The sequence below is a fragment of the Mucilaginibacter terrae genome (assembly GCF_031951985.1).
GTDB lineage: Bacteria > Bacteroidota > Bacteroidia > Sphingobacteriales > Sphingobacteriaceae > Mucilaginibacter > Mucilaginibacter terrae_A.
Window position 1 is genome coordinate 4669144 of record NZ_JAVLVU010000001.1, and the last position, 115343, is coordinate 4784486.

Here is a 115343-nt window from a genome sequence, read left to right on the forward strand (position 1 = left end):
GCCTACGTAAGCAGCCAAACGGTTTTCCAGCTCGATGTGAATATCAAGTGTACCATTTAAGAACCTCGATCCTGCACAGCCGGTACCGTATTTATCTACGGCTTTTTTTGAAGCTTCTTTTATTTTTGGATGGTTTGTTAAGCCCAAATATGAGTTTGAACCAAACATCAGCACCCGTTGCCCATCAATTATTACCTCAGTATCCTGGCCAGATGATATAGGTCTGAAAAAAGGGTAAACACCTTTATCCCTCACATCCTTTACGTCAGTAAACTGAGCTATCTTCTCATGTAGTCTCTTGCGCATTTATTAACCCTGCTTAAATTTTTTGTAAAAATACCAATCAAAAAGCTTAAAACTTATACTTGATATGTAAATTTTTTAAATATCAAAAGTTAACACATTGTTAATAGTGTGCATTAACCCATAATATTCTATCAGGCAAAGTAATCAAAAATTTTGGAAATCTATGTCACAGAATTCAAAAATTGTTTTACAAACTTCACTTTTTAACGGTTTTGTCATTCGATTGCATAATTTGTGTAATATTTTTATTGAGCCAAAAATTGTAATTATTAAATTGTGCAATATTGTTCTACTCTAATTAGTCTCTAATTAAAAAACTTATGCCCGTGTATTGCGTTCTGCAAATGCACGGTGCCGTTACTCTATGAAAAATTATTATCGGGTTTATTTATTACTGTTATTATTATCAGTTCCGTCGGTTATTTTAGCCCAAACTGCAACTGATACTACTATTACCAACTTAACCTTACAGCAATGTATTGATTTTGCCCTGCGCAATCAGCCGGGGGTTAGGCAAGCCAATATTGATGAGGAAATCAACGAAAAGGATATTCGTATAAGCCTTTCGGCCTGGCTGCCCCAGGTTGCCTCAACAGGAGCCTATCAACACTATTTTCAGCGGTTCAATGCCTTTGGTGCACAAACAGGTACCGGCACGGGCACCGGGTCTGGTACCAGCGGAGCCGTACCAGCACAACAACTGGCTATTGCAACCAATGTTTCTAACTTAGGTGTTTCGGCTACCCAGGCTTTGTATAATAACGAGGTAATGCAGGCATCCAAAGCCTCCAGGTACTCGCGCCAATATTATAAACAGAATACGGTGAGCGCTAAAATTGATGTGGTAACCAATGTAAGCAAGGCCTTTTACGATTTACTGCTATCACAGCGCCAGCTGGATATTATTAACCAGGATATTGCCCGCTTGCAGCGTAACCTTAAAGATGCCAACTCGCGTTACCAGGCGGGTGTGGTTGATAAAATTGATGCCAAGCAGGCCACCATAGGTTTAAATAACTCCTTAGCCAGCCGCAAGCAGTTGCAGGAAGCTGTGAACAGCCGCACTGCTTATTTAAAACAGCTGATGGGCTATACGCCGCAAAGACCATTAACCGCACAATACGACTCATTACAACTGGTACGCGAATTGGCAATTGACACCAACCAGGTATTGAATGTAAATAACCGTATTGAATACACTATGCTCGAAACGCAAAAAAATCTCAATAATGTAAACGTGAGCTATTATAAATATGGTTTCCTGCCTTCGGTATCGGCGGTAGGCTCCTATAACCTTCAGTATTTTAATAGCAGCGTTTCAAACTTATATAAAGATGCGTTTCCAACTTCATTGGTAGGCCTAAATATATCCATACCTATTTTTCAGGGTACCAAACGCCTGCAAAACCTAAGCAAGGCCCGTTTGCAGGTTAAACGTACTGATCTTGACCTGGAGAATACCCGAAATGCTATTAATACCGAATACACCCAGGCAATTGCCAACTACAAAAGCAATTTTACCAACTACAAGGCACTGGGTGAAAACGTAGAGCTGGCCAAAGATGTATACAACGTGGTAAGCTTGCAATATCGCGAAGGCATCAAAACTTACCTCGACCTGATTGTAGCACAAACCGACTTGCGCACGGCATCACTTAATTATTATAATGCCTTGTTCCAGTTACTACAAAGCAAGGTTGATCTGCAACGCGCCTTAGGCACATTACCCGTACAGTAAACATTGATTTAAGAAACAGAATTTATGAAAACAATATATACCTTATCAGCCATTCCGTTAGCCTTATTGTTATGGACGGGTTGTAAAAATAAAAACCAGAATACCGCTGCTGCCGCTCCGCCGGCCACCCCGGTAAATGTTACTGAAGCTAAAACCATGAACTCGGTTTATTACGACCAGTACCAGGGCACAGTAACTGCATTAAATAGTGTTGAACTGCGCGCTCAGGTGGCTGGTTTTATTACCGGCATATTTTTTAAAGAAGGTGAGGTGGTGCCTAAAGGAAAACTGCTTTATGAAATTGACCGCCGCAATTACGAAGCCGCTTATCAACAGGCAAAAGCAAATTTATCAAGTGCGCAAGCTAATTTGGTGCGCTCGCAAAAAGATGCCGACCGTTACTCGTTCCTGTTAAAGCAGGATGCGGTAGCGCGTCAAACTTACGACCAATCGGTAGCTACTTTGGCAACAGCACAGGCGCAGGTAGCATCGGCCAAAGCAGGTGTTACTACGGCATTAACTAACTTATCGTACTCACGTATTACCGCGCCGTTTACCGGTCGTATAGGTATATCGCAGGTACGTTTAGGTGCACAGGTAACGCCTGGCACAACTTTGTTAAACACCATATCGAGCGAAAAGCCGATTGGGGTTGACATTGTGATAAATGAACAGGCAGTTGACCGTTTTTACGATCTGCAAAAACATACTACCGATTCTACTTTCAAGCTAAAATTGAGCAATGGCAGCATGTATAATCAAAAAGGCCATATCTACGCTATCGACCGCGGGGTGAACAGTCTTACCGGTTCGGTTAAAGTGCGTGTGCAGTTTCCAAATCCGCAGGATAGCCTGCGCGACGGTATGAGTGCTGTGCTGAACGTGTTGAACGATCAATCGGGGGAGCGTGTACAAATACCATTTAAGGCCGTAACCGAGCAAATGGGCGAGTACTTTGTGTTTTTACAAGCCGATACCGTTGCCAAACAGCAAAAAGTAATCCTCGGTCCACGTATTGGCGACAATACCGTAGTAATGGATGGCCTTAAAGCCGGTGACAAGGTAATTACCGAAGGTTTTCAACGTTTGCGCGATGGTGGCAAAATTACCATTGGTATGCCGGCGGCGCAGGGTGCAGCGGGTGCACAAGGTGGTGGTAAGGCAGAGGAAAAAAAGAAGTAATAAACTTAATATATAAGCTGTCATTTCGAACGATAGAGAGAAATCTTTTCAAGGCCGTTAGCTTGTCAGTGTGAAAAGATCTCTCGTTTCCTCGAGATGACATAGCTGAAATTTAATCAGCCTCAAATATTCGTGCTTTTAAGCAAGGAATTAAAATAAGGAAATAATGATTGCAGATGTATTTATAAAAAGGCCGGTTACCGCTATCGTTATTTCGATAGTGATCGTGGTGGTTGGTATATTATCAATAACCAGCCTGGCTATAGGGCAATACCCTGATATTACGCCGCCCACGGTGCAGGTAACCGGTACCTATACCGGTGCCGATGCGCTTACAGTTGAGCAAACGGTGGCAACCCCCGTTGAGGTGCAGGTAAACGGTACGCCGGGTATGACCTACCTGCAAAGTAACAGTACCAGCAACGGGCAAATGAGCATGACGGTAAACTTTGAGGTAGGTACCGATATTAATATTGCCGCCCTCGACGTGCAAAACCGTGTGAGTATTGCCCAGCCAACTTTACCGCAAGAGGTGCAGCGTTTGGGTTTAACGGTGCGTAAACGTAACCCCAGCATTTTAATGCTGGTGGCCATGTACTCGCCTAAAGGCACACACGATGTAACTTATATTGACAATTATACCAACGTGTTTGTGCGCGATGCATTATTGCGTACCAAAGGCGTGGGCGACGTGTTTACCCGTGCCGATGACTTTAGTATGCGTATTTGGCTCAAGCCCGATAAGCTGGCCTCATACGGTATGACCGCCGCCGAGGTAACCGCTGCCCTGCAAGAGCAAAACGTGCAGGTAGCCGCCGGTACCGTAGGTGCGCCGCCACAGCTTAAAGGACAAACCTTTGAGTATACCGTACTTACCAAAGGCCGCTTGGTTAAGCCCGAGGAGTTTGAGAATATTATTGTACGTACACAACCTAATACCGGAGCGTTGGTGCATTTAAAAGATGTAGCCCGTGTACAGTTAGGTAAATTTAATTACAGCGGTAACTCCTTTGTGGATGGCAAGCGTGCCTCATACCTGCTGGTTTACCAGGCGCCAAACAGCAACTCGCTCGAAACTGCCGAGGGTGTAACTGCAACCATGGAACAACTGAAGAAAACCTTCCCGGCCGATGTGGATTACGTGGTGCCGTTCGAATCGGTTACCGTGGTTAAGGTATCGGTAGAGGAGGTGATCCATACACTGGTTGAGGCTTTGGCTTTGGTTGTATTGGTGGTATTCCTGTTCCTGCAAAGCTGGAGGGCAACCTTAATACCTGTGCTGGCTATCCCGGTATCTATTATAGGTACGTTCATCTTCTTTATCCCATTAGGCTTTACTATTAATACCCTAACCTTATTTGGTTTTGTATTGGCTATAGGTATTGTGGTAGATGATGCCATTGTAGTGGTAGAGGCCGTGCAGCATTATATGGATGAGGAGGGCATGACGCCGCAAGAGGCAACCAAGCACGCCATGAAAGATATATCGGCCCCGGTAATAGCCATTGCGCTTATCCTGGCGGCGGTATTTGTGCCGGTGGGTTTTGTGCCGGGTATTGTGGGCAGGCTGTACCAACAGTTCGCCATCACTATTGCAATATCGGTGTTAATCTCGGCTTTCGTAGCCTTATCATTAACCCCGGCCTTGTGTACAATTATGCTCAGGCCGCACAAGATCGATGAAAACTCTAAAGGCTGGTTAGACAGGTTCTTCCACAAGTTTAACGTATGGTTTGGCCGTGTAACCGAAAAGTATGGCAACGGCGTACACAAGAGCATCAAGGCCTCGCGCTTTGTAGTTATTATACTCATCTGTATCATCGTAGGCACGGTGCTTTTGTTTAAAGGTAAGCCTTCTGGCTTCTTACCAATTGAAGATGAAGGCCGTATTTATGTTACTTATGATTTACCAGAGGGCTCATCAACCGAGCGTACGGTTACAGTGCTTAAAAACATGATGGCCACCATTGATAGCATTCCGGGCATAGGCCATTATGCTGCATTGGGAGGTTTAAACGCGGTAAACTTTGCCAGTAAGTCAAACAGCGCCACCATCTTCGTACAGCTTAAACCCTGGGATGAGCGTAAAGGCGATGGTGAGGATGCTACCGGCATTGTAGCTAACCTGCAAAAACGTTTAGCCAGGTATAAGGAAGCCAACGTGGTTGTAATTCAACCGCCGGCCATTCCGGGCTTGGGTAATACTGCAGGTTTCTCGTTTATATTAGAGGAAAAACAAGCCGGGGGTGATATTAAAAACTTTGAGAAAACTCTGCAAGGCTTTATTGCTGCGCTGGGTCAGCGTAAAGAAATTGCGCGTTCATTCTCGTTCTTTACAGCCCGTACACCGGCCTATCAGTTAACGGTCGACCGTGAGAAGGCCAAACGCCTGGGTGTGCAAATATCTGATATTAACAGTGCCCTGCAAACCTACCTGGGTAGTACTTATATTAACGACTTTACCATTTACGGCCGTAACTTCCGCGTGGTGGCCCAGGCCGATACCTCGTACCGTACCAGCATTCAAAACCTGGGGCAGTTTTTTGTGCGTAACTCAACCGGTACCATGGTGCCGCTGAGCACGGTAACCTCTTACAAGGTGATCGAAAATGCACCGCTCATATCGCACTACAACCTGTTCCGCTCGGCCGAGATAAACGGTAGCCCTGCGCCTGGTTACAGTAGTGGTGATGCCATTAAAGCCCTGCAAGAAACCGCAGCTCAATATCTTCCTGAAGGTTATGGCTACGAGTTTTCGGGTCTGAGCCGTGAGGAGTTGCTTTCGGGATCAAAAACGGTGTACATCTTTGCCTTGTCTATAGGTTTTGTGTTCCTGTTCCTTGCGGCATTGTATGAGAGTTGGTCGGTGCCTTTCTCTGTAATGCTGGCTGTGCCTTTGGGAGCGTTCGGTGCTATTGTGGCCTTAACGTTTTTGCCTAAGCTTACCAATAACGTGTATGCGCAAATTGGTTTGATCACGCTCATCGGTCTGTCGGCCAAAAATGCCATCCTGATCGTGGAGTTTGCCAAGGAGCGGGTAGATGCCGGGCACGGGCTCGAAAAATCGGTACTGGAAGCGGTTAGGCTGCGTTTACGCCCAATCATCATGACCTCGCTGGCCTTTATATTGGGTGTGGTTCCGTTAATGATGGCTGCCGGTGCAGGTGCCGAGGCTCGTAAAACCATTGGCTGGACGGTGTTTGGTGGTATGTTGGCCGCAACTTCACTGGCGGTATTCGTGGTGCCGGTATTGTACTATATCATCACCAAGTTTGCCTATGGCGATAAGAAGCTGGCAGAGCTGGAGCAAAACCGTGCAGATAATGGCGGTGAGCATCATTAATAATTAGATAAAAATTCAAGATAGGGAAGAGGCTTCGGTAACGAAGCCTCTTTTTTTGTTACCGGAAGTTTTTTGGCCCAAGTATGTAGCAGCGGGGAGAGCAGTGGCTACTTGAGCCTTATCCAGAAATTGCTAACATTTATATAATTCCGGAAACCTTCAATTCAGTAATTCTAACTGTCACTAAACATTATCTCTATCATGAAATAGCTTCAGTTTTATAAGTAAACCTATCAACTGTATGCTTAAACTGACAATATACATGATATAAAAACAGGACAGTTAAGTATATGCTGTCAGGGTTTTGGCACCGCCTATGAGTTTGTACTGCTTTTAACATTCAGATGATGATAGATGGAATATGTGAAATTTGGCTAAAAAAATGGCTGAACATCAATTTGATAGCATTTTTACAATGTTAATAACTTTTTGCTTTGGTTCTTGAATTGAGCATGATCTAACCTGAAATGGCATGTTAACATAGTGTTAATGGCAAAGTATTTGATAATCGGTGTGTGTACAATTTTGTACGTGACTTAAAATCACAAGATCTAAGAAAAACGATTATGAAAAAGTTAACTAAAATAGTAGCAGCAGCTTCTTTTGCCGTTGCAACTTTATTTGCATCAAATGTTGTTAAAGCCCAATCACGCACCGCAGCTAACGACTGGCGTTTAGGTATAGGTGTTGAAGCTGGCGTACCAACTGGAAATGCACATGATGGTTCTAATTTTGCGTTAGGTGGTACTGCACGTTTACAATACGGTGCTGCGCAAAATGTAGCGCTTACACTTACCTCAGGTTTTTATAACTTTTTTGGTAAAGAAATAGGCAATACAAACTTTAAAACCGAAAGCTTGGGCGTGATACCTGTTAAAGCTGGTATTAAAGCATACACTACAGGTGGTTTCTATTTTTCTGGTGAAGTTGGTGCCGGATTTGAAACCAAAAGCCGTTACTTAAATGGTGATAAAGACACTAAACTGATTTTATCTCCAGGTGTGGGTTATTCATGGAGCAACGTTGATTTAGGCGTGCGTTATGAGAACTTCTCGGGTCAGAGCAATAACTATGGTATGGTTGCAGCTCGCCTGGCTTATGGATTTAAATTGTAATATTCTTAAAACTTAAAGTTGTAAGGGCCTGTGTTTTAAACACAGGCCCTTATTTGTTATAATTAATTATAAATTAAATAAAATCTCCAAAAACAATATCGAACCCCTTTAACATTTATCCAAGCTTTTTTTGTTAATATTCTAATTTATAGTTACAAACGCGATATTTTTTTTAATAAAAATAAATATTTTATGTAAATGTTAATTAAAAAGAGTATATTCGTCTCAATTAAAAACTATCACATCTACGGCCATGAAAAATACTTTACGTATACTATTATTAATAGCGACCGTTTTTAGCGTAACAACAGTTAAAGCCCAATTACTTGGAAACAACGAGCGTTACAGTCAGTTTGTAAACCACGTAAACGTTGGTATCGACGGTTTGTATAACATAAACCCCGGCAATAAAACTTACAACCCCGGCTTCGGAGCCTCAATTAAATACCAATATGACGTTACCCAAAATTTAGGTGTAACCATTGGTACCGGTTACTATGTTATGACTGCTGATAACAGCCGTGCATTTGGCTCAAATGCTAATTTAACCCCCGATTTAAAATTAATTCCTTTACGTTTAGGTGCTAAAGCATACTTCTTACCTGAGTTTTATTTAGGTGGCGAGGTTGGCGTTGCTTATGCCGATCCATACATCGATAAAGATACCAAATCGCACTTCAGCAAGCTTATTGCTCCATCGGTAGGTTATGAGACTAATAAATTGGATTTCTCTTTCCGTTACGAGAACGTTAACCACCAGAACGATTATGTAAGCTTTATTGCGATCCGCATAGCTTATAACTTCAACTTCTAAGCGTTCTAATTTTAAAATATTTGAAAGCCCTGAGCCGTTTGGTTCGGGGCTTTTTATTTTACACGAATTGAGGTTGAATTATATCGGATTTATCCACCCGTCATGCCGAACTTGTTTCGGCATTCCACAGGGGATAGGTAGACGACGAGTATAGCATGTGGCATGTTCAAATAATTCAGTACGGACAAACAAGATCTGATAAAAATACCAAGCTGTTAGTTTTTAGCCTTTGTATCTTTAAAATCGGTAACAGTTTTACCATCATACCGGTATACTCCGTTTATAGATCCAACCCAGATACTGCCATTGGCTTCTAAAATGCCGCAAAGCATTTTGTTTACCGACAGTATGGTGGTTATAGCAGGTTTTTTATGGTACAATGACTTTTGATCATATCGGGAAAGCTGCCATGCGCCAACTCCATTAGGGCTTACCGGGCCGGTAGTCCATATATTACCTTCTTTATCTTCCATTATGGCCGAAGCAACTTTAGCTATCACCTTGGTAAAACTGCTGCCATCATAGCGCCATAAGCCAGAGGAAACATACAAGGTAGAACCCTTTTTTTCATCAATGATGGAAGCGCCGAACCAAATGTTGCCTCTTCTGTCTTCAATGATAGACCAAACGTTGTTAAAGGTTTTACCGTCATTGTTTTTGAAAACTGTAAATGTTTTACCGTCATAATAGCAAGCTTCGCTATTGGTGCCAAACCATAACCGCCCGGTTTTATCTTCGAGAATAGTATGAATGCGGTTATCCGGAAGCCCTTCTTTAGTTGTGAAATTCAGGAAGGATTTACCATCATAATGGCTTGCTCCGCCGCCGGTACCAAACCAAATATTACCGACCCTGTCTTCATAAATAAATATAACGGCATTATTTGCGAGCCCATCCCTGGTGGTAAAATGTTGAAAGGAGCTGCCATCATATTTATAAACGCCCGAATCGGTAGTAGAAATCCAGATATTACCACGTCGGTCCTCCAATACATCCCAGTATCTGAGCACACCAATTTTATTGGTCAAATTAGTAAAGGATTTTCCATCATATTTAAACACACCTGATAATGATGACGCAATTAAAATGTTGCCATTACTGCCTTGCTTTACATTTCTAACCATCCTGTTAGGATCGTAAGCACTCACGGTGTCTTTAGTTCCTGATGGGATGGTGTTTATAGCTGTATTAGTTTGGCTTTGTGCATAAGAGGTTTGGAAGGTAACCATCAGCAACAAAGTATATATGTGTAAGTACTTCATAATTTATTTTATCAAAATTTGATTCAGCGAATCTACCCTGATAGTCATGTACATGGTGGTTGTGGAATGTAAATTAAAATGTAAACATTGTAAATAAAGCTTTATACGACAGGTGGGGGAACGGTATAAGTATGGTTCAGGAAAAATTCGTGTAATACGAACCAATTCGCCCTAATTAGTGTGATAAAATAGAAAAGCCGGGCTGTAAAACAACCCGGCTTCCATGTATCTGTATTGCAAATGTTATTGCAATTGCTCTAAAGCGCGTTTAATGCGTTTGCAAGCCTCTATCAGCTTATCCTCGGCCGCGGCGTACGATAAACGGATAGATTTAGGATCACCGAATGATAGGCCGCCCACGGTAGCTACGTGTGCTTCTTCTAACAGGTAGATCGATAGCTCGTCGCAATCGTTAATGGTGCGGCCGTTGTATGATTTGCCAAAGAACGCTGTAACATCGGGGAAGAAGTAGAACGCACCCTCTGGCAGGTTTACTTTCAGTCCGTTGATTTCTTTTAACAGTCCGTAAACCAAGTCGCGGCGTTTTTTAAATTCCTCACGCATTTGTAGCACCGACTCCAAGCCACCTTCATAAGCGGCAGTGCCGGCACGTTGAGTGATAGAACAAGTACCCGAAGTAACCTGGCCCTGCATTTTGTCGAACGCGTTAGCCAGTTCTTTGGTTGATGCCGTGTAGCCAATGCGCCAGCCGGTCATGGCGTAACCCTTAGAGAAACCGTTGATGATGATCACGCGGTCTTTAATGGCACCAAACTGGGCAATCGACTCGTGTTTGTCAACATAGTTAATGTGCTCGTATATCTCGTCAGACAGGATGTAAACATGCGGATGTTTCTCAAAAACCTTAGCCAAACCTTCTAGCTCAGCTTTGCTGTACAAGCTGCCGGTTGGGTTTGATGGTGATGAAAACATGAACAATTTAGAATTAGGCGTAATTGCTGCTTCTAATTGCTCAGGCGTAATTTTAAAGTTTTGCTCAACAGTGGTGTCGATGAACACGCTTTTGCCTTCGGCCAGTTTAACCACTTCCGAGTATGATACCCAGTATGGTGTAGGGATGATCACCTCTTCGCCGGGGTTAACCAAACAAAGCACAGCATTGGCTATGGCCTGTTTTGCGCCGGTTGATACCACGATGTCGGTAAATTCGTAATCGAGGTTGTTTTCGTCTTTAAGCTTTTTCACTATGGCTTTTCGCAGTTCAGGATAACCAGCCACCGGGGTGTAGTAGGTAAAGTTATCATCCATAGCCTTCTTTGCAGCCTCCTTAATGTGTTCGGGAGTGTGAAAGTCGGGTTCGCCAAAGCTAAGGCTGATTACATCAACACCTTTTGCAGCCAATTCGCGGCCCATTTTAGCCATTTTAATAGTCTGTGATTCAGACAAATTGTTAATTCTGTCGCTTAGTGCACTCATAGTTGAAATTCAAATTGGGCAAATATAGAAAATTAGTTTACCCGCAATTGAACTCCTTATTATTAAATTTGCCCATATTTTACTGATTTGAAAGAGACGCGGAATATTATCATCGTAGCATTAGTGGTAAGTGTGGTACTAATGCTGGCCAAATTCAGCGCCTATTTTTTAACGGCATCCACATTTGTATTAACAGATGCTGCCGAAAGTATTGTAAATGTGGTGGCCAGTTCGTTCGCGTTTTTCAGTATTTATATAGCCTCGCAACCGCGCGATGAGAACCATCCTTACGGTCATGGCAAAATTGAATTTTTCTCGGTTTTTGTTGAAGGTGCGCTTATATCTGTAGCCGGTGCAGGTATTTTAGTTAAGGCTGGTTATGGGTTGTTTCATCCGCAACCTATTCATGATTTGCTTACCGGTGCCATTATTATTGGTTTAACAGGTGCTGTTAATGGCGCGTTGGGTTATTATATGATTTACAGGGCAAAAGCCTTGCGATCACTTACTTTGGATGCCGACGGAAGGCATTTACTTACCGATATGGTAACCAGTGGTGGTTTGGTGGTGGGCTTATTGCTCATTCATTTTACTGGTCTTAACTGGCTGGATGGGGCACTATCCATAGCAGTAGGCCTGTACATTTGCTACAGCGGTTACAAGTTGGTGCGTAAATCGGTAGCAGGTTTAATGGACGAAACCGACTTTGACGTAGTTGAGCACATCATTAAAGTACTCAACGAAGAACGTAAGCCGGAATGGATTGACGTACACAACCTCAGGGCGCAAAAATACGGGCACGAACTACATTTGGATTGCCACATGACCCTGCCCAATTACTTTGATTTGAACCGTGTACATGCCGAAATATCATTGGTTGATAAATTGATTAATGAAAAGGCAGGCGTAGCAACCGAATTGTTCATCCATGCCGATCCATGTTTGCCCGAGTGTTGCCACTATTGCAGCATGCCCAATTGCCCCATCAGGAGCGAGGCCAAGCGGGTTGACATTGAATGGACAATGGAGAACATCCTCCGAAACAAAAAACACTTTGAGTAATGCAGTTTAACGTACGTGTATATGGCTTGCTCATAAACAATGAGCGCGAGGTTTTACTAACCGACGAACAGGTGGAGGGCTATCGCTTTACCAAATTTCCCGGAGGAGGGGTCGAGTTTGGCGAGGGCATGACCCAGGCACTCAAACGTGAGTTTATAGAGGAATGTAATACCGAGGTAGAAGTGCTCAGCCACTTTTACACGACCGATTTTTATGTAAAATCGGCTTTTAACGATTCGCAGATCATTGCCGTGTATTACCTCGTAAAGCCGGTAAACGAACTGAACTTTACCCTTAAAACCACCGCCTTTGATTTTGATGGCGATGGACCCGCTCTGCAATGCTTCCGCTGGAAAAAGCTGAATGAGCTGAAACCCGAGGACGTGACCTTTCCTATTGACCAGTACGTGGTTAAATTATTGAACGAACAAAAATGACCTTAACAGAACGTGATCTACAAGTTATATGGCACCCTTATACCCAAATGCAAACCGCAGCGCCACCCATTGGCATTGTGAGGGGTGAGGGCGCAGTTTTATATGCTGAAGACGGCCGCGAGTACATCGATGCCGTATCATCATGGTGGGTTAACATACACGGCCACGCACACCCTTATATTGCCGCCAAAGTGGCCGAGCAATTACACAAACTGGAGCACGTAATATTTGCCGGCTTTACCCACGAGCCTGCCGTTGAACTGGCCGAAAGATTGCTGGCTATACTGCCCAACAATCAGCAAAAAGTTTTTTACTCCGATAACGGCTCAACTGCTGTAGAAGTAGCCATAAAAATGTGCCTGCAATACTGGTACAACAAAGGCCAGCAGCGCACCAAAATAATGGCATTCAAAAATGCCTACCACGGTGATACTTTTGGTGCCATGGCCGTAAGCGGCCGCAGCGCGTTTACCAATGCTTTTGAAAAGCTGCTTTTTGACGTAGAGTTTATTGATTTGCCTACGGCAAATAATATCGATGAGCTCCGCACCAAAATCTCCGCTCTCCGCTCCGAACTTGCCTGCTTCGTCTTTGAGCCGCTTGTTCAGGGCTCGGCAGGTATGATGATGTATGAGGCCGAGTATTTAAATGAATTAGTGGCGCATTGCAAGGCCAAAGGGGTGTTTACTATTGATGATGAAGTGTTTACTGGTTTTGGGCGTACAGGCAAGGCTTTTGCGTGTGAGCATATTAGTGAGCAACCCGATATTATGTGCTTTTCTAAAGGGCTTACCGGCGGTACCATGGCCTTAGGCATTACTACCTGTACGCAGCATATTTACGATGCATTCCTCTCTACCGACAGGCTTAAAACGCTTTTTCACGGGCACTCATTTACGGCCAACCCGGTGGCGTGTGCCGCTGCGCTGGCCAGTATGGATTTGTTTGTGGCTCCTGAAACTAAAGAGAACATAGCACGCATTGAAAGCTCGCATGCCGCATTTGCCGAGGAGATTAAACATCATCCAAAGGTTCGCACCATTCGGCAAACCGGTACCATTGTGGCTATGGAGTGGGAAACGGGTAATGATACCTCGTATTTTAGCAGCCTGCGCGATACTTTGTATCAGCATTTCTTGTCAAAAGGTATCATACTGCGCCCGTTAGGGAATGTGCTGTATATTTTACCGCCGTATTGCATAACCGATGCCCAACTCAATTATATTTACACCGCTATAAAACAGGCGCTCGATACAATTTAATCACACCTATGGATCTAAAAAATATATTCACTAAGATAGTTAATAACGATGCCCTGCACGCCCGTTTTTTAAATACGCTATCGTTGATGGAGAACACAGGCGCGCGCAAAATTTCGGCCAGCGAAGACCCGGCTACCGTTACCTATATCATACTAAAACACGCTGCCGAGGAGCATCGCCACGCTTTTTATCTCAAAAAGCAAATTGAAAAGTTAGAAGGGGTAAGCCTGCCAACCTACGCACCAGAATATTTACTGGCTGCTACACACAGCAAGCGTTATTTAAACCAACTGGATATTGATGCCTGCCGCTACCTTAAAGAAAAGCTCGGCTTCAGCGGGAAAGAACTCCGTTTTGCAGCCTACCTGCTGGTAACCTACGCCATTGAGGTACGTGCCGATGAACTTTACCCCGTTTACCAGGACGTGCTTACCGAAGCCGGCAGCAAAGTGAACGTAAAATCTATCATCCTCGAAGAAGAAGGTCACCTCGAAGAAATGATTAACCAACTGCAACAATTTTCGCCCGATTGGCAGGTACATGCCGATAAGGCTGTTGCCATTGAAAGCCGCTTGTTTGATACTTGGGTGAAGGAATTGGGGGAGGAGTTAGGGGTTTAGTTTTAGAAGCAATAGCTAAGAGACAACAACCAAGAATCAAGAGGGGAAATAAAAAAATCGTCAATGCGAGGTACGAAGCAATCTCTGCATATGTAAGGTGTTCAGTAACGTTGGTGAACTTATCGCTCGTCGACCGCTCAATTACCGCGGGGCTGTTACTTTGTCATAGCCACAAAAGTATCCGCCTCAGGCGGACTATCCACAGCAATCCCTTCCCGCGCACGGGCAGCTCCCGGCCGGGTGCGCTGAATGCCTGCGCTTTTTTTAACAGTACAAAACAGCCTAAGTTGCATCGCAACTTAGGCTGTTTTGCTTTTGGACGATTTTTGCAATTCGTCACCTTCCAGCTTCGGGGCGAAAGCGGGGCAGCGCATGATGGACTGTGCGGCTAAATAGGGCCTTTTAGATTTTGCTGAAGTGCAGTCCTCAGCGGGAACGAAGTAGGGTAAAAGCTAAGCAGCCCGTGATGCTGCCCCGCTTTGGAGCAATGAGCATGTGTGATAAACGAAGCATAGTGGAGGTGTCCGCCTCAGGCGGATTGGTTCTTTTTATCAAGAAAAAGAACAAAGAGCCTCCGCGGCCCAGAAGCGGTAGATAAGCGATAAATAAACAATATCCATAAAAAAAGGCCTTTACTCATCGCAAAGGCCTTCTCTTTTGAGAAAAATCAATGTTATTTACCGCCACTCATGGCTTTAAGTTCGGTTAAGGTCATTTTATCATAACCCGCAGGAACGCTGAAAGTACCGGCAGGTACTTTATCTCCCGAGATTGCTTTTAGCGTGTTGGTAATGTTCATACCCATTTGGTTCATGGTAAATTGTACCGGGAAACCACCTGCTTTGGCATAAACCTGGCTGTATGCGCTTGACGGTGCCGAAATGTCTTTGCTTACCCAAACATCGTAAGTTTTACCATCTTTAGCATCTTTAGCGGTTACTTTGGTGCAGTTAAAGCCGTTAATAACTTTGGTTTCGGTGCCCGGAGTAAAGGTAAAATTAGGCATTTGCGCCATAGCTTCTTCCACTTCACCAGGGGTACCTATGGCGGCTTTTTTCATGTTGGCAACCGGTACATCAACCAGTACGGTAAGGGCTTCGTCTTTAAAAGTAATTATTTTAATAGTAGCCGGACCTTGTACACGGGTAGTAGCAGCCGAATCGCCTTTGAAAAGAACTTTGGCCTCAACAGTTTGTCCGTTTACGGTAGCATCATAAGTTGCGGTACCTTCGGTGTAAGCTTTTTGTGCACTTGCTGTTAGTGCGGTTGCGCTCAGGGCCAAACCCATAGCTGCTGAAAATAGTTTATTCATCGTTGTAAATAATGTGCAGTTAATAAATTTAGTTATATATTAATTAATGGTTAGATGCAACAATGTACGATTTGTTACGCCTTAATCCAATTATATTTATGTGCAGGCTGTCGGCCTCGTGCTTGAGCAGCTGCGTACGCTTTGCCGAAACACCGGCATCGACTATAAAATGCTTAAAGTTATAATTATTGCGAATAAAGGTGAGGTTGCTATGTGGATTACGGGTGTAAAATAAGTAATCTACTCCAATTTTGTGTGGTAAGACTGTGTTTTGTATCGAAGGATTAAAGAGTATTACGGTTTTATTTTCGAACTGAATATAGTTGAGGTGTTTACTAAAGAAGGTGTTTTTAAGATTATGCTGCAGCTTGCACAATTGTAAACTTTCTATACCCAGGCTATCTAAACAAGGCTGTACGCTATACTGGTAATTTTTTTCGTTAGGGAGCAGGTCGGTGAGTAACACGGCTTTATCGTTATGTCTAAACAGGATAGCCGTGTTCTTTTTTACATTGAAGAAAATAATGTGACCGGTGGATTGCTTGCGAATGGCTTTCCAACTCAAGCTTGTGCATAAAATAAGTATGCAAGCCAGGGTAGTTATTAACTGTTTGCCTTTTTTGTAAATTACAAAGTAAATAAGGCTGAAGATGATAGCATACAGCAGAAGGTGCTCCCAACTGTTAAACCAAATGCGGCCCAGACTGGCATAAGGCCAGTGTTCAATGTAGCTCAATACTTTATTTAGCCCTATAATGAGCCATTCTAAAATATATGCGGCAACCTTGGTAAATGGAGCAAGCGCTGGTATAAACGTGCTGGTTAAAAAGGTGATGCCTACGATCACAATAGCTTCGGCGGGCAGAATGATGAGCAGATTACTTATCAAAAAATAAACCGGGAACTGGTGGAAGTAATAAACACTTAGCGGAAAAGTGACCAATTGCGCCGCTAACGAAAACGAGCATAGCTGCCATAGCTTGTTTGTCCATTTGTGCTTGGGCTCCCACAGTTCGGCAATGATGGGTTGAACAGCAATCAATCCAAATACGGCCAGGTAGGAGAGTTGAAAGCCTACATCGGTAATGAGGAAAGGGTTGTAGAGTAACATAGCCATTGCCGAGACTGCCATTACATTTAAGGGGTGGACGGGCCGTGTACCGGCATTGCTAATAATAACCATGCTCAGCATAACCGCAGCCCTCACAGCAGCGGGCGATAGTCCGGTAAGAATGGTGTAGCCCCAAAGTATGCAAAGCAACAATAACGCGTTCAGCATTTTGCCATATCGGTGATGCCTGAACGGTTTCAGCAAAAAAGAAATGATCAAAAATATTACCGCCACATGCGCCCCTGAAACCGAGAGGATGTGAATAGTACCTGTTTGGGAATAAGCCTGCAGTACTTCGGGGCTTAAATCGGCCTTGTATCCAAGTAATAGAGTAGAGGCTATAGCGGCCGCTTCGGGGGTGTGAAGATATTGTTTGATAGAATTAACCAGACGCTGCCTCAACTGCAACGAAAAAGCTAAGATTGAGTTACCCGCATCATAATTAACTAACCTGCATTGCTGCCGGTTTAAAAAGCTTTGATAATAAATATTTTGATGGGCGAGGTATTGCTTATAGTTAAACTCGGCCGGGTTAAATGGCGGATCGATGGGTTTGCAGCTGCCCGGTATCACCAGCACGTCGCCATAGTTTACCAGGTGGGCATTGCTGTCGGCTGTAAGCGTAACCAGTATTTTACCGAAAGTTGCCTGATGTTTTTGGTTTGCGATTACTTGTCTAACCTCGGCGGTAAAGCGGGTGTAAATGCCTTTTTGTTTAGGTTCGCTGCTTACCTGTACTACTAAATAGCCGGCTTTGTGCTTGGCAAAGTAGTTATCCTGATTACGGTCGTTATGCCAATAACTCAGCAACCAGCCAGCGCACAGCAAAAAAACATTGAGTATTAAGCCTCCCATCCAGGCATACCGGTGAATATTATAACGATTATAAAGGAGGTTAAGAATAGTGAATCCAGTTACCGAAACAATCCCGGTTGCGGTTATAAAAGTAAGCAGTTGATCTACTCCGTAGTAAATGCCGCAAACAATACCCGCTGTAAAAGGCATCAGCCAGTAAAAGAAAGGGATTTCGCCTTTGTGGGCACGGAGCATGGTTAGTTGACAGGTTTGTTGAAGCTAATATACAACAAAACCGCTGATTGGTTAATGTTGTATGTGAGGACACAGACAACGGCGCGACATTTTCTTCACACGGATTTTTGAGCGAATTTGCTCTTTCTTTCCTTCACCAAATCCCTCATTGGCTTCGCTTACAACTGGTCGCGTACTTCCAATAAAAACTTCTTTAAATTTTCAAGGGAGTTTAAAATGCTTTGCTGGCTCTTGGTTTCGTTGCCGTTGTTTTTGAGGTGGTCTTTAGCGCCTTGCAGGGTATAACCCTTATCACGTATGAGGTGGAAGATGATCTTCAGGTTATCAATATCCTCGCCGGTAAAATAACGGTTGCCCTTTTTGTTCTTTTTGGGTTGCAGTATATCAAATTCCTTTTCGTAATACCTGATGAGCGAGTGGTTAACGTCAAACATGGCCGTTACTTCGCCCATGGTGTAGTACATTTTGTTGATATCACGTTCTTTATACGGCATATGCAAAAGTAGTAAAACCCCCTCTAAATCTCCCCCGAAAGGGGAGACTTTAAAAAATCTTTTAAAAAGCCCTCCCCTTGGGGAGGGTTGGGAGGGGTTTTTATATATTTGACCACCATGAGCAAGAAAAACGTAGCCCTTTTGGCCGGTGGGTATACCGGTGAATATGAGGTATCTATTAATAGCGCCAAAAACATTGCAGCAAATTTGGATGCCGAAAAATATAACGTGTACACCCTGCTGATTAACCGCGACCGATGGTTTTACCAAAACGGCGATGAGTTGGTTGATGTTGATAAAAACGATTTCAGCATAATGGTTAACGGTAGCAAAATAACGTTCGACACGGTGTTTATTACCGTACACGGCACTCCCGGCGAAGATGGTAAGATACAAGGCTACCTGGATATGATGGGCTTGCCGTATAATACCTGCGATGCCACCACATCGGCCATTACCATGAATAAGGCCTACACCAAGGCGTTGGTGCATGATGTTAAGTATTTACACACGGCTAAATCGGTAAAACTATTTAAGGGTGATATGCACGATGTGGGTAATATTGCATCGGCTTTGCGTTTCCCACTGTTTGTTAAGCCCAATAATGGAGGCAGCAGCGTGGGCATGAGCAAGGTACATACCGTTGCCGAGTTGCCAGCCGCGCTCGAAAAAGCATTTCATGAAGACAGCCAGATACTGGTAGAGGAATTTATTAAAGGCCGTGAATTTAGCCAGGGAATAGCCCGCTTAAATGGCAAGCTTACCGTGCTTCCTGCTACCGAAATTAAAAGCTCCAAAGAGTTTTTTGATTACGAAGCCAAATATACCCCGGGTGTAACCGAAGAAATTACCCCGGCCGACATCAGCACCGAAAAGCAGAGAATAATAGCCGCCATACTCACCGAAGTTTACCTGCGCCTCAACTGCCGCGGCATGGTACGCATCGACTTTATTTTGCAGGAAGAAACCAACGAGTTTTACTTCATCGAAGTTAACACCACGCCCGGTCAATCGGCCAATAGTTTAATTCCACAACAGGTGCGTGCAGCGGGTATGAGCGTGATGGATTTTTATGGGATGATCGTTGAGGGTTCGACGAAGGGTTTGTAGTTCGTCTTTCTCCCCCACGCGTCATTGCGAGGTGCGAAGCAATCTCTGCGGAGAACAATCCGTTATGCATAGTTCAGAGATTGCTTCGTACCTCGCAATGACGGTTTAATTTAAAATACAAAAACCCCATGCTCCGCTTCACCAACTTCAAAAAATCATACGGCAATTACCCGGCACTCACCATTGCCGATTTTACTATTGCCGAAGGGATTTACTGGATAAAAGGCGTAAACGGATCGGGTAAGAGCACGCTGCTGAAATCGATAGCCGGGATACTGGCCTTTGAGGGCGATATATTACTCGATGGCATCAGCATCAAAAAACAACCTGTCGACTACCGCAAACTCGTAAACTTTGCCGAAGCCGAACCGTTATTCCCCGAGTTTTTAACCGGGCGCGAACTAATCAACCTGTTTGCCGCCGCTAAAGATGCACCGGCAGGGCAGGAGCAAAGCTACCTGGACAGTATGGGCATGAACGCTTATGTAGATAAGCCCGTGGGAACCTACTCGAGCGGAATGCTTAAAAAGTTGTCGTTACTGTTGGCGTTTTTGGGTAAGCCAAAGTTGATTATGCTGGATGAACCTTTGATCACCATTGATACCGCCGCGCTGGAAGTGTTATACCAATGGATTAGTAACCAACGCCGCGAGCATGGCACAAGTTTCCTGCTGTCATCACACCAAACGCTTGACTTTGATGTTATGCCTGCCAGTATTTTGCACATCCACGAGCAAACCCTCAAAACTTTCGTTGGCGAATGAACTCGCCGCTAACCCATATCCTCAACCGCATTTTTGTGTGCGGGTTTTACCAGGCGCATGCGGGTATGTTCTTGTTCTTTTTCTTAGTAATGATAGGCGCGGTAGATCCGGGGCAATTGCTGAGTTACCATAAAACCCTGATGGTGGCTTTTATTACCAGTCCGCTCATGTTGCTGGTGGTGCTTGCTGTGTGGTTACTATATACGTTAAAATGCTGGCATTATGTGGTTGCACAAATTGGTGCTCCGCCGCAGCATTTTTTGTTTTACAGCAGTACCTCTTATACTAAAAGGCAGCAATTAAAAAGCTGGTTTTTGGTGCAGGCAGCTATACTATTGCCGGTAATTGCTTACGGCTTAACGGCGGTTGGGGTTGGCTTTTATTACGGTTTTTACTGGCAGCCTGCGGTAATTGTGCTGTACCTGTTGCTGTTAACCGGACTTAGCGCATGGTTATACACTTTTGTAGTTAACCGTTTAATTGATGGTAGTAAGCAGTCGTGGTTATTAAACCTGAGCAGTAGCTGGAAGAAACCCTATTACAGCCTCTACTTATACCACATTGCCAACCGGCTTAAAATTCCGTATTTAATAACCAAAGGCTTATCGTGGATAATTATTACTGCCGTGTTTCAGCTTTTTGCCGATGTGCAGCACGATGCCCGCGTAGCCGGAATGGCGGTGCTGGCCATAGCTGTGACCCATGGCGTAATTGTTTTTGAAGGGCAGCGTTTTGAGCATACTTATTTAAGCTTTGCCCGCAATTTTTCATACCCATTATTGCAGCGCTATGGTTACGCTGTGTTAACCTATTGCATCTTGCTCCTGCCCGAAGGGTTTTGGCTGTTTGGGCGGTTTAACCCGCTTCTGGCTGTGCAGTTATTTTTAATGATGCTGAGTATGGTTATACTTCTGCACACGCTAATCTACTACATCGGCCTCAACATGGACCGCTACCTGCAATGGATAATGGGCTTATTTATCGTATTGTTTTGGGTAATGATGTTTAAGCTGATGATAGGATTGGTGTTGTTTAATGTGGTGGTGTCTTATTTGATATTCTACAGGTTTTATTATAGGGATATGCCGGTAGTGGATATGAAGAAATAAACTAACTCCGTTGTCATTTCGACCTAAGGAGAAATCTTTTCGAAGCGGTTTGATTTTATGTTGCTAAGGTATTCCCATAAATAGCTTTCGATATTTGTTTCTGCTTATACTTCATTTAGTGCCCTGTTAGGACAGGTAAAGTATTTGCACCGCAGCCTGTGGATGTACTTTTTCTTTTATACAAAAGTATTAAATGAGCGCTTGCTCCTGTTTCCGTTGATAATAACTTTGGAAAGCATCCCGCAGAAAGGCCGTTCCTTTTATTGATTTCGAGGTCATGGAAAAAGTTTGGCCCTGTCCGCGTCATGGAGTTTCCAATTGAACGTATAGAGTTCGTATAGTAGAGTTTGCTTCAACCGGCAGACAGGCGGGATGCTTTATTAAAAAGTATTCTTATGAACAAAACTGATCAAAAAGCCACAAAAAAGCAAAGTAAAAACCGGGTCGACTTTCAATTGGTCAATCCCAAAGCCGCCGGCATCGACATCGGTGACACAGTTCATGCGGTCGCAGTTCCACAAGACAGGGATGAGATAAGCGTAAGAGAGTTTGGTACATTCACGGTTGACTTATTAGCTATAGCTGGTTGGTTAAAGGCGTGCCGGATAGAAACAGTGGCCATGGAAAGCACGGGTGTCTACTGGAAAAACCTTTGCGGAGTACTTATTGCTGAAGGATTTGAAGTTTACCTGGTCAATGCCCGCCATACTAAGAATATCTCCGGTAAAAAGACCGATGAAAGCGATGCGCAGTGGATACAGAAACTGCATAGTTGTGGTTTGCTCGGAAGTTCGTTCCTTCCTGATGACCAAACAGAATGCCTGCGCACGTTGGTCAGATATCGCAGAAAACTGACACAGGATAGCAGTACCTGTGTATTGAGAATGCAAAAAGCTTTGGAACTAATGAATCTGAAGATCCACACATTGATAAATGACCTGATGGGCAAAACAGGTAAGGCTATAGTAGAAGCGATCATTGACGGAGAGCGGATCGCTGAAAACTTTCTTCCTTTCGTCGACCCTCGCATTAAGGCAGACAGGGCACATATCAGTAAGTCTCTTGAGGGGAACTGGCGCAAGGAGCAATTGTTCCTGCTGGAACAGAACTATCATAACTATCAGTTCCTTCAAACGCAGGTCGGCAAATGTGACCAAGAGATAGAATGGGCATTACGCTCGGTCCATGCAAAGCAAAACGAAGGTATTACAATACCTGAAAAAGAAGTCAAACTCACACCGAAAGGCAAAATATCTAAGCAAAAGAAAGATAAGAACCAACCGTTGTTCGATACCCGGGCGTACCTCAAAGGCATCCATCAGGTCGACGTGATGGAACTCTATGGGCTTCATGAGATCAGCGCGCTGGAAATACTTTCTGAAACCGGTACTGATCTAAGCAAATGGTCAACGCCTGAACGGTTCGTTTCTTGGCTCAACCTTTGTCCCAATAGCAAAATATCCGGTGGTAAACTCTTGTCCAGCAAGCTGCAAAAAAAGAAACCTAACGCTGCTGCAAAAGCATTTCGCATGGCTGCACAGGGCGTACAAAATAGCCAGAACTGGATGGGGCACTTCTTTAGACGGATGAAAGCAAAAGGCGGACACAAATACGCAGTAGTTGCGACAGCCCGGAAGATCGCTATCATCTATTATAAAATGGTCAGTGAACGGCGGTCATTCGACCCATTGGTCTACGAAGATCATCTTAACAGGAATCAACAGGCTAAGATAGCATCATTACAAAAGGCGTTGGATAGACTTAAACAGCAGGTCGCTTGATTTAAGTTATATAGTAGAAAGTACCAAAGAAAAAACTTGCGGCTACGTTTATTTGCTACTCAGCGCTGTGCTTTACCCCAGGTTTGTGCTACCCGCAAAACACTGATGCCGCGGAAGAGAGGTTATGTTAGGCCAGTGCTTTTGTTTGACTTAATAGCTTTATTCCTCGCTCTCCGCTCCAAATCCTCCCGCTCCAATTACACACTATAATGCGCAATCACATCCTCCGGTATCTTCGCTCCTCTGCCGGTTTTAATATCTATCATCACGTAATCGAACCAGCCGTCGCAGCATAGTTTGCCGGTGGCTTTGTTGGTAATGGTAAAGGCTACGCGACAAATGCGCTCGTTAATGCTGTCGATGCCTGTGCGCACGAGGAAGTAGTCGCCTAGGTTGAGGGGGCGTTTATAGTTAATTTGTACGCTGCTTACCACCCAGCCAAAGCCGCGCTCGAGGAATTTTTCCATGGCCATGCCGTAAAACTTTTCCATTTGCTCGTAGCGGGCGGCCAGCACATAATCAATATACCGGCTGCTATGCACATGCTGAAAAAGGTCTATATCATCGGGACGAACACGGTGTTCGGTTTCGAAGGTGCTGTAGGTGGGGTTTTCCATTAAATGTATATCTTGTGTTTACTAAAGGCTATTTGCGCAGCATTGTTTAAGTTTATTAAAATGATACATTTGACGCATATATAATAGCGCATGATGTTATTAAATGAACTGAAAGCCAAACTAAAATCTTTAGGAGTACCCGATGAAGTGTTCGAACGCTACAACGAGCCCCATCGCTTTTACCACACCTTAACCCACATTGAAGATATATATAGCCAGCTAAAGGAGCGGCAACTGGCCGATAACGAAGCACTGCTGCTGGCCACCATTTACCACGATGTAATTTACAACCCCCAATCGTCGACCAATGAAGATGATTCGGCAGCATATTTTAAGGAGACTTTTGCCGGTAGCGATGAATTAAAGCAGGAAGTATGCACAATTATTTTAGATACCAAAAGCCATCAATCAACTACGGAGCTTTCGTCCATATTTTGTGAGATTGATTTGGATATACTCAACCGCCCTTTAGCGCAGCTCATGGAATACGAACAGCAAATTTTCAAAGAGTTCCAGTTTGTTGATTTCACGATATACAAAGCTAAACGGATAGAAGTGCTGCAAAGCCTCAGCAAGCAAGTAAATAACCCGGATCTGAATGCGCTCATTACCTATGTGCAGCATCGCCAGCCGCATATTGCCGTTTATCCGGGCAGTTTTAACCCGTTTCATAAAGGGCATTATAATATACTGCAAAAGGCCGAGCAGATATTTGATAAGGTAATTATAGCCCGCGGCATAAATGCAGAAAAAGCACCAAGCACCAATGATTTGCCCACCGCACTGCAATACCGCCAAATAGAAAGCTATAGCAGCCTCTTAACCGATTTTGTTAATAATTTAGGCTACCCGGTAACCGTAATACGGGGACTGCGTAACAGTACCGACCTGCAATATGAACTTAACCAGTACCGTTACCTGCAAGACCTCACTATCCAACCGCTCAAGATAATCTCTATTTTTTGCGATCGCGAGTTTGAACATATATCGAGCACAGGTATCAGGCAGTTGCAGGGCTATGGGCAGGCGGGGCAGTATTTGTTGTGAGAGGAAATGTTAGGGTGAAGAGTTCTCACTCATACGTTATTGCGAGGAACGAAGCAATATCTGAACTTTGCATAACTGCTGTGCTTCCGCAGGGATTGCTTCGTTCCTCGCAATGACGACTTTTTTGCAGTTTGCGTATTTACTTAGCAGGTTGGGGGCTGAAACAAGTTCAGCATGACTGGTTTGGTTAAGTTTTACATCAAATTCTGCAAATTCTATAAATTCCGGCCAATTCCGGTTCAAGAAAAATTACCTTTAACCCTTCGCCTTTAAGCTTTCACCCTTTAACCAAATAACTCTTTTTAAATTAAATAATTAGCTGTACATTTGCACCCAATTAACAAAAGTAATTACACTTTAATATTATTCAAGTAATGTATTTAAGTTCAGAGTGGAAATCAGATATTTTCGCAACACACGGTGGCGCTGCTACCAACACAGGTTCGGCCGAAGGTCAGGTTGCTTTATTTACTAAGCGTATCGCACACTTAACCGGTCACTTAAAAAAGAACAAAAAAGACTTCGCTACTCAGTTGTCGTTACAAAAACTGGTAGGTAAACGTCGTGCTTTATTGGCTTACCTGTACAAAAAAGACATTCAAAGATACCGTGCTATCATCAAAGCTCTCGAGCTTCGTGATATTATCAAATAGTACTTACAGTCTTTAAAAAAAGCTATCCAATTTCGGATAGCTTTTTTAATTTTGAACAAAATAAAAAAGCGGTGCGCTCTAAAGATGAAAAGCGCATCATACACAACAAGATGAGTTACAATGCAATTAAAAAGGTTATTGATTTAGGTGACGGCCGCACCATTGAGATCGAAACCGGAAAACTGGCCAAACAAGCCGATGGCTCGGTAGTAGTAAAAATGGGCGACACCATGTTACTGGCTACGGTAGTTTCTTCGAAAGAAGCTAAAGAAGGTATTGATTTTTTACCCCTATCAGTAGATTACCAGGAGAAGTACGCGGCTACAGGCCGTATTCCGGGCGGTTTTTTACGCCGTGAGGCACGTTTATCAGATTATGAGGTTTTGATCTCTCGTTTGGTTGACCGCGCTTTACGTCCATTATTCCCTGAGGACTATCATGCTGATACCCAGGTGATGATCTCATTAATATCGGCCGATAAAGACATTATGCCCGATGCACTGGCTGGTTTAGCCGCATCAGCAGCTTTATCTGTTTCTGATATTCCGTTCAACGGTCCAATTTCTGAAGTACGTGTTGCTAAAATTGACGGTCAGTTGGTAATCAACCCAACTTTAAGTCAGTTAGCTAATGCAACTTTAGAATTCATTGTTGCCGGTTCGGAGCATGATATTAACATGGTTGAAGGCGAAGCACACGAAATTCAGGAAGCTGAATTAGTTGAGGCTATCAAATTTGCCCACACTGCCATTAAATTACAGTGTTTAGCTCAACGCGAGTTAACTATTGAAGTTGGTAAAACCGAAAAACGTACTTACAGCCATGAGCACAGCAACGAGGATTTGAAAAAAGCCATCTACGCTGCTACTTATGACCAGGTTTACGCAGTTGCTTCTTCTGCTTCGGCAAAAGATGAGCGCTCGGCTAAGTTTAAAGAAGTACGCGATACTTACATTGCTACTTTAGGCGAAATTGACGATATTACTAAATCGTTAGCTAAAAAATATTACCACGATGTGGAGTATGACGCTATCCGTAACCTTGTATTAGACGAAGGCAAACGTTTAGACGGTCGTAAAACCACCGAAATTCGTCCTATATGGAGCGAGGTTGGTTACTTACCATCTGCACATGGTAGCGCGGTATTTACCCGTGGCGAAACCCAATCATTAACCACCGTTACCTTAGGTGCTAAGGATGATGAGCAAATGATCGACGGTGCGTTCATCAACGGTTACCAAAAATTCCTTTTACACTACAATTTCCCTGGTTTCTCAACCGGTGAGGTTCGTCCTAACCGTGGTGCCGGTCGCCGCGAAATTGGTCATGGTAACCTGGCTATGCGCTCGTTAAAACGCGTATTACCTGCCGAAGATGAAAACCCATACACTATCCGTATCGTTTCTGATATTTTAGAATCTAACGGTTCATCGTCAATGGCTACGGTTTGTGCCGGTACATTGGCTTTGATGGATGCCGGTATTAAAATTACCGAGCCTGTATCTGGTATAGCCATGGGCTTGATCACCAACGAAATGGGTACTAAATACGCTATCCTTTCTGATATTTTGGGTGATGAAGATCACCTGGGTGATATGGACTTTAAGGTAACCGGTACTAAAAACGGTATCGTTGCCTGTCAAATGGACTTAAAGATCAATGGCTTATCATACGAAGTTCTTTCGAACGCGTTAGATCAGGCTAAAGAAGGTCGTTTACACATCCTTGGCGAAATGGCTAAAACCATTGCCGCCCCTCGCGAAGATTACAAAGAGTTTGCTCCACGTATTGTTACCCTTAAAATCGATAAAGAATTTATTGGTGCAGTTATAGGTCCCGGTGGCAAGATCATCCAGGAAATGCAACGCGAAACCGGTGCTAACATCAACATCGAAGAGGTTAACAACGTTGGTATAGTACAGGTATTTGCCGACAATAAATCGGCCATTGATGCTGCTGTAAGCCGCATTCGTGCTATTGCAGCTAAAGCCGAGGTTGGCGAAACTTACGAAGGTAAAGTACGTTCAATTATGCCATTTGGTGCCTTTGTTGAAATTATGCCTGGCAAAGACGGCTTGTTGCATATCTCAGAAATTGATCACAAACGTTTAGAAACCATGGACGGCGTGTTCGAGGTTGGCGAAATTGTTCGTGTTAAATTATTAGACATCGACAAACAAGGTAAACTAAAATTATCGCGTAAAGCCTTAATGCCAAAACCTGAAAGAAACGACGCTCCTAAAGCATAATTATTTCGGTTCATATCATACTTAAACCACATCTTCCAACATTTTTGCTTGGAAGGTGTGGTTTTTTTGTTTAGTTTTTTGTTTATTTGTATACCCCTGCTACTTTAAACTGTTGGATAAGTTGTGTATTAGCTAAATTGCCGAACCATCTAAAGTCCGATCGTATTAAAGAAATAATGACATCTACCACAAGTGATGATCCTTTAGATTTTTTGAGCAACAGTATTCATGGCACCAAATCGGCCGCACAGACTGATTTGATACAGGTGTTGCTATATGAAATCATCAGGGTTAAAGATCTGATAAAGTATTACGAAGAAATCCCCAATGGCGCAGGTCAACTGGGCGCTTCGATCTTGAATGAGCTTGTATCTGAGGCTTACCAATCACTGGTAAACTATGATACCGAGCTTATGCGTAAATACTACGACCTGTTGCAAAACTGCGACTAAGGTTTTCTATTGCCTTTTTTGCCTCATTAAATAATCTTATCATTTCGAACGGTAGAGAGCAATCTTATACGCTTAGTAAGGTTACCGCTCGCATAGGATTCCTCCTTAGGCCGGAACGACAAGTGGATTAAGGGGAGTATATGTAAAAATCCTATATTCAATAATTCAACCCCCTACTTATTCTGTCATTAAAATATGGGCTTTTCCGCCTTAGGCGAACCGGGCTATCTGCTGCAAGTCCTCACTTCGCTATGCTACGTTCCGGGCTTTCCGCTACTATCCCTAACGCAAACTGCAAAATATAACATTGCGGTCATTTGTGACGAATGCTAAAAATGGGCTGGTGATTGCATGTCTTTTTTGCATGCTAATTTATTAATTATAAAAAGCACTGACCTAACGTAACCTCTTTTCGCGGCATCAGTGTTTTGCTGTAGCACAGGTTAAAGTTAAAGCCCAGCAAAGAGTAGCAAATAAACGTAGCCGCAAGTTTTTTCTTTGGTACTTTCTTTTTTGTATAAAAAAGAAAGTACATCCACAGGCGGGAGTGTAATTACTTTACTTGTCCTAACAGGGCACTGCACTAAGTCAAAGCACAAACCTATTCCACAATTTCCCACCCATACTAATACCGTTATCCCTATATTTGGCGGCATGAATCATTTGATTGCCCCATCAATTTTAGCGGCTGATTTTGCCAATTTACAGCGCGATATTGAAATGATTAACCATAGCGAGGCGCAGTGGATACACGTTGATATTATGGACGGCCTGTTTGTTCCTAATATTTCTTTCGGTTTCCCGGTAGTGGAAGCAGTTAAAAAGCACGCCCAAAAACCACTGGATGTGCATCTCATGATCGTTGACCCCGACCGCTACCTTAAAGCTTTTGCCGATGCCGGAGCGGCTGGTATTACGGTACACCTTGAAGCCTGTACCCATCTGCACCGCACTGTACAAGCTATTAAGGAGTTAGGTTGCAAAGCAGGCGTAGCCTTAAACCCGCATACGCCGGTTGCCGCGTTAGAAGACATCATCGAGGATGTAGATATGGTGCTCATTATGTCGGTTAACCCCGGTTTTGGTGGACAAAAATTTATCAGTAACACCTATAAAAAAATAGAACAGCTAAAGTCGATGAGTGCCGATAAGAATCCCGACCTGCTGATAGAAATAGACGGAGGAGTGAACCTGCAAAACGCACCGCAATTGCTGGCGGCAGGTGCTAATGTGCTGGTTGCCGGTAACTTTGTTTTCTCGTCGGCCAACCAATTGGCCACAATAAAGGAGCTGGTTGAACTATAATTGATTTTATTGCCAAAATCAAAATTTCGGTAACGTTTTTCCACATTGCTAACGCTTTATTCACAATTTATAAATAAACTACCAACTTAATAGGCTAATTTTTTAACTTCGGGCGCAACTCAAAGGTGTTCCGAAACAGCCTTTGGTAAACTAAATTAAAGTTATGAAACATAATTTCGGTGCCGGACCAGGCATCCTTCCTCACGAGGTTTTAAAACAGGCATCACAGGCCGTGGTTGATTTTAATGGAATTGGTTTATCAATTCTTGAAATTTCGCACCGCTCGTCGGAGTTTGAGGCTGTTTTAGACGAAGCTGTAAAGCTAACCAAAGAACTGTTGGAAGTGCCCGAAGGTTACTCGGTTTTGTTTTTACAAGGTGGTGCCAGCCAGCAATTTGCCATGGTGCCTTATAACCTGTTGCCCGAAGGTGGCAAAGCAGCATATCTCGAAACCGGTGTATGGGCTAACAAAGCTTTAAAAGAAGCTAAGTACTTTGGCAATGTAGAGGTGGTGGCATCTTCAAAAGACAGCAACTTTACTTACATTCCTAAAGATTACACCATACCGGCTGATGCGGCTTATTTTCACATCACCTCAAATAATACCATTTACGGTACCCAAACCCAGGAGTTTAAACCATCACCTGTGCCGTTAGTAGCCGATATGTCATCAGATATTTTCAGCCGTACGTTCAACGTGGCCGATTTTAGCCTGATCTATGCCGGTGCGCAAAAAAATATGGGCCCTGCAGGTACCACGCTGGTTATTGTTAAGGATGAAATTTTAGGTAAGGTTGACCGCAAAATTCCGGCTATGTTCAACTACCAAACTCAAATTGAGGGCGGTTCCATGTACAACACCCCGCCGGTATTTGCCATCTACGTATCAATGCTTACCCTGCGCTGGTTAAAGGCCAAGGGTGGTATTGCTGCCATGCAAAAAGAGAACGATGCCAAAGCGGCACAACTATACAAGGAAATTGACCGCAACCCGCTGTTTAAAGCCGTTGCCGCTGTTGAAGACCGCTCAAAAATGAACGTTTGCTTTGTGATGGAAAACCCTGAACTGGAGAAACCTTTCCTGAAACTTGCCGAAGATAAAGGCATAGTGGGCATTAAAGGCCACCGCAGCGTGGGTGGTTTCCGTGCATCCATTTACAATGCCCTGCCAACAACCAGCATCCACGTGCTGATTGATGCCATGCAGGAATTTGCTGAAAAACACAAGTAAGAGCGAAGAGAGAGAGGAGCGGAGAGCGAGGGTAAAATAATTCCTCGCTCCCCGCTCCAAATCCCCCGCTCCCTAACCAAACTATACACCAAAAATGATAAAATTACTCGCTAACGATGGTATAGACCCGGTAGGCAAGCAATTGCTTGAAGAAGCCGGTTTTTTTGTAGATACTAATCACATACCTCAGGATGAACTTCCTGAAAAATTACAGAACTACGATGCCATTACCGTACGTAGTGCTACCAAAGTGCGCAAAGCTTTAATTGATGCCTGCCCTAACTTAAAGCTAATTGGCCGTGGTGGTGTAGGCGTTGATAACATAGACGTTGAATACGCTTTGGAGCGTGGTGTAGCCGTGCATAATACACCAGCAGCATCATCAGCCTCAGTTGGCGAATTGGTGTTTGCCCACTTGTTTACCGGTGTACGCTTTTTGCAGGATGCTAACCGCAAAATGCCGGTTGAAGGCGCATCTAAATTTAATGATTTAAAGAAAGCTTATGCCAAAGGCATTGAGCTGCGTGGTAAAACCATTGGTATATTAGGCTTTGGCCGCATAGGTCGCGAAACGGCTAAAATAGCTTACGGCTTAGGTATGGAAGTATTGGCTTTTGACGTTTACCCATCAGTAACCGAACTTGAAATTACTTTAGGCGGCGGTGTTACCGTTACCATTCCGGTTAAGTATGCCGAAAAGGACGAGGTTATTGCTCAAAGTGATTTCATTTCGTTGCACGTACCTTTTAGCGAGGAGCCGGTAATTGGTGCCCGTGAGTTTGCCCTCATGAAAAAAGGTGCCGGCCTGGTAAATTGCTCACGCGGTGGTACGGTTGATGAGGATGCCTTGTTAGAAGCGCTGAACACCGGTGGCTTGGCATTTGCAGGCCTTGATGTATTTGACAACGAGCCAACTCCACGTACCGATTTATTGGTGCACCCCAAAATATCTTTAACCCCGCACATTGGCGCTTCAACCAACGAAGCCCAGGAGCGCATTGGTGTTGAATTGGCTACTTTGATCATCAATCATTTTAAAACGCTGGCTTCATAAGCGTAAAATGTATAAAGAGAAAAGGCCTTGTTGATATTAACAAGGCCTTTTTTTTATGAGAAATAACTTTTGATTATAAATCAAAAGTTCCGGTTACCTGTATAGGTTTGGTAAGATCGCTTGCGTTTAAAAGTGCGATGTCAAAAGTACCCTTGCAGCTAAGTTTATTACCCGATACATTAAATGTTTTAAAGTCAATTTTTCCACCGGTACTTCCAATGCCATATGATGTTCCGTCGGCCATTGATATGGTTGCAACTTCGGCGTCACAAACCCCTGCTTTAGCGTTAAAAGCACCTAAAGTAAAAGTTACACCAGTCATGCTGGGGCTTAGCGCCGCTAAAGTTGCTGTTGGTGAAGGTATGGAGCCACCTGCCGGAAAATATGTTGCCATTACAAAGTAGTTTGGCGGGTTATTTTTAAGGGTATAAGATTGACCGTTGAGCGTAAAAGTTATAGTGCCTGCGCCTGCTGTTGTACCACCATTGCTTCCACCTGTGTTAAAAGCAGTTCCGGGAGGGCCCGATGCAACTTGAATTAAGGATGGGTCGGCATCTTTAGCACATGATGATAGCAGTGATGTAGTTATTAGGGCTATAAGCGTAAACAGCCATGTAAGCTGCTTTAAAGGTTTAAGGCACTTCATTTAATAGGGTGAGTTGTACTTGCAGTATCAAATATGCTTAAAATAAAGCAAGTTACAAATGGTAAGGCAAATCTTTTTCGGGGATGCTTACCTCGTAGCCATCTTCCTGTAACACCCTTGCCATAGCCAGCATGCTTTCCTCCTCGCCATGCACTAAAAAAACTTTTTTGAGCTTATGTGGGGCCTGCTGTTTTACCGTACCCACTAAATCATCATGATCACCATGAGCGCTAAACAGGTCGGTTTTTTTAATGGTGGCGTAAACGGCGAGGTCGCGGTCTTTAATGTGTACTACCGGATCTCCGCGCAGCAGGCGATAGCCTAACGTGCCTTTTGCACAATAGCCAATAAATAAAATGGTACAGTAGTAGTTTTGTATGTTTTTGTACAGATGATCCTGTATGCGTCCACCCTCCAGCATGCCTGCCGATGAGATGATGATGCAAGGCTCAAAGTAATTGGATATTTGCTGGCTTTCTCTCAGGTTTTCTACATACTGCAAATTATCAAACTCAAACTCATCGCCCTTGGTACGGTAAAAGTCCTGCGCTTCGGCATTTAAAAGCGCGTGGTGCCTGCGGAATACGTTGGTTGAGGCCGATGCCAGCGGACTATCAACAAATACCTTTACAGGCGGCAATTTACCGCTGCTGAATATTTTGTTGAGCGAGTACACCAAAGCCTGTGTACGGCCAATGCTAAAGGCGGGTATAATTAACCTGCCCGATTCTTTGATACAGGCTTTTTCAATAGTATCTATCAAAACCTGTTCAATAGTCGTATCTTTTGAGTGCGTGCGGCCGCCATAGGTCGATTCGCTTACTAAATAATCAACTGGAGGCAGTGGCTGCGGGTCATCAAGTACCGGGTAGTTTTTACGGCCTATATCGCCCGTAAATGCAATGGTTTTTTCCTCACCGTTATCATTCACCTTAAATACCGCTGCGGCGGCACCCAAAAGGTGCCCAACGGGTATAAAGGTAAGCTCCACATCGCCGGTTAAACGGAAGGGCTTGTTAAAACCAACAGTAACAAAACGCTCTACCGTATCCATTACGTGCTTTTGCAAATAAAGCGGCTGCGGGCGCGGACCATGATAACGGCCCCTGCGGTGCTTGCCGGCCTTTTGCTGTTTGTGCAAAAACACATTAACCGAATCCATCAGCAACAATTCACTCAGTTCGGCAGTAGGAGGGGTGCATAATATTTGCCCGTCAAAACCCATACGTACCAAAGTGGGCAGGTTGCCCGAGTGGTCTATATGCGCGTGGGTAAGTATGACCACATCAATATCGCCCGGATTAAAGGGGAAATTTTCGTTAGACTGAACGCTGCGGTCTTTTTCGTAATCAAGGCCGCAATCAACTAATATCTTATATTGGTTAACCTCCAGCAAATGCATGCTGCCGGTAACCTGCCGGGCTGCCCCGTGTATGGTTAATTTCATTTTTTTAGTTCATTGATGGTTCATGGCTCATGGATGATAGTTCATAGCAGAAAAGGGAAATCAAATACCCATCTTTATTACAATGAACAATCAACTATGAACCATGAACTTACAAGTGCTTAAGCACTTGTGTCAAACTGCAACTGGCTCAAATACTTGTACAAGCCTTCTTCGCGAGCTATTAGTTCTTCGTGGGTGCCGGTTTCAATAATGTGGCCTTTTTCAAGTACCACAATCTTATCGGCCTCCCGTATGGTAGAGAGGCGATGGGCAATAATGATCGATGTACGGCCTTTCATCAGTTCCTCTAAAGCCTCCTGCACTAAACGCTCTGATTCCGAATCGAGTGCCGAAGTGGCTTCGTCTAAAATAAGTATCGAGGGGTTTTTAAGCAAGGCTCTTGCAATGGCAATGCGTTGCCTTTGGCCGCCCGATAGTTTAACGCCACGTTCGCCAACTATGGTATCATACCCTTCAGGGAAATCTTCAACAAACAGGTGTGCGTTGGCGCGTTTAGCCGCCTGTATAACTTCGGCCTCGGTGGCGTTGCGTTTACCATAAGCAATGTTTTCGCGTATGGTACCGCCAAACAGCAATACATCTTGCGGAACGATGGCCACCTGGTTACGTATATCGGTAAGGGCATACTCGCCGGCAGGTTTGCCGTCAAACAACATGGTGCCGTTTTGCGGGTGATAGAATTGCAAAATAAGCGATGCCATGGTTGATTTTCCCGAACCGCTTGGCCCTACAATAGCCACTTTTTGCCCGGCGTTAGCTTCCAGGCTCACATCCTTCAATACCTCAATTTCGGGGCGCGAAGGGTAGTGGAAGTTGATGTTTTGGAAGGTAAGGTTACCTTGTATAGGTTGTTTAATGGCGTTGTCGCTTTCGTGGATGGAGATGGGCTCACCTTCTTCGGCCAGTATTTCTAATACACGTTCGCTGGCACCTACGGCCTTTTGCACGTTGGCATACAAATCGGGGAAACTACCCATGGCCGCGCCCACAAAAATGGAATACATGATGAAGGTGGTTAAATCGCCCGTGTGCATCTCGCCATTGCGTACCAATACGGAGCCATACCATATAACACCCACAAACGTACCAAACATGCAAAACACGATGAACGATGCGAATATGCCGCGAAACTTGGCACCTTTAACAGCAATGCCAACCACATCGCGCAGGTTTTTATCGTAACGGGCGGCCTCAAAAGCTTCGTTAACAAAAGCCTTTACGTTGGCTATGCCTTGCAGGGTTTCTTCCACAATGGTGTTCGATTCGGCCAGCTTATCCTGCGCCTGGCGAGACAGGTTGCGGATGAATTTGCCAAACACCACGGCAAATGCCACCAGGAATGGTAAAATAGCTAAAACGGCCAATGTAAGTTTAATAGATACCACAACCAGCAATACCACACCACCAGTTAATAATACCAGCTGGCGGATAATTTCGGCAAAGGTGGTAGTCAATGTATCTTGTATCTGCGAAAGATCGGCCGATATGCGGCTATTGAGTTCACCAACGCGGCGGTTGGCAAAAAAGTTCATGGGCAGGGTAACCAGTTTAAAGTAGGTATCGCGGCGTATATCGGCTAATGAACGCTCGGCTACCTGCACAAACCAAACCACCCTGAAAAACGATACACAAGCCTGTGCAAATAACAACACAAAGCCACCAATGGCTATGGAGTTTAAATCGTGTGGTAAAAACTTGTATTTGTAATTGCCTTGTGCGGCATCAATCAGTGCTCCCAGTATAGCCGGAAATACCAAGGCTACCAGGCTCGATAAAAAAAGAAAGAATAAACCGGCAATGAACTTGCCACGGTATGGCTTAATATAACCCAAAAGTTTACTTACACTTTTGAGGGTTTGCTTGTTTAATTTTGCTTTAGGTAATTCTTTTTCAGATGCGTTCCCACTATTCAGTCGTGCTCTTGCCATATATGTTTATCCTCTGATAAATTATTTCAACTTGTAAAATTAAGCTTTAACTGTACGTTTACGGATAAGCGCAAGTAAAATTGACGTTATAATGAGAACGGCAATGGCAATTTTGTACTTATTGCTGTCTTTGTCTACTGCTTTTTCTCGCTCCTCTGCTTCTTTTATCAACTTAGCGTTTTGCTCGCGCAGGCGGTTTATGGTGCGCATATAGGTTAAATTGGCATCCTGCACCTGGTTTTTTTGCGTTTCTACCTGTTTTTGTTCAAACATGCGGTAATCCAGCAAAACCTTAATTTGCTTAAAAATCTGGTTGTCCGTCTCGGTAATGGCCATCAGTATCTCGTTACTGCGGCGGATGTCTTTTTTGGTTTGCAGGCCAAAAATGCCGGTGTGTTTGCTAAGGCTTTCTTCATATTCGCCAAACTTTTGACTGCGTTGGGCCAGCATGCCGTTTATTCTTTTACGCTGAATTTCATAAGTAGCCGAGTCGGGGCTGCTTTGCGCCATAAGGGCGTAGCCGTTCAGGCAAACCAGTAAGGCCAGTACTAATCTTTTCATCAGGGGCCAAGTTACTGAAAATCTATAATTACGCTGTCGCCCAGGTTTAGGCCCAGCAAACCGGCTGCGTTGCCCTTGTTTATAGCAATTTCGAGGTGATCGCTTATGCCAAACAGGCACAGCTTTTCGCCCTCGGGTACTTCATTATAGTGCCAGCTAAGGTGGGTAATGGTTTCGTTGCGCTTAAAGTACAGCACAAAGCGGCGGCCTTCCTGTATGCGGTTAAAAAAGTCTTTGGTAACATTGGTAATTACGTTCTGGAACGAATCGATGTAGATCACCATGCCGCGTATCTGGTTGCGCTCAATAGCTGGTTGCAGGGTGGTTTTGCGCTCAATGCCCATTACCGGTACGCCAATTTCTTCAATGGGCTTGCCTTCGGCCAAGTGGCAGGCAGCTTTCACAAAAATATCGGCCAGCGGGAAGTGCAGGAATTTGAGGTCCTGCAAAATGTTGATTTCCATGATCTCATCGGGCTCATCATCAAAAATGAGCGAGAAGATGCCGTTATCGGCCCCAACAAAATAATGATTTTTGTATTTAACGGCTAAAAACTTGGTATCGTCATTATATACCGTGTCAATACCTATGAGGTGTACCGTTTCTTCCGGAAAATAATGGAAACTATTCTTTAAAATGAAGCCGGCCTGTTGTATATTAAAGGCGGCAACCGAGTGGGTAATATCAACAATATTAACGGCCGGTAAAATCTTTAAAATACTGCCTTTAAGCGCGGCCTGATAAATGTCTTTATCGCCGAGGTCAGTAGTTAAAGTTATTATTGCCATTCGTATTTAAAAAGATTTATTGCTAATCTTGTAAAAGCGTTACAAGGTGCAAATATTCAAAAAATTTAACCATAACGAATCAACAACTACAAAATCATTTTCTGTTGAACGAACTAAAAATATCAATCGACCACATAAACCCCGCGGTGTTGTGGGGGCCAAATAATGATCACTTTGAGATTATTAAGAAGCAATACCCTAAGCTTAAAATAGTTGCGCGTGGCAGCGAAGTAAAGGTTTTGGGCGATGAGCAGGAGCTATCCTTGTTTAACGAGAAATTCAGCTACCTGTTGCAGCACGTTGAAAAACACGACAACCTGGCCATTACCGACCTTGAACGCATACTGGGCGCTAAAAACCTACAACCCAAACCAGCCGAAGCACAAGCCGAAAAGCCCGGAAGCACCGGCGAGGTAATCGTATTTGGCCATAACGGTATTATGGTAAAGGCCCGCACGGCCAACCAGCGCCGAATGGTAGATAGTATTGTAAAAAACGATATTGTGCTGGCTATTGGTCCGGCTGGTACGGGTAAAACCTATACGGCGGTAGCATTGGCGGTTAGGGCGTTAAAAAATAAGGAGATCAAACGCATCATCCTTACCCGCCCGGCGGTTGAGGCTGGCGAAAACCTCGGCTTTTTACCCGGCGACTTAAAAGAAAAGATTGACCCGTACCTGCGCCCGCTTTATGATGCGTTGGACGATATGATACCGCCCGAAAAGCTGAAAACCTATTTAGAGAACCGAACCATCGAAATTGCGCCGCTTGCCTTTATGCGCGGCCGTACCCTCGATAACTGCTTTGTAATATTGGATGAGGCGCAAAACGCTACCGATATGCAGCTCAAAATGTTTTTAACCCGTATGGGGCCATCGGCAAAATTTATTGTAACCGGCGACGTTACCCAAATTGACTTGCCCAAAAAGCAGCAATCGGGCCTGCACACCGCCCTGCGCATTTTACCCGATATTAAAGGCATCGAAATTATTTACCTGAGCGGCGAAGACGTGGTGCGCCACAAACTGGTACGCAAAATTTTGGAAGCTTACGGTGATATACAGTAATAGAGAGAGTCAAGAATATAGATTACAGAGTCAAGACAAACAGTGTTACTTTTCATTCTGTATTCTTGACTCTGTACTCTTGATTCTATTTCAAAGACTATTAACTTCGCACTCTGTATTCCTGATTCTATATTCTTGATTCTATTCAATGGAAGCTATAAAACAAACGCATTATAATTTTCCGGGCCAAACGGCCTTTTACAAGGGTAAGGTACGCGATGTATATACCATTGAAGATAAATACCTGGTGATGGTGGTGTCTGACCGTATTTCGGCCTTTGATGTGGTACTGCCCGAGCCTATTCCTTTTAAAGGACAGGTGCTTAACCAGATAGCCGCTACTTTTTTAGAGGCCACTGCCGATATTGTACCTAACTGGGTGGTAACCGTGCCCGATCCAAGCGTAACTATTGGCCGTATGTGCGAGCCCTTTAAGGTAGAAATGGTTATACGGGGTTATTTGGCAGGTCATGCTGCGCGTGAATACACCGCTGGTAAACGTACGCTTTGCGGTGTAGCCCTGCCCGAAGGTTTAAAAGAGAACGATAAACTGCCCGAGCCAATCATTACCCCAACCACCAAAGCATCGGTAGGGCATGATGAGGATATATCGCGCGAGGACATTTTAGCTAAAGGTATTGTAAGCGAAGAAGATTACTTGCGGTTAGAGCAATACACCCGTGCCTTGTATGCCCGCGGTACGCAAATTGCTGCCGAACGCGGCCTTATTTTGGTAGATACCAAGTATGAGTTTGGCAAGGCCGATGGCAAAATTTTCCTGATCGATGAAATTCATACGCCTGACTCATCGCGGTATTTTTACAGCGAAGGTTATGCCGAACGCCAGGCAAGCGGCGAACCGCAAAAACAGCTGAGTAAAGAGTTTGTAAGGAAGTGGTTAATTGAAAACGGCTTTCAGGGTAAAGACGGGCAAACTGTACCTGTTATGACGCCCGAAATTGTAAAGTCGATATCAGATAGGTACATTGAACTGTACGAGCAAATAACCGGTAAAACCTTTGTTAAGCCTGCAAACGGCGAGGTTTTAAAACGCGTGGAAGACGCGGTAAACCTTTCGCTCAAAACTTTGTAATTGTATTAATACGTAAATAAGTTATATCTTTATCCCTATAATTATTTTAACATGAAATTCACTGTTGATAAGCATGAGAAGTATGTGTTGATTAAGCTAAACGAATCAAAGCTGAATTCATTGATCACTCCTCAACTTAAATCTGAACTGATCCTTATTAACACCGAGGGTCAGCGTAATATAATACTGGATCTTTGCCAGGTTAAATTTGCCGATTCATCGGGCTTGAGCAGCCTGTTGGTTGGTCACCGTTTGTGCAAAAATGCCGAAGGCAGCTTTATTTTAACCTGCCTTAATGATGCGGTTGCCCGTTTGATCAGTATTTCACAATTGGATAACGTTTTAACCATCGTTCCAACTCCAGAAGAAGCTATCGACCATGTATTTATGGAAGAGATAGAAAAAGAATTGAAAAAAGAAGCAAAATAACCCATAAGTATGTTTACCGTATATGAAGTTTGAGGTAACCATACTTGGAAGCAGTTCTGCAACCCCCATATTTAACAGAAATCCTACGGCACAGGTGCTCAACATAAACGAGCGCCTGTACCTTATAGACTGCGGTGAGGGCACACAGCAGCAAATGCTGCGCTTTGATGTTAAATCCAGCCGCATCGATCATATCTTTATCAGCCACTTACACGGCGATCATTACTTGGGTCTTATTGGTTTAGTATCGTCCATGCACTTAAACGGGCGTGTAAAGCCTTTAAAGCTGTATGGCCCGGCGCCCCTGCTCGAAATTATTCATGTTCAGTTTAAATACTCCGAAACGGTGCTTAATTACGAAATTGAATTTGTACCTACCGATGCATCGGCCCCGCAGGTTATTTTAGAAAATCAGGACATTATTGTAGAAAGCATCCCGCTCGATCATCGTATTGCCACTACCGGCTTTTTGTTTAAGCAAAAAAAACGGTTACGTAAAATTATTAAAAGCAGGGTAGAGGAACTGAACATTGCGGTTGAGCATTACCCAACCTTAAAGCGTGGCGAAGATTATACTGCGCCTGATGGTAAGCGGTACAAAAATGAGGAACTGACCACCGATTCGGAACAGCCCAAATGTTACGCTTATTGCTCTGATACCATTTACAACGAACGTTATTTTGAGCAAATAAAAAATGCCGACCTGCTATATCATGAGGCCACATTTTTGCACAACATGCTCGACCGTGCCAATAAAACCTTTCATACCACTGCCTGGCAGGCTGGGCAGGTAGCCGCACAAACCGGCGCTAAAGCGCTGCTCATCGGCCATTTTTCAGCACGTTACAAAAGCTTAGTTGAATTGCTGGATGAAGCACGAAGTGTATTCCCAGCTACCGAACTGGCTATTGAAGGCACTACCTTTCAGGTGGGTGAAGATATGGCTTAAGGGAGAGAGTCAAGAGTGTAGAATCAGGAATCAAGAATTTGTATTCATTTCCCAACTTGTCATTTCGAGGAACGAGAAATCTTTTAGAAGCGACAAGCTCGGGAATTTTCCATATTTGCCTTTTTGAAAGGCATTGATTCAACCAAATCCGCCATGTCATTTCGAGGAACGAGAAATCTTTTCGAAGCGATGGGTTAATGAACCGAAAGTTACCGTTCAACTCTTAATCTCATCATTTAAAAACTTTATTTCAGGATTGATGCTTTTGATCAATTCAATCTTTTTTTCTCTACGCCACTTTTTGATTTCTTTTTCGCGACTAATAGCGTGTTCAATATTAGTATGGCGTTCATAGAATATCAAATTACAACAATAGTATTTGCCGGCGTGTGTATCTGGATTACCCTTATTGGCAAAATGCTCGGCTAAGCGTCGCTCATGGTCATTTGTAACGCCAACGTAAAATGCAGTTAAGGTGGGATTAGTAGTTATGTAAACGAAGAAATTGTAATTCCACATAGGTTAGTCAACATACTAACTGTCCAATTGCTATGCAAATGGCATTGTCGCTTCGAAAAGATTTCTCATTCCTCGCAATGACAGGCGGGTGATGGAATATTTTAATTAAACTTCTCACGAATGTCATTTCGACTTTAGGAGAAATCTTTTCGAATCAATAAGTGTACACTCCTTCACCAACTCACTCATTAACTTACACTTCCCTGTTCAGATCCCAGTTCTCCAGGTAATCAGCAACGCGCTTTATGAAGGAGCCGCCTAATGAGCCATCAACCACGCGGTGGTCGTATGATAGCGATAGGTACATCATGTGGCGTATAGCAATTACATCGCCGGTTGGGGTTTCTAATACGGCAGGTTTCTTTTTAATGGTGCCTATGGCTAATATGGCTACCTGTGGCTGGTTAATAATAGGCGTACCCATAATATTGCCAAACATACCAATATTGGTTACGGTAAAGGTACCATCGGCAGTATCATCGGGGCGGAGTTTGTTGTTACGGGCGCGGCCGGCCAGATCATTAACGGTTTTAACTAAGCCAGTAAGGTTTAAACCATCGGCACGACGTATTACCGGAACGATCAAATTTCCACTTGGCAGGGCTGTGGCCATACCTATGTTAATATCTTTCTTTTTGATGATTTGCGTGCCGTTAACCGATACGTTAATCATCGGCATATCAACAATAGCACGGGCTACAGCCTCTATGAATATAGGGGTAAAGGTGATCTTCTCACCTTCGCGAGCTTCAAATTTAGCTTTGTTCTTTTCGCGCCAGTATACCAGATTGGTTACATCGGCCTCCACAAATGAGGTTACGTGTGCAGAGGTATGTATACTCGATACCATATGGTCCGAAATTAAACGGCGCATACGGTCCATTTCGATAATCTCGTCGCCCGCTTGAGTGCGATATTGCGGAGTTGCCGACGCAGGTGGAATTGGCAGCGGTACAGTAAATGTAGCCGTTTTTGTAAACTCCTGGGCTGCGCTTTGTGCCGGAGCCGTACCACGGGTTTGCAGGAAAGCCATCAGGTCGTCTTTGGTTACACGGCCATCGGCACCAGTGCCGGGTATACTGTCCAACTCTTGCTGGGTAATACCCTCTTGAGTGGCAATGTTGCGCACCAGGGGTGAATAAAAGCGGAGACCACCCGATTGTACGGTTGGCGCAACCGGTGCATCAAACTTAGGCAGCTGCTCTAATCCCGGAATATTTTCAGCAATTTCAACTTCAGGTACAGGTTCCGGGTCGCGTACGGGTTCTTCAACCTGTTCTGCTTGCGGAGTTTCGGTAGGTTGTTGGACAGGAGTTTCCTGTTGTTGAGTTGATTCTTCGGCCTCTCCTTCAATTTCAATTATAGCAATAGGGCTGCCTACCTGGGCCACTTCATCTTTTTGATAAAGCACCTCTAACAATGTACCGCTAACCGGCGAAGGGACTTCGGAGTCAACCTTATCGGTAGCAATTTCTACAACAATATCGTCCGCTTCAATCTTATCTCCGGGATTTTTAAGCCAGTTGATTACTGTTGCTTCGGCAACACTTTCGCCCATTTTTGGCAGCAGCAGCTGGTATTTAGCCATATCTTAACTCTTACAATTGATTGGGGCCTAAATTACTTATTTATCTTTAGTTTTACTTAGCAGCAAGCAAAGTATTCAGCATCCCTAAGGCCGTAATGGCCGAACGCTCGATGTTTTGGCGGCGTTTGTTGCCAAACTGAAACTTGCGTACAACCATCTCTCCGTTACCGGCCACACCTATCCATACGGTGCCAACAGGCTTAGCATCAGTGCCGCCGGTTGGGCCTGCTATGCCGGTTATGGAGATAGCGTAGGTTGATTTAAACTGCTTTAAAGCTCCCTGTACCATTTCTGTTGCAGTTTGCTCACTCACGGCACCAAATTGCTCAATCGTAGCAGGATTAACACCCAATATACTTTCTTTAAGCTGATTGGAATAAGATACAGCTCCACCTAAAAACGTGGCCGATGAACCGGCATGCTGTGTAAACAAATGTGATAAATAGCCACCGGTACAGCTTTCGGCTATGGAGATGGTTTCACCACGTTCTTCTAAACGATTCATAATTGCTTTTTCGAGCGCAATGTCTTCATCGGCTGCAACAATGTTTCCTAAGCGTTGGGTGAGTTGTGTGGCAAAGCCGTCAAGCTCGGCCTGTAATAGGTATCTATCGTCGCCATAGCTGCTTAAACGCAGGCGCACCTGCCCTAATTTGGGCAAATAGGCCAGTTTAATGTACGGTGGCAAGCTATCTTCAATATCGGCAATACGTTCAGCTAAAAATGATTCGCCCTCGCCAACGGTAAGCAATGTTTTGTGAATGATAACCGGCAGGGTAAAAGTTTCCTTTAGTTTAGGAATTACCTGCTGCTCCATCATGTACATCATCTCGTGCGGCACGCCCGGCATCGACACTAAAACTTTACCATTATGGTTAAACCACATGCCCGGTGCAGTGCCGTTATGGTTATTTAATACCTCACAATTGGCAGGTACCATAGCTTGCTGGCGGTTAACCTCCAATAGCGGGCGGTTGTACTTGGCAAAAATGCGGGTTACATTAGCTAATGCTTCCTCATCCAACCGCATATCTACCCCAAAATACCCGGCCAGGGTTTTCTTGGTAATATCGTCTTTAGTGGGGCCAAGGCCGCCGGTAATCAATATAATATCGGCTCGTTGTTGAGCTTCGTCGAGTGCTTTAAGGATGTGCTCCCTGTCGTCGCTTACCGATGAAATTTGTTTAATCCTGATGCCCACAGCGTTCAGTTCCTGCGCCATCCAGGCCGAGTTGGTATCAATGATCTGGCCTATGAGTATTTCATCGCCAATGGTAATAATTTCTGCAAGCATGTTAGTTGTTGTAATAGTCTTTCCGTTTAGAAAGTTTTAGGTCCTGCAAAATTGAGGCTTTAACACGTAAATCAACACTGAACGATTTGTATAAGCCAAAGGGTGTCCAGCGGAAAGACAGATCCCAGCAATGCAGATCGCGATAGATAGAGAACTGGGTGATACCTATTTTTTGAGCCTTAAAATCGTAGTTGGTGGTATACTGTATTTTCCACTTAGGCGATACGTTGACATCGCCGCTGGCGCTCACCGTGCTTGATGTGGTTTTGGTTACGTAAGTATTACTATAGTTAAAGTTAAAATTAAGGCTTACGTTGTAAGGCACGTTAAAGTCAACATAACGGCTGGGGTCGTTATCAATGAGGGCCAGTTGCTGCGCCTGCATAGGGGTCATGTTGGCCAGTGCCTGCCCGGTTGGCGGTTTAGGCTTATTGCTTTGCGAATTTAAACTAAAGCTAACCGAGGCCGACATATTGGTAAGCGTTGGGAAACGACCTTGTGAAAAGGTATAACGGTCAATACGACGGGTATATCTTACAAGCGCGCCATTGCTTACCGAGTCGCGCAGTTGGGTTACATATGGGTCTAATGTACCGTTTAAGCTTACGCTAACCTTTTGGTTAAACAAAGCGGTGTGCGCGTTTAAGGATATGGGCGATAACCTGAACGAATCGACGGCGAAGTTGTACGAAGTGTTTAAGCTTAAACCTTGCAGTAACGAAACTTTACGGTCGGCACCAGAGGTATCAGTACTACGGGCGCGCATTTTGGCTTCGATGGTATTATCTAATGAAAAGCTGATACCGGCAAATTTACCCGAGCTTGGCCCGCCATATACCGAACTTTCATAAATAGAATACAGTTGCGAGGTTGAAGGGTAAGGCACAACGGCATCGCTCACCGCACGGCGGTAATAGCCGTATGATGGGTCGCCAAAATCAGGACGGTAGTTAAAGCTGAGCGATGGCGTCATAACGTGGCGTATGGCTCTTAAAGCACCTTTGCCTTTAAACTGCAACGTGTTGTAAACTTTGGTAGAGAAACCACCATTTAAAGAGTAATCACCGGCACGGCTAAAGCCTTGAACGGTATCAACGATCGGGGTTTCGTTATTGCCAATGGCACCGCGTGGGTAACGCTTGCGTATGGTTTGGAAGTACCAGCGTTCGGTATAGTTGGCACTGGTATTAAACTGGAAATATTTAAGCACGTTGAGGTTTAAGCCAATTGGGATTTGGTGTTGTAAACCGCTTTGAAGCCTTTTGGTAAGTGTTTCTTTGGTAAATAATTGCGATTCGGGCACCGCATTAATTTTGTTGGTACCCTGTAAAGTATAGCTTACCGTTAAACGCTGATACCATTTTTGCTCGCCCACCCGGTCTTTGGAATCGAAAGGACTTATGGAGGTCATGTTTAAGTTAAAGGTGGGTAGCTCCAGTGTTACGGTTTTTTTAGCCAAATCCTGGCTGTGGCCAAGGTTGGCGGTTAAACTGAACGGCGTACCGGCAAAAGTATGCGAGTAGGCAATTGACGAGCGTAAGTTAGTTTGCGTTAACTGCTGTATATTATAATTGGTAGTGGCCGTATTATTTGAAAAATAACTTGATGTAGCCGCGTTAACCGAAGCGCTGAACGTAGTACCCGGATTAGCATTAGCATCCTGCGAGTGGCTCCATTGAATATTATAATCTTTAACAAATGGGTCGCCCGATACACCGTAGTTGTGCGATCCAAAATTGAGCGCCAGGCTACCGGTGTATTTATAACGTTTGAGGTAACGCGCCGTTGTACCAATCTCAATAGAGCCTTTGGAGTAATAGCTGGCCATGGTGGTTAAATCCAGATAATCGTTAACCGGCCAGTAGTAACCAAAATTACGTAAAAAGAAACCCAGGCGATTATCCTCGCCGAATGATGGCAGTAACACGCCCGATGAGCGGCTGTTAGGCTTGGGGAAAAAGCCGAACGGTACGGCTATGGGTAGGGGCACACCTGCAATTTCCAGGTAAGCCGGGCCTGATATGATGCGGTTCTTTTCGCCAATACCCTTGGTAATAACTATACCAAAGTGCGTGTGCGGGTAAGGCAATGAACAGGTGCTGAACAATATATTATGGTAGGCTACCTCTGTTTCGTTCAGTTTTTTAGCCTCGCCACCGGTTATAAAGTTGCCATCGCTCTCGGTAGAAGTATTGTATGAGTAGGCACGCTTGGTTTGGTAGTTATAAATAATAGAGTCGGCCGTTAGCGGATTCTCATTACCATTTTTGGCAATGGGGCGGTTATTGTAACGCCCAGAACGTAAATCTCGCCGTCCGCTGGCAAAAATGAGGTGGTTTTTCTGATCAATGCGAATATAATCGGCATCCAACGAAAAATCTTCGTATGTTACACGGGCATTACCAAACAAATAGGTTATTTTTTTGTCAGCATCGGTATAGGTGGAGTCGTCGGCAACTGATTTTACAACCGACTGTAAACCTCCTTTGTTTTTTTTAGTCGTATCGGTAGGAAGTTTCTTTTTGGTGGTATCGGCAGTGGCATTACGCTTATTGCCGCGTTGCTTTATCCTTAACAAACGCTTGTCTTTAACAGAGTCGAGTTTAATTAAGGTATCGGCCGCTAATGTTGGTTTTAAGTAGGTATGATGCCTGGCAACCGCTATTGCACTTACTACCCAAACACTTGCAAACAGAAAAAAGAACCTGATAAATTTCAAAATTGAATATGAATAGTATTTTTGCAGATATAGTTAACGGCGTCCAAAAATAATGAAAAATAAGGCTTTCAACATATACATTTACGGTTTCTTAGCATTAGTAATTTGTTTTATAAATTTTTCGTTCACTTCAAAACATCCTGGTAAGCAAGACACAATACCGCCCGGCGGTGGATTCAGGATTAAAACCATCGTAATTGATGCAGGCCACGGCGGCAAAGCTGCCGGTGCCTCAGGTGAATATTCGTTAGAAAAAAATGTAACGTTGGCATTAGCCTTGAAATTGCAGAAGGCTATGCAAAAAGAATTAAAAGATGTTAACATCCTCATGACCCGTACTACCGACGTGTTTGTGGCCAACGGATCGAGGGCGGTAATGGCTAACGAAAACAAGGCTAATATTTACATATCTCTGCACTGCAACTCGTTGCCTAATGTTAGAAAAGTAGTAAACGGCAAAACAGTTTCAGTACAAAACCGTTCAGGTAAGGGAGTATTAATATTGGTTAACCGTATAGGGCGTTCAAACGAGCAGGTTGCTGCCATACGCGAGAACGAATATGCCGAGGAAGAGGAAAAAATGTCGAAAACCAAGGCTGTTGAGATAGACCCGGTTCAGGCCATTATTTTGAATGCCAAACGCGATACGTATCGTAAACAAAGCATACACCTGGCAAAACTCATTAATACCGAGTTTACCGATACCGACAACCGTAACAGTTTGGGTGTAATAGAGCAGGGGGTACAGGTATTGGCTAACACGGCCATGCCATCGTTACTGGTTGAAACGGGCTTTATTAATAACCCTGAAGAGGAAGATTATTTAAACTCTGAAGAAGGGCAAAACGAGATTGTTAACTCGATAATCAGAGCGGTTAAAAAATATAAAAGCGAATTAGAACAAAGATAATAGCATATAACAGGAACTAAATTCAACTACCTTGAAAATATCTAACGAAACCAAAATAGGCGCATTAACAGCCGTAGGCATTGCTATATTAATTTTAGGTTTTAGCTACCTTAAAGGCAACGATGTTTTTTCATCGTCGAATAAATTTTATGCTATATACCGCAACGTTGAAGGATTAACCCTATCAAAACCGGTATTAGTTAATGGTTTTCAAATTGGGCACGTATCAAACATGACGCTACAAACTGAGAGCGGCTTTACGGTAGTTGAGTTTAAAATTGATCCCAAATACCCTATTCCTGTAAATAGTATAGCACGTTTAGAAAGTACCGACTTATTAGGCAGTAAAGCTATTGTGTTTGAATTGGGTAACAGCCGCGAGGTTGCCGAAAACCAGGACACGCTCCGCGCCGATATTCAAGGTAGTCTTGCGCAAAGCCTGCAACCTGTACAGCGCAAAGCCGAAGTGCTGATGGATAAAGTTGACTCAAGCTTAGCTGCTATCAATAAAATATTAAACCCCGAATTTCAGCGTAATATCGACCGCAGCTTTTTGAGCATTGCCAATTCGCTGCAAACATTAGAAGGTACTACCAAAAAAATTGACCGTTTGGTTGCCGGTCAAACTGGCCACATTAATGGCATTATGACCAATGCCGAGGCCTTAACCGCCAGCTTGCGTGCCAGCACGGTACGTTTAAATGCTACCACGGCTAACTTTGAGCGCCTGAGTAACGATTTGGCAAATTCAAACATTAAAGAAACGCTTGATAACGCTAATAAAACCATGTCCGATCTGCAGCAAACCGTTGCTAAAATTAACAATGGTAAAGGTTCATTAGGTTTATTGATGAACGACGATAAGATGTACAACAATCTTAACGCTGCATCAGAAAACCTTAACAATCTGTTTATCGACTTGAAAGCACATCCTAAACGCTACGTGAGCTTCTCTGTGTTTGGGCGTAAGGCTGATTAATACTGATTAGAAGACGATATAAGCAAAGCCTTTCCAATTGGAGAGGCTTTGTTGTTTTATGATGCCAACCATTTGCATTATTGCAATACAGCAATGAGAAGGAGGAGAGCCGTCTAAGCGATGCCAAAGGTCTAAAGCATAAGCCGGGGTTATTCCCGTTACCCTGTTAATGCTGAAAATCATGAAGGTGTATCTGATTTTTAAACGCCCGCTAAATAAAGAAATGATATGCTATATTCTATTGGGCGCAAGTAAAACTTGTTCCTTACAAATTCAATTCTGAAAAATTCTATAAATTCTGACTAATTCCGGTTCAGACAAACTCTTGCTTCCCGGCTCTTGTCACTTACTTCTAAAAATCTTACGCAATATGCCCCAACCTGTTCGAATCCAGTTTAATGAGGATAAATAACAGGATAGTAAAGCTCCATAACGACGACCCACCATAGCTGATGAAAGGCAGCGGGATACCTATAACGGGCACAAGGCCTATCGTCATGCCAATATTTATCACCACGTGGAAAAAGATAATGGAGGCCACTCCGTAGCCGTATACGCGTGAGAAGGGCGACCGCTGTCGCTCGGCCATCATGATGATTCGCATGAGCAGGAAGAGGTACAGGCCAATTACCACTACCGAACCTGCAAAGCCCCATTCCTCGCCGATGGTGCAAAAAATAAAGTCGGTACTTTGAGCCGGTACGAACGAGTATTTGGTTTGGGTACCTTGCAGGTAGCCCTTGCCCCATAATTTGCCCGAGCCTATGGCTATTTTTGATTGGTTAACGTTATAGCCAATACCCTTTTTATCTGATGTGATACCCAACAACTCATCAATACGGGCTTTTTGGTGGGATGGGAAATGGGCATAGGCGGGTTTAACCACAAAAATAAAACCTATGCAAATGGCCAAAACAGCCAAAATGGTAATCACTGTTTGAGGTGTACGCCTGATGAAAAAGAGTATAGCACCAGCCACAGCCGCCAGCGCGCCAATGATATACCACTCGTTAACCACCAGGGCCAAAATGAATAATGTAATAGCCAATCCGGCAGCAATGAGGAAGATGGGGGATAAGCCCTCGCGGTACAAGATGAAAATGAATGAGCAGAACACCAGGGTTGAGCCGGTATCGGGCTGCATCATAATTAAAAACATGGGCAGTACAATGATGGCCGCCGCTGTAAAAAATGATTTAGGCTCGGTAATACGAATGTTTACGCCGCTCAGGTATCGCGCCAGCAGTAAACAGGTGCTAAACTTGGCAAACTCCGAGGGTTGCAGCCTGAACGATCCTAACGGAATCCAGGCCTGGTTACCACCTACGTTACGCCCCACTGCCAGTACGGCTATGAGCAGTAGTACGGTTACCACGTAAAAAACAGGTGCAAGTCCGTTAAAAAAGCGTGAATCCAGCAGTAAAATTACCGCTCCCAGTACCACAGCCGATATAATGAAGATGAACTGCTTGCCATATTCTGTTTCCAGGTCGATAATGTGAGGATGCGTTTCATCAAACACCGCCGCATGTATATTGAACCAGCCAATGGTACATAACGACAGGTAAATTAATATCGTAAGCCAGTCTACATTAAAGAAAAAGCTGCGCTGGTTATTCATCTTCTTTTCGCTTGGGCTGGTAAGCCAGTACTTTAGTTAAGGTGTCTTTTTTCTTACGTTCAGCGGCCGATTTTAGCTCTTGCTGCTTCCGGGTAGTATCGGTTTTGCTTTTGCGTATGCTATCAAGTTTGATACTGTCTTTCTTTGTCAATTTTTTTACCGGCGGTTTCCAGCCCGGTGGCGGTGGCAGCAAATTAGCATCGATGATGTACTGTACCTGTGCCTTTGGCTTGGTAATGGTATCGCGCAGGTATTTTTCTATCATGTAACTGCCTATTGGTGCCGCCCATGATGATCCGTAGCCTGCGTTCTCTACAATTACAGCAATGGCAATTTTAGGATTATCGCGCGGGGCAAAAGCCACAAATACCGAGTGGTTTTTGCCGTGCGGATTTTGCACCGTACCCGTTTTACCGCACATTACAATGCCCGGTATGCGTGCTGCAGCAGCAGTACCGCGGTCAACAACATCCTGCATGCCATCAATTACCGGTTCAAAGTATTTTTCGTCAATACCTACGTAGTTGCGTTTGGTGTACTCGTCTTTAATAATGTTTTTATCGCCTATTGACTTAATAAGGTGGGGTTTGTAATAAAAACCACGGTTAGCCATTACTGCTTCAATATTAGCCATTTGCAATGGCGTGGCAAGCAACTCGCCCTGGCCAATAGCCAGTGAGATAATAGAGCTCGAGCGCCAGCGGTTTTTGCCAAACACGTTATCGTAGCGCAAAGGCGTAGGCACGTTACCTCGCGATTCGAACGGCAGCTCAACATCCATTTTTACGCCAAAACCGAATTTATTAACCTGTTCTTTCCAGGTAGTTAGGCTGCCCCTGATGTTTTTAGAGCCACGGGCATTCATCAACTTGTCAAACACGTAACAAAAGTAGGTGTTGCACGATTGTGATATGGCCTTGCGCAAATCGGTAACCCCGTCAAAGTGTTCACATTTAACCTGATGATTACCTGCCTGGTAATAGTGCGGACAAAAGAATGTGGTTTGCGGTGTTATAATACCTTCTTGCAAGGCAATAAGTGCATCAAGTGGCTTAAATGATGAGCCGGGCGGATAACGCGCTTGAATAGGCCGTATAAACATAGGGTTATACGGGTCTTTATACATTTTCGACAGGTTGTTACCCCGTTCGCGACCGGTCATTAAGTTTGGATCGTAAGTAGGGCTGCTCACAAATGCCAGTATTTCACCGGTCGATGGTTCAATGGCCACAATACTTCCAACTTTATTGGTCATTAGCTTTTCGCCCAGTTTTTGTATGCGGAGGTCGAGCGATGAAACGAGCCTGTCGCCGGTTACAGCAACGGTATCAAATTCGCCGTTAGAGAATGAGCCTTTAGACACGTTGCGCGAATCGACCATGTTGTAAGTAACACCGCGCTGGCCACGTAAAACATCCTCAAAAGCACGTTCAACCCCCGAAATGCCCACATAATCGCCCCGGCGGTAATAGTTACCCGATTTTTCGATCATCTTATCGTTAACCTCACCTATGTAGCCCAGAAAATGGGCCGCAGTTGAATCGGGATAAGTGCGAACGGTACGCGGCACAGCCTCAAAGCCCGGAAAATCAGACATGCGTTCCTGCAGGCTGGCGTATAGTTGTACAGGTATTTGCTTCTCAAATACCGATTGTCGGAAAGGTGAAAATTTTCGGGCTTTTTCAAAACGTTTTGCAAAGCCTTCCTTGTCAATGCTTAACAGTTTGCAAAATTCAAGGGTATCAAAAGGTTTTACCTCGCGCGGGGTAACCATAATATCATACACAGGCACGTTTTGTACCAGTATTTTTCCGTTACGGTCAAATATGGCACCACGGGCCGGGTAGCTTATGGTTCGGCGCAAAACATTCTCTTTGGCCGATAGGAGGTACCTGTCGTCCATTATTTGTATAAAAAAGAGGCGCCCAAGCAGCGTTAATGCAAGGGTTATAAAAATGGCGGTAATTACGTAGCGGCGCTCAAAAAAGCTGTTCATTTATCGTTCTTTCCTTCTGTAAAATAAGAAGCTTGAAATTAGTACCAAAAATAAGGTAAATACTGTACTTGATAAGAAACGAAGTAAAGTATATTCTATTTCGGATAAACTGAAAACTTCGAGGTTGAACAGGAAAAAATGGTGAAACAGGATGAGGATCAAAGAGTAGGTGAAAAACCACCTGAAGCCCATGTTGCCCAGGGTGGGTTCGGGTTCGTTATCAAACCCTTCTTTTTGTACGGTAATGCTGATAAACAGCACCCGCACAAAGGCCATAAGCACACATGCCGCCGCATGAAGTCCCGGCGTGTCGTAAAAAGCATCGATGGTGAGGCCGAGTAAAAACGAAAGGAAGAATAATAAAATGTTCGGCGTTTCGAACGGCAGCAGCATAATGAACAGGATGTACAGGTACGGTGCCGACAGGTTATAAAGCGCCACATTTTTCAACAGGAAAACCTGTACCAGCACCAGCACCACAAAGCGGACGAGATTATATATTAAAATCCTACTCATCTTTTTTCTCCTGTGCTTCCAGTTCCTGGCGTTCGGCAGCCAGTTTATTGTTAATTACATATACATATTGCAGCTTGCTAAAATCAACTGCCAAATTAACTTCCATGTTTAAAAAGAAACCGCCGCCTTTGGCATGCAGGTTACTCACCCGACCCAGCGGTATTCCTGCCGGGAACAACTCCGAATAGGTTGAGGTTACTACCCATTGGCCTATGCGTGGTTTAACGTGGTTAGGCACGTCAATAAATAATGCCTTTTTGGGGTTCATATCGTCGCCCCATTTAAAGCTGCCAATATCTTTGGTGTCGGCCAGCATAGCACTAATTTTAGTATCCTTATGCAGCAGTGATTGCACCAGCGAAAGGTGCTCAGAAGTATATACCACCTTCCCCACCACACCCGAACTACAAATTACGCCCATGCCTTTGGCAATACCGTCTTTACTGCCTTTTTGTATAGTAATGTAGTTATTACGCTTATTGATGGAATTGTTGATTACACGCGCCTCGGTGTAAGTATATTGCTGTTTGTAAACACTATCGGTAACAGTGGTTTTGGCCAGCGTATCGGCATAATAGGCCGATTTGAGTGTGCCACGTAAGCGGGCGTTTTCGCGCGCAAGGCTGTCGTTAACATCTTTTAGCGCCAGGTAGCTATTTAGCTCGTTAGCACGTGCATACATGGTACCCGTAACATCATTAGCCGTATTGATGTAAGTAGCCCGCTGAAATGAGTTATACTTAACATAAATAACCAACGCCCCGATCTCGAAAATTAGAAACAGAAAAAATGCGTTGTACTTGCTTATAAAGATCAAGAGGTTACGCATGGGGCGGGGCTAATGAGTGAATGAGTGAATGAGTGAAGGATTGAATTGATTTGCGAATATGGAATTTATCATTCACTAATTCACTAATTCAGTCCTTCACTCACTGCTTAAATTATTGCATTAAAAACTTATAGTTACCAATATTTTTAAGGGCGGTACCTGTTCCGCGTACTACGGCACGGAGTGGGTCTTCGGCTACGTGTACGGGGAGTTTGGTTTTGGCAGCTACACGTTTATCTAAACCGCGTAGTAACGCACCACCGCCGGTTAAGTAAATACCGGTTTGGTAAATATCGGCCGAAAGCTCGGGAGGTGTGATCTCCAGTGCTTTTAAGATAGCTTCTTCAATTTTAGAGATCGACTTGTCTAAACAATGCGCAATCTCGGTGTATGATACGGTAATTTGCTTAGGCACACCGGTCATCAGGTCGCGGCCCTGTACAGCAAAATCTGCCGGTGGATCTGCCAGCTCAGGCAATGCCGAACCTACTTCGATCTTGATCTTTTCGGCAGTACGATCGCCGATCATGATGTTGTGCTGACGGCGGATGTATTGCACAATATCAGAGTCGAAGTTGTCGCCCGCTACGCGGATAGACTGGTCGCACACGATACCCGAAAGGGCAATAACCGCAATTTCGGTAGTACCACCACCAATATCAATAATCATGTTACCCATTGGCTCCTCCACATCGATACCGATACCTACGGCAGCAGCCATTGGTTCGTGAATGAGGTAAACCTCTTTAGCACCGGCAATCTCTGCCGATTGGTGTACCGCACGTTTTTCAACCTCAGTAATACCCGATGGGATACAGATAACCATACGCAACGACGGGAAAAACCAGCCCTTGCCTTTGTTAATCATCTTGATCATACCGCGTATCATGTGCTCTGCCGCATCAAAATCGGCAATTACACCATCCTTAAGCGGACGCACGGTACGTATATTTTCGTGGGTTTTACCTTCCATTTGCATAGCCTGACGGCCAATGGCAATAACCTTATTGGTTTTGCGGTCAAATGCAACAATGGATGGCTCGTCAACCACCACCTTATCGTTATGTATAATGAGGGTATTTGCAGTTCCTAAATCAATAGCAACTTCCTGTGTGAAAAAATTAAATAAACCCATTGATTTCGTATGTCAAATAATCTGCAAAGATTATAAAAATATGTTGTAAACCCCCTCTAAATCTCCCCCAAAAGGGGAGACTTTTTTTTTTGATTGCGATAGGTACTAACGCCCTCCCCCTCGGGGAGGGTTTGGGTGGGGTATTAGTGCTTAAAGTGCCTAACACCCGTAGTTACCATGGCAATACCTTTTTCGTTGGCCTTGTTAATCGAGTCCTGGTCCTTAATTGAGCCACCCGGTTGCAACACCGCGCTAATGCCTGCATCGGCCGCTATCTCCACACAATCAGGGAAAGGGAAGAACGCATCAGAAGCCATAACCGAACCTTTAACATCAAAACCAAAACTGGCTGCTTTTTCAATTGCCTGGCGTAAGGCATCAACACGTGAGGTTTGGCCCACGCCGCTGGCAATTAAACGATTGTTTTTAGCCAACACAATGGTATTTGATTTGGTGTGCTTAACCACTTTGTTAGCAAAGTACAGGTCTTTTAATTCCTGCTCGGTTGCTTGCTTAGTAGTTACAGCGGTCATTTTATCAGGCCCTTCTATCACCAAATCCTTATCTTGCTCAATTACACCATTCAACAGGGTTTTAAACTGTTTGGTTGGCAATTCAACCGGCTGGCGAACCAGTATTATACGGTTCTTTTTAGCTTTTAGTATATCAATAGCCTCGTTTGTGTAAGCCGGGGCTATTAATACCTCGAAGAATATTTTGCTCACCTCGGTAGCCGTTGCTGCATCAATTTCATCGTTAGCAATGATCACACCACCAAAGGCCGAAACCGGGTCGCAGGCCAGTGCATCCACCCAGGCATCTTTAATATGCGTACGGGTAGCAATGCCACAGGCGTTGGTATGTTTTAATATGGCAACTGTAGGGTCGTTAAATTCGTCTATCAAGGCAACGGCGGCATCAACGTCAACCAGGTTGTTGTATGATAGTTCTTTGCCATGCAGTTTATTAAACATGGCATCAAGGTTGCCATAAAAAGTGCCTTGCTGGTGCGGGTTTTCGCCGTAGCGTAAAACCTGGCTGGTTTGAATGCTTTGTTTGAAAACCGGCAGTGCTTCTTCTTCCTGGTTATTAAAGTAACCAAAAATGTGGCTGTCGTAATTTGATGAAATGTTGAATGCTTTTAAGGCAAAACGACGACGCTGGTCATAAGTGGTAGTGCCTTCCTGCGTTTTTAACAGGCTTTCTAATTCCTGGTAATCATCTTTAGAGGCTACGATCACAACGTCTTTATAGTTTTTAGCCGCAGCACGAATAAGCGATATACCGCCAATGTCTATCTTCTCAATAATATCTTCGTGACCGGCACCTGAGTTAACCGTTTCTTCGAACGGATACAGGTCAACAATAACCAAATCTATTTCCGGAATTTGGTACTCGGCTAACTGCTGCTCATCGCTGTCAAAATTACGACGGGCTAAAATGCCGCCAAATACTTTAGGATGCAGAGTTTTTACACGTCCGCCCAAAATTGAAGGGTATGAGGTTAAGTCTTCAACCGGAATAACATCGGCACCCAGGTTACGGATAAAAGTTTCGGTACCACCGGTTGAATAAATGTTTACCCCCAGGCGTTTTAATTCGTGAATAACAGGCTCTAAATGATCCTTATAATAAACCGAAATTAACGCGTTTTTGATTTGGACAGACTGGCTCATGCAACAATGTTTTTTGAAGCCGCAAAGGTAGTGATTTAGTTTATTAGTGAATAGTGAATTGTAAGTTGTTTTATGCTAAAAATGAGCCTTAACGATAAACCGCCACACCGCCATCATAAGTGCCCAGCCACTTGCGCCCATTGGCATCTAAAGCCATGCTCAAAACCGGCGAATTAGTCCCCGGAATAGCAATAACCGGTGATTTCCTGTCGCCATAAAGGGTAAAGGTGGCACCGCCTACCCAAATCTTGTCGTTTTGTATAACCATGGCCCTGAAACCACGAGCCTGCTCGGGGCGGGTAACTTCTTCCCAATGGTTTCCATCAAAGCGGATTACTGCCTTTACAACGGTTCCGGCAAGCGCAGCAACAATCCTGTCATTCTTATCTACCGCAATACTGTACGCAAAAGCCGAAGCATAGCCCAACTGATCGAGCCGGTAGCTTGTCCATTGCCCGTTTTGATATTTTTTAATGACACCTACAAATGAAAAACCTTTAAATTCTCCCATCCACAGGGCGCCATTGTGGTCAACCGCCATGGAAAGGATGGTTTCAAAATGATCGATGTATTGCCAGTTGCCGTTGGTTATTTTAATGATGCCTTCTTCGGTGCCTGCCCAAACGGTGTTGCGCCCGGCATCGTAAGCCATGCACTTAATACCATTGTTGGTGAGCAGGCTGTTGGCGGTGGTATATACATTCCAGTTAGTGCCATTAAAGCGGGCAAGGCCATCGGGCGTACCCACCCAAACCGTACCATTATCTTCAACTGTTAACGCTTGTATATGATTTGAGGGCAGGGGCGAATTGCCGGTGTTGTATATCGTCCATTGAGTGCCTTCCAGTCGGGCTAATCCCTCGGCCGTTCCCATCCATTTAACATTGTTTTTGCCAATGGCTATGGCATTCACCTGATCATTGGGCAGGGGAGAACTGGCGTGATCATACGTTACCCATTCAGGAAAATTGCTGTTACCGGGCTGCGGCAGTTCTTCTTCAGAAGTTTTTGGAGGATGGATGTTGCTTTTCTTGCAGCTTAAACTTAGCAGTAAAACCGGTATCATTAATAAGTAGATAAATTTTTTCATGTACATGTGATAGTTAAGGTTTTACCTTGACGATGAAAGCTGGTGATATGTTACAATGTGAAATTTTAAATCTATTTAAGCCTCAAATGGTATATTAGCTGCAATGGCTAAACGTTTATTAAGACAAACTTTCGATTTTATAAATCATCCGGCTGCCGGGGGGTATTTTGCTGCTAACAAGCGTTATTGCATCGTTGGTTATTGCCAATTCTCCGTTAGCCTCAACCTTTCAAGCCGTGTTAAATAGCCATACGGGTTTTTACATTGGCCAGTTGGAATTAATATATCCGCTCATTAGCTGGGTAAACGATGGACTGATGGCCATATTCTTCTTCATGGCGGGGCTTGAAATTAAGCGCGAAATTGTTGAGGGGCAGCTATCTGAGTTTCAAAAGGCATCGCTGCCGGTGTTTTGCGCCGTGGGGGGAATGCTGGTTCCGGCCGCAATATACTTTTTGCTTAACTACGGTACACCCACGGCCAATGGTTGGGGTATACCCATGGCTACCGATATTGCTTTTGCCGTGGCTATATTGAATGCCATCCGCAAAATAGTTCCGCCTGCGCTCAAGGTTTTTTTAACCGCGCTGGCCATAGCCGATGATTTGGGAGCCATTGTAGTGGTAGCTGTTTTTTACACACAAAGCATCGAATTTACCTACCTGCTTTATGTATTGGCAGTTTTTGGGTTGCTACTGGTGTTTAACTTTTTTGAGGTGAAGAGCATATGGGCTTACGTCATTCCAGGCGTGGTCATGTGGTATTTTGTGCATCACTCGGGTATACATGCTACGGTTGCCGGGGTGTTAACGGCACTGGCTGTACCCGTGCGTAATAAAAAAGGCGATGAGGTGGCAGCTCATTTTGAACACAAGCTACACAACCCGGTCAACTATATCATTTTGCCCTTATTTGCCCTGGCTAATACCAATATTACCTTCAAGGCCGAAATGCTGCACGGTTTAGTTAGTCCGCTGGGGTTAGGTATAGTGGCCGGGCTTATTTTAGGCAAACCTATTGGAATTATAGGCATGGCTTACGTGGCTGTAAAAACCCGGTTAGGTAAACTGCCACAACAGGTGAAATGGCCGCATATTGCCGGCATGGGATTGTTAGCCGGTATAGGTTTTACCATGTCCATTTTCATCAGCTTGCTATCATTTAGTAATAAGCTATTGCAAACCGAGGCCAAGTTTGCCGTGCTGCTGGCATCGGTACTGGCAGCATTGAGTGGGTTTTTGCTGTTGCGAAGTTATTCGCGAAGGCGAATCTAACTCAAGAGAACTTCTTTTAAACAGAATATTGTTACTTTGCAGAGGTACTTGTCCGCTATTCGTCATCTCCCAACTTCGGGACGAAAGCGGGGCAGCACTCATGGACTGTGCGGTAGGAGGGGCCTTTTAGATTTTGCTGAAGCGCAGGGAAAGCGGGAAGGAAGTGGCGCAAAAGATAACCAGCCTGTGGTGCTATCCGGCTTTGCAGCGTGGGCCTTGTGCGAGAAACGAAGCATTGCGGAGGTTGTCCGCCTTAGACGTATTGGTTCTTTCATCAAGGAAAGAACAAAGAGCCTCCGCTGCTCAGAAGCGGTAGATAAGCGATAAGCTCACCGTGTTATTCAATAACGCTTCCCTTTACCTTCTTCAACAATCCTTCAATCACTTTAGGGAAATGCTGGTGCTCCAGTTGCTGGCCTTTGAGTTTAATGCTATCCAAAGTATCCTCAGGTTCTATTTTAAATTTAGCCTGATGAATGGTTTCGCCCTCGTCAAAGTGTTCGTTAACAAAGTGAATGGTTATGCCCGATTCGGTTTCACCATCGGCCAAAACGGCTTTGTGAACATGATCGCCGTACATGCCTTTACCGCCGTATTTAGGCAGGAGTGAGGGGTGAATATTGATAATTTGATTGGGAAATGCTTTTAATAACGATTGTGGAATAAGCCAAAGGAATCCGGCCAGCACGAGCAAATCAACTTGCATGTTTTTGAGGATTTTTACCACCTCATCGGTTTTAAAAAACTCTTCGCGGGTGAATACGTGGGTGGGTATCTCAAAGTTATCGGCACGTTGCAGCACGTAAGCTTGCGGGTTGTTGGTTAATACCAAAACTACTTCGCCATCGGGGTGGTGCTTAAAATGCTCCATTATTTTTTGAGCGTTTGACCCTGAACCTGATGCAAGAATGGCTATTTTGGTTTTAGACACGGTAACTGTTATTTATAGCGGTAAATATAGTATTTTCAAGAATAACGCAAGTTGACATCCCATTAATGAATAAACCCGTAGCGGGTAATCAATCGCCTTAAAACCACCACCGGGGTACGGTAAACAGTATCGGTTTTAACGTTTTCGAGCACCAGCGAGTTTTGCCCCAGGTTGGTTACCCGTACACGCGCAAAGGGTTTTGAGCTACCGGCCTTTGAGGTATCCTTACAAACCATGTTCGAGCTTAAAAAAACCGAATCGGCCAGGTTGGTACTAACCGTGGTGGTATTCACATTCATGGCGGTGGTTAACTGCCAGGTACCTTGCGATGACTGCTGTATGCAATGAAAGTTATCATAGGTACAGGTACCGCCATTGTTAAAAGTAAACACTTGTAATCGCGAGCAATCGGTGTTCAGGGTATCGCGCAGTTTGGTGGTATCGCCATGCAAAAGCTCGGTACGTACCGATGCCAGCCGCCACACGCCCGACGTAATTAAACTGTTGATGTAGGAACCATCGGTTTCCTTTTTGCAGGAATTAACCAGCAGCCCCATAAGCATTAAAGCAGGTATAACAAACAGCGGTAGCTTTTTAAAAACGTTTTGCACGGCGGTAAAAATACAAAATCCTGTAAACTACCGCTTACAGGATTTTGGTGTAAATTATCTGCGGTAGTTTTACGCTACCATAACGTTATATAGGCTTGGAAAATTACAGCTACTCGGTTTTTAAATTTTTAACAGGGTTAGCAAGTGCCGCCTTAACCGATTGAAAGCTGAGCGTAACAAAGGCTATAAAAACGGCAAGTAGTCCCGCAGCGGCAAATAACCACCAGCTTATGGTAATGTGATAGTTAAAGTTTTGCAGCCACTTGTTCATGGCGTACCAGGCCAGGGGCGATGCTATTACAATAGCCATGATAACCAGTTTTACAAAATCTTTAGAGAGCAGCAGGGTAATTTGCGCTACCGATGCACCCAGTACTTTACGTATACCTATCTCTTTGGTGCGGCGTTCGGCAGTGTAAATTACCAGGCCTAATAAGCCTAAACAAGCCACAAAGATGGATAGCGATGTGAAAATGAATAACAGGCTGCCCATTTGATGGTCGGCCACGTAGAGGGCGTTCAGGTCGGCATTTAAAAAGCTGTACTCAAACGGTTGTATGGCATTGTAGTTTTTCCACTTGTTGCCAATTTGATTGAGTGTATTAGTTGGGTTACCGGGCTTTAAACGGGCTATGATAACCGAACTGAAAGCATCGTAACTCTTTGATGAATAACTAAAAAACGCAAACGGCTCAATAGCATCGTGCAACGAATCAAAGTTAAAATCTTTAACCACGCCTACCACTTTATACAGCTCCATTTTACCGCCGGGGTAACGAATGTACCGGCCAATGGGGTCTTTCCAGCCTATTTGCTTTACGGCGGCCTCGTTTAAAATTACCGATAGCGAATCGTTGAAGTTTTTATCGAATGTACGGCCTTTGGTGATCTTGATGTCGAGTGTTTTCACAAAATCATCATCAACCATGTACGAGCCAAGGGTAATATCCTTGGCAATATGCTCGTTGGGCGATGTGGCAATGGGCACATAAAAATCGCCGAACGATTCGCGGGTGAACATGCTGGTTGATTTGCCCACACTTGCAATTTGGGGCAAGGCTTCCAATTCCTGTCTGAATTGCTCCTCGCTGTTGCCCAGTTTTTCGGCATTGGCAAATACTACTACGTTTTCTTTATCAAAACCTAAATCGCGGTTTTGAATATAGCGCAACTGCATATATACCACCAAGGTGCATATAATTAACGCTGTTGATACGGTAAACTGAAACACCACCAACCCGTTACGCACCCCGCTGTTGCCCTTGCTGCTTTTAAATATACTGAACCCTTTAAGTATGCTTACCGGTTTAAACGATGATAGGTAAAACGCCGGGTAACTGCCCGCCAACAAAGTAACCACGGCAATTAATGCAGCTGTAAACAGCCAGAATTGGCCATTCAATAACATGGCCGAAGTTATATCCTTGCCCGATAACTGGTTAAAGTAAGGCAGCAACGCCCAAATCATTAGCACCGCAACTATTACCGCAAACAGGCTCATAAACAACGCCTCGGTGAGGAACTGCTGCACCAACTGACTTTTCTCCGAACCCATTACCTTGCGCACGCCAATTTCTTTGGCGCGTTTGGCCGCCTGTGCGGTACTCAGGTTAATAAAGTTTACACAGGCAAGTATGATAATGAACAAGCCAATAGCGCCTAATATGTACAGGTTTTTAATATCGTTTTGAGTAGTGACCACCGATGTTATACCTGCCGAACCCAAATGCACATCAGGCAGAGCCTGTAAGTGCAGATCCCAGTAACCGCCTTTTTTCAGGAACTCATCATAATTTTTACCTATGCGCTTAAAAGCCGGGGCGGCCAGTACGCGCAGCATGGCCGGAAACTTGCTTTCGAGGTTTTTGGCCACATTAGGGTTGGCTGCCGCCGATGGTTTGAGCTTGATGTAAGTAGCCATATTGAGCCATACCCAGCTCCAGTTAAAGTATTTTACCTCGCTGTAATTGCTTACAGGTACCAGCATATCAAACTTTAATGAGGAGGTTTGCGCCACATCCTTAATTACACCGGTAACTTTGAGCGGGTCTTTGGTGCGGTCGGCCTGCAGCAGTTTGCCTAAGGGGTTAGTGTTACCAAAGTATTTCTTGGCCGATGCCTCGGTTAATACCACCGAGTGCGGGTCGAGCAAACAGGTTGCCGGGTTGCCCTCCAGTAAGGGGTAGGTAAGCATCTGCAAAAAGTTAGAATCTACTGCAAATATCCGTCGCTCTACAAACGACTTGTTTTCGTCAACATTGCGTATAAGCAGGTTGCCCGGGTTATAGATGCGGGTGTAGCTTTCTACCTCGGGGAAGTTATCCATAAGCGCCTTGCCGGCCGGGGGAGGGGTGTAACCGGCATAAAACTCACTGTCGCCCATTTTGCCTTTCAGGTTTACGCGGTAAACGCGCGAGGCATCATTTACAAAGCTATCATAAGCCAGTTCGGTTTTAATGTACAAACCAATCCACATTACACAGGCAAACCCAATGGCCAAACCCGATACGCTGATCAGCGATGATACCTTATTACGCATCAGGTATCGCCATGATATGAGGATGTAACTTTTAAGCATAGGTGTACGGTTAAAGATAATGTCTTAACCTATGCACAATATAAGCCAATTATTTAATTGTTTGATTTTTAGGTTTTTGTGTAAGAATTGGTTAGTGAAGGATGTTCGTTTACGGACGATTGGTGTGCGGTTTAAGTTATTGGTTAGCAGTTTGTTTACCTACCGCTTTTCTACCGCTCATTGCCGCGGGGGCTACTTCTTTTGTCTTGAAACAAAATAAGCAAAAATTCAAGTCACCTCCGCTATGCTTCGTTGTCGCACAGAGCCACCGCTGCAAAGCCGGGCAACACCACAGGCTGCTTAGCTTTTGCCCCGCTTTGCTCCCGCTTAGGGCTGCGCTTCATCAAAATCTAAGAGGCCCTTGCCTACGCACAGGCCATCATGTGCTGCCCTGCTTTCGCCCCGAAGCTGAGAGGCGACGTAAGAGAAAAGCCTTTGCACTGTTAAACGAGCGCGGGGCATTCAGCGCACCCGGCCGGGTGCTGCCTATGGGGAGGAAGGGATTGCGATGAATAGGCCTTTTGGTTCTTTGTGGCTATGACAAAGAACAAAGCCTCAGCGGCGAATGAGCGCTCGCAAACTATTCTTAGCCAGAATTCAACACTAATTATGCCTGCCCACCCATCTTCACCACAAAAGCAATCATATTAACAACCAGTTAATAAACTTTTCATAATTTAGGCTCACAAACACTTACCTTACATATGAAAAAACTATTATTACTGGCTCTATCAGCCACGTTTATGTGCATTAACCCGGTGCAGGCGCAGTTTGGCGGCTTCGGCAAAATTATTGACAAGGGTGCCGAACTGGCTGGAAGCACCGGGCTCAACAAAATACTGAAACAGCCCGCAGCCATAACCACCAATTTTAAGGATGTAGATACCAAAGGCATGAAACCGCCCACTTTTCAGGAAGGCCAGGTTGCGCAGCCTTTATACCTGTTGCCCAAAGGTGCTAACGGCGGTTATAAGCTATGCGCCGGTTATTATGAAATGACCAACAAAAGCTACTGCCTGCACGCCGGAACCCGCGGCCCAAGCAATGGCGATGGTTATATGCTGGCCCCCGTGCTTGGCCCCAAGCACGATGTAGTGGTAGCCATACTTAAAAGCGGCGAAAAGCACCCCAATGTGAGCCAGCGCGATATACAGCAGCTTTTGTGGGCTATTATTGCCCGCACCCGCTTTGCCGATTATAATACCACCATTAAATTAACGGCCACCACCTTACTATCATCGGCCGATTTGCTGAAGCTGGAAGGCGGTGCATTGGGCATACTACCCGCCAGCGTAATGGACAAGGCCAAAGCGCAATTACCCGAACCTGTACAGGCCGTGTTTGAGGCCGAAAACAATATACGCCGCCTGGCAGCATCAGGCAATGCCAGTTACGAGGAGATGGAACGTTACGCCGTATTGGCAGGCATAGCGCCATCGGTCAATACCGAGTTTCCGTCGGGCACGTGGAGCTTGCACCCCGATGGGTATTACGTGCGATATATACCCAGTGGGTACTCGGTAACCAAAACACAAATATTTGTACCGCAACAGTTAGTTGATACCAAACCCGACCTGGTTTACGATGCCCCCAACGCCATAGCATGCCCCGCCAATACCGGTGCGCAAAGGCTTATCCAAACCAACGAACCGTTGAACCCTGATTATAGCGTGAAGCTGAAGGTTAAGTGTTTGCCGTAGGGGTTTTGATTTTGGAATAATATGCAGGCCTTTTCTTTTTGGAACGGCCTTTTTTGTTGTTATAATGAGCAAATGCCAGTCTTAATATATTATACTTAATTAACATATATCATAGTCTAAAATATTTATCATATTAGGGGTGCTAAATTTATCACATGAAAATTACTTGTATAGATAAAGAGATACGTAAAGTTTTCGAGACAGGATATTATCATATTCCAAGATTTCAACGTCCCTATTCATGGGAAAAAGATCAAGTACTTGAATTTTGGAGTGACTCAGTTATTGACAGTGAAGCCGACTACTTTATCGGCTCAATAGTGGTTTATACCAAAAGCGGGGGAGAGTTATTTGGGGTAGTTGACGGCCAACAACGATTAACTACTATTACGATGATTTTATGCGCATTGAGAGATTTTTACGTTAAAGAAGGGTTCCAAAATTTAGCAAATGGAGTTCATGTTTTAATAGAGAAAACTAACCTTGAAGATGAAAACCAGTTTGTTCTACAAACTGAAACATCATACCCTTACTTCCAAGAACACATTCAAAAATTTGATGAACCTGAAACATTGGTCAATTTTGGTTATGAAGAGATAAATCTTAAAAATGCTTTCGCTCAAATAACAAATTTCATCAAGGAAACAATTCAATTAATCAAGAATGATAAACAACTTGATAAGAGCCAAAAAACTGAAGCTACGAAATTAAAACTAAATGAAATTCGTGACAAAATTTAAAACTCAAGGTAATTTATATTGAACTTGATAATGAAGATGATGCTTATATAATATTCGAGACGCTTAATACAAGAGGTAAAGATCTAAGTGTAGCTGATTTGGTTAAAAATTATCTCACAAAGAACATTAAAGCGAAAAATTCAAAAGTTGATTTACCAAAAGATAAATGGGGGCAAATCAGAGATAATATTGATAGTACTACTATTGATCTCGACATTGACACTTTTTTGCTCCATGTTTGGCTGTCGAAATATGATTTTACGACTACCAAAACTTTATTTAAAAAATTAAAGAACACAATTAAACCAGGACAAGCAAAGTCTTTCTTAGACGACTTGTTAATGGACTCTGAGATTTATAAATCAGTTTTTGATACTCAATTACGTAAATGGAATCGAAATGAATTACCACTAAAATCATCACTTGACTTTTTGTCAAGTTTTAAGGTGACCCAACAAACACCTATGGTTTTATCAATTATGAGGGAGTTTGCTTCAGGACGATTAAAGTTTAAATATGCTAAGGAAGGTTTAGAGGCAATAGAACATTTTCACTATATTTTTACTGCTATTACTTCGCAACGCTCTTCTGGAGGTATAGCTTCAATGTATTCTACTTTTGCGAGGGAACTATATAATGCAAAAGATGATAGTGAAAAGTTAAATGCTATTCGTGAATTGAAAGGACGAATGAGAGAAAAACTGCCTACTTATGATGAGTTTTTAGCAAGCTTTAGAACATTAAAATTCACTAACAACTATACAAGACAAAAACGCATTCTTCAATATACTTTAGGAAAAATAGATCGTCATTTTAATAGTAGTGGAGTTGTAATCAACTATGAACAAATGACATTAGAGCACATAGCAGCTCAAAGTATTTCACATAAACCTGCTAATTATGATGAATATGTTGGCACTATAGGAAATTTAATTTTCATCGATCAAAAAACCAATAACGATTTGGCAAATAGAGACTTTGCTGAGAAAATTAAAACTTTAATAAAATCAAGTGTTTTTGTCGATGATACATTGAAATCTTCTTTGATATGGGAACAGGAACAAATAAATCAGCGAACAGAAGATTTAGCAAAACTTGCATTTACAAAAGTATTCAAAATTTAATTCATTTTTTTGGTTGGCTCATCACTAACCCCGCTATTAGTAATTTTCAAGCACAAATCTGCACAGCCTTAGACTTTTAACCGGCACAAACTTCACTAACTGTTCAAGGTGTTCAACTGCGTTTCATGCGTGACTTGTCCTGGCTAAGGTTTACACAATAAAAACAGAAAGTGTAACCATGAACAAGAGCCAGATAGCGAAGATCCTTCATGACCGGATCACGCACGGGCTAAGTTTTCGTAGCTTAGCCAAAAAGTATAGTACCTCTGCGGCTACTATCCATCGAATTGTGAAAAAAGAGCACCCCATTAAAAAAACCCAGGAAGAGCAGGACACGTCCATGCCTGATGATGTAGCACAGCTCAGAGAGCTGCTGCGCAAGGAGCGTTTAAGGAACGAACTGTTGAACAATATCATCGATATAGCAGATCAGGAGCTGGGCACTAACATCAGAAAAAAGTCTGGCATCAGGCGGTCGGAGTAAGTATAACGGCACATTCACGTGGCTTGCGTGAACTGTGCGGACTGCTTGGTTACAGCACACAAGCTTATTATCAGTATTTAAAAGCAACGGAACGTCGGAGCTTCGGCCAGGAAGAGCTCGTCCAGCAGGTACTGGCTTACCGCAGGGAGCAACCCCGTATAGGGACGAGGAAGCTGTTTTCACTGCTGCAGCCGGCTATAGGCCGTGATGCATTCTTTGTGTTGTTACGGGAAAGCGGGCTGCTGGTGCGGCAGAAGCGCCGTCATGCACGCACCACGTTTTCCTACCACCGCTTCAGGAAGTACCCGGACCTGGTAAAAGAGATGGTTATAGACCGTCCGGGCCAGCTTTGGGTGAGCGATATTACCTATATCCGCATGGGGGAAGGCTTTGCCTATCTGAGCCTGGTAACAGATGCTTACAGCCGAAAGGTCATTGGCTTTTCAATGAGCCATGACCTTTCTACGGACAATTGCCTGCAGGCTTTAAAGATGGCACTGAAGCAACGGGAAGGAAACCATCCCCTGGTGCATCATTCGGACCGGGGCATACAATACTGCAGCGGGGCATATACGGAGTTATTAAAGCAAAATGGGATCTCTATCAGCATGACGCAAAGTGGTAACCCGCGCGACAATGCCATTGCAGAACGGGTTAACGGGATCCTCAAGATGGAACTATTGCAGGAAAGATACGCAGATATCAGCAGTGCCAGGCAAAGCATCAGGCAGGCTGTTATTATCTATAATACCCTGCGCCCGCACAGTAGCCTGGATATGATGACACCTGAACAAGCCCACAGGCTGACAGGGCCGATCAAACGAAGGTGGCAGAATTACTACCCGGTAAAGCAACAGTATGCGGATGTTGTGTAAACTTATTTTAGTACGTACCTTTAAAGTGTAAATCAATAACAGTATTAACCACACAAAGTGTAAACTTTTTTCAGGACGGGTCAGCGTTCAACCCGTTCAATATGTTTTATGAAACACTTTTTGAAACACCATGGTAAAATCGGGCAATTTCGCGGTTTTCAGCAAAAAAATGCGGAACGGCATAGAGGGGAGATCAAAGTATACGGTTGGCCTAACACCAACCGTATATTTATCCTTACAATACGTGCTGCGCCAATATTTTCTGCAGATCGTAAATATTAACCTGCTTGTTAAACTTCTTGCTAATGCTGGCCGTGGCTTCGCCCGATACCCAAATGTTCAGTTCGGCATCCAAATCGAGGTGACCGGCCGTTGTAATGCTAAAGCGCGATATGCTCTTATAAGCTACCGACATGTACTCTACCTTACTGCCCGTAATGCCTTGTTTGTCAACCAAAATAAGGCGTTTGTTAGTAAAAATAAATACGTCTCTAAATAGCTTAAAGCCAATTTCAATAGCTTCGCCCTCAGCCATTAAAAAGCCGTAATCTTTGTTCAGTTCGGCAGAGTCGGCAACACCCGCGTTGCCCAGTAATTTTGAAAATAAACTCATGTGAGGTTTTGTTGAATAATGTTTGTAAGGCATAAATATATAATAATTGCCGCTTATTTTTATTGCAAAGAGCAGGGGAAACGTGCGATTCCCCTCTTGAGAGGGGTGGAGGGGTGTGTCATTGTGTACACGCAAAGTTTGCGAATTACACACCCCTGCCTACGCGCTGCCTTGCCCGCCCCTTCTCAAGAGAGGAGTTTAATAGAACGTTAAATTTGTCCGAGCGGGGTCTCTCATCGAGGACCCTGCAGTACAAGTTACTCATAAAACCCATAGCCCAACGCAGTGCAGGGTCCTCTACGAGAGACCCTGCTAAAACCTAATAATTGCCGCTGATTTTAACAGGGGAAACGTGCGATTCCCCTCTTGAGAGGGGTGGAGGGGTGTGTCATTGTGTACACGCAAAGTTTGCGAATTACACACCCCTGCTTACGCCCAGTCTTACCCGCCCCCTCTCAAGAGGGGAATTGAGAAAAGACAAAACCCCGGCTCTTGTTGCGTAATTGCCATTTTCGGCTTATTTTGGCGGGTATGATTTTCTACCGGCATTTTACCGTTTCGGTCCGTTTGATGTTAATGTTGGCTACCGGCCTGTTCTGTTTTTCGTGTACACAAAAAACGCCACCAAAAGATCTGGCCGTGCAGGGCACCTCGCCCGAGAGTAAGCACGAGCGCATTTCTTTTAAACCCATTGAGGGTATTGCCTATACCGAGATCCGTCGCGAGTACGAGAACGGCTTAGGCTTTCATCAGCAAGGCTACCACCTGCAGCCCGAGTGGCGCGTTACCTTCTTGCCCGGTAAAGATTCGGTGCGCATATTTAGCCTGGTGCTGCAACGTTTTATAAACGACGGTATCATTTTCGACCACGATTCGGTAGTGAACGTGGCGCACTCCTGGCTCAAAATAAAACAGTTGCACCCCGATAGTATGAAGTTTCAGGTGCTATACGTGCGCAACAAGCATATTATGGATACCACCGGGCAAATTTATATGACCCTGTACAGCAATAACTACATCAAAAATAAGTTGCATACCACCGTACAAGAACTGCAAAAGCCGCCCCGCCGCGATACCCTGTTTATACAAAAGCGCGTGCGCGAATCAATAGCCGATATGAAGAAGCATGCCTTTGCCGCTACCGAGCCGGTCACGTTCACCAGCAGGGTTCCACAGGTAACGGTATCGCAAAAAATATTGAAGAAAGATGATGCCCTGAAGGATGCCACACTGGCCGATAATTACCTGCTGCCCGAGTTTGATATTACCATACACAAGGCCTACGCCGATTTCTATCATTCTATGCAATTGTTTGTAGACCAAAACGGTAAACTGCATTTTGATAAACCAACCATAGGTATTTACGACGAGGTAGAGCATCGTATTAAAATAATGAAAGGCGTGGTTGATGGTTATCTTACTGCTTACCTAAGCACCACACCCGGCAAAACCCTGGGCATGGCGCACCCCAGCATTATTAAAGTAAATGTAAAAGGCATACAAGATTGAAGCAATGAGTGAATGAGTGAGTTGTGAATGAGTGAATGTTAAAAGGGAATTAGAATTCACTCGCAAATTCACTGATTCGCTCATTCACTACCTATATTTATAACATGGAAGACTACAAAACCGTACCCTACTCACAAACCACGCTAACCGAACTCATGATACCCTCATATTCCAACTTTGGAGGCAAAGTGCACGGGGGCATAATTTTAGGGCTAATGGATAAGGTTGCTTACGCCTGCGCCGCCAAACACGCTGGTAATTACTGCGTAACGGTTTCTGTTGATACGGTTAACTTCCTGGCGCCGGTTGAGGTGGGCGAACTGGTTTCGCTGCTGGCCTCGGTAAACTATGTGGGTAATTCATCCATAGTGATCGGCATCCGTGTACAAACCGAAAACATCAAGACCAAAGAAATTAAGCATACCAACTCGAGCTATTTTACCATGGTAGCCATGGGAGAGGACCATATGCCCGCCAAGGTTCCGGGACTGATATTACAAACCCGTACCGAAATTAAACGCTTTTACGAAGCCTATCACCGTAAAGAACTGGCCAAATATTACAACCAGGAACAAGCCCGCATAAAAAATGATTCGGAAATAGAAGAAGCCCTGCGCCTCATTAGCAATGAGCGTTGCCGCATTGAGCTTACCGAAGGTTAATAGGTATTGTACATTTTTTTATACAAAAAAGCGGCCCCCTGTATAAAGAGAGCCGCTTTTTAAAATTTATTGCTTTTGGCAAATTATATTGCCGAAGACGATGGGCCTCTGAACATACCCAATATCAGCGAAATAACCGCCAGTACAATTAAAATATGAATTAAACCGCTTACTGAATAAGCAAATACGCTGATTGCCCAACCTATGATCAGGATAACGGCAATGATGTACAATAATGATCTCATAGTGATGTTTTTTAAAGTTAATGTTACCTGTATAGCATTCAAAATCGTGCCAAAAACATTAATTAAAAAGAAAACAAAGTATTCAAAAGCTTAAAACTAAATGATATGTTTTGGGTATTGCCGGGTGTTACATTAACCACAGCATTAACCCGCTCATTATAATCATTAATCCGTCCTCAATAATGGTAACCGTACTCATGGGCAGGTTAAACACTGCGCCTAAACAGGCACATTTGATAACTTTTTTGTTCAGTACGGTTTGCAGTACGCCTATTATGCTTACGCTCATTACCACAAGGGTAACCAGGTTGGTAATTGCCGGGTTAAAATTGGTGGCATAAGCTAAACCCAAAGCCAGTTCGAGCAGGGCGTAAATGTAACCCCATCCCTTAAACTTACGGGCTATCACATCGTACATGGCATAACTATCGGTAAAGCCATCGAGATTAAGCATTTTAAAAAATGAAAACACCAGGAAGAATCCCGCCATAAACACACGCATGAATATCAATTCATCAAACCCTAATAGGGTTGAACCAGCTATAACAGATACCGTGGTGATGTAAAAAAAGATGAGCACAATGGGCTTGTAGGTTTCAAACCAGGTGCGCTTGTCTTCTGGCTCCAGGCTCATGGTGCCGCTAATGGGGCTTTGGTGAGCGGCCGGGGCATCGGTAAGCTGGTATTTCGGATATTCTTTAAGGGCATCCTGTAAAACGGGCGTGTTTACGTGTGCATCCATGGCAACGGTAACCTGGCCTTTGTCAAGGTCTACCACAGCTTCGGTTACGTGGGGTACCTGGCTTAGCAGGTGTTGCACTTTATATTGACAACCGGCACACGTCATGCCGGTTACTTGATAGGTATGTTTCATCATACAAATGTACGATATACAATAACCCTACGTTTATACAATTCAGGGATAGGTTTTCAAAATTTACAGTTCTTCGATATTGCGGCGCTTATTGTCTTTAATGTTTTTGAAATGGCTGGGCGTTAAGCCCGTTTCCTTTTTAAACTGGCTCGACAGGTAAGCTACGCTGCTGTAGCCCATTCGGTCGGCAATCTGGCTTAAGGTAAGTTCGTCGTAAATGAGCAGTTCTTTTACCTTTTCGATCTTCTGACTAATGTAGTATTTCTCAATTGTGGTGCCTTCGGTATCGGAGAATAAGTTGCTCAGGTAATTGTACTCGTAATTCAACTTACTGGCCAAATGTGCCGATAGATTAATGCTCAAACTATTTTCGGAGTGATGAACGAGGTCGATGATGAGGTTCTTCATTCTCTCTACCAGGCGGCTTTTACGGTCGTCTATCAGCTCAAAACCTAAGTGTTTGAGGCGGTTATTAAGTGTTTGGAGCTGCGCTGCGTCGAGTTCCTCGGTAAGGGTTACCTCACCCAGTTCAATATGTTGGGCATGAAAGCCGCTTTGCTGCAACTCGGCCTCAACAGCCATAATGCAGCGGCGACAAACCATGTTTTTAATATGCAGTTTCATGTGGATGTGCAAAGTATTCAATTTAATGCTATTTTTAGCAAAACCCTGTCATGCAAGCTTCATCATCTTCACCGGAAAAAAATTACGCACCCTTCATCCTGCTCTTTGTCGCTCTTAAATTGCTGCTCAATATGCTGGCCGCCGGTCATTACGGCTTTCACCGCGACGAGTTGCTGCACCTCACCCTGGGCAACCACCTCGACTGGGGCTACATGGAAGTACCGCCCCTCATTGCCCTGCTGGCTAAAATAAGCACCGCTGTTTTTGGCGATGCTGTTTTTGCAGCGCGGGTGTTCCCGGCCATTGCATCCGCATTGATGGTGTGGTTTACCGGCTTGCTAACTGTTGAGTTTGGCGGACGGCGTTTTGCCATTGCCGTAGCCTGTCTGTGTATGATATTTTCGCCGGGAATGGTGGCCAGTGGATACCTGTTCCAACCCGTAGTGTTCGATCAGTTTTTTTGGCTCATGGCGGCTTATTTGACCGTTAAGTATGTAAACACAAATAAGCCTCAATACATGTATGGGCTGGGTGCCGCTATGGGTTTCGGGCTGCTCAATAAGTATACCATGGGCTTTTATGCCGGGGCGCTAATTTTAGGTGTGTTGATTAGTCCGCAACGCCGGGTATTGTTTCGTAAGGAAGTATTGATAGCCGTTGCTATCACCACGCTCGTGTTTTTGCCTAACGTATTATGGCAATACATCCATCACTGGCCCATTGCTAAACACATGGGCGAACTTAAAACGCAACAGCTCGATTACATAAATCCTATGGATTTTGTAATGCAGCAGTTTATGCTGCACGGCGTATCGGCAGTGGTGTGGCTCGTTGGTTTGGGATTTTTACTGTTTCACCATAGCCTTAAAACCTATCGCTTTGTGGGATTTGCCTACCTGCTGGTATATGCCTTTTTATTGTTGATGAAGGGCAAGGCTTATTACCTGCTGGCCGGTTATCCTATGCTTTTTGCTGCCGGAGGTTTTAGCATTGCATATATGATTAAAAATTACATAGGCCGGAGTGTAACGGCCTTTGCGGTAATAGCGCCTAATCTGCTTTTGTTACCCGTGGTGCTGCCCATATTCACCATTAACCAAACACTCAGTTTTTTTGAGTACTATCACCAACATTTGCCTTTTATGGATTTTGCCATTACTTGGGAAGATCACAAAAAACACCGCACCACGCAAGACTATGCCGACATGTTTGCCTGGGATGAAATGGCCGCCAAAACCGCTAAAATATATTATTCGCTAACCCCCGAACAGCAAAAGCGCACCGTAATATTTGCCGACAGTTACGGCGAAGCCGGTGCCCTGCACGTTTACCGCAAACGCTACAACCTGCCCGAAGTGGTTTGCCTCAACAGCAGCTTTGCCCTATGGGCACCCGCAAAGCTCAATGCCGATTACATCATATACATAAGCGACGACGATGATGTAAGCGACCTTGCACCCGATGTTGACAGCTACAAACGCATGGCCGGTATCGAAAACAAACTATCGCGCGAATATGCGTACGGTACAGCTATTTATTTGCTAAGCGGTGTAAAGCCAAGTTTGGAGGTGAAGTATGAAGCGCATGCGAGGGAGAGTAGATTGGAGGAGTAGGAAGAGGCTTGTTAGCTTTATGGTACTATGTTTTACTCGATGCAATCAATGTATAACAGAAATTGTTATGATACAGCAACCGAATTGATGTGCATATGGAAAAATATTGTACCCCCGAATTCACTTTCAACAAGGTGATTACCTATTCGCCGCTTAGGTTAACACTTTTAATGGTAGTAATAGGGTTTCCAATAATAGGAGGTTACGGTATTTACGTTTATCCGTACTTGGGTATGGCTGGCATGAGCTTAACCGTGCTGCTTTTATTTGTTTTGATGACAGGAGTTATGCGTGCATCATCAAAACAAATAATTATTTATTTCGACCGGAAGCGGATGTACATAGCCACAAATGGAAGAGATTTTAAAGAATATTTAAAACGCGATGTAAAGGGCATTTATAGCCATAATTATGATGAACGAACGCTTGCATACATATCAATTTCCATTCTGTTTAAAAACGGAAAGCAGATTAGAATAAACGATACGGCATTTGGTGAGGTAAAAGATGATGAAAAAGCACAAATGCTAAAACAGTTTGTAAAGACTGTAAAACGGCAGTTGAATTTTAGTTTGATTAACAAAAGCAGGTGGCGTGTATTTAAACTTTTGGGGCCTTATTGGTATAGCCAAGATGTAAACGATGCAGGCCCAGACACCGGTACTGAGGAGTTAGAGAGAGAAAAGATAGTGTGAGAATTTTGAGGAAGGTAAATTAATATTAGTTTAGTATGTTAAATCTTATCCATGCTCTATTTTAAAAAGATATACCTGCCAAATTGCACACCTCAACAATTAGAAGCTGCCATGCGGAAGGTCGCGTTAAAAAGAACCTCGCCATTAGATTTTGCATCAGCTGTAAGTGATATTGGCACCGATAAGTATTTTATAGGTTACCAGGGAAAGACTGATTTAACCTTTACCCGCATTAAGGCATCACCCGAAAAACTATTGCCCAAGCTTATTATTAAACTCCCTGCCGATGGTGCCGAATGTTATTATCAAATAAGATTTGCTATCGTATCTATGATGGTGTTTTTTATGTTTACCCTCCCGTTGTTGTTGGGTGTTGTATTATTTATTTCGGGGTAGGGGAGAAACTGGAGGCATGTTGCCTTTAAGTGGGATTTATGCCTTTTACTGGCTATTGCTTTTGTTTGAATTTAGGTTGACAACATGGCGGGTGAGAAAGGCGGTTTTGAATTATAGTAATACACCGCGGTAGTTTAGCACTTTTAAATTTCATTTTAGCAAGATGGTGCAGTTTGCGTGAGGATAGCAGTGGAAAGCCCACAGTGCAGCGTAGCGAAACGAGGACTTGTAACGGAACGGATAGCCCGGTCCGCCTGAGGCGGAGCACGCTCTATTTTAGTTATTAAAATTGTGCGATTGCGAGCGGTAGCGTGACAATCTCCGCATGCAATTCTAACAATGCTACGGAGATTGCCACGTCGCCCCATTGCTCTTCCCCTTTCCGCTCCTCGCAATGACACGGTGGGGGAAGGGGTTAAAAAAAATGTCATTCCGACCTAAGGAGGAATCTTATACGCCTAATTTAGCAGGGTGTATAGAATCTCCTCCGCCTAAGGCGGAGGAGATTCGACATTTTTTTGTGATGCATGTTGTAAATCGTACACCCCAGCCCCTCTCAGAGGGGAAATAATATTTACAGTCCCGCGTAGTAACGCAGGCTATCGCAGAGTTCTTCTTCGGTGCAGATATGGTCAATACTGCACTCGCCTATTTTGTTAAGTAAAGTGCAGTTGATGTTACCATTTTGGTTCTTTTTGTCGGTTTTCATTAAGCTGTGCAATACCGAATGGCATGTTTCATCGAGCTCGTAGCGGGGATACAGGTTGTTGAGTACCGTGGTGATCTCGTTAAGCTCGTCGGTAGTTAAACCTGCGTTTTTGTGTGATAGCCAGGCTTCGCAAATCATGCCTATGGCAATGGCTTCGCCGTGGGTGAGATGCTTGCTGCCATCGTTTAGTAATGAGTAAGTTTCAACGGCATGGCCCACCGTGTGCCCAAAGTTTAAACACTTGCGGAAACCTTTCTCAAACGGATCATCAACCACTACCTTGTTCTTAATAGCTACCGACTGATAAACCAGTTCAGGGGCCGGGGCTGCATTTATATCTGCTCCTTTTAACTCGCTCCAGTATGCGGCATCTTGTATAAGGCCATGTTTCAGCATTTCGGCATAGCCCGATAGTATTTGGCGCTGAGGCAGGGTTTGTAAAAATGCTGGCTCAATAAAAACGGCTTTGGGCTGGGTAAAGGTGCCGATGATGTTTTTGAGGTTATCAAAGTCTATACCGGTTTTACCGCCTACCGAGGCATCTACCTGCGATAATAGGGTAGTGGGTACTTGTACAAAGTCAATTCCGCGTTTGTAGGTGCTGGCCGCAAAGCCGCCCATATCGCCAATTACACCGCCGCCCAGATTAATCATGAGGCTGTGGCGGTCGGCACCAAAATCTATCAGCATTTTCCATATACCTGCGCAAAAGTCAATATTCTTGCTTTCTTCCCCGGCGTTTACCTCAATCACATCGTAACTGTTATTAAGGTGCTCTAAACGCTCTTGCAGCAGGGGGAGGCAGTGTTCACCGGTATGCTCATCGGTTAATATAAAAAAGCGGGAGTAGTTACCTTGTTCAATAAAATTTACCAGTTGGGTAAGGGTATCTTTAAAAATAACGGGGTAACTAATACTATTGATCGTATCCATAAACTAAACCACCACAATTTTTTGCGACCTGAATTCGACCTCATCGCCCCTTTTTACTTTAAGGCGTTTGCGGTAATCAACCTGGCCGTTGTACTTTACTTCGCCTTCGGTTACTACAATTTGCGCTTCGCCGCCGGTGTGTACTAATCCGGTTGCTTTTAACAATTGTATCAGCGGAATAAAGTCGCCCTCGAGTTTAAATTCAATCATGGTGGCCGCAAAAATAAACTATTGTATCAAAAAACGAGTTATCAGTTTGATTTTCTAATTTTGCACCCATGTCTGTTGAACAAAATCCGTCTGCTCCCGCAAAGGGGAGGCTCTCATTTGAAAATACCGAAATTGCCTTTAAACATGCTTCCAACGCCGATTTAAACCGTGCATACTGGTTGTTTAAAGCCATCAACAATAATTTTTTAGTAAAGATAGGTCCGGGCATGACCAATTTTGCCATGAACATAGGCTTGCCCATTAAAGGTATTATTAAGGCCACCATATTTAAACAATTTTGCGGCGGCGAAACCATTGCCGAGTGTGATGCCACCATTAAAAACCTGTACACAGGTGGCGTGGGCACTATTTTAGATTATTCGGTAGAGGGTGAAGAAGACGAAAAAGTGTTTGACGACACTCGCGACGAAATTATCCGCACCATTGAACGTGCCACCGGCGACCCTGCTATTCCTATTACTGTATTTAAAATTACCGGTGTGGGCCGTTTGGGCCTGTTAGAGAAATTAGATACTGGCGAAACCCTTACTGAAACCGAAGAGCAGGAATGGCAAAAGGTACAGGCCCGTGTGCAGGCCATTTGCTATAAGGCTTACCAGGCAGGCATCCCGGTGATGATAGATGCCGAAGAAAGCTGGATTCAGCTCACTATTGACCGCCTTGCCCTGAGCATGATGCGCCGTTATAATAAGGATAAGGCTATTATATTTAACACGTACCAGTTATATCGTCATGATAAACTGGCTTCATTAAAAGTTGATTTTGACGTGGCCCGTACCGAGGAATTCTTCCTCGGCGTAAAAATTGTGCGTGGCGCTTATATGGAAAAAGAGCGCAAGCGCGCCGCCGAAATGGGCTATGAGTCTCCCATTCAACCTGATAAGGCCTCGGCCGACCGTGATTACGATGAATCGTTACGCTTTTGCGTGCAGCATGTTGACCGTATTGCTACGGTGGCCGGTACTCACAACGAAGCAAGCTGCCGCCTCCTGGCCGATCTGCTGAACCAACTGCATATACCGCATAACCACCCGCACGTATACTTTTCACAACTGCTGGGCATGAGCGATAATTTGAGCTTTAACCTGGCTAATGCAGGTTACAACGTAGTAAAATATGTACCGTACGGACCGGTGAAAGCCGTAATGCCATACCTGTTCCGTCGTGCTAATGAAAATACGGCTATTGCCGGGCAAATGAGCCGCGAACTAAATTTGATTATTAAGGAGAAGAAGCGGAGAGGGGTTTAAGCGGAGCGGGGGATTTGGAGCGGGGAGCGAAGGGTGTTTTGTTGTTAGTTGTCGGTTGTGTGTTGTGAGATAGGAGGGCAAGGATATTGAATTGCGCTCATTTATAATGAGTGCTTATAATGGGTTTGCGTTTATAACGCAAGAGGGCGATGCAATCGCCAACCCATTGTAAGCACTCGCCACAGGCGAGCGCAAGTTTATGTTCCAAGAAAAACAACTTTAAACTCTCCCGCCGTTGTATATTTTCCTCACCTGGAACTTTCAGCACCTCCGTCAAAAGCATGTAAACATGTATACATAACAAACTATTCCCCATTAAATTGAGTATATTTATATGAGTTGGATGAGATGCTGTGATCACTCATTCGCTCATTCAAAATTCACTCATTGCTTATATGAAATACAACGAATTAACACCCGAAGAAGAACGCATTATATTATATAAAGGTACCGAACGGCCTTTTACCGGCGAACTGCTTAACAATAAAGCAGAGGGACTGTACGTGTGCCGCCGTTGCGATACACCGCTGTATACCAGCGAAAGCAAATTCGAATCGTTTTGTGGCTGGCCAAGTTTTGATGATGAAATTGCCGGTGCCGTGCGCCATGAAACCGATGCCGATGGCCGCAGAACAGAGATACTTTGTGCCAATTGCGGCGCACATCTGGGTCACGTTTTTACCGGCGAACGCTTCACCCCTAAAAATACCCGCCATTGTGTAAACTCTGTTTCGATGAAATTTGTACCCATTGAGGAGGTGCAATAACCATATTTTATTTGCTCAAAAAGCTGAATAGTAAATCGCTAAAAAGTTTCAAATATTTATCAACATTTAAGCCTGTTTTCCACAGGCTTTTTGTTTTCAGGTGGTTAGCGTTTTAGTTGGTGTGTTTTGTACTATGCTGGCTAAATAATTTAGCGTACTTATTTTGGAATGACAATTCCATTATATTTTAAATAATTGATAAACAGGTACTTGTGTTTTTACTTATTTCTGCGTTAATAATTTATTCATATTATTTGTGGATAACTTTTAGCCCGTGTTTATAACTCTTAGCTACTACTTTCAACCCTGATACCTACATTTGTTATGCAAGTTTTTGCAGCCCTGCCGAGAGGCAGAACGGTAGCCAAAATAACCCCTACGGCTGGCCACGAAAGGTGCGGTTGATTAAACCAAAACCAAAACAATATACTTGAAGAAATGCAAATTCCAATCAAAATGGTTGGCGGTTAGTGCGGCTTCGAGTTTTTGGGGTAGATACGATACTAAATGAATTACGCAATATGAGCCAGGAAAACGAGTTATTATTAAGAGAAAACAAGGACAGGTTTGTGATTCTGCCGATCAATTACCCGGCAATTTGGGAAATGTACAAAAAGCACGAAGCCAGCTTTTGGACTGCCGAAGAGATTGACCTGTCGGACGACCAGAAACATTGGGAAAATCTTAATGATGGCGAAAGGCATTTCATCTCACACGTGCTGGCATTTTTTGCTGCCAGCGATGGTATTGTGAACGAAAACCTGGCGGTAAATTTCATGAGTGAGGTACAGGTGCCAGAGGCCCGTTGCTTTTACGGTTTCCAGATCATGATGGAAAACATCCATTCTGAAACTTATGCGCTCTTAATTGATACCTACGTTAAAGATCCTACCGAGAAAGATCGTTTGTTCCACGCCATTGATACCGTGCCATGTGTAGGCAAAAAAGCCGAATGGGCACTTAAATGGATAAATAACGGAACCTTTGCACAGCGCCTGGTGGCTTTTGCTGCTGTTGAAGGTATCTTTTTTTCGGGTAGCTTTTGCTCTATTTTCTGGCTTAAAAAACGTGGCTTAATGCCGGGCTTAACCTTTAGTAACGAGTTGATTTCGCGTGACGAAGGTATGCACTGCGAATTTGCCTGCTTGCTGTACAGCATGCTGGAGAACAAGCTGAGCAAAGAAGAAGCAACCGGCATTATTACAGACGCCGTAGAAATTGAGAAAGAATTTATAAATGATGCGCTGCCGGTAAGGTTAATTGGCATGAATGCCGATTTAATGAGCCAATATATTGAGTTTGTAGCCGACCGCTGGTTACAGGAGCTTGGCTACGATAAATATTACAACGCTACTAACCCTTTCGATTTTATGGAAATGATATCGTTGCAAGGCAAAACTAACTTCTTTGAAAAACGTGTTGGTGATTACCAAAAGAGCGGTGTATTAAACGCACAACCTGCAAGCCAGGCGTTCTCACTGGACGAGGATTTTTAAATGATAGTAGTAAGTACTTAGTATAAAGTAGTAAGATATTTAGCTTGGCGGCAAAATAAAATACTAAGTACTTACTACTTACTACTTACTACTTACTACTGAAAAAGATATACCTATAAATAAAACATATTAACACTTAACAGCTTACCAAGATGTTTGTAATAAAAAGAGACGGCAGAACTGAGTCGGTAAAGTTCGACAAAATTACCGCACGTGTAGAGAAACTGTGTTACGGCCTAAACCCGCATTTGGTTGATGCGGTAGACGTAGCCAAGAAAGTAATTGAAGGCTTATATGACGGCGTTACCACTTCAGAGCTGGATAACCTGGCTGCCGAAACTGCTGCCTCGTTAACCACCAAACACCCTGATTACGCGTTACTGGCATCGCGTATTGCGGTATCAAACCTGCATAAAAACACCGTAAAATCGTTTAGTGAAACGATGCGTAAGCTATATACTTACAAAGACCCCAAAACCGGCAAAAATGCGTCTCTGATTGCCGATGATGTTTGGGCTGTAATTGAAGCAAACGCCGATATATTAGATAGCAGCATTATTTATGACCGCGACTTTGGTTTCGATTACTTCGGTTTTAAAACCTTAGAAAAATCGTACCTGTTAAAGCTTGATGGTCGTATTGCCGAGCGCCCGCAGCATTTGTTTATGCGTGTATCGGTAGGTATCCACAAGGAGGATGTAGAAAGCGCCATCAAAACATATAACCTGATGAGCGAGCGTTGGTTTACGCATGCTACGCCTACATTATTCAACGCCGGTACTCCAAAACCTCAAATGTCGTCGTGCTTTTTGTTAACCATGAAGGATGACAGCATTGAAGGTATATATGATACACTGAAACAAACCGCGCAAATTTCGCAAAGTGCCGGTGGTATTGGCCTAAGCATCCATAATGTGCGTGCAACAGGTTCATACATTAGCGGCACTAACGGTACCAGCAACGGTATTATTCCTATGCTGCGTGTGTTTAATGATACCGCCCGTTACGTAGACCAGGGTGGTGGCAAGCGTAAAGGTGCCTTTGCTATTTACTTAGAGCCTTGGCATGCTGATGTATACGAATTTTTAGACCTGCGTAAAAACCACGGTAAAGAAGAAATGCGTGCCCGCGATTTGTTCTACGCCCTGTGGATTTGCGATTTGTTCATGAAACGTGTGGAAGCCAATGAGGACTGGAGCTTATTCTGTCCGCATGAGGCACCAGGATTAGCCGATTGCTTTGGCGATGAGTTTGAAGCATTATATACTAAATACGAAAGTGAAGGCCGTGCCCGTAAAAAGGTAAAAGCACAAGAACTTTGGTACGCCATCCTTGATTCACAAGTTGAAACCGGCACGCCTTACTTGTTATATAAAGATGCTGCCAACAGCAAATCAAACCAGCAAAACTTAGGTACCATCAAAAGTTCGAACCTGTGTACCGAAATTATGGAGTACACTTCGGCCGATGAGGTTGCCGTTTGTAACCTGGCTTCGTTAGCATTGCCACGTTTTGTTATCAACGGTGCATTTGACCACGATAAACTTTATGAAGTAACTTACCAGGCTACCCTGAACCTGAATAAGATCATTGATGGCAACTACTACCCGGTTAAAGAAGCCGAATATTCAAACCTGCGTCACCGCCCGATTGGTTTAGGTGTACAAGGCCTGGCCGATACCTTTATTTGCCTGCGCATGCCCTTCGAAAGCGAAGAGGCTAAACAATTGAACAAAGAGATATTCGAAACTATCTACTTTGCATCAATGACTGCTTCAAAAGACCTGGCTATTAAAGATGGCGCTTACGAAACCTTCCAGGGTTCGCCGCTGTCAAAAGGTAAATTCCAGTTTGATTTGTGGAACGTACAACCAGCCAGCACCCGTTGGGATTGGGAAAGCTTACGCAAAGACGTGGTTAAAAACGGTGTACGTAACTCACTGTTGGTTGCACCAATGCCAACTGCATCAACCTCTCAAATTTTAGGTAACAACGAGTGTTTTGAACCATATACCTCAAACATTTACACCCGCCGTGTATTAAGTGGTGAGTTTGTGATTGTGAACAAGCACCTGCTGCGAGATTTGGTTGATTTAGGCCTGTGGAACAGCCGCATGAAAGACCAGATTATTACCGCTAACGGTTCGGTACAGGATATTGCCGAAATTCCGCAAAACATTAAAGACCTGTACAAAACCGTATGGGAAATTAAGATGCGTAACATTATCGATATGGCGGCCGATCGTGGCGCTTACATTTGCCAATCGCAATCATTAAACCTGTTCATCAACGCACCAAACGCGTCAAAACTAACTTCAATGCACTTCTACGCATGGAAAAAAGGTTTAAAAACAGGTATGTACTACCTGCGTACACAAGCAGCATCGCAAGCAGTTAAATTTACTGTGGAGAACCAGGGCGGTAAAAACATGGACCCGGTTATCCCTTCGGAAGTAGCCACTGTAGAGAACGATGTACCTGCAGGTCCGTCATGCTCAATGGAAGAAGGTTGCGTAACCTGCTCCGCATAATTCAGCAAGTTTTAAGTTAAAAATCAATAATTGTGACCAAGCCCTGAAGCTATTAGCTTCGGGGCTTTTTATATTTGTAGCCTTATATGCACAAACCAGTATTTCATAAACACGAGGTAATACAATGCGAACGCTGCCGCACCACCTTTGAGTGTAAGGCCAATTCGTACACCAAATGCCAGTGCAGCAAGGTGCAGCTTACCATAAACGAGGTACAGTACGTAAGCGAATTGTATGACGGTTGCTTATGTGCCAACTGCTTACTGGAGTTGCAAAAGGAGTATCAGGAGCAATAGTTTGAACTGGAATTTTAAGAATTTGTGGAATGGGCAGAACAAAAAGACTATCGTCATTACATTAGGACAAATCTTATACGAGCGATAAGCTTAGAGAATTTTCAGCAATTCTTGTGCTTTGAAGTGACACCATAGATATATTCTGCCCATTCCCAAAATTCTTAAAATTCCGGTTCAAGACATAATCATAATTCCGCCACAAAGCTCGCCAGCGCAATACCAACACCCAGCAACACGGCGATCAGTTTGCGGCGGTTAAACTTATGATCAGGACCTGCCTCGAACAGTATGGTAGTTGATATATGGAGGAAGATACCGATAACCACACCCATAATACGATTAAAGTAGCGTTGCAGGTTGCCAATTCCACCACTGCTTATGGCATCGCTCACAAAATAACCCAAGGGGGCCATTACGGCAAACAGGGCAATAAAAAACAGCGTTTTGCCACGGCTTTGATGGTTAGCCAGCAATACCGTACCCAGTGCAAATGCTGCCGGAATATGGTGCAGTGCAATGCCAAAAACAAGTTCTTCTTTATAGCCGGCGGCCAGGGGCATGCCTTCTAAAAACCCGTGTAGGCACAGGCTCACCATAATGCCTAACGGAAAAACCGCCTTTTCATGCTGATGCAGGTGCATGTGGCCATGCTCAATGCCGTCCGAAAACTGCTCTAATACGATCTGGAAAATAAACCCGCCTAAAATAAATACCCCAACCATGTGGTCGTTGCCGTGGTAGGCATCAGGAATGAGGTGCAGTACGGTAATAGCAAACAGATAGGCGCCGCTGAACGACAATACCAGTTTTAACTGCTTGTGGTTGCCGCCCTTAAACAGAAACACAGCCGCACCACCCAAAAAAGCCGACAAAAAAAGCAGGAGTAAATACCAGTACATTAAAATTGAGGTTGAATTTTCTTGAAAACCTTTGCAAAAACCAGGCCTATAACCGCTCCAAAAATAGCTCCTACTGTAACGTCAACCGGGAAATGTACGCCAACATATACCTGCGCCAAGCACACTAATGTGGCCCATAAAAGCACCAAAAACCATATATAGCGCCATTTACGGCCATAAACCAGTCCTAAAAACACCGACATAGCAAAGTGGTCGCTTGCATGAGTTGAAGGAAAACTGTAGCCCGTACCACAGGGTACACGGCTAATTATTGTTTTTTGTAATACGACATCACGGCAGGGCCTGTCGCGTTTTACCTGCTTTTTTATCAGTGTGGCACTGCCAAAATCGGCCACGCCTACGGTAATCAGCAGTAGCAAAACCAGCCAGGCACCAGCCTTTTTGTATTTCCAGATGCTAAACCCAATAATAAATACATAAACCGGAATCCAGAATTTAGGATTACGCAGCCAAGGCATCACCACATCAAACACCGGGTTAGTCAGCGTATTATTAATAAAATGAAAAAGTTGCCGGTCTAACTGCAGTAAAAAATCGGGCATGTATTTAATGTATTTCTTTGTCTATATATTTCATGTGTTTGCCCGAATTTGCCATTTCGAGGTACGAGAAATCTTTTCGAAGCGATTGGCTTATCCGTTAGCCTAACGTTCGGTTAACATTGTATCAATCCCGCCCTGTCATTTCGACCCCAAGAGAAATCCTTTCGAGGCGAAAAGCTTGCCAATTGGAAAAGATTTCTCTCTGTCGTTCGAAATGACAGTGGGCGTTTAACTCATAACCCAATCAACCACTCACAAATCCACTATAATTGGGCGTTTCCGCCTGAGGCGGACCGGGCTATCCGCTGCAAGTCCTCGTTTCGCTATGCTGCACTCCGGGCTTTACGCTACTATCCCTAACGCAAACTTCAGTGTGGTTGGTGATAATCTCAACCACGAGCCACGGCCCAACGTCATTCCTCGCAATGACGACGGCTTTTAATTGCCCCAGCAAATATAGCCATTTCCCGTTCTCAAAATTCTCTCACCCTCGGAGGATGCAGAATGGGATTTAAATACGACACGCTTTTTACATTAGCATCCACAATAATTTTTATTTTTGTAGCTTAATACTACTCATTTGACGCTTATAAAATCTATATCGGGCATACGCGGAACCATTGGCGGTGCTGCCGGCGATGGGTTAACCCCGCTGGATATTGTGAAATTTACTTCGGCATTTGGTGCCTGGGCGGTTGCCAAAACCGGTAGCCGCAAAATTGTGGTAGGGCGTGATGCACGTTTATCGGGCGCTATGGTGAATAACCTGGTAATTGGCACCCTGCAAGGTTTAGGTATCGATGTTATTGACCTGGGCCTGTCTACCACGCCAACCGTAGAAGTTGCCGTACCTGCCGAAGGTGCAGCAGGTGGTATTATTTTAACCGCCAGCCACAACCCTAAACAATGGAACGCGCTTAAACTGTTGAACTCAACCGGCGAGTTTATTAATGATGCCGAGGGTAAGCACGTTTTAGAAATTGCCGAAAGCAGTGATTTTACTTATGCCGATGTTGATGATTTGGGTATGGTAACCGTTAATGATACTTACCTGCAAAAACACATCGACGAAATACTGGCCCTTAAACTGGTAGATAAAGATGCTATTGCTGCTGCTAACTTTAATGTAGTGGTTGATGCCGTAAATTCAACAGGTGGTATTTACGTACCTGCGCTGTTAGAAGCATTGGGCGTTAAAACCGTACATAAGCTATATTGCGACCCAACCGGTCACTTTCCGCACAACCCCGAGCCGCTGCCCGAGAACCTGATCGACCTATCGAAAGAGGTTTTGGAAACCGGTGCTGATTTAGGCATAGCCGTTGACCCCGATGTGGACCGCCTTTGCTTTGTATGCGAAGACGGTAAGATGTTTGGTGAAGAATATACGCTGGTTGCCGTGGCCGATTACGTGCTGCAGCATACCAAAGGTAACACGGTATCAAACCTGTCGTCAACCCGTGCCCTGCGCGATGTTACCGAGCGAGCCGGTGGTGAGTACCATGCGGCTGCAGTAGGTGAGGTGAACGTGGTAACTAAAATGAAGGAAGTGAACGCCGTAATAGGCGGCGAAGGTAACGGAGGGGTAATCTACCCCGAAACCCATTACGGCCGCGATGCGCTGGCTGGCATAGCCCTGTTTTTAACGCACCTGGCTAAATACGGCAAGTCGGTATCGGCTTTAAGAGCATCATACCCCAGCTACTTCATCTCCAAAAACAAAATTGAGCTTACTGCCGGTATGGATATCGACGCCTTATTAATTAAGGTAGAAGAGAAGTACATGCAGCAGCCGCACAGTACTATTGACGGATTAAAGATAGAGTTTGACAAGCAATGGGTACACCTGCGCAAATCAAACACCGAGCCTATCATCCGCATCTATTCGGAAGCGGAGAACGAGGCGGCTGCCGGTGCACTGGCACAGCAGATCATAACTGATATAAAAGGGATTTTAAATATATAATAGCCAATGAGTGATTTAGTGAATGAGCGAATGAGTGATTTTTAAATCTTAAACAGGATGGAAGATTACGGTAAAAGCGAGTTTGCTGAACAGTTCAGGAACCGAACTAAAAGGTTTGTTATTGATATTATAAATTTATACAGGCTGTTGCCACGTAGTGTTGAAGCCCAAGTGATAGGAAAGCAATTGCTTCGTTCGGCTTCTTCAGTCGGAGCAAATTACCGGGCCGCATGTCGCGGACGTTCGCAGGCCGAATTTTATTCAAAAATTTGCATTGTAGTTGAGGAAGCCGATGAATCTCTGTTTTGGTAAGAGATTTTAGTTGAATCACAAGTTATAGAACAAAATAAAGTGAGCGATTTAATGGTTGAGGCAAAGGAAATATTAAAAGTAGTGTCATCGGCACGAAAAACAATAGCCGCCAAAAGCCATAATAATCACTAATTCGCTCATTCACTAATTCACTCATTGAAAAAATGAAAGTCTATCTCGATAACGCCGCCACCACACCGTTGGACCCGGAGGTGATGAAGGAAATGGTTAGGGTGATGGAGAGCCAGTACGGCAACCCATCGTCGATACACGCGCATGGCCGCGAGGCACGCTCGCTTATTGAAAAAGCGCGCAAAACCGTAGCCACGTTGCTTAAAACCTCACCTGCCGAAATATTTTTCACTTCGGGCGGTACTGAGGCCGATAACACGGCCATTCGCTGTGGTATTTTAGATCATGGTTTAACCCATGCCATTACCAGCCACATTGAGCACCATGCGGTTGTACACACGCTGGAGGCACTCGAAAGAGCGGGGACCATTAAGCTGAGCTTTGTAGAAGTTGACGAAAAAGGAGCCGTAAATTATGAGCACCTCGAGCAACTACTTAAAGATAATGAGCGCAGTTTTGTATCACTTATGCATGCGAACAACGAACTGGGTACCCTAACCGATATGGAGCGCGTAGGTGACCTGTGCGAGCAATACAACGCCCTGTACCATTGCGATACCGTGCAAACCATGGGTCACTACCCGCACGACTTGAGCAAGCTTAAAGCCCACTTTGTAGTGTGTGCCGCGCACAAGCTTCACGGACCAAAAGGCACCGGATTTTTGTACGTAAACCATAAAGTGAAAATAAAACCGATGATTTACGGCGGTTCTCAGGAACGAAATATGCGAGGGGGAACTGAGAATATATACGGCATCGTAGGTCTCGCTAAAGCCTTAGAAATGGCTTATACCGACATGGATGCTCACCAGGAGCATATACAAGGTCTTAAAAGCTATATGATGGAACAATTGGCCCAAATTCCGGGCGTACACTTTAACGGCGATACGGATGCTGATAAGAGTTTGTACACCGTGCTCAACGTATCCTTTCCCGAAATGGAAATGGCCGACATGTTGTTGTTCAGCCTCGACATTGCCGGTATCTCGGCTTCAGGCGGCAGTGCTTGCAGCTCGGGCACTAACATTGGCTCGCACGTGTTGAACGGTATAGGTGCTAACCCCGACCGCCCTGCAGTGCGTTTCTCATTTTCAAAATACAACACCCGCGAAGAGGTAGATTTTGCCCTCGCCAAAATTCGCGAGATCTGCACGGTGAACGCATAAGACATTTAAGATTTCTTATAATATAGAAAAGTCATTGCCCCGGGGTAATGACTTTTTTGGTTTTTTACACATCGTGTCGTTGCAAGCGATAGCGTGGCAATCCCACATGCAATGTTGAAAAGCGATTGAATTATTGGCTATTAAAACGTAAGGAGATTGCCACGTCGTTATCGCTTCTCGCAATGGGATAATTGAGTTTTTATCTCAGCTTATATATTCCCGGTCTTCATCACTTAGTGTATCGGTTCGTCTTCCGTCGCCATCGTTTATGTAATCATCATTATCCAGGTCATCATCCTCATCGCGGCGCGCCTTGCGTCGCGGACGGGCAACCAGCACCCCCAGTAAAAAGGCACTCACCGAAACCGAGGTAAGCATAGCAACCTTAGGTACGGTCATAGGTATAAACAAAATTGTGAACTCAGCTTCGTCGGTATTTTGCAGCAACACGGCTGTTATAAAAATGAGGAGTAGGAGGGCAATGATGGTCTTAAAACTCATATCGGTTTTTGTTAAAACTTGATATTTCAAGATGCAAATTTTTTGCCACAACCCGGAGCACGATCATGAAATTCCGCGTATAGTTTTAGTGGAATAAGGTGGAAATCTGTGAAGTTCTGTACGCCATTTCTGTCAGTTTTAAGATGCCATTTTTTGATTCTGTATACAAAAAGGAAGATAGGGGCACACCTGCACTCAAAATTTGAGTTCTGTTCAAACAGCTTTCAAAACACTAAGGTCATTATAGCTTCAAAAATACATGATGGAAAATTTACTTTATAATAAATAATATATATAGTTGATTTATAATGCTATATGTGATTTTATATTGAGATAAAATGCTTTTTGCTAATAATGTTAGCAATTTTGCTGCTGTATAATTTGAAGTATGTAAAGTTAAATTTTATAATAATTTTTTATATACCTGATAATCATTGTATAATGTAGTTTATATAACGTTAATTTTTAAATATTAAAGTGATTTGTATTTGCAAAAATAGCCTATGTGATGACTTTAAAGAATATTTGAATAGTACACTATCTAAAAAATGAATTCTGCCCCAGTTGGATTTTATTTCGAAGAACGTCTTAGTATACCGCTCAAAAATTAAAGGGCTTAGAAAGGCTTAAAATGCGTCTGCCCTATTTCACAGAAATTGATGATTAGTCGAAAAGTTAGCGCTGGAATTGATAGAGGGGAGAATGAAATACGCGTAATGATTTGTTTAAACTATTGCCTTCACGGCAATAGAATTCAGCAAGTCGAGAAGGTCAGTCACCGTACGTAGCTTTTAGTAACTACTGCACATGATTGGTCAGGCTTTGAGAAATTTAACGGTATGCAGTTAATTAGTGCCAAAAAATATATACGCTCACTTTGCTTAGTGTGGAGCTTATATATCTCCTAAAACCCATTACCGCGGCAAACGAGGATTACCAGTTGTGATGGCAACTTATAAAGGAATGATATGCTTAGTGTATGAAAAAGGAGCTGTTATATGCGCTGAACTTTGCGCTGTTTTTATTTGTTAGCCTGCTTTTGCGCTACCGGAAATAAGAAGATGGTAGACAAAATTATGACTGCACCGATCCAGAAACCAAGACTCACGGTATGCAGATCGCCAAAGAATATAAAGGCCATTATGATGCCGTACACAGGTTCGAGGTTGGTAATAAGGGCCACTTTAAAAGCCGACATTTCGCGCATTACCGACACCCCGGCCACGTAAGCCAGTGAGGTGCATATGGTGCCTAATAGTAAAAGGTAGCCTATATCTGTATTATGCGGTATTTGCAAATTGACTATACCGCCGCTTATCAGCATATATACCGTTAGCCACAAAAATGCTCCTACAAGTTCGTAAAAGCCAATTATGGTAGGGTGGGTATGTTTAACTAAATTAGAGTTAATAATAGAAAACAAGCTGGCTGCAGCAGCACATATAAGGCCTAATATGATGCCGAGCGTATACTGCGATTCGAACTTGAAGATGAGCACTATACCAGCAATGATCAACAACCCGGAGAAAATTTCGAGTTTGGAGACCGGTTTGCGTTTAATTAGCGGCTCAAAAATAGCTGTAAACAACGTTACCGACGATAAGCACACCAGCGTAACCGACACCGTTGAAACCTTAATAGCCTGAAAAAACAATATCCAATGCCCGCCTACCAGTATGCCGGTAAGTAGCAGGTTAATAAAAGTTTTTTTGCTGATTTTAAGGCTCTGCCTGTTAAATTTAAAGTATAAAAATAACGTAACCGATGCGATAAGCACCCTGTACCAAACCAAATTAACAGCTGTAATGGTGATGAGCTTTCCCAAAATGCCGGTAAATCCCCATATAAAAACTGTGAAGTGCAGTATGAGCAGGTTTTTATTTAGTTCGGGTGATTTTGACATTTAGTGAGCAGTGAATTATGAGTGGTCAGTAATGATTGGAGATTGATAAGTGCTGAATATGTAAGGTTGAGTAGTGAATGAAAGTTAATTCGCTATTGATTATTAACGATTATCTATTCACTTCTCACCACTCTATTTAGGTGCTTTACGCAACAGGTAAAGGCCGGTTAAGCCAAAAAGTACATTGGGTATACAAACCGCAATCATAGGCGGCAAACCGGCTTTGAGCGAGAATACGTTGGCAAACCTATCTACCACAATATAAAGAAAGCAGAGCAGGATACCTATGCCCAGCGGCAAGCCAATACCGCCGCGTACCTTGCGCGATGATATAGATACACCTATCAATGTAAGCACGAATGCAGAAAACGGGTAAATAAAGCGCCGGTATTTCTCCAGTTTGAGTTCAACCAGGCGGCCTGTGCCACGTATGGTTTCTTTGCTTATTTGCTTGGTAAGGTCGGGGGTTGATATGGCGCGGTAAATATTGGTATTGATGTCGTTATTAGCTTCAAAATCTGAAGGCTGCATATCAATAATGGTGTCTTTTTGCGGCAGCTCCACCCATTTTTCTTTCAAGCCGTTTACGTAGCGTATTTTGGGGTTGAAAAACGTCCAACTGTGTTTAAGCGAATCGTAGGTAATACGGTCCGACGTTAATTTTTGCCGCATAACGTCACCATCAAATTTTTCGAGGCTAAAATTGTAACCCGTTTTAACCACGTTATCATATGTTTCAAGGTAAACGTAGGTATGCTCATCCAACTGCATGTGCTGCTCCTTTTTGGTAGGGTCGGTACTGTTGGTGTATGTATCGTCGAATTTAACGCTCAACTGGTTGGTAAGCGGTATAAAATAAACGTTCCCTAAAAAGAAAACCACGAAGATGATACCCGAGGCAATAAAATATGGGCGTAGGAAACGATTGAAACTTACTTTACCGCTTAGTATGGGTACAATTTCGGTTTGATTAGCCATTTTGGCTGTAAAGAATATCACAGCCAAAAAGTTGATGAGCGGAAGCAGCGTATTGGCGTAGTAGGGCAGGTAACCACCATAATACTGGAATACAATGGCACTTAACGGAGCCTTGCTCTTTAAAAAATCGTCGAGATGCTCCGATACGTCGAAAACTACGATAATGATCAAAAACAGCGACAGCGTGAACACGAACGTGCCCAGGTACTTTTTAATTATGTACCAATCGATGATTTTAATGTAGTTATCCAAAAATTTGAACATTACAGGCGCTGGGCTAATTGTTTAACCATGGCATTCTTCCAACTGTAAAAATCGCCATTTATTATATGCTGGCGGGCTTCGTTCACTAACCAAAGATAAAAATGCAGGTTATGCAAACTGGCAATTTGTGCGCCCAGCATTTCGCCCGAGGTAATCAGGTGGCGTAAATAGGCTTTAGAATGTTCACGGTCTACCCATAGGTCACTATCTTCATCAATAACGCTAAAATCATTCTTCCATTTCTCGTTGCGCATGTTGAGGATGCCGTTTTTGGTGAACAGCAGGCCGTGGCGGGCGTTGCGGGTAGGCATAACGCAATCAAACATATCAATGCCCAGGGCAATGTTTTCCAAAATATTAACTGGTGTGCCCACACCCATCAGGTAACGTGGCTTATCGTACGGTAAAATATTGCACACGATTTCGGTCATGGCGTACATTTCTTCGGCAGGTTCGCCAACCGAAAGACCACCAATGGCATTACCCTCACGGCCGAACGACGCGATCACCTCGGCCGAACGCTCGCGCAGATCTTTATATACCGATCCCTGCACTATAGGGAAGAGGGTTTGACTGTAATCGTATTTAGGTTCGGTGCTGTCGAAACGGTCGCAGCAGCGTTTAAGCCAGCGGTGCGTCATTTCAATAGAACGGCGGGCGTAGCCATAATCGCAAGGGTAGGGCGTGCACTCGTCAAAAGCCATAATAATATCGGCACCAATTACACGCTGGATATCCATGGCCGCTTCGGGCGTAAACAAATGCTTCGAGCCATCAATATGTGAGCGAAACGTAACACCTTCTTCTTTTATTTTGCGCGCCTGGCTTAACGAATATACCTGGTAACCACCGCTATCGGTTAAAATAGGGCCGTCCCAGCCGTTAAATTTATGCAGGCCACCGGCTTTTTCCAACGTTTCGAGCCCTGGACGCAGGTAAAGGTGATACGTATTCCCTAAAATGATCTGGGCCTCAATATCATTCTTTAGCTCACGCTGGTGAACGGCTTTTACCGTACCGGCGGTGCCAACAGGCATAAAAATAGGCGTTTGTATAACGCCATGGTCGGTTGTAATTTCTCCGGCACGGGCCTTTGAAAGTTTATCTTGAGCGGTTAAATTAAATTTCATTTTTTGTAAAGGGCAAAGTTACTAAATAATTAGCCCCACCCAAACCCTCTCATTGCCCCCTCTAAATCTCCCCCGGGAGGGGAGACTTTAATGAAAATTAGCATCTCCTTGTGAAGTTAAATTGCAGTTTGCGTGAGGGATAGCAGTGGAAAGCCCACAGTGCAGCGTAGCGAAACGAGGACTTGCAACGAATAGCCCGACCCGCCTCAGGCGGGGCACGCCCATGTTGTAGTTATTAGGTTATTATGTATAGTTGATAGATTCGTTTTACAAATTCTGATTACTATGTAAGGTTTTAAAATTCCAGATGAAGAATAGAGAAAATTAGAGGCTCTGAGAATCGGTTATACGGAAGCATACTGTACCAATGTGCATATAAGTCAAGCAGATGGGGTTAATTCCGGCCTGCAAAAATAGTGGTTAGGCGATTCAATCGCCAACTCATATTAAGCACTCGTTGCAAACGAGCGCAAAAATATGCATCGATATTCAAACTGCCTTGGTAGCACCCTCTAAATCTCCCACGGTAGGTGAAACTTTAAAACAAAAATACTTTTAGAGCCCTCCCTCCCGGGGAGGGTTTGGATGGGGCTTTTAATAAACTATCTAAATTCAACTAATTCCCAAACAATTCGGTTAAAATTAACAAATTTGCCATTTGTAATAATAGCCCCGAATTTGGAACAATATATACCCCTGGCCTTACTGTGTTTTTTAGTGCTTTGCTTTGTTTGGCAAATGGGCTTTTTGCTGGTAGTGCCGCGCCGTTTGGCTGCTTACCATGTGCCTGATGAAGACGTTGTGGCGGGTAATCTTCCCATCTCGGTAATTATAGCCGCCCGTAATGAGGCCGAAAATTTAACCCAATATTTACCCGCTATTTTAGAACAGGATTATCCTCATTTTGAAGTGGTTGTAGTGAATGATTGTTCGGTTGATAACAGCCGGTGGGTGTTAGAAGATTTTGCCAAAAACTATCCGCACCTTAAATTGGTTACTGTTACTGAACACCCCCGCTTTAAAACCGGGAAAAAGTTTGCCTTAACCATGGGTATAAAAGCCGCCAGTCACGAACATCTTTTGTTTACCGATGCCGATTGCGAACCGGCTTCGCCACAATGGATCGCGCGTATAGCTGCCAATTTTACACCCGGTGTGCAAATTGTATTGGGATACTCTCCATACCGCAAACGCCGTGGCTTTATTAATGCTTTTACACGTTTCGAAACCTTAAAAACTGCTATTACATACATTTCGGCGGCATTAGGGCGTAATGCTTACATGGGTATTGGCCGTAATTTGGCTTACACCAAATCGTTGTTTTTTAGCGTAAAAGGTTTTGCCTCGCACCTGCATATTTTGGCCGGCGATGATGATCTGTTTGTAAACCAAAACGCCACGACTGATAATACTGCGGTTGAAATTCATAAAGATGCTTTTGTTTATACCGATGCTAAACGTACTTTAGGCGGATACTTTCGCCAAAAGAAACGCCACATGGGAGTAGGGGGCTTGTATAAAAACAAGCACCGCCGTATGCTGAGCTTTGAAGCTTTAAGCGGTTTCTTTTTTTATGTGGCATTAGTATTGTGCATAGTTTTTAAAGTACAACTACCAATTATAGCCGGGTTATACATCGCACGATTAATAACTCAAATTATTGTTTACATAAAGTCGGCTAAAAAGCTGACCGGGAAGGATTTGATATGGTTTTTGCCATTCTTTGATTTGCTGTATTATGTGTACTTGAATGTGTTTGGTTTAATAGGAACATTTGTAAAAACCATACAATGGAAGTAAACGCTAATTTTACCGATAACGCCAAAAACGACTATCAACTGGTGCTGAAAGCAAGGGCGGGAAGCCAGAAAGCTTTTGCCGATTTGATGCAACGCTACAAGGATTCGATATATTTTATGTCGCTCAAGATGGTGAACAACCGCGAGGATGCCATGGATATAACGGTTGAAACTTTTGCCAAAGCGTTTGAAAAACTGGATAAGTACCAGCCTGATTACGCATTTAGTACCTGGCTGTTCAGGGTGGCTACCAACAACTGTATTGATTTTTTGCGCAAAAAGAAGCTCAACACCGTTTCTATCAATAATATGATGGATGAGGAGGACGACCGTCCGTTGCAAATTAAGTCGGACACGCTGAACCCCGAAGAGTTCTCTATCAAAAAGCAGCAATCGAACGAGATAAAATTACTCATTGAAAGCTTACCGCCGCGTTATCGTAACTTATTAACGTTGAGGTATTTCGACGAACTCTCGTACGAGGAAATTGCACAGCAACTCGACCTGCCGCTGGGTACTGTAAAGGCACAATTGTTTAGGGCCAAGTACCTGCTGGGCAACATTATTAACCGTATTGACCGATAAATGGACGCCGGACTGATCCCCAAATATTTCCCCGAAATTACTGCCGAACAACAAAGCCAGTTTAACCAACTGGCCGAACTTTATAATCATTGGAACCAGCAGATCAACGTGATATCGCGAAAGGATATGGATTTGCTGTACGAGCGCCATGTGCTGCACTCATTAGGTATTGCCAAGGTAATGGGCTTTTTGCCTGGCGAAAAAGTGCTTGATGTAGGCACAGGTGGCGGTTTTCCCGGTATCCCGCTGGCAATTATGTTTCCCGAAACCAGCTTTCATCTGGTCGATTCGATAGGGAAGAAGATCAAGGTAGTGAGCGAAGTGGCATCGGCCATTGGCCTTAAAAACCTGGAAGCTACGCACAGCAGGGCCGAGCAAATTCCCGGAAAGTTTGATTTTGTGGTAAGTAGAGCGGTAACGCAGTTGAAGGATTTTTATCCATGGGTAAAAGGCAAATTCAACAACAAATCGAAGAATACGTTGCCTAACGGCATTTTGTATTTGAAAGGGGGAGACCTTAAACAGGAAATTGCCGAGTCGGGTTTAGCCGTTCAGCAATACTTCCTGAAGAACTACTTTGAGGAAGAGTTCTTCGAGACTAAGCAGGTGATATATGTGAAGGGGTGATCTATATTCTTGACCAAACTACGTTTACAAATTCGGTAACGCCGTTTTTGCCAACGCTTTCGCCGAATCTTTTAATGGTGGCCGCATCATTAGGCTTATGATAAAAGGTACTTTTTGCATGAAGTAAGGTGCCTAACTTTTCTTTAGTGCTAATTCTGGCCGACAGTTTTTCGAGAGCCAATGCATCATATAACTTTCCTTTGATCAAGAACCATGAATGGTCTCCGTGTTTTACTGGTTCGTGATTTTTTATATTTTCCGGTTTAAGTTTATCAATCTGAATATAAACCAGTTGGGGGCGCACATACATATCGGGTTCAAAGCTTGTAATAAATTTCCCCGGCTCTGGGGTTATGCCCATAAACACTGTTCCTATGTAATGTTTTTGGTTCATATTAAAGGCACTTGCTTTTTTTGTTTTTGTTGAATTTTCAGTATTATCAACCGGCGGTGGGGGCGGCGGAATATCGTCTTTCCTTTTTTGCGATGCAGGTTTTTCAACAGGTGGCGGTGGCGGAGGAAGTAAAGGCCTTCTGACTTTGTTAGGGTTACGAGGGTCTATTGGTGGGGGCGGTGGAAGTACTAAAATGCTGGTTGCACTGTTTGATGCATTCGTTGTTTCTACATTAATTCCAAATTTTTGCTTCAGGTCTTTCCTGTCTTTTTTTGTTAAAGTTTGCGCTGTATAAATCAGTTGTTTGCCACCAGCGCCGTTTAGTTTCAACTGGTCGGTTATGGTTGATGTGTTGCCGCTTGTAACTTTTAAACGCATTTTTTTTACCGAATCTTTTTTGGTGGAAGTGCTTTCCGGAGTTATAACAGCTTCGAAGCCGGCAGTAGGTTTGCTAATTACTTTTCCATCTGCTGTACGTATGGTTGGAGGTGGAAAAATTATTTTACCTGATTGAAAGTTATTTACTGTTTCATAAGTAGTTATGCTGGTTGATGTGAGGTTGTTTTTAGGTGTTTTTCCCCATTCAAACTTAAACCCATAGTCTTTACTAAATGCGGCCGATGAGGCGCACAACATACCTGCACAAAGGGGCAGGGCCATGAGGTAATTTAGCCTGGCTAAACTACCCGAGCGTTTTTGATAAAGCTTCATTATTCGTGATTTTAAAAGTTGTTTCTCTGAAAAATGATTGGCGAAGCTAAGGCCGTTGTTTTGGCAGGCCTGGGCTATTAAAAAATCCACGTAGCCGTCCTGCTCGGTTTTTTCCGCCGTAAGGCGGTCGGCCTCAAATTCGTGCAGTGCCTTGAGGCTGTTTTGCAACAGGTACACAGCAGGGTTAAACCAGCAGATGATTTTTAGCAGTTCGGTAAACAGCACGTCGTAACTGTGTTTTTGGGTAATGTGCACCAGCTCGTGCTTTAAAATAACTGGCTGCAGTTGTTCCTCATCGGCAGCAAATAAGAAGCGCATGAACGAAAAGGGAGAGAGCGTTCCAGGCACGAATACCAGCGTGTAGCCATCGCGTTGTTCTCGTTGACTCGTAAAAATCAATTTTAAGAGCCTGTAAAGCTTTGCGCATAGCAAAACGAAGCCAAGTATGGCTCCGGCTATGTAAAGCGCTGTAATAGCTCTAAAGGGCTCAAATATGGCTTGTGGTTGCGGAGCTGGTGTAGCCATTTGCATCACTTCAGTAAAAACTGCCTGAGTTAATACCTGCGTAACCGGGACAGGCGCGGGCCTTGCAAAGCTTATTTGTACCAGCGGAATGGCAAAACACAGCAGGGCAGAGGCCAGCAGGTAAGCCCGGTTGGCACTGTGAAAAGTTTGCCTGCGCAATAGCAGCCAATAGCCACCGTAGGCAAGGGCGAGGTAAACGTTTACCTCGAGCAGGTATTGCAGCAGGTTAATCATCGCTGCTTTTTTTGCGGCTGCGTTCGGCCAGTAAAATAAGTTCGGCCAATTCGCTCAGGTTTAGCTTCTGTTCTTTCACCAGGTATGACACGAGGCTTTTGTACGAATTGTTGAAATAGCTTTTGATCACCTTATCGAAAGCGAATTTCTTGTAGTCTTCCTCACTCACGGTAGGGAAGTACACGTGCGAGTTTCCGTACGCTTTGTGGTCCACAAATCCTTTGGTTTCGAGCACACGCACTACGGTGCTCACGGTATTGTAGGCAGGCTTCGGGTCGTCGGGCATCTGGTCGAGTATCTGCTTTACAATACCCTCTTTCAGCTTCCATAAAATCTGCATTACCTGTTCCTCTGCTTTGGTTAATTCTTTCATCGTTTTTTTGGGCTAAAAAGGTAAACTATTTCGATAGTTTAAGTAAACTATGCGAATAGTTTGCGAACTGTTTTTATAGTTCGAATAGCCGAAAGTACTACTATTTTTATAGTTTGCAAACTGTTTTTATAGTTTTGTTTGTCAAAAGGCTTTTTTTGCGCTTAAAAGGCCATTTTTCAAAAAAAATTTTCTTACCCTACGGGTAAATTATGAGGTGTTGTTAAATTGCGGCCGCATCATGACACTTAAACACCAAATTGCTTTATCACTTATTAAGGGCATCGGCCCCACGTTATCAAAATCTTTACTGGCCTATTTTGGCAGTGCCGACGAAGTTTTTTAATGGCCCGGTAGGGCGTTTTAAACGCGTACCCGGCATTGGCGATAAAACTATTGAGAGCCTTAATCTCAATGCGGCTTTGGAGCAGGCCGACCGCGAAGTAGCCTTTATAGAAAAGAATGGCATCGACGTTATATTTTATACCGACGAACGGTATCCTAAAAAACTGAAGAATTGTAACGATGCCCCCATTCTGCTATATAGTAAAGGCAACGCCGATTTAAACAACCAGCGCATAATAAGTATAGTAGGCACCCGCAACGCTACCGACTACGGCAGGCAGCTGTGCAAAGAACTGCTTGAGGATTTACAGCAATACGGCGTGTTAGTAGTAAGTGGCCTTGCATTAGGCATTGATGTAGCCGCCCATAAAGAAAGCCTCCGGCTTAACCTGCCAACCGTAGGCGTATTGGGGCACAGTTTAGATAGGTTGTACCCCAGTCAAAACCGGGCAATTGCCGATAAAATGATATTAAACGGTGCCCTTCTGAGTGAGTACCCCTCAGGCACCAAGCCCGACAGAGAGAACTTCCCGCAGCGTAACCGCATTGTGGCCGGTATGGCAGATGTTACCGTGGTGGTAGAGGCCGGTATTAAGGGTGGGGCATTAATTACGGCCGAAATTGCCAATTCGTATAATCGCGATGTATTTGCATTTCCGGGGCGTACAACTGATGTGTACTCGGAAGGTTGTAACTTTTTAATTCGGAATAACAAGGCCGGCTTGCTCACCTGCGCGGCCGATTTGGCTTACCTGATGGGCTGGGACACGCAAACTAGTACCCAGGCAAAGCCCAAACAGTTTGCATTACCTATTGATTTAACCGAGCAGGAACGCAATATATGGCAACTACTTTACGAGAGTAAAACCCCCGTGGCTATTGATGAACTAAGCATTCAGCTTAACATGCCCGTAAGCACCTTAGCCATGAATTTACTAAACATGGAAATGCAAGGCTATATTACGGCTAAGCCGGGGAAAATGTATGTGATTGGGTGATTTTAGCTCGCCAAGTCATTGCGAGGTAAGAAGCAATCTCTGCGTAAGATGGTCTGCCAATGACGAGCTTTGCTGCTGGTAGCTCCGCATCCCCACCTTGTCATTGCGAGGAACGAAGCAATCTCTGCATTTGCAAATACTATTCCGCTATTAGTTCTTCGTATAGGTCTTTCCAATCAGGGTTTAAAGCAACAATTAAGTCAATCTTACTTTGACGATTACCGCCTTTAATTAGCTTTTCGGCAGCAATAGCTTCCTCGATATGTGCATAAGCAAAATAATAAACCAATTTATGGCAGTGATACTTAGCTGTAAAACTATTGGGATGTACGTTGTTTTTATGTTGCCATATCCGACTAACAATATCTGAAGTAACACCTGTATAAAATACCGAGTGTCGCTTATTAGTCATGATGTACACGCAGCCGCCTCGTTCCATAGTTTTAGATGTTATGATGTAAATTTATCTATCTGAAAGAATATCTTACGCAGAGATTGCTTCGTTCCTCGCAATGACGGGTGAGTAGGTTTCCATTCACTAAGATTTGGGCTAATAATTTGTACGATTATTCTCCGCATAGGTTGCTTCGTTCCTCGCAATGACGAAGATTATTGCGGTACACTATACCACGTAATCACGCCCGATTCATGGGTTATCTCCTGCCAGCTGTCCGCATCCTCAAATACTAATACTATGGCGGCGCAGGTGGGTACATCGCGCACTTTGCCGGTTAAGTTAAGTAACAGGTAGGCTATGCCAGGATTGTGGCCTACCATGGCTACAAAATCATACGCGTTCGAAAAATGGTTGATCTCGCGCAGCAGCGTACGCTCGCTGGCCTCGTAAATGGCTACTGTTGCCCTGGGTTGGGGTATATTAAGGCTGATTGATAAAATATCGGCAGTGGTTTGTGTGCGCAAGGCCGAGCTGCAAATTATCTGCTCGGGCACCAGCTTTTCGGCTTGTAGCTTTTGCGCAAGTTGCTTTACGTCGTTTTCTCCTTTTACTGATAACGGGCGATGAAAATCACCACCGGCAGCAAATTCTTCTGCCTTGGCATGCCTTACGAGGAGTAACTTTTTCATTAAGTATAAATGTACAAAAACGGTGCAATTTGTTAACAATTATTTATTGGCTGTTTTATATATAAAAAAAGAGGAGACAATGCTCCTCTTCCTAAATAACTGTTGTTTTATTTTTTAGAAGCTGTAACCGGCTGTAATGCAGTAAACACGATTTTTAAGGCTATACCCGTTGTTACTGCCGGGCAGTACGCTTGTTAAACCAAAATCGGAGTTTACACCTAAACTTAGTTTGTTTGTGAATTGAAATCCAATTAATACAGTGATACCAAAATCGGTACGTTTAATATCGCTGTTGTTATCACTTCCGAGGGTTAAATCAACGCTTACGTTTTGGCCGTTAACTTTATCTTCGGCTTTGGCCGATAAGGCATAGGCTGCATAAGGGCCACCGCCAAAATAAAATTTACCCGCGCTTAACGGTACCGAATACACCAGATTAACAGGTATTTGCAGATAGCTGAATTTTAATTTACCGGTGCTTTGACCATCATTAGAGTTGCCACCTTTACCGGTGTAGTATAAGCCTGGTTGTAATGAAAGGCCATTGTTTCCCAGAGGAGCATCAGCATAAGCTCCTGCAGTAAACATGGTAACACTACCCGATGTAGCAGTTACAGATGAGCCACTGCTTGAAGCTTGTAATGAGGCAAAGTTTACACCAGCTTTAATTCCAAAAGTTGTTTTGGTTTGTGCAAATGCCAGTGATGCGGCCGCCGCGGCAACCATGGTTAGTAATAGTTTTTTCATGTTGAGGTGTGTTTATGAATGTAAGGTGTGTTATTAAAAGCTAAAACCCAGGGATAGGGTAATGGTGCGTGTTTTGGCTTTGCCCTGCGAGTTTTTATCGCCGTTAATATTGGCAATACCGTAATCATAATTAGCGCTTACTAAAAAGCCATTATTAAGCCTGAAACCCGCCAAACCGGTTACACCGTAATCAAGGCGCTTAACGCCATCTTGGGTGCCAATTTCAACATTGGGGTCAACATCGCCATCAAGGTCTATAACAAAAGGACCGTCTTCATATCTTTCTTTAATATAACCGCTTGCCGATGCCTTTATGGCTACTGCTGCAAACGGGCCGCCGCCAATAAATAATCTTCCTGCATTAAAGGTACTGTTAAACAAAAAATTAACCGGAACCTGTATATATGCAATATTTGATTTTAAGTTGGCATCGTAAGTGTATGTGGAAGTGCCATCAATTTGTTGTTCGTAATGTTTGTAGCTAAAGCCTTTGCCCGAATAGTAAACACCCGGCTGAATGGAGAAACGTTCGGTAACAGCAACATCAGCAAATACGCCTGCCGAAAAGTTGGTTGAATAACCTGGGTTGATAATAAGGCCCGATGCATCAGCCGTTAAGCTCATGGTTGTGCGGTTTACACCAGCTTTTATGCCAAAAGTGGTTTGTACAGGTGGGGCCGGGAATTGTGCAAATGCGGTACAAAAAGAAAGCGCAGCTAACGCAGTAAGTAGGGTTTTTTTCATGAATTGTGATAATGCCAGTAAAGCCCCGAATATATGAAAAATAACTACAAGGTTAGTTTCTATTTAAATATGAAACTTACAGCTTTCAGGCATTAGCAAAATTTACCAAAATGGCATCATCAATATTATGCATACACTTAAAATGCCCCAACGGACATTTTTCCTGGCCAAATTTGGAGCAGGGGCGGCAGGGCAAATCAACGCCTACTACCAACGCATCATTAACCTGGTACGGTTGTACACCCAGCAATTCGGGCACGGTGGCTCCCCAAACCGATGCTATGGGAATATTAAAAGCTTCGGCAATGTGGGTTAGGCCGGTATCAAAACCTATTAAGCGTTTGGCTTTTGATAAGATGAAGACAGATTCATCCAAAGAAGTTACTCCGCAAATATTGAGTACATGGCTTCCGGCCGCCGCTGCAATCTCGTCACCATTAGCTTTTACATCGTTTCCGCCTAATAACAATACGGGTTGATCAATTTGCCGGCAAATATCGGCCACCTTGGCATTGGGCATACGCTTGGTATTGTGCGTAGCGCCAATTACAAACACTATATAGTTATGCCGATGGCTTGCGGGCAGCAAATCATCTAACAAGTACTGCTTTTTAATATAATAATTAATGGGTTTGCCATCGTTAACAATACCCAGCGGGGCAACGGCTTTCAAATACCGGTCGACCAGATGTACAGGCGGCACCAGTTTGAGGTTGAATTTTAAGCTGAGCCATTTACGCAGGCGTTGCTTATCATATGTGTATGATTTTATTCCAGTGCGTAATTTAATGATAGATGTGCGCAGGTTAGTGTGCAGGTCTACCAGTATATCGTACTTTTCGGCTTTAATCTCCCGTATGGTATCGCTGAGTTTTGGCTGCAGCAAAAGTAGCTTATCAACGTAAGGGTTATTATCGTAAATGTACCTGAAGGCAGGCTTGGTTAAAAAATGTACTTCGGCACCGGGCAATTGCTCTTTAAGGCAGCGCACTACCGGGGTAGTGTAAATAATATCGCCCATGGAGCTAAAGCGGATCACCAGTACTTTCATTTGTCTTACAAATACGTTATCAGGACTGCTGGTTCCTGATTTTTTGAATGATGGATGTGGAGGAGTAGCCCTCTACAAAGGTAATAGTTTTTACTTCGCCGCCGTTGGCCAGCACTTCTTTAGCACCTACAATGTTCTCAATTTCATAATCGGCACCTTTTACCAATACATCGGGCAGTAGGGTACTGATGAGGTTTTGCGGGGTATCTTCATCAAACAGCACCACGGCATCTACAAAAAAGAAAGCGGCCAGCAATGCAGATCTGCTATCCTGCCCGTTAACGGGTCGGCTTTCACCTTTCAACCGCTTAACCGATGAATCGGCGTTCAGGCCAATGATGAGTTTGTCGCCCAGTTCGGCAGCCTTGCTTAAATAAGTGATATGCCCTATGTGCACCAAATCAAACACGCCGTTGGTAAACACCACCTTTTGACCTTGCTGTTTCCATTCAGTTACTTTGGTTTGTAAGGCGGATAAACCTGTAATTTTATTAAGTAGTGTACTTTCGAGGTTAGGCCGCATATTAAACTGTGGTAATAGCCGCTTTGCGAGTTTCAAATTTTTCCTTTATCTGCTCAAATGATAATGTATTCAAACAGTTTTCTTTGCTAACACCGCCTTTACGGGCCGCCAAAATACCATAGTGCATATCATTAAAACCTTCAATACGGTGCGCATCGGGATTAATAGAAAGCATTACACCTTTTGATATGGCGTACTGGCACCAGCGCCAGTCTAAATCCAGGCGTCGTGGGTTGGCGTTAATTTCGATGATTACATTGTTGGCGGCACAGGCATCAATTACCTTTTCATAATCCAGTTCATATCCGTTGCGGCTCAATAATAACCTGCCGGTAGGATGGCCTAATATGGTAGTGTAAGGGTTTTCGATGGCTTTGATAATACGGGTAGTGGCTTTCTCTTTATCCATTTTAAGGTTGGAGTGAACCGAGGCCACCACAAAGTCAAACTTTTCGAGTATATTATCAGGATAGTCTAATGAGCCATCCCCTAAAATATCCGACTCAATACCTTTAAATATATGGAAGTTGTCGAGTTTGCTGTTGAGCTTTTCAATTTCCTGGTGTTGCTGTAACACGCGTTCGATGCTTAGGCCTTTGGCATACACGGCGCTCTTGCTGTGATCGCAAATGCCCAGGTACTCCAGTTTCATCTCATCGCGGCAGTACAGTGCCATTTCTTCGAGGGTGTTTATGCCGTCGCTCCAGGTACTGTGATTGTGCAGGGTACCTTTCAGGTCGGCAAAATCAATCAGGTCGGGCAAAAAGTCAACCGCTGCTTTATTAATAAAGGCGGTGCCTTCGCGCAGTTCGGGTGCCATCCAGGGCAGGCTTGCTTTTTTGTAGATGAATTCTTCGCTTTCGGGCTGATCTATCGCATCAACAATGCGCGATAATACGGCTTCTACATGGCCGTCGTTACCGGTGTAGGTAAACAGATCGCGGTAAAAAAAGCGTTTATCGCTAACTATAATGCTTACCAACAGTCCGTTAGCTGTTTCTCCGCTTACCCGGCAATCGGTTACAGCAATATTGTTTAACAAGGTAGAAGTGCTCAGGCTGTTTAGTGCCAGTTCCGCATCGCGTGTTCCCAATACCACCACCAGTTCTGATACTATTTCGCAACACCTGCGATAATCGCCTGCATACTCAATCAGCGCACCCGGGAACATGGATTTTAATAACGCCATTAGTTCTTTAGCCTCGTGCTGCGCCTGTGCATACAGGAATTTACCATTACTGGCCATCCTGAACTCGAGCGATTTGATGATCTCGTCTTGCGTTTTTATACCAAAGCCTTTGGCCTCCACCAAACGGTTTTCATTACAGGCGTAATAGAGCTCACCTGTGTTTTCGATGCCTAACTGTTTCCATATTATGGCAACCTTTTTGGGGCCGATGCCTTTAATGTTCAGCATTTCGGCAACACCATCGGGGGTGGCAGCCAGCAGGTCTTCTAAATCTTTAAGGGTACCTGTTTCCTGCAGCTCCTTTATATAGGCCGCAATGCTTTTGCCTACGCCTTTTATCTGGGTAATTTCTTCGAAGCTTTTATCGGCCAGCTGGTAGGGCAGTTTATCAATAGTGAACGAAGCATTGGCAACCGAGCGTATTTTAAACTCGTTTTGCTCATGCAGTTCCATAAATTTAGCCAATAATTTAAGCCGGCCGGCAATAGGTTTATTTTCCATAGAAACAGTAAGGCTGTAAAAATACAAAAGCCATTCTCAAAGAACAGCTTTTGTTGGTATTTTGTTGTTGGCCGTAGGCCATAGTTAATAGATGATGGTTTATGGTAAGAAGCTTGGCTATGAACTATCATCTATGAACCATGAACTTCGAAGCAGCGCTTCGCTACTACCACTTCTCCGTAACAAACGGCAAACGTGCTTGCGGTACGCGTATCATACCTTGCAAAGTTTTCATTTGCGAGTAGTATTGGTAGCTATCGCCCAGTTCTGATTTTAGCATATGGGTTTTTACACGGGTTTCTACATCGTTAGTAAGACCTTTAAAAAATCCTTTTTGCTCGGGGTAGGCTACTAATTTATAGTCTTTAAGTTTGGCTTTTTTGGCGGCACTGGCAATGGCATCATTAATGTTGCCTAAACGGTCAACCAACCCAATTTTGAGGGCTTGCTCACCGGTCCATACACGGCCCTGGCCTATGCTGTTAATGTATTCCTGGCTCTTTTTACGACCAGTTGCCACGGCTTTGGTAAAATCATCATACCCGTGGTTAATTTCATCCTGCAAAATGGCGTGCTCCTCGGGGGTGAGCGGGCGACTAACATCACCTAAATCGGCAAATTTGCCGGTTTTAACGCCATCGAAGGTAATGCCCAGTTTATTGTTTAAAAAGTTTTGCATGTTGGGCAATATGGCAAATATGCCAATAGAGCCGGTAACAGTATTAGGTTCGGCAAAAATTGAATCGGCCGCGCACGAGATGTAGTAACCACCCGAAGCAGCATAATCGCCCATTGATACGATAACCGGTTTAACCTTTTTGGTGAGGCTAACCTCGCGCCATATCACATCAGATGCCAGCGAACTACCACCCGGAGAGTTTACACGTAAAACTACGGCTTTAACCTTATCATTTAAACGTGCCTTACGCAATGCTGCTGATATGCGCTCTGAACCGATGGTGTTATCATCGCCCTGGCCACCGTTAATTTCGCCCGAGGCATATATCATGGCAATCTGGTTACCCGAGTCTTTATCCTTGTCGCCGGTTTCGTCGGCACCGCTGTCTTTGGCGTAAGCGGCAAGGTCAACACCTTTTAAATCTTTGCTCAGGCTAATATCGGTGCGTTTTTTTAACTCGTCGAGTACCTCATCCTTGTATTTTAAACCGTCAACCAGTTTATATTTTAGGGCATCGGCAGGGTAGTGTACGCGCAACTCGTTAGCCATAACGTACAGGCTGTCTTTACTAATTTTACGGCTGGTGCTAACACCGGTTAAAAACTGGTTATATAACGAGCCTAAGTACGAAGTAACCTGCTGGCGGTTGGCATCGCTCATTTTATTTAAAAAGAAAGGTTCAACCGCGCTTTTGTAGGTTCCTACCTTTATGATCTGTGCTTCGATGCCCAGTTTATCAAGCGCACCTTTAAAGAAGGTAATTTGTGAACTCATGCCTGCAAATTCAAAAATTCCTTTAGGGTTAATATAAACCTTATCGGCTACGGATGCCAGGTAGTAAAAGCCCTGGGTATAAACTTCAGAATAGGCGATGATAAACTTCTTTGATTTCTTAAAGTCGATAAGTGCATTCCGGATTTCTTCGGCAGTGGCCTGGCCGGCCATCAGGTAACTATCGGTAAGGTATATACCTTTAATATGATCGTCGGTTTTGGCTTTTTTAATGCTGGCCAAAATATCATTAAGGCCCAATTGCTTTTCTTCTTCAAAGCCTAAAAAATCAAGTCCGGCAAGCGGATTATTAGGTGTGCGCTCGGGTATGTTGGTTTTTAACGATATGGTAAGTATCGAATTATCTTCGACCGTAACCTTTTTATCGCTTGTGGCCGTGGCTATAATACCTATAACTACAAACAACATAATAACACCCACCGCAATCATGCCCACAATAGTAGCCAGTACGAACTTGAAAAATTGTTTCATTAACTATTATAAATGATTTAACTATGCAAACTTAATAATTGGTACAATATAATGTTTAGAGTACTCCATATAATATTTGTTACAACATGATAGGCGTTTATTTACTGTTGGGTAGTAACCTGGGCAACCGGCAATTGTTTTTACAACAAGCCATAAATCACATTGAAGCCGAGGCAGGTCCTGTTATCAAGAAATCGGGCTTATATGAAACCCAAAGCTGGGGTAAAAATGACGCCCCCGATTATTTAAACCAGGTATTGTTAATACACACCACATTGGCTGCCCCGGCTTTATTGAACAAATTGCTTGATATTGAGTTGTTACTGGGTAGGGTACGTGAAGAAAAGTGGGGGGCGCGGGTGATAGATATTGATATTTTATTTTACGATGATGAGATCATTGATTCTCCTGATCTTAAAATACCGCACCCGGAATTACACAAGCGCCGTTTTACTTTAGAACCTTTAGCCGAAATTGCACCCAACTTTAAACATCCTGTGTTTAAAGTTGATATTGAAGTACTTAAAAATAATTTACAGGATAAATTAGAAGTAAAAAAAATCTATTTTTGAAATAACAATTATTAAACCCCTATGGCCGAGAACCAAACAGACCTTGACTTATCATTTTTATACGAAATTGCCGATGGCAGCGACGAGTTTATTGTAGAATCGATTGATATGTTTTTACAGCAAACGCCAATGCTCATTAGTGAAATAGGTGAGGCCATTGCTGCCCAAAACTGGAACACGGCCGGTGCAGCAGCGCATAAGTTAAAACCTAACCTTGGCTTTTTTGGAATGCACACCACGCAGGGCATGATGCAGGATATTGAGCACATGGCTAAAAACGGTGCCCCTGATGCAAGTGCTTTAAAAGAAAAGTATGAAACCGCTAAGGAGCTTATCGAAGCTAATTTGTTAGATTTAGAAAAGATCAGAGCAGAGAAAAGCGCGTAAGTTATTTGTGCTTTGATGATATTTAGGTAGAGACACAATACGTTGTGTCTCTTTTTTTGTACCCCCGATCTCGAGAAAGTACACAAAAAACGTCATTGCGAGGAACGAAGCAATCTCTGAACCGGGTATAACCACCTTGCATAAGCAGAGATTGCTTCGTTCCTCGCAATGACGCGATGAGAAGTAATATTATATTTTCTAACTCCCTCACATTTGGAGAGGGTTCGGGGGGGGGGCTGCTAAACCGCAGTTACCGTAAAGCTATAGCTTTCCATAATTAAGTTGGCTAACAGGCTTTTACAAGCTTGCTCAACTTTTTCGGATGCGGCGGCTTCGCTTTCGGCTTCAATTTCTAAGGAGATGTGTTTGCCAATGCGTACATTTTGAATTTCGGCCAGTCCAAGGTTTTTCATGCTGCCGGTTACGGCTTTACCTTGAGGGTCAAGAATTTCTTTTTTTGGCATTACGTCAATTTCGGCCTGGAATTTCATACTGTTTGGCAAATCTAATTTGAATGATGGATAAGGCGATATACATTACTATGATCGCCGGAATTGCGGCAAATTTAAAAAACAATATCAGAATTGCCGAAAACAGCAGCAATAAATAGCGGTAAATATTTCGCTGAACATCGCGGTTCTTAAATTTAAGCGACATTAGCGGCAATTCGATCACCAGCATGGTACACATAATGAGTACAAAAAATGCCAGGAAAAAGGGATTAAGTATAAACTGGGTAAAAAATGTGTACTGGTCTTTCAGTATCAACGGAAACGACCCGATCAGAATGGCGTTAGCCGGGGTAGGCAAGCCAATAAAGCTATCGGTTTGGCGTTCGTCATTATTAAACTTAGCCAGCCTCAATGCCGAAAATACAGGTATTAAAAAGGCGATATAATTTAAATAGGTACTTACGCCTTCTATTTGCGGGGCCTGTAAAAACAGGCGGTACATAATAAAGGAGGGAAGCACACCAAAGCTAACCACATCGGCCAGCGAGTCGAGGTCTTTACCAATTAGCGAAAAGGCTTTAAGTACACGGGAGGCCAGTCCATCAAAAAAATCAAATATGGCAGCTAAAAAAATACAGTATGCAGCAAATACCAGGTTGTCCTGAAAGGCAACGAAAACTATCCCCACGCATCCACTAAACAGGTTGGCACAGGTAATGGCGTTGGGTACATGTTTCTGAACGCGATTCCTCATTTCGGCGTTGAAGATAGCCAAATATTGTTAACCATGTATGAACATTGTGTTATTGGCTATAAATCCTAACGGTATTTTAATCTGGTTGTTTGACGAAGAGTTAAACAAAAACGATTGATTGAGCCGTGTGATACTAATGTAATATTGTGAGGTTATGGTACACAAGCAGTCATGCTGAACTTGTTTCAGTACCTCACAGGATAGGTAGTATTCGACCCAAGGAGATATCTTTTTTAAGCGGACAGGCTTACCTATTCGAAAAGATTTCTCTCTACGTTCGAAATGACAAAGTAGTTGTTAGTTAAGTCACTCATTCACCCACTCACTCATTCACTAATTAACAATTGGGCGTTTCCGCCTCAGGCGGACCGAGCTATCCATTACAACCCATCGTTCCGCTATGCTACACTGTGAGGGTTTCGCTTTTATCGCTAACGCAAACTGCGAAAAATACACGTAATACCTTATTTTTAGTCTATAATAAAAAACGTCATTGCGAGGTACGAAGCAATCTCTGCGGTTGCAAGGCGGTTATGCCTGCTTCGTACCTCGCAATGACGCGTGGAATATTATAGATAGCCTGTGGTTGGTGTTGTCACCAACCACCCAGGCCGGGTTACGAATTCATCGATACCAAAAACTCTTCGTTGGTTTTGGTGCCGCGTATTTGTGCCTGTAAAAACTCCATCGATTCGATTGAGTTCATATCAGCCAGGTGATTACGTAATATCCAGATGCGTTGAAGCGTTTCGCGGTCTAACAACAGGTCATCGCGACGGGTACTTGATGCTGTAATATCAATAGCCGGGAAGATACGTTTGTTAGATAACTTACGATCCAGCTGTAACTCCATGTTACCGGTACCTTTAAACTCTTCAAAAATAACCTCATCCATTTTAGAGCCGGTTTCGGTAAGGGCTGTTGCTATAATGGTTAACGAGCCGCCGTCTTCAATGTTACGGGCCGCACCAAAGAAACGCTTAGGTTTGTGCAAGGCGTTGGCATCAACACCGCCCGATAATATTTTACCAGATGCAGGTGCTACGGTATTGTAAGCACGGGCCAAACGGGTGATCGAGTCGAGCAGGATAACCACATCATGACCACATTCTACCATACGTTTTGCTTTTTCGAGCACAATGTTGGCAATTTTTACGTGACGCTCGGCCGGTTCATCAAAGGTTGATGATACCACCTCGGCGCGTACGCTGCGAGCCATATCGGTAACCTCCTCAGGGCGTTCGTCTATGAGTAATATAATGAGGTATACTTCAGGGTGGTTTTTGGCAATGGCATTGGCCACATCCTTTAGTAACATAGTTTTACCGGTTTTAGGCTGCGCCACAATTAAACCACGCTGACCTTTACCAATTGGCGAAAACAGGTCCATAATTCGGGTTGAATAGTTACCACCATCGGTAAACAAATTCAAACGTTCTGACGGGAACAACGGCGTTAAGTGATCAAAAGGTACACGGTCACGCACTTCGGCAGGTACACGGCCATTAATAGCCTCTACACGCACCAATGGAAAGTATTTTTCTCCTTCTTTTGGCGGACGGATGCTACCGCGAACGGTATCACCGGTTTTTAAGCCAAAAAGTTTAATCTGCGATTGTGATACGTAAATATCATCAGGAGAGGTCAAATAGTTATAATCAGATGAGCGGAGGAAACCGTAGCCATCGGGCATAATTTCCAGTACGCCTTCGTTAACAATAACGTTGTCAAAGTCGAGGTTGATCTCTTCTTTTTTACTGTCGCGATTGTTATCGCGGTTATTTTCACGCTGTTGCTGACCGTTCTCGCGTTGTTGATTATTGTTATCACGCTGTTGGTTGTTTTCGCGTGGTTGCTGGTTTTGACCCTCGCGCGGGTTACCAGGTTGACGGCGATCGCGCTGCTCAAATTTTTGAGTACGCGGACGCACACCTTGCTCAACAAATTGCGTTGCGAAAGGGGTATGGGTGCCTTCGGTAGGGGCGGTAACGGCCTCCACATCGTTTGGCGTGCCTGCAACGGCAGTTTCTGCCTGTACAATAGGCTCTGGCGCTGCAAATAAATCTACAGCTGGAGTAGCTTCGGCTTCTGCGCCTGCAGGAGTTTTGGCTTTTAAAGTACGGGTACGTTTGCGGGGTTTATCGTCGGCTGCGGCTTCTTCATCAGCAGGTGATGCCTGGGCGGCAGGTGCATTATCGTAATTATTATTTAGTACTGATTGTTGAGTCCTTGCGGTTTCAATAAGCTGTTCTTGTTCTTTAATACGGGTTACCAGTTGGGCTTTGCGCAACTCGTCGGCTTCGGCAATACCCAAATCTTTAGCCATTTGACGCAATTCTGACACTAATTTGTCATTCAATTCGGTTTTCTCGGGCATGGGGGTGAATTAAAAATTCAAAAAGGGATAAATTTGATTATTTATTTTATACGAAAATTAGTCTTGCTGCTGTAATGCACCTTGATTAAAATAGTTAATGTATTGTAAGCAACGTGGGAATTTTTACAACTTTTCTTTAGTGCAAGAAAAATTTAGTGTTGGAAACGCTGCAATAGTAACCAATAATTTTAAAATGCACAATTATTTTAAAAAATAGTTACACAACGCTAACACTTCGGGCTATTTTTAGTTTTTTTGCCGGGCAAAAAATATTCATTTTCTTAATATTATGCTTTCACGCCAGCAGCTCATCAGTCAAATTAAACAAAAAAAATCTTTTTTGTGTGTAGGTTTAGATACCGACCTTGAAAAAATACCGGCCTTTTTACATGAGTATGAAGACCCGATTTTTGAGTTTAACAAACGCATTATTGATGCCACTGCCGATTTATGTGTGGCCTACAAACCCAACGCTGCTTTTTATGAAACCTACGGCGTTAAAGGCTTGCAAAGCCTTATTAAAACTTACGAATACTTGCCCAAAGAATGCCTGAGCATTATAGATGCCAAGCGCGGCGACATAGGCAACACCAGCGACCGCTACGCCCGTGCCTTTTTTGATGAAAAAGCCAGCGGTATGGGCTTTGATGCCATTACCATTACCCCTTACATGGGGCACGATAGCATTACCCCATACTTAGCATACGAGGGCAAGTGGATCATTGTACTGGCATTAACCTCATCCGTTGGTAGTCATGATTTTCAGTACCTGCAAACTAACGAGGGCTTGCTGCATGAAGCCGTTATTAATAAGGTAAACACTTTGGGTGGTACCGACCGCATTATGTTTGTAGTAGGCGCCACCAAAGGCCAGGAGTTTGAAAACATACGCAAACATGCACCCAACAACTTTTTATTAGTTCCTGGCGTTGGTGCACAGGGTGGTAGCCTGGAAGATGTGTGCCGTTATGGTATGACGAAAGAGTGCGGCTTGTTGGTAAATTCATCACGCTCCATTATATACGCATCCAACGGTACCGATTTTGCCGACGCTGCCCGTGAAGAGGCTTTGAAGTTGCAGGAGCAAATGGTAGTTGAGTTAGAGAAGGCTGGGATAATTTAGTTCCATAGTAAGCCACGTCATTGCGAGGTACGAAGCAATCTCTGCGAAAGTTGGGTTGTGCAATGACTTATTGCAGTGCCCTGTTAGGACAGGTAAAGTGAGTTAACCCACGCCTGTTGATGTACTTTTTCTTTTGCTAAAAGAAAAAGTACCAAAAAGAAAAGGCTGCGGCTACGTTATGTTGCTACATAGGGTTGTACTTTCACTCGAGCCTGTGGTTGCCGCAACATTCCTGATGCCGCGAAAAGAAATATATGTCAGGGTAGTGCATTATATGTTAGCATACCGCAATGCAGTGAAAAGGAGCGTTGGCATGCCATGGCGCCCGGCCGGGAGTATGGCCTGTGGGGTGGCAGGGATTGCCATGGCTTGAATTTTTGCTACTTTTGTTTCAAGACAAAAGTAGTAGCCTCCGCGGCAATAAGCGGTAGATAAGCGATAAGTTAACCAACATCCACATAAATCTGCTTAAAATGAGGATACAACTCCTGAATATCCTTCTTCAAAGTAGCTATACTCAAACCAACCTCTCCAACATCAATCCCTTGTTTAAACCGAACCTTCAATACTAAAATTACCTCCTCGGGTGCCAGATACATGGATTGATGAGATTCCACCTGCTTTACATTTTCAAAACTTTCGGCTAAAGCGATAATTTTTTGGAGCTCCTCTGCCGATGCACTTTCGCCCATCAGCAAACTCCGGCTTTCACGAACGAGCAGAATGGCTACGGCGGTTAAGAGCAAACCGATCATTACCGACGCAATGCCATCTATATAAGGATTACCTAATATTTGCCCTAACAAAATGCCGGTAAAGGCAATGAGTATACCTATCACATCGGCGGCATCTTCAAACAGCACCACAAAGGTAGATGGGTCTTTGCTTATGTGTACGGCTTCCCAAAAGGGCATGTTGCCGCGCTGGCGTTTAAACTCCCGCATGGCGGTGATGAAAGATATGCCATCGAAAATAAAAGCAATGCCCAGCACAATGTAATTCCAGATCGGATTTCTAACTTCCTGCGGATTCATAATGTGTTCCACACCTTCATATATAGAAAAGCCGCCGCCCAATGCAAAAAACAACAGCGATACCATGAACGACCAAAAGTAAAGCTCCTTACCATAGCCAAACGGCCGGTTTTCATCGGCCGGTTTTTGGCTTTTACTGATGCCAAGGAGTAATAAAACCTCGTTACTCGTATCAACCAGCGAGTGTATACCTTCTGACACCATGGCCGAACTCCCTGTAAATACTGCGGCAACCAATTTGGTAATGGCTATGAGTAAATTTGCACCAAGTGCGGTGTATATGGGTGTTTTTGAAGCTGGCATTAGCATATATACAATAGCCCGCACATTAGGTTTTAATTAGCAGGTTAAACCTTTTAATAAATACTCAACCAGTATGTTGGTTTGTAGGTAACTATGTAATAAAACAGATAGATTTCAAATAAAATGATAATGTAAGCCTTTTTAAAAATATATTTGCAGCCTACTGCTTTGACTAAACGTACCGCAAAAATATTGACCTCGTTTTTGCTCCTGCTAACTTTTGTTACGGGGCAGGTGATATTGTTTGCGCATACACATAAAACCGAAACTCAATCGGTAAAGCATTACGCCCAAAAAGACAAATCAAAAATTGCTGATGATAACTGTCCCATCTGCGTACAGCATGGTAATGTGCAGTTATTTCTCCAGCATCACCATTTCCATTTCTTTGCTTTAAGCAGTTCTTATGAGCCCGTTGCTTTTGCAACAATTTATCAAAGCATCGAACTGCTGCTTTCGGGTAATAGGGGACCACCTGCTGTATAATTTTTATTGTATGTGAAGTAGTGGGGCAACGCCTGGCTGCTGTATTTCTGTATTTCAAAAAATTATTACTTAGTATCCTATTATCATGAAAATGAAGTTTTTAGGCAGCTTGTTGCTGTTTATATTGCCTGTTTATATATATGCGGCCGTAGCGGCCTTTACCGGTAAAGTTACCGATGTTAAAACCAACG

106 protein-coding genes (2 of these 106 only partly in view) are annotated in these 115343 nt (G+C 43.9%); 54 read left to right on the forward strand and 52 right to left on the reverse strand.

Annotated features, from left to right (window positions below; genetic code table 11):
- Window positions 1-306, reverse strand: partial view of a serine palmitoyltransferase gene (gene spt, locus QE417_RS20015; RefSeq protein ID WP_311952874.1) — the start only. Its footprint begins 900 nt before the window's first position; only the first 306 of its 1206 coding nucleotides appear in the window; its start codon is at window positions 304-306; its stop codon lies off the left edge, out of view.
- A 364-nt stretch (window positions 307-670) separates the two neighbouring features.
- Here spt and QE417_RS20020 point away from each other — a divergent pair, with 364 nt between their 5' ends.
- The 5 genes from QE417_RS20020 (at window position 671) to QE417_RS20040 (ending at window position 8498) form a co-directional block, all read left to right on the forward strand.
- Window positions 671-2044, forward strand: a complete 1374-nt coding sequence (locus tag QE417_RS20020) for a TolC family protein (RefSeq protein ID WP_311952876.1) — start codon at window positions 671-673, stop codon at window positions 2042-2044.
- A gap of 24 nt (window positions 2045-2068) precedes the next feature.
- The gene (locus tag QE417_RS20025) at window positions 2069-3226 is read left to right on the forward strand and encodes an efflux RND transporter periplasmic adaptor subunit (protein WP_311952878.1); all 1158 of its coding nucleotides are present in this window, start codon (window positions 2069-2071) and stop codon (window positions 3224-3226) included.
- Between the two features lie 166 nt (window positions 3227-3392).
- Window positions 3393-6569, forward strand: a complete 3177-nt coding sequence (locus QE417_RS20030; protein WP_311952881.1) for an efflux RND transporter permease subunit — start codon at window positions 3393-3395, stop codon at window positions 6567-6569.
- A 566-nt stretch (window positions 6570-7135) separates the two neighbouring features.
- Window positions 7136-7684 (forward strand): hypothetical protein, encoded by a 549-nt coding sequence (locus tag QE417_RS20035; RefSeq protein ID WP_311952884.1) that lies wholly within the window; start codon window positions 7136-7138, stop codon window positions 7682-7684.
- 253 nt (window positions 7685-7937) lie between these two features.
- Entirely contained in the window at window positions 7938-8498 is a 561-nt protein-coding gene (locus QE417_RS20040; RefSeq protein ID WP_311952886.1) for an outer membrane beta-barrel protein, read from the forward strand.
- Window positions 8499-8713: 215 nt separating this feature from the next.
- Here the strand turns inward: QE417_RS20040 and QE417_RS20045 are convergent, their stop codons facing one another.
- Together QE417_RS20045 and QE417_RS20050 are read right to left on the reverse strand one after the other, a co-directional pair.
- Window positions 8714-9760: a ligand-binding sensor domain-containing protein gene (locus tag QE417_RS20045; protein ID WP_311952888.1), complete on the reverse strand. Its 1047-nt coding sequence runs from the start codon at window positions 9758-9760 to the stop codon at window positions 8714-8716.
- Between the two features lie 243 nt (window positions 9761-10003).
- Window positions 10004-11197, reverse strand: a complete 1194-nt coding sequence (locus QE417_RS20050) for a pyridoxal phosphate-dependent aminotransferase (protein ID WP_311952890.1) — start codon at window positions 11195-11197, stop codon at window positions 10004-10006.
- A gap of 87 nt (window positions 11198-11284) precedes the next feature.
- On the opposite strand from QE417_RS20050, the gene QE417_RS20055 reads away from it, so the two are divergent.
- Genes QE417_RS20055 through QE417_RS20070 form a run of 4 tightly spaced genes read left to right on the forward strand, consistent with a single transcriptional unit; the run spans window position 11285 to window position 14578 of the window.
- Complete coding sequence (locus tag QE417_RS20055) at window positions 11285-12259, forward strand: cation diffusion facilitator family transporter (protein ID WP_311952892.1); 975 nt, start codon at window positions 11285-11287, stop codon at window positions 12257-12259.
- Window positions 12259-12696 carry an NUDIX hydrolase gene (locus QE417_RS20060; protein ID WP_311952893.1) on the forward strand — a complete coding sequence of 146 codons (438 nt, stop codon included), beginning with the start codon at window positions 12259-12261 and terminating at the stop codon, window positions 12694-12696. Before QE417_RS20055 ends, QE417_RS20060 begins: the two co-directional genes overlap by 1 nt.
- Window positions 12693-13958 (forward strand): adenosylmethionine--8-amino-7-oxononanoate transaminase, encoded by a 1266-nt coding sequence (gene bioA, locus QE417_RS20065; RefSeq protein WP_311952895.1) that lies wholly within the window; start codon window positions 12693-12695, stop codon window positions 13956-13958. Before QE417_RS20060 ends, bioA begins: the two co-directional genes overlap by 4 nt.
- Window positions 13959-13966: 8 nt before the next feature.
- Window positions 13967-14578 (forward strand): hypothetical protein, encoded by a 612-nt coding sequence (locus QE417_RS20070; protein WP_311952897.1) that lies wholly within the window; start codon window positions 13967-13969, stop codon window positions 14576-14578.
- A gap of 673 nt (window positions 14579-15251) precedes the next feature.
- On the opposite strand, the gene QE417_RS20075 is transcribed toward QE417_RS20070, so the two are convergent.
- From QE417_RS20075 to QE417_RS20085, 3 genes are all read right to left on the reverse strand, one after another.
- Window positions 15252-15890, reverse strand: coding sequence for a DUF4412 domain-containing protein (locus QE417_RS20075; protein WP_311952899.1), 639 nt, complete (start codon window positions 15888-15890; stop codon window positions 15252-15254).
- A gap of 43 nt (window positions 15891-15933) precedes the next feature.
- Window positions 15934-18051 (reverse strand): ComEC/Rec2 family competence protein, encoded by a 2118-nt coding sequence (locus QE417_RS20080; protein ID WP_311952902.1) that lies wholly within the window; start codon window positions 18049-18051, stop codon window positions 15934-15936.
- Window positions 18052-18209: 158 nt separating this feature from the next.
- The gene (locus QE417_RS20085; protein WP_311952905.1) at window positions 18210-18545 is read right to left on the reverse strand and encodes a MerR family transcriptional regulator; all 336 of its coding nucleotides are present in this window, start codon (window positions 18543-18545) and stop codon (window positions 18210-18212) included.
- A 117-nt stretch (window positions 18546-18662) separates the two neighbouring features.
- Between QE417_RS20085 and QE417_RS20090 the strand changes: the two genes are divergently transcribed.
- The 4 genes from QE417_RS20090 to QE417_RS20105 all read left to right on the forward strand — a co-directional run bounded on the left by QE417_RS20090 (window position 18663) and on the right by QE417_RS20105 (window position 23309).
- Window positions 18663-19655 (forward strand): D-alanine--D-alanine ligase, encoded by a 993-nt coding sequence (locus QE417_RS20090; RefSeq protein WP_311952908.1) that lies wholly within the window; start codon window positions 18663-18665, stop codon window positions 19653-19655.
- A 128-nt stretch (window positions 19656-19783) separates the two neighbouring features.
- A complete protein-coding gene (locus QE417_RS20095) occupies window positions 19784-20419 on the forward strand; it encodes an ABC transporter ATP-binding protein (RefSeq protein WP_311952910.1) in 636 nt (211 codons plus the stop codon).
- Window positions 20416-21528 carry a hypothetical protein gene (locus QE417_RS20100; protein WP_311952912.1) on the forward strand — a complete coding sequence of 371 codons (1113 nt, stop codon included), beginning with the start codon at window positions 20416-20418 and terminating at the stop codon, window positions 21526-21528. Before QE417_RS20095 ends, QE417_RS20100 begins: the two co-directional genes overlap by 4 nt.
- Window positions 21529-21923: 395 nt before the next feature.
- Window positions 21924-23309 carry an IS110 family transposase gene (locus tag QE417_RS20105; protein ID WP_311952914.1) on the forward strand — a complete coding sequence of 462 codons (1386 nt, stop codon included), beginning with the start codon at window positions 21924-21926 and terminating at the stop codon, window positions 23307-23309.
- 197 nt (window positions 23310-23506) lie between these two features.
- Here the strand turns inward: QE417_RS20105 and QE417_RS20110 are convergent, their stop codons facing one another.
- The gene (locus QE417_RS20110; protein ID WP_311952917.1) at window positions 23507-23926 is read right to left on the reverse strand and encodes an acyl-CoA thioesterase; all 420 of its coding nucleotides are present in this window, start codon (window positions 23924-23926) and stop codon (window positions 23507-23509) included.
- A 90-nt stretch (window positions 23927-24016) separates the two neighbouring features.
- Between QE417_RS20110 and QE417_RS20115 the strand changes: the two genes are divergently transcribed.
- From QE417_RS20115 to QE417_RS20145, 7 genes are all read left to right on the forward strand, one after another.
- Window positions 24017-24973, forward strand: a complete 957-nt coding sequence (locus tag QE417_RS20115) for an adenylyltransferase/cytidyltransferase family protein (protein ID WP_311952919.1) — start codon at window positions 24017-24019, stop codon at window positions 24971-24973.
- A gap of 374 nt (window positions 24974-25347) precedes the next feature.
- A complete protein-coding gene (gene rpsO / locus QE417_RS20120; protein ID WP_311952921.1) occupies window positions 25348-25626 on the forward strand; it encodes a 30S ribosomal protein S15 in 279 nt (92 codons plus the stop codon).
- Between the two features lie 110 nt (window positions 25627-25736).
- Window positions 25737-27875: a polyribonucleotide nucleotidyltransferase gene (gene pnp, locus QE417_RS20125; protein WP_311952922.1), complete on the forward strand. Its 2139-nt coding sequence runs from the start codon at window positions 25737-25739 to the stop codon at window positions 27873-27875.
- A 176-nt stretch (window positions 27876-28051) separates the two neighbouring features.
- Window positions 28052-28327 carry a hypothetical protein gene (locus QE417_RS20130; RefSeq protein ID WP_311952923.1) on the forward strand — a complete coding sequence of 92 codons (276 nt, stop codon included), beginning with the start codon at window positions 28052-28054 and terminating at the stop codon, window positions 28325-28327.
- A gap of 654 nt (window positions 28328-28981) precedes the next feature.
- Window positions 28982-29632: a ribulose-phosphate 3-epimerase gene (gene rpe, locus QE417_RS20135; RefSeq protein WP_311952925.1), complete on the forward strand. Its 651-nt coding sequence runs from the start codon at window positions 28982-28984 to the stop codon at window positions 29630-29632.
- 163 nt (window positions 29633-29795) lie between these two features.
- The gene (gene serC / locus QE417_RS20140) at window positions 29796-30863 is read left to right on the forward strand and encodes a 3-phosphoserine/phosphohydroxythreonine transaminase (protein ID WP_311952927.1); all 1068 of its coding nucleotides are present in this window, start codon (window positions 29796-29798) and stop codon (window positions 30861-30863) included.
- 94 nt (window positions 30864-30957) lie between these two features.
- The gene (locus QE417_RS20145; RefSeq protein ID WP_311952929.1) at window positions 30958-31917 is read left to right on the forward strand and encodes a D-2-hydroxyacid dehydrogenase; all 960 of its coding nucleotides are present in this window, start codon (window positions 30958-30960) and stop codon (window positions 31915-31917) included.
- Window positions 31918-31990: 73 nt separating this feature from the next.
- Here QE417_RS20145 and QE417_RS20150 read toward each other — a convergent pair whose 3' ends face one another.
- The 5 genes from QE417_RS20150 to QE417_RS20170 all read right to left on the reverse strand — a co-directional run bounded on the left by QE417_RS20150 (window position 31991) and on the right by QE417_RS20170 (window position 37308).
- Window positions 31991-32563 (reverse strand): hypothetical protein, encoded by a 573-nt coding sequence (locus QE417_RS20150; protein WP_311952931.1) that lies wholly within the window; start codon window positions 32561-32563, stop codon window positions 31991-31993.
- A gap of 52 nt (window positions 32564-32615) precedes the next feature.
- On the reverse strand, window positions 32616-34010 hold the full coding sequence (locus tag QE417_RS20155; protein WP_311952934.1) for an MBL fold metallo-hydrolase: 1395 nt from the start codon (window positions 34008-34010) through the stop codon (window positions 32616-32618).
- Window positions 34011-34129: 119 nt separating this feature from the next.
- On the reverse strand, window positions 34130-35959 hold the full coding sequence (locus QE417_RS20160; protein WP_311952937.1) for an ABC transporter ATP-binding protein: 1830 nt from the start codon (window positions 35957-35959) through the stop codon (window positions 34130-34132).
- A 39-nt stretch (window positions 35960-35998) separates the two neighbouring features.
- A complete protein-coding gene (locus tag QE417_RS20165) occupies window positions 35999-36520 on the reverse strand; it encodes a hypothetical protein (RefSeq protein WP_311952939.1) in 522 nt (173 codons plus the stop codon).
- A gap of 11 nt (window positions 36521-36531) precedes the next feature.
- Window positions 36532-37308 carry an SAM hydrolase/SAM-dependent halogenase family protein gene (locus tag QE417_RS20170; protein ID WP_311952942.1) on the reverse strand — a complete coding sequence of 259 codons (777 nt, stop codon included), beginning with the start codon at window positions 37306-37308 and terminating at the stop codon, window positions 36532-36534.
- Between the two features lie 104 nt (window positions 37309-37412).
- On the opposite strand from QE417_RS20170, the gene QE417_RS20175 reads away from it, so the two are divergent.
- The 4 genes from QE417_RS20175 to QE417_RS20190 all read left to right on the forward strand — a co-directional run bounded on the left by QE417_RS20175 (window position 37413) and on the right by QE417_RS20190 (window position 40846).
- Window positions 37413-38375, forward strand: a complete 963-nt coding sequence (locus tag QE417_RS20175) for a PhoH family protein (RefSeq protein ID WP_311952945.1) — start codon at window positions 37413-37415, stop codon at window positions 38373-38375.
- A gap of 148 nt (window positions 38376-38523) precedes the next feature.
- The gene (locus tag QE417_RS20180; protein ID WP_311952948.1) at window positions 38524-39468 is read left to right on the forward strand and encodes a phosphoribosylaminoimidazolesuccinocarboxamide synthase; all 945 of its coding nucleotides are present in this window, start codon (window positions 38524-38526) and stop codon (window positions 39466-39468) included.
- Between the two features lie 51 nt (window positions 39469-39519).
- A complete protein-coding gene (locus QE417_RS20185; protein ID WP_311952950.1) occupies window positions 39520-39897 on the forward strand; it encodes an STAS domain-containing protein in 378 nt (125 codons plus the stop codon).
- Window positions 39898-39919: 22 nt separating this feature from the next.
- Window positions 39920-40846 carry a ribonuclease Z gene (locus QE417_RS20190; RefSeq protein ID WP_311952953.1) on the forward strand — a complete coding sequence of 309 codons (927 nt, stop codon included), beginning with the start codon at window positions 39920-39922 and terminating at the stop codon, window positions 40844-40846.
- 216 nt (window positions 40847-41062) lie between these two features.
- Here the strand turns inward: QE417_RS20190 and QE417_RS20195 are convergent, their stop codons facing one another.
- From QE417_RS20195 to QE417_RS20210, 4 genes are all read right to left on the reverse strand, one after another.
- A complete protein-coding gene (locus QE417_RS20195; protein WP_311952956.1) occupies window positions 41063-41365 on the reverse strand; it encodes a GIY-YIG nuclease family protein in 303 nt (100 codons plus the stop codon).
- A gap of 193 nt (window positions 41366-41558) precedes the next feature.
- Window positions 41559-42953, reverse strand: coding sequence for a dihydrolipoamide acetyltransferase family protein (locus QE417_RS20200; protein WP_311952958.1), 1395 nt, complete (start codon window positions 42951-42953; stop codon window positions 41559-41561).
- Window positions 42954-43005: 52 nt separating this feature from the next.
- A complete protein-coding gene (locus QE417_RS20205; protein ID WP_311952961.1) occupies window positions 43006-44247 on the reverse strand; it encodes a competence/damage-inducible protein A in 1242 nt (413 codons plus the stop codon).
- A 1-nt stretch (window position 44248) separates the two neighbouring features.
- A complete protein-coding gene (locus tag QE417_RS20210; RefSeq protein ID WP_311952962.1) occupies window positions 44249-46966 on the reverse strand; it encodes a putative LPS assembly protein LptD in 2718 nt (905 codons plus the stop codon).
- 52 nt (window positions 46967-47018) lie between these two features.
- Here QE417_RS20210 and QE417_RS20215 point away from each other — a divergent pair, with 52 nt between their 5' ends.
- Window positions 47019-47876, forward strand: a complete 858-nt coding sequence (locus tag QE417_RS20215) for an N-acetylmuramoyl-L-alanine amidase family protein (protein WP_311952964.1) — start codon at window positions 47019-47021, stop codon at window positions 47874-47876.
- A gap of 31 nt (window positions 47877-47907) precedes the next feature.
- Window positions 47908-48855 carry an MlaD family protein gene (locus QE417_RS20220; RefSeq protein WP_311952967.1) on the forward strand — a complete coding sequence of 316 codons (948 nt, stop codon included), beginning with the start codon at window positions 47908-47910 and terminating at the stop codon, window positions 48853-48855.
- Between the two features lie 361 nt (window positions 48856-49216).
- On the opposite strand, the gene rodA is transcribed toward QE417_RS20220, so the two are convergent.
- From rodA to QE417_RS20255, 7 genes are all read right to left on the reverse strand, one after another.
- Window positions 49217-50476: a rod shape-determining protein RodA gene (rodA, locus tag QE417_RS20225; RefSeq protein ID WP_311952970.1), complete on the reverse strand. Its 1260-nt coding sequence runs from the start codon at window positions 50474-50476 to the stop codon at window positions 49217-49219.
- On the reverse strand, window positions 50469-52472 hold the full coding sequence (gene mrdA, locus QE417_RS20230) for a penicillin-binding protein 2 (protein WP_311952973.1): 2004 nt from the start codon (window positions 52470-52472) through the stop codon (window positions 50469-50471). Before mrdA ends, rodA begins: the two co-directional genes overlap by 8 nt.
- The gene (locus tag QE417_RS20235; RefSeq protein WP_311952975.1) at window positions 52473-52988 is read right to left on the reverse strand and encodes a rod shape-determining protein MreD; all 516 of its coding nucleotides are present in this window, start codon (window positions 52986-52988) and stop codon (window positions 52473-52475) included.
- Window positions 52981-53817 carry a rod shape-determining protein MreC gene (mreC, locus tag QE417_RS20240; protein WP_311952978.1) on the reverse strand — a complete coding sequence of 279 codons (837 nt, stop codon included), beginning with the start codon at window positions 53815-53817 and terminating at the stop codon, window positions 52981-52983. Before mreC ends, QE417_RS20235 begins: the two co-directional genes overlap by 8 nt.
- Before the next feature lie 112 nt (window positions 53818-53929).
- Window positions 53930-54952, reverse strand: coding sequence for a rod shape-determining protein (locus QE417_RS20245; protein ID WP_157539597.1), 1023 nt, complete (start codon window positions 54950-54952; stop codon window positions 53930-53932).
- A 143-nt stretch (window positions 54953-55095) separates the two neighbouring features.
- Window positions 55096-56628 (reverse strand): bifunctional phosphoribosylaminoimidazolecarboxamide formyltransferase/IMP cyclohydrolase, encoded by a 1533-nt coding sequence (gene purH, locus QE417_RS20250; protein ID WP_311952982.1) that lies wholly within the window; start codon window positions 56626-56628, stop codon window positions 55096-55098.
- A gap of 88 nt (window positions 56629-56716) precedes the next feature.
- The gene (locus QE417_RS20255) at window positions 56717-57718 is read right to left on the reverse strand and encodes a ligand-binding sensor domain-containing protein (RefSeq protein WP_311952983.1); all 1002 of its coding nucleotides are present in this window, start codon (window positions 57716-57718) and stop codon (window positions 56717-56719) included.
- 167 nt (window positions 57719-57885) lie between these two features.
- On the opposite strand from QE417_RS20255, the gene nhaA reads away from it, so the two are divergent.
- A complete protein-coding gene (gene nhaA / locus QE417_RS20260) occupies window positions 57886-58992 on the forward strand; it encodes a Na+/H+ antiporter NhaA (RefSeq protein ID WP_311952985.1) in 1107 nt (368 codons plus the stop codon).
- 337 nt (window positions 58993-59329) lie between these two features.
- On the opposite strand, the gene purN is transcribed toward nhaA, so the two are convergent.
- The 3 genes from purN to QE417_RS20275 all read right to left on the reverse strand — a co-directional run bounded on the left by purN (window position 59330) and on the right by QE417_RS20275 (window position 63112).
- Window positions 59330-59923: a phosphoribosylglycinamide formyltransferase gene (gene purN / locus QE417_RS20265; protein ID WP_311952987.1), complete on the reverse strand. Its 594-nt coding sequence runs from the start codon at window positions 59921-59923 to the stop codon at window positions 59330-59332.
- 62 nt (window positions 59924-59985) lie between these two features.
- A complete protein-coding gene (locus tag QE417_RS20270; protein ID WP_311952989.1) occupies window positions 59986-60534 on the reverse strand; it encodes a hypothetical protein in 549 nt (182 codons plus the stop codon).
- A gap of 109 nt (window positions 60535-60643) precedes the next feature.
- Window positions 60644-63112 (reverse strand): ABC transporter permease, encoded by a 2469-nt coding sequence (locus QE417_RS20275; RefSeq protein WP_311952991.1) that lies wholly within the window; start codon window positions 63110-63112, stop codon window positions 60644-60646.
- A 704-nt stretch (window positions 63113-63816) separates the two neighbouring features.
- On the opposite strand from QE417_RS20275, the gene QE417_RS20280 reads away from it, so the two are divergent.
- From QE417_RS20280 to QE417_RS20300, 5 genes are all read left to right on the forward strand, one after another.
- Window positions 63817-64812 carry a hypothetical protein gene (locus QE417_RS20280; RefSeq protein ID WP_311952994.1) on the forward strand — a complete coding sequence of 332 codons (996 nt, stop codon included), beginning with the start codon at window positions 63817-63819 and terminating at the stop codon, window positions 64810-64812.
- Between the two features lie 155 nt (window positions 64813-64967).
- Complete coding sequence (locus QE417_RS20285) at window positions 64968-65552, forward strand: DUF262 domain-containing protein (protein ID WP_311952997.1); 585 nt, start codon at window positions 64968-64970, stop codon at window positions 65550-65552.
- Window positions 65553-65563: 11 nt separating this feature from the next.
- Window positions 65564-66676, forward strand: coding sequence for a DUF262 domain-containing protein (locus QE417_RS20290; RefSeq protein ID WP_376717555.1), 1113 nt, complete (start codon window positions 65564-65566; stop codon window positions 66674-66676).
- A 178-nt stretch (window positions 66677-66854) separates the two neighbouring features.
- On the forward strand, window positions 66855-67160 hold the full coding sequence (locus tag QE417_RS20295) for a hypothetical protein (protein WP_311947754.1): 306 nt from the start codon (window positions 66855-66857) through the stop codon (window positions 67158-67160).
- A 2-nt stretch (window positions 67161-67162) separates the two neighbouring features.
- On the forward strand, window positions 67163-68035 hold the full coding sequence (locus QE417_RS20300) for an IS3 family transposase (RefSeq protein ID WP_311954588.1): 873 nt from the start codon (window positions 67163-67165) through the stop codon (window positions 68033-68035).
- Between the two features lie 235 nt (window positions 68036-68270).
- On the opposite strand, the gene QE417_RS20305 is transcribed toward QE417_RS20300, so the two are convergent.
- The gene (locus QE417_RS20305) at window positions 68271-68648 is read right to left on the reverse strand and encodes a PH domain-containing protein (RefSeq protein ID WP_311953003.1); all 378 of its coding nucleotides are present in this window, start codon (window positions 68646-68648) and stop codon (window positions 68271-68273) included.
- 531 nt (window positions 68649-69179) lie between these two features.
- Between QE417_RS20305 and QE417_RS20310 the strand changes: the two genes are divergently transcribed.
- Together QE417_RS20310 and QE417_RS20315 are read left to right on the forward strand one after the other, a co-directional pair.
- Window positions 69180-70157, forward strand: coding sequence for a hypothetical protein (locus QE417_RS20310; RefSeq protein ID WP_311953006.1), 978 nt, complete (start codon window positions 69180-69182; stop codon window positions 70155-70157).
- A gap of 104 nt (window positions 70158-70261) precedes the next feature.
- A complete protein-coding gene (locus QE417_RS20315; RefSeq protein ID WP_311953008.1) occupies window positions 70262-70819 on the forward strand; it encodes an acyl-CoA thioesterase in 558 nt (185 codons plus the stop codon).
- A gap of 83 nt (window positions 70820-70902) precedes the next feature.
- Here QE417_RS20315 and QE417_RS20320 read toward each other — a convergent pair whose 3' ends face one another.
- The 3 genes from QE417_RS20320 to QE417_RS20330 form a co-directional block, all read right to left on the reverse strand.
- The gene (locus QE417_RS20320) at window positions 70903-71064 is read right to left on the reverse strand and encodes a lmo0937 family membrane protein (RefSeq protein WP_311953011.1); all 162 of its coding nucleotides are present in this window, start codon (window positions 71062-71064) and stop codon (window positions 70903-70905) included.
- A gap of 127 nt (window positions 71065-71191) precedes the next feature.
- Entirely contained in the window at window positions 71192-71941 is a 750-nt protein-coding gene (locus tag QE417_RS20325) for a heavy-metal-associated domain-containing protein (RefSeq protein WP_311953013.1), read from the reverse strand.
- 60 nt (window positions 71942-72001) lie between these two features.
- Entirely contained in the window at window positions 72002-72562 is a 561-nt protein-coding gene (locus QE417_RS20330; RefSeq protein WP_311953016.1) for a helix-turn-helix domain-containing protein, read from the reverse strand.
- A 50-nt stretch (window positions 72563-72612) separates the two neighbouring features.
- Here QE417_RS20330 and QE417_RS20335 point away from each other — a divergent pair, with 50 nt between their 5' ends.
- The 3 genes from QE417_RS20335 to QE417_RS20345 all read left to right on the forward strand — a co-directional run bounded on the left by QE417_RS20335 (window position 72613) and on the right by QE417_RS20345 (window position 75266).
- Window positions 72613-74175: an ArnT family glycosyltransferase gene (locus QE417_RS20335; protein WP_311953020.1), complete on the forward strand. Its 1563-nt coding sequence runs from the start codon at window positions 72613-72615 to the stop codon at window positions 74173-74175.
- A 227-nt stretch (window positions 74176-74402) separates the two neighbouring features.
- Window positions 74403-74870 carry a hypothetical protein gene (locus QE417_RS20340; RefSeq protein ID WP_311953024.1) on the forward strand — a complete coding sequence of 156 codons (468 nt, stop codon included), beginning with the start codon at window positions 74403-74405 and terminating at the stop codon, window positions 74868-74870.
- Between the two features lie 51 nt (window positions 74871-74921).
- On the forward strand, window positions 74922-75266 hold the full coding sequence (locus QE417_RS20345; protein WP_311953027.1) for a hypothetical protein: 345 nt from the start codon (window positions 74922-74924) through the stop codon (window positions 75264-75266).
- A gap of 574 nt (window positions 75267-75840) precedes the next feature.
- Here QE417_RS20345 and aroB read toward each other — a convergent pair.
- Window positions 75841-76908, reverse strand: coding sequence for a 3-dehydroquinate synthase (aroB, locus tag QE417_RS20350; RefSeq protein ID WP_311953030.1), 1068 nt, complete (start codon window positions 76906-76908; stop codon window positions 75841-75843).
- 3 nt (window positions 76909-76911) lie between these two features.
- Entirely contained in the window at window positions 76912-77118 is a 207-nt protein-coding gene (locus tag QE417_RS20355; RefSeq protein ID WP_311953033.1) for an RNA-binding S4 domain-containing protein, read from the reverse strand.
- 68 nt (window positions 77119-77186) lie between these two features.
- On the opposite strand from QE417_RS20355, the gene QE417_RS20360 reads away from it, so the two are divergent.
- The 5 genes from QE417_RS20360 to QE417_RS20380 all read left to right on the forward strand — a co-directional run bounded on the left by QE417_RS20360 (window position 77187) and on the right by QE417_RS20380 (window position 83479).
- On the forward strand, window positions 77187-78389 hold the full coding sequence (locus tag QE417_RS20360) for a proline dehydrogenase family protein (RefSeq protein WP_311953035.1): 1203 nt from the start codon (window positions 77187-77189) through the stop codon (window positions 78387-78389).
- Window positions 78390-78784: 395 nt separating this feature from the next.
- Entirely contained in the window at window positions 78785-79156 is a 372-nt protein-coding gene (locus QE417_RS20365) for a methionine-R-sulfoxide reductase (RefSeq protein ID WP_311953038.1), read from the forward strand.
- A gap of 521 nt (window positions 79157-79677) precedes the next feature.
- Complete coding sequence (locus QE417_RS20370) at window positions 79678-80652, forward strand: ribonucleoside-diphosphate reductase small subunit (protein WP_311953041.1); 975 nt, start codon at window positions 79678-79680, stop codon at window positions 80650-80652.
- A 152-nt stretch (window positions 80653-80804) separates the two neighbouring features.
- Window positions 80805-83183 carry a ribonucleoside-diphosphate reductase subunit alpha gene (locus tag QE417_RS20375; protein WP_311953043.1) on the forward strand — a complete coding sequence of 793 codons (2379 nt, stop codon included), beginning with the start codon at window positions 80805-80807 and terminating at the stop codon, window positions 83181-83183.
- 86 nt (window positions 83184-83269) lie between these two features.
- A complete protein-coding gene (locus QE417_RS20380; protein ID WP_311953045.1) occupies window positions 83270-83479 on the forward strand; it encodes a cysteine-rich CWC family protein in 210 nt (69 codons plus the stop codon).
- A 185-nt stretch (window positions 83480-83664) separates the two neighbouring features.
- On the opposite strand, the gene QE417_RS20385 is transcribed toward QE417_RS20380, so the two are convergent.
- Both QE417_RS20385 and QE417_RS20390 read right to left on the reverse strand, forming a co-directional pair.
- A complete protein-coding gene (locus tag QE417_RS20385) occupies window positions 83665-84378 on the reverse strand; it encodes a ZIP family metal transporter (RefSeq protein WP_311953047.1) in 714 nt (237 codons plus the stop codon).
- Window positions 84378-84941, reverse strand: coding sequence for a phosphatase PAP2 family protein (locus tag QE417_RS20390; protein WP_311953049.1), 564 nt, complete (start codon window positions 84939-84941; stop codon window positions 84378-84380). The genes QE417_RS20385 and QE417_RS20390 overlap by 1 nt, the downstream gene beginning before the upstream one ends.
- Window positions 84942-85521: 580 nt before the next feature.
- Between QE417_RS20390 and glmM the strand changes: the two genes are divergently transcribed.
- From glmM to QE417_RS20405, 3 genes are all read left to right on the forward strand, one after another.
- Window positions 85522-86907: a phosphoglucosamine mutase gene (gene glmM / locus QE417_RS20395; protein ID WP_311953052.1), complete on the forward strand. Its 1386-nt coding sequence runs from the start codon at window positions 85522-85524 to the stop codon at window positions 86905-86907.
- A 57-nt stretch (window positions 86908-86964) separates the two neighbouring features.
- Window positions 86965-87219, forward strand: coding sequence for a four helix bundle protein (locus QE417_RS20400; protein ID WP_311953053.1), 255 nt, complete (start codon window positions 86965-86967; stop codon window positions 87217-87219).
- Between the two features lie 164 nt (window positions 87220-87383).
- Window positions 87384-88517, forward strand: a complete 1134-nt coding sequence (locus QE417_RS20405; RefSeq protein ID WP_311953059.1) for a cysteine desulfurase family protein — start codon at window positions 87384-87386, stop codon at window positions 88515-88517.
- Window positions 88518-88721: 204 nt separating this feature from the next.
- On the opposite strand, the gene QE417_RS20410 is transcribed toward QE417_RS20405, so the two are convergent.
- From QE417_RS20410 to tgt, 4 genes are all read right to left on the reverse strand, one after another.
- On the reverse strand, window positions 88722-89018 hold the full coding sequence (locus tag QE417_RS20410) for a hypothetical protein (RefSeq protein ID WP_311953061.1): 297 nt from the start codon (window positions 89016-89018) through the stop codon (window positions 88722-88724).
- Window positions 89019-90039: 1021 nt separating this feature from the next.
- A complete protein-coding gene (locus tag QE417_RS20415) occupies window positions 90040-90921 on the reverse strand; it encodes a DMT family transporter (RefSeq protein WP_311953063.1) in 882 nt (293 codons plus the stop codon).
- A gap of 132 nt (window positions 90922-91053) precedes the next feature.
- On the reverse strand, window positions 91054-92163 hold the full coding sequence (locus QE417_RS20420) for an LptF/LptG family permease (RefSeq protein ID WP_311953066.1): 1110 nt from the start codon (window positions 92161-92163) through the stop codon (window positions 91054-91056).
- Window positions 92163-93293: a tRNA guanosine(34) transglycosylase Tgt gene (gene tgt / locus QE417_RS20425; RefSeq protein ID WP_311953069.1), complete on the reverse strand. Its 1131-nt coding sequence runs from the start codon at window positions 93291-93293 to the stop codon at window positions 92163-92165. The genes QE417_RS20420 and tgt overlap by 1 nt, the downstream gene beginning before the upstream one ends.
- A 678-nt stretch (window positions 93294-93971) precedes the next feature.
- Here tgt and QE417_RS20430 point away from each other — a divergent pair.
- From QE417_RS20430 to rsmG, 3 genes are read left to right on the forward strand one after another with little or no spacing between them, the layout of a single operon-like run.
- A complete protein-coding gene (locus tag QE417_RS20430) occupies window positions 93972-95093 on the forward strand; it encodes a glycosyltransferase (protein WP_311953071.1) in 1122 nt (373 codons plus the stop codon).
- Window positions 95084-95677, forward strand: coding sequence for an RNA polymerase sigma factor (locus tag QE417_RS20435; RefSeq protein WP_311953073.1), 594 nt, complete (start codon window positions 95084-95086; stop codon window positions 95675-95677). Before QE417_RS20430 ends, QE417_RS20435 begins: the two co-directional genes overlap by 10 nt.
- Window positions 95678-96304, forward strand: coding sequence for a 16S rRNA (guanine(527)-N(7))-methyltransferase RsmG (gene rsmG / locus QE417_RS20440; protein ID WP_311953076.1), 627 nt, complete (start codon window positions 95678-95680; stop codon window positions 96302-96304).
- A 1-nt stretch (window position 96305) separates the two neighbouring features.
- On the opposite strand, the gene QE417_RS20445 is transcribed toward rsmG, so the two are convergent.
- Together QE417_RS20445 and QE417_RS20450 are read right to left on the reverse strand one after the other, a co-directional pair.
- Window positions 96306-98168, reverse strand: a complete 1863-nt coding sequence (locus tag QE417_RS20445) for a M56 family metallopeptidase (RefSeq protein WP_311953077.1) — start codon at window positions 98166-98168, stop codon at window positions 96306-96308.
- Window positions 98161-98541, reverse strand: coding sequence for a BlaI/MecI/CopY family transcriptional regulator (locus tag QE417_RS20450; RefSeq protein ID WP_311953080.1), 381 nt, complete (start codon window positions 98539-98541; stop codon window positions 98161-98163). The genes QE417_RS20445 and QE417_RS20450 overlap by 8 nt, the downstream gene beginning before the upstream one ends.
- Before the next feature lie 257 nt (window positions 98542-98798).
- Between QE417_RS20450 and dprA the strand changes: the two genes are divergently transcribed.
- Window positions 98799-99881, forward strand: a complete 1083-nt coding sequence (dprA, locus tag QE417_RS20455; RefSeq protein WP_311953081.1) for a DNA-processing protein DprA — start codon at window positions 98799-98801, stop codon at window positions 99879-99881.
- 139 nt (window positions 99882-100020) lie between these two features.
- Here the strand turns inward: dprA and QE417_RS20460 are convergent, their stop codons facing one another.
- The 8 genes from QE417_RS20460 to sppA form a co-directional block, all read right to left on the reverse strand.
- Window positions 100021-100320 (reverse strand): GIY-YIG nuclease family protein, encoded by a 300-nt coding sequence (locus QE417_RS20460; protein ID WP_311953082.1) that lies wholly within the window; start codon window positions 100318-100320, stop codon window positions 100021-100023.
- Between the two features lie 170 nt (window positions 100321-100490).
- Window positions 100491-100967, reverse strand: coding sequence for a SixA phosphatase family protein (locus tag QE417_RS20465; protein ID WP_311953085.1), 477 nt, complete (start codon window positions 100965-100967; stop codon window positions 100491-100493).
- Between the two features lie 114 nt (window positions 100968-101081).
- Complete coding sequence (locus QE417_RS20470; RefSeq protein WP_311953087.1) at window positions 101082-101714, reverse strand: porin family protein; 633 nt, start codon at window positions 101712-101714, stop codon at window positions 101082-101084.
- Between the two features lie 33 nt (window positions 101715-101747).
- The gene (locus tag QE417_RS20475; protein WP_311953088.1) at window positions 101748-102458 is read right to left on the reverse strand and encodes a porin family protein; all 711 of its coding nucleotides are present in this window, start codon (window positions 102456-102458) and stop codon (window positions 101748-101750) included.
- A gap of 85 nt (window positions 102459-102543) precedes the next feature.
- Window positions 102544-103509, reverse strand: a complete 966-nt coding sequence (locus QE417_RS20480) for a glycosyltransferase family 9 protein (RefSeq protein WP_311953090.1) — start codon at window positions 103507-103509, stop codon at window positions 102544-102546.
- 19 nt (window positions 103510-103528) lie between these two features.
- The gene (rfaE2, locus tag QE417_RS20485) at window positions 103529-104032 is read right to left on the reverse strand and encodes a D-glycero-beta-D-manno-heptose 1-phosphate adenylyltransferase (RefSeq protein ID WP_311953092.1); all 504 of its coding nucleotides are present in this window, start codon (window positions 104030-104032) and stop codon (window positions 103529-103531) included.
- A 1-nt stretch (window position 104033) separates the two neighbouring features.
- Complete coding sequence (locus QE417_RS20490; RefSeq protein ID WP_311953095.1) at window positions 104034-105722, reverse strand: helix-hairpin-helix domain-containing protein; 1689 nt, start codon at window positions 105720-105722, stop codon at window positions 104034-104036.
- Window positions 105723-105888: 166 nt separating this feature from the next.
- Window positions 105889-107664 (reverse strand): signal peptide peptidase SppA, encoded by a 1776-nt coding sequence (sppA, locus tag QE417_RS20495; protein ID WP_311953098.1) that lies wholly within the window; start codon window positions 107662-107664, stop codon window positions 105889-105891.
- Between the two features lie 86 nt (window positions 107665-107750).
- Between sppA and folK the strand changes: the two genes are divergently transcribed.
- On the forward strand, window positions 107751-108236 hold the full coding sequence (gene folK / locus QE417_RS20500) for a 2-amino-4-hydroxy-6-hydroxymethyldihydropteridine diphosphokinase (RefSeq protein ID WP_311953100.1): 486 nt from the start codon (window positions 107751-107753) through the stop codon (window positions 108234-108236).
- Window positions 108237-108257: 21 nt separating this feature from the next.
- Window positions 108258-108623 carry an Hpt domain-containing protein gene (locus QE417_RS20505; protein ID WP_311953103.1) on the forward strand — a complete coding sequence of 122 codons (366 nt, stop codon included), beginning with the start codon at window positions 108258-108260 and terminating at the stop codon, window positions 108621-108623.
- A gap of 239 nt (window positions 108624-108862) precedes the next feature.
- On the opposite strand, the gene purS is transcribed toward QE417_RS20505, so the two are convergent.
- The 3 genes from purS to rho form a co-directional block, all read right to left on the reverse strand.
- The gene (gene purS, locus QE417_RS20510; RefSeq protein WP_311953106.1) at window positions 108863-109114 is read right to left on the reverse strand and encodes a phosphoribosylformylglycinamidine synthase subunit PurS; all 252 of its coding nucleotides are present in this window, start codon (window positions 109112-109114) and stop codon (window positions 108863-108865) included.
- Window positions 109092-109829, reverse strand: a complete 738-nt coding sequence (locus QE417_RS20515) for a CDP-alcohol phosphatidyltransferase family protein (RefSeq protein WP_311953108.1) — start codon at window positions 109827-109829, stop codon at window positions 109092-109094. Before QE417_RS20515 ends, purS begins: the two co-directional genes overlap by 23 nt.
- A 616-nt stretch (window positions 109830-110445) precedes the next feature.
- Window positions 110446-112206, reverse strand: a complete 1761-nt coding sequence (rho, locus tag QE417_RS20520) for a transcription termination factor Rho (protein WP_311953110.1) — start codon at window positions 112204-112206, stop codon at window positions 110446-110448.
- A 289-nt stretch (window positions 112207-112495) separates the two neighbouring features.
- On the opposite strand from rho, the gene pyrF reads away from it, so the two are divergent.
- Window positions 112496-113329: an orotidine-5'-phosphate decarboxylase gene (pyrF, locus tag QE417_RS20525; protein ID WP_311953113.1), complete on the forward strand. Its 834-nt coding sequence runs from the start codon at window positions 112496-112498 to the stop codon at window positions 113327-113329.
- Between the two features lie 443 nt (window positions 113330-113772).
- Here the strand turns inward: pyrF and QE417_RS20530 are convergent, their stop codons facing one another.
- Window positions 113773-114666 (reverse strand): cation diffusion facilitator family transporter, encoded by an 894-nt coding sequence (locus QE417_RS20530; protein WP_311953116.1) that lies wholly within the window; start codon window positions 114664-114666, stop codon window positions 113773-113775.
- A gap of 168 nt (window positions 114667-114834) precedes the next feature.
- On the opposite strand from QE417_RS20530, the gene QE417_RS20535 reads away from it, so the two are divergent.
- Together QE417_RS20535 and QE417_RS20540 are read left to right on the forward strand one after the other, a co-directional pair.
- On the forward strand, window positions 114835-115152 hold the full coding sequence (locus QE417_RS20535; protein ID WP_311953119.1) for a hypothetical protein: 318 nt from the start codon (window positions 114835-114837) through the stop codon (window positions 115150-115152).
- Window positions 115153-115237: 85 nt separating this feature from the next.
- Window positions 115238-115343 carry the 5' end (the start) of a TonB-dependent receptor gene (locus QE417_RS20540; RefSeq protein WP_311953122.1) on the forward strand. The gene runs 2180 nt beyond the window's last position, so only the first 106 of its 2286 coding nucleotides appear in the window; the start codon lies at window positions 115238-115240; its stop codon lies off the right edge, out of view.

Coding starts and splice junctions, on each gene's coding strand:
- sppA (WP_311953098.1), bottom strand. CDS start 107,664: ATGAAACAATTTTTCAAGTTCGTACTGGCTACTATTGTGGGCATGATT.
- QE417_RS20050 (WP_311952890.1), bottom strand. CDS start 11,197: ATGAGTGCACTAAGCGACAGAATTAACAATTTGTCTGAATCACAGACT.
- QE417_RS20170 (WP_311952942.1), bottom strand. CDS start 37,308: ATGGCAATAATAACTTTAACTACTGACCTCGGCGATAAAGACATTTAT.
- bioA (WP_311952895.1), top strand. CDS start 12,693: ATGACCTTAACAGAACGTGATCTACAAGTTATATGGCACCCTTATACC.
- QE417_RS20025 (WP_311952878.1), top strand. CDS start 2,069: ATGAAAACAATATATACCTTATCAGCCATTCCGTTAGCCTTATTGTTA.
- QE417_RS20090 (WP_311952908.1), top strand. CDS start 18,663: ATGAGCAAGAAAAACGTAGCCCTTTTGGCCGGTGGGTATACCGGTGAA.
- QE417_RS20280 (WP_311952994.1), top strand. CDS start 63,817: ATGAAAAAACTATTATTACTGGCTCTATCAGCCACGTTTATGTGCATT.
- tgt (WP_311953069.1), bottom strand. CDS start 93,293: ATGAAATTTAATTTAACCGCTCAAGATAAACTTTCAAAGGCCCGTGCC.
- rpe (WP_311952925.1), top strand. CDS start 28,982: ATGAATCATTTGATTGCCCCATCAATTTTAGCGGCTGATTTTGCCAAT.
- mreC (WP_311952978.1), bottom strand. CDS start 53,817: ATGCGTAACCTCTTGATCTTTATAAGCAAGTACAACGCATTTTTTCTG.
- aroB (WP_311953030.1), bottom strand. CDS start 76,908: ATGGATACGATCAATAGTATTAGTTACCCCGTTATTTTTAAAGATACC.
- QE417_RS20130 (WP_311952923.1), top strand. CDS start 28,052: ATGACATCTACCACAAGTGATGATCCTTTAGATTTTTTGAGCAACAGT.
- QE417_RS20410 (WP_311953061.1), bottom strand. CDS start 89,018: ATGAGTTTTAAGACCATCATTGCCCTCCTACTCCTCATTTTTATAACA.
- QE417_RS20490 (WP_311953095.1), bottom strand. CDS start 105,722: ATGGAAAATAAACCTATTGCCGGCCGGCTTAAATTATTGGCTAAATTT.
- QE417_RS20070 (WP_311952897.1), top strand. CDS start 13,967: ATGGATCTAAAAAATATATTCACTAAGATAGTTAATAACGATGCCCTG.
- QE417_RS20450 (WP_311953080.1), bottom strand. CDS start 98,541: ATGAAAGAATTAACCAAAGCAGAGGAACAGGTAATGCAGATTTTATGG.
- purH (WP_311952982.1), bottom strand. CDS start 56,628: ATGAGCCAGTCTGTCCAAATCAAAAACGCGTTAATTTCGGTTTATTAT.
- serC (WP_311952927.1), top strand. CDS start 29,796: ATGAAACATAATTTCGGTGCCGGACCAGGCATCCTTCCTCACGAGGTT.
- QE417_RS20420 (WP_311953066.1), bottom strand. CDS start 92,163: ATGTTCAAATTTTTGGATAACTACATTAAAATCATCGATTGGTACATA.
- QE417_RS20200 (WP_311952958.1), bottom strand. CDS start 42,953: ATGGCTAAATACCAGCTGCTGCTGCCAAAAATGGGCGAAAGTGTTGCC.
- QE417_RS20405 (WP_311953059.1), top strand. CDS start 87,384: ATGAAAGTCTATCTCGATAACGCCGCCACCACACCGTTGGACCCGGAG.
- rfaE2 (WP_311953092.1), bottom strand. CDS start 104,032: ATGCGGCCTAACCTCGAAAGTACACTACTTAATAAAATTACAGGTTTA.
- QE417_RS20325 (WP_311953013.1), bottom strand. CDS start 71,941: ATGATGAAACATACCTATCAAGTAACCGGCATGACGTGTGCCGGTTGT.
- rsmG (WP_311953076.1), top strand. CDS start 95,678: ATGGACGCCGGACTGATCCCCAAATATTTCCCCGAAATTACTGCCGAA.
- QE417_RS20245 (WP_157539597.1), bottom strand. CDS start 54,952: ATGGGTTTATTTAATTTTTTCACACAGGAAGTTGCTATTGATTTAGGA.
- QE417_RS20385 (WP_311953047.1), bottom strand. CDS start 84,378: ATGTACTGGTATTTACTCCTGCTTTTTTTGTCGGCTTTTTTGGGTGGT.
- QE417_RS20145 (WP_311952929.1), top strand. CDS start 30,958: ATGATAAAATTACTCGCTAACGATGGTATAGACCCGGTAGGCAAGCAA.
- rpsO (WP_311952921.1), top strand. CDS start 25,348: ATGTATTTAAGTTCAGAGTGGAAATCAGATATTTTCGCAACACACGGT.
- QE417_RS20020 (WP_311952876.1), top strand. CDS start 671: ATGAAAAATTATTATCGGGTTTATTTATTACTGTTATTATTATCAGTT.
- QE417_RS20415 (WP_311953063.1), bottom strand. CDS start 90,921: ATGTCAAAATCACCCGAACTAAATAAAAACCTGCTCATACTGCACTTC.
- QE417_RS20465 (WP_311953085.1), bottom strand. CDS start 100,967: ATGAAAAAGTTACTCCTCGTAAGGCATGCCAAGGCAGAAGAATTTGCT.
- QE417_RS20470 (WP_311953087.1), bottom strand. CDS start 101,714: ATGAAAAAACTATTACTAACCATGGTTGCCGCGGCGGCCGCATCACTG.
- QE417_RS20110 (WP_311952917.1), bottom strand. CDS start 23,926: ATGGAAAACCCCACCTACAGCACCTTCGAAACCGAACACCGTGTTCGT.
- QE417_RS20075 (WP_311952899.1), bottom strand. CDS start 15,890: ATGAATAAACTATTTTCAGCAGCTATGGGTTTGGCCCTGAGCGCAACC.
- QE417_RS20100 (WP_311952912.1), top strand. CDS start 20,416: ATGAACTCGCCGCTAACCCATATCCTCAACCGCATTTTTGTGTGCGGG.
- QE417_RS20035 (WP_311952884.1), top strand. CDS start 7,136: ATGAAAAAGTTAACTAAAATAGTAGCAGCAGCTTCTTTTGCCGTTGCA.
- QE417_RS20060 (WP_311952893.1), top strand. CDS start 12,259: ATGCAGTTTAACGTACGTGTATATGGCTTGCTCATAAACAATGAGCGC.
- QE417_RS20305 (WP_311953003.1), bottom strand. CDS start 68,648: ATGAGTTTATTTTCAAAATTACTGGGCAACGCGGGTGTTGCCGACTCT.
- QE417_RS20215 (WP_311952964.1), top strand. CDS start 47,019: ATGAAAAATAAGGCTTTCAACATATACATTTACGGTTTCTTAGCATTA.
- QE417_RS20475 (WP_311953088.1), bottom strand. CDS start 102,458: ATGAAAAAAACCCTACTTACTGCGTTAGCTGCGCTTTCTTTTTGTACC.
- QE417_RS20095 (WP_311952910.1), top strand. CDS start 19,784: ATGCTCCGCTTCACCAACTTCAAAAAATCATACGGCAATTACCCGGCA.
- QE417_RS20390 (WP_311953049.1), bottom strand. CDS start 84,941: ATGCCCGATTTTTTACTGCAGTTAGACCGGCAACTTTTTCATTTTATT.
- QE417_RS20400 (WP_311953053.1), top strand. CDS start 86,965: ATGGAAGATTACGGTAAAAGCGAGTTTGCTGAACAGTTCAGGAACCGA.
- rodA (WP_311952970.1), bottom strand. CDS start 50,476: ATGAATAACCAGCGCAGCTTTTTCTTTAATGTAGACTGGCTTACGATA.
- QE417_RS20360 (WP_311953035.1), top strand. CDS start 77,187: ATGTCTGTTGAACAAAATCCGTCTGCTCCCGCAAAGGGGAGGCTCTCA.
- QE417_RS20435 (WP_311953073.1), top strand. CDS start 95,084: ATGGAAGTAAACGCTAATTTTACCGATAACGCCAAAAACGACTATCAA.
- QE417_RS20150 (WP_311952931.1), bottom strand. CDS start 32,563: ATGAAGTGCCTTAAACCTTTAAAGCAGCTTACATGGCTGTTTACGCTT.
- QE417_RS20275 (WP_311952991.1), bottom strand. CDS start 63,112: ATGCTTAAAAGTTACATCCTCATATCATGGCGATACCTGATGCGTAAT.
- QE417_RS20345 (WP_311953027.1), top strand. CDS start 74,922: ATGCTCTATTTTAAAAAGATATACCTGCCAAATTGCACACCTCAACAA.
- mrdA (WP_311952973.1), bottom strand. CDS start 52,472: ATGAACAGCTTTTTTGAGCGCCGCTACGTAATTACCGCCATTTTTATA.
- QE417_RS20195 (WP_311952956.1), bottom strand. CDS start 41,365: ATGTGGAATTACAATTTCTTCGTTTACATAACTACTAATCCCACCTTA.
- QE417_RS20460 (WP_311953082.1), bottom strand. CDS start 100,320: ATGGAACGAGGCGGCTGCGTGTACATCATGACTAATAAGCGACACTCG.
- QE417_RS20160 (WP_311952937.1), bottom strand. CDS start 35,959: ATGGCAAGAGCACGACTGAATAGTGGGAACGCATCTGAAAAAGAATTA.
- pnp (WP_311952922.1), top strand. CDS start 25,737: ATGAGTTACAATGCAATTAAAAAGGTTATTGATTTAGGTGACGGCCGC.
- QE417_RS20105 (WP_311952914.1), top strand. CDS start 21,924: ATGAACAAAACTGATCAAAAAGCCACAAAAAAGCAAAGTAAAAACCGG.
- folK (WP_311953100.1), top strand. CDS start 107,751: ATGATAGGCGTTTATTTACTGTTGGGTAGTAACCTGGGCAACCGGCAA.
- QE417_RS20330 (WP_311953016.1), bottom strand. CDS start 72,562: ATGAAACTGCATATTAAAAACATGGTTTGTCGCCGCTGCATTATGGCT.
- QE417_RS20310 (WP_311953006.1), top strand. CDS start 69,180: ATGATTTTCTACCGGCATTTTACCGTTTCGGTCCGTTTGATGTTAATG.
- pyrF (WP_311953113.1), top strand. CDS start 112,496: ATGCTTTCACGCCAGCAGCTCATCAGTCAAATTAAACAAAAAAAATCT.
- QE417_RS20185 (WP_311952950.1), top strand. CDS start 39,520: ATGAAATTCACTGTTGATAAGCATGAGAAGTATGTGTTGATTAAGCTA.
- QE417_RS20155 (WP_311952934.1), bottom strand. CDS start 34,010: ATGAAATTAACCATACACGGGGCAGCCCGGCAGGTTACCGGCAGCATG.
- QE417_RS20115 (WP_311952919.1), top strand. CDS start 24,017: ATGATGTTATTAAATGAACTGAAAGCCAAACTAAAATCTTTAGGAGTA.
- QE417_RS20285 (WP_311952997.1), top strand. CDS start 64,968: ATGAAAATTACTTGTATAGATAAAGAGATACGTAAAGTTTTCGAGACA.
- QE417_RS20445 (WP_311953077.1), bottom strand. CDS start 98,168: ATGATTAACCTGCTGCAATACCTGCTCGAGGTAAACGTTTACCTCGCC.
- QE417_RS20235 (WP_311952975.1), bottom strand. CDS start 52,988: ATGAGTAGGATTTTAATATATAATCTCGTCCGCTTTGTGGTGCTGGTG.
- QE417_RS20505 (WP_311953103.1), top strand. CDS start 108,258: ATGGCCGAGAACCAAACAGACCTTGACTTATCATTTTTATACGAAATT.
- QE417_RS20355 (WP_311953033.1), bottom strand. CDS start 77,118: ATGATTGAATTTAAACTCGAGGGCGACTTTATTCCGCTGATACAATTG.
- purS (WP_311953106.1), bottom strand. CDS start 109,114: ATGAAATTCCAGGCCGAAATTGACGTAATGCCAAAAAAAGAAATTCTT.
- QE417_RS20080 (WP_311952902.1), bottom strand. CDS start 18,051: ATGCTCCGTGCCCACAAAGGCGAAATCCCTTTCTTTTACTGGCTGATG.
- QE417_RS20040 (WP_311952886.1), top strand. CDS start 7,938: ATGAAAAATACTTTACGTATACTATTATTAATAGCGACCGTTTTTAGC.
- QE417_RS20315 (WP_311953008.1), top strand. CDS start 70,262: ATGGAAGACTACAAAACCGTACCCTACTCACAAACCACGCTAACCGAA.
- QE417_RS20205 (WP_311952961.1), bottom strand. CDS start 44,247: ATGCTTGCAGAAATTATTACCATTGGCGATGAAATACTCATAGGCCAG.
- QE417_RS20515 (WP_311953108.1), bottom strand. CDS start 109,829: ATGAGGAATCGCGTTCAGAAACATGTACCCAACGCCATTACCTGTGCC.
- QE417_RS20190 (WP_311952953.1), top strand. CDS start 39,920: ATGAAGTTTGAGGTAACCATACTTGGAAGCAGTTCTGCAACCCCCATA.
- QE417_RS20085 (WP_311952905.1), bottom strand. CDS start 18,545: ATGCCGTATAAAGAACGTGATATCAACAAAATGTACTACACCATGGGC.
- QE417_RS20030 (WP_311952881.1), top strand. CDS start 3,393: ATGATTGCAGATGTATTTATAAAAAGGCCGGTTACCGCTATCGTTATT.
- QE417_RS20480 (WP_311953090.1), bottom strand. CDS start 103,509: ATGAAAGTACTGGTGATCCGCTTTAGCTCCATGGGCGATATTATTTAC.
- QE417_RS20375 (WP_311953043.1), top strand. CDS start 80,805: ATGTTTGTAATAAAAAGAGACGGCAGAACTGAGTCGGTAAAGTTCGAC.
- QE417_RS20335 (WP_311953020.1), top strand. CDS start 72,613: ATGCAAGCTTCATCATCTTCACCGGAAAAAAATTACGCACCCTTCATC.
- QE417_RS20255 (WP_311952983.1), bottom strand. CDS start 57,718: ATGAAAAAATTTATCTACTTATTAATGATACCGGTTTTACTGCTAAGT.
- QE417_RS20165 (WP_311952939.1), bottom strand. CDS start 36,520: ATGAAAAGATTAGTACTGGCCTTACTGGTTTGCCTGAACGGCTACGCC.
- QE417_RS20370 (WP_311953041.1), top strand. CDS start 79,678: ATGAGCCAGGAAAACGAGTTATTATTAAGAGAAAACAAGGACAGGTTT.
- QE417_RS20295 (WP_311947754.1), top strand. CDS start 66,855: ATGAACAAGAGCCAGATAGCGAAGATCCTTCATGACCGGATCACGCAC.
- QE417_RS20180 (WP_311952948.1), top strand. CDS start 38,524: ATGGAAGCTATAAAACAAACGCATTATAATTTTCCGGGCCAAACGGCC.
- QE417_RS20530 (WP_311953116.1), bottom strand. CDS start 114,666: ATGCCAGCTTCAAAAACACCCATATACACCGCACTTGGTGCAAATTTA.
- QE417_RS20380 (WP_311953045.1), top strand. CDS start 83,270: ATGCACAAACCAGTATTTCATAAACACGAGGTAATACAATGCGAACGC.
- QE417_RS20365 (WP_311953038.1), top strand. CDS start 78,785: ATGAAATACAACGAATTAACACCCGAAGAAGAACGCATTATATTATAT.
- rho (WP_311953110.1), bottom strand. CDS start 112,206: ATGCCCGAGAAAACCGAATTGAATGACAAATTAGTGTCAGAATTGCGT.
- QE417_RS20320 (WP_311953011.1), bottom strand. CDS start 71,064: ATGAGATCATTATTGTACATCATTGCCGTTATCCTGATCATAGGTTGG.
- QE417_RS20045 (WP_311952888.1), bottom strand. CDS start 9,760: ATGAAGTACTTACACATATATACTTTGTTGCTGATGGTTACCTTCCAA.